Annotated in this window: 85 protein-coding genes (1 of these 85 only partly in view); 39 read left to right on the top strand and 46 right to left on the bottom strand. The window is 64.7% G+C overall.

The window, feature by feature from the left end; all coding sequences use genetic code 11:
- Positions 1 to 144 precede the first annotated feature (144 nt).
- The 3 genes from ACODSL_RS14800 to ACODSL_RS14790 form a co-directional block, all read right to left on the bottom strand.
- Positions 145 to 1830, bottom strand: a complete 1686-nt coding sequence (locus ACODSL_RS14800) for a recombinase family protein (protein WP_488901467.1) — start codon at positions 1828 to 1830, stop codon at positions 145 to 147.
- Entirely contained in the window at positions 1827 to 2264 is a 438-nt protein-coding gene (locus ACODSL_RS14795) for a DUF2924 domain-containing protein (protein ID WP_488901466.1), read from the bottom strand. Before ACODSL_RS14795 ends, ACODSL_RS14800 begins: the two co-directional genes overlap by 4 nt.
- 439 nt (positions 2265 to 2703) lie before the next feature.
- Positions 2704 to 3972 carry a tyrosine-type recombinase/integrase gene (locus ACODSL_RS14790; protein ID WP_488901465.1) on the bottom strand — a complete coding sequence of 423 codons (1269 nt, stop codon included), beginning with the start codon at positions 3970 to 3972 and terminating at the stop codon, positions 2704 to 2706.
- Positions 3973 to 4431: 459 nt separating this feature from the next.
- Between ACODSL_RS14790 and ACODSL_RS14785 the strand changes: the two genes are divergently transcribed.
- Genes ACODSL_RS14785 through ACODSL_RS14770 form a run of 4 tightly spaced genes read left to right on the top strand, consistent with a single transcriptional unit; the run spans position 4432 to position 8121 of the window.
- Entirely contained in the window at positions 4432 to 5649 is a 1218-nt protein-coding gene (locus tag ACODSL_RS14785) for an SIR2 family NAD-dependent protein deacylase (RefSeq protein WP_488901464.1), read from the top strand.
- A complete protein-coding gene (locus tag ACODSL_RS14780) occupies positions 5646 to 7451 on the top strand; it encodes an ATP-binding protein (protein ID WP_488901463.1) in 1806 nt (601 codons plus the stop codon). The genes ACODSL_RS14785 and ACODSL_RS14780 overlap by 4 nt, the downstream gene beginning before the upstream one ends.
- Positions 7448 to 7660: a KTSC domain-containing protein gene (locus ACODSL_RS14775; protein ID WP_488901462.1), complete on the top strand. Its 213-nt coding sequence runs from the start codon at positions 7448 to 7450 to the stop codon at positions 7658 to 7660. The genes ACODSL_RS14780 and ACODSL_RS14775 overlap by 4 nt, the downstream gene beginning before the upstream one ends.
- Before the next feature lie 47 nt (positions 7661 to 7707).
- On the top strand, positions 7708 to 8121 hold the full coding sequence (locus tag ACODSL_RS14770) for a helix-turn-helix domain-containing protein (RefSeq protein ID WP_488901461.1): 414 nt from the start codon (positions 7708 to 7710) through the stop codon (positions 8119 to 8121).
- Positions 8122 to 8135: 14 nt separating this feature from the next.
- Here the strand turns inward: ACODSL_RS14770 and ACODSL_RS14765 are convergent, their stop codons facing one another.
- The 4 genes from ACODSL_RS14765 to ACODSL_RS14750 all read right to left on the bottom strand — a co-directional run bounded on the left by ACODSL_RS14765 (position 8136) and on the right by ACODSL_RS14750 (position 10628).
- Positions 8136 to 8456, bottom strand: coding sequence for a hypothetical protein (locus ACODSL_RS14765; RefSeq protein ID WP_488901460.1), 321 nt, complete (start codon positions 8454 to 8456; stop codon positions 8136 to 8138).
- A 233-nt stretch (positions 8457 to 8689) separates the two neighbouring features.
- Positions 8690 to 9472, bottom strand: a complete 783-nt coding sequence (locus ACODSL_RS14760) for a type II secretion system protein (protein WP_488901459.1) — start codon at positions 9470 to 9472, stop codon at positions 8690 to 8692.
- Between the two features lie 68 nt (positions 9473 to 9540).
- Positions 9541 to 10419, bottom strand: coding sequence for an ArdC family protein (locus ACODSL_RS14755; RefSeq protein WP_488901458.1), 879 nt, complete (start codon positions 10417 to 10419; stop codon positions 9541 to 9543).
- A complete protein-coding gene (locus ACODSL_RS14750; RefSeq protein ID WP_488901457.1) occupies positions 10416 to 10628 on the bottom strand; it encodes a hypothetical protein in 213 nt (70 codons plus the stop codon). Before ACODSL_RS14750 ends, ACODSL_RS14755 begins: the two co-directional genes overlap by 4 nt.
- Before the next feature lie 470 nt (positions 10629 to 11098).
- Between ACODSL_RS14750 and ACODSL_RS14745 the strand changes: the two genes are divergently transcribed.
- Positions 11099 to 14017 carry a class I SAM-dependent DNA methyltransferase gene (locus ACODSL_RS14745; protein ID WP_488901456.1) on the top strand — a complete coding sequence of 973 codons (2919 nt, stop codon included), beginning with the start codon at positions 11099 to 11101 and terminating at the stop codon, positions 14015 to 14017.
- Between the two features lie 46 nt (positions 14018 to 14063).
- Here the strand turns inward: ACODSL_RS14745 and ACODSL_RS14740 are convergent, their stop codons facing one another.
- From ACODSL_RS14740 to ACODSL_RS14725, 4 genes are all read right to left on the bottom strand, one after another.
- A complete protein-coding gene (locus tag ACODSL_RS14740; protein WP_488901455.1) occupies positions 14064 to 14762 on the bottom strand; it encodes an RloB family protein in 699 nt (232 codons plus the stop codon).
- Positions 14704 to 15975, bottom strand: coding sequence for an AAA family ATPase (locus ACODSL_RS14735; RefSeq protein WP_488901454.1), 1272 nt, complete (start codon positions 15973 to 15975; stop codon positions 14704 to 14706). Before ACODSL_RS14735 ends, ACODSL_RS14740 begins: the two co-directional genes overlap by 59 nt.
- Positions 15976 to 16125: 150 nt before the next feature.
- Positions 16126 to 17037, bottom strand: coding sequence for an ImmA/IrrE family metallo-endopeptidase (locus ACODSL_RS14730; protein WP_488901453.1), 912 nt, complete (start codon positions 17035 to 17037; stop codon positions 16126 to 16128).
- Complete coding sequence (locus ACODSL_RS14725) at positions 17024 to 17326, bottom strand: helix-turn-helix domain-containing protein (RefSeq protein WP_488901452.1); 303 nt, start codon at positions 17324 to 17326, stop codon at positions 17024 to 17026. The genes ACODSL_RS14730 and ACODSL_RS14725 overlap by 14 nt, the downstream gene beginning before the upstream one ends.
- A gap of 151 nt (positions 17327 to 17477) precedes the next feature.
- On the opposite strand from ACODSL_RS14725, the gene ACODSL_RS14720 reads away from it, so the two are divergent.
- From ACODSL_RS14720 to ACODSL_RS14680, 9 genes are all read left to right on the top strand, one after another.
- Complete coding sequence (locus ACODSL_RS14720; RefSeq protein ID WP_488901451.1) at positions 17478 to 18170, top strand: multiubiquitin domain-containing protein; 693 nt, start codon at positions 17478 to 17480, stop codon at positions 18168 to 18170.
- Complete coding sequence (locus tag ACODSL_RS14715; RefSeq protein WP_488901450.1) at positions 18145 to 19335, top strand: ThiF family adenylyltransferase; 1191 nt, start codon at positions 18145 to 18147, stop codon at positions 19333 to 19335. The genes ACODSL_RS14720 and ACODSL_RS14715 overlap by 26 nt, the downstream gene beginning before the upstream one ends.
- Positions 19332 to 19787: a ubiquitination-like system serine protease family protein gene (locus ACODSL_RS14710; RefSeq protein WP_488901449.1), complete on the top strand. Its 456-nt coding sequence runs from the start codon at positions 19332 to 19334 to the stop codon at positions 19785 to 19787. The genes ACODSL_RS14715 and ACODSL_RS14710 overlap by 4 nt, the downstream gene beginning before the upstream one ends.
- A 116-nt stretch (positions 19788 to 19903) precedes the next feature.
- Complete coding sequence (locus tag ACODSL_RS14705; RefSeq protein WP_488901448.1) at positions 19904 to 20197, top strand: hypothetical protein; 294 nt, start codon at positions 19904 to 19906, stop codon at positions 20195 to 20197.
- 57 nt (positions 20198 to 20254) lie between these two features.
- Positions 20255 to 20548: a hypothetical protein gene (locus ACODSL_RS14700; protein ID WP_488901447.1), complete on the top strand. Its 294-nt coding sequence runs from the start codon at positions 20255 to 20257 to the stop codon at positions 20546 to 20548.
- A 425-nt stretch (positions 20549 to 20973) separates the two neighbouring features.
- On the top strand, positions 20974 to 21942 hold the full coding sequence (gene mobQ / locus ACODSL_RS14695) for a MobQ family relaxase (RefSeq protein ID WP_488901446.1): 969 nt from the start codon (positions 20974 to 20976) through the stop codon (positions 21940 to 21942).
- On the top strand, positions 21932 to 22390 hold the full coding sequence (locus ACODSL_RS14690; protein WP_488901445.1) for a hypothetical protein: 459 nt from the start codon (positions 21932 to 21934) through the stop codon (positions 22388 to 22390). The genes mobQ and ACODSL_RS14690 overlap by 11 nt, the downstream gene beginning before the upstream one ends.
- 980 nt (positions 22391 to 23370) lie before the next feature.
- Positions 23371 to 23922: a hypothetical protein gene (locus ACODSL_RS14685; protein WP_488901444.1), complete on the top strand. Its 552-nt coding sequence runs from the start codon at positions 23371 to 23373 to the stop codon at positions 23920 to 23922.
- Positions 23919 to 24626 (top strand): hypothetical protein, encoded by a 708-nt coding sequence (locus ACODSL_RS14680; protein WP_488901443.1) that lies wholly within the window; start codon positions 23919 to 23921, stop codon positions 24624 to 24626. The genes ACODSL_RS14685 and ACODSL_RS14680 overlap by 4 nt, the downstream gene beginning before the upstream one ends.
- Before the next feature lie 9 nt (positions 24627 to 24635).
- Here the strand turns inward: ACODSL_RS14680 and ACODSL_RS14675 are convergent, their stop codons facing one another.
- Complete coding sequence (locus tag ACODSL_RS14675; RefSeq protein ID WP_488901442.1) at positions 24636 to 24839, bottom strand: hypothetical protein; 204 nt, start codon at positions 24837 to 24839, stop codon at positions 24636 to 24638.
- Between the two features lie 208 nt (positions 24840 to 25047).
- Between ACODSL_RS14675 and ACODSL_RS14670 the strand changes: the two genes are divergently transcribed.
- Entirely contained in the window at positions 25048 to 26739 is a 1692-nt protein-coding gene (locus ACODSL_RS14670; RefSeq protein ID WP_488901441.1) for a type IV secretory system conjugative DNA transfer family protein, read from the top strand.
- Positions 26740 to 27123: 384 nt separating this feature from the next.
- Here ACODSL_RS14670 and ACODSL_RS14665 read toward each other — a convergent pair whose 3' ends face one another.
- The gene (locus ACODSL_RS14665; protein WP_488901440.1) at positions 27124 to 28110 is read right to left on the bottom strand and encodes a hypothetical protein; all 987 of its coding nucleotides are present in this window, start codon (positions 28108 to 28110) and stop codon (positions 27124 to 27126) included.
- A gap of 61 nt (positions 28111 to 28171) precedes the next feature.
- Between ACODSL_RS14665 and ACODSL_RS14660 the strand changes: the two genes are divergently transcribed.
- Positions 28172 to 29239 carry a caspase family protein gene (locus tag ACODSL_RS14660; RefSeq protein WP_488901439.1) on the top strand — a complete coding sequence of 356 codons (1068 nt, stop codon included), beginning with the start codon at positions 28172 to 28174 and terminating at the stop codon, positions 29237 to 29239.
- A gap of 18 nt (positions 29240 to 29257) precedes the next feature.
- Here ACODSL_RS14660 and ACODSL_RS14655 read toward each other — a convergent pair whose 3' ends face one another.
- On the bottom strand, positions 29258 to 29494 hold the full coding sequence (locus ACODSL_RS14655) for a hypothetical protein (protein WP_488901438.1): 237 nt from the start codon (positions 29492 to 29494) through the stop codon (positions 29258 to 29260).
- 166 nt (positions 29495 to 29660) lie between these two features.
- On the opposite strand from ACODSL_RS14655, the gene ACODSL_RS14650 reads away from it, so the two are divergent.
- A complete protein-coding gene (locus tag ACODSL_RS14650) occupies positions 29661 to 30389 on the top strand; it encodes a hypothetical protein (RefSeq protein WP_488901437.1) in 729 nt (242 codons plus the stop codon).
- 97 nt (positions 30390 to 30486) lie between these two features.
- A complete protein-coding gene (locus ACODSL_RS14645) occupies positions 30487 to 31320 on the top strand; it encodes a hypothetical protein (protein WP_488901436.1) in 834 nt (277 codons plus the stop codon).
- 1 nt (position 31321) lies between these two features.
- Here the strand turns inward: ACODSL_RS14645 and ACODSL_RS14640 are convergent, their stop codons facing one another.
- Positions 31322 to 31693 carry a hypothetical protein gene (locus ACODSL_RS14640; RefSeq protein WP_488901435.1) on the bottom strand — a complete coding sequence of 124 codons (372 nt, stop codon included), beginning with the start codon at positions 31691 to 31693 and terminating at the stop codon, positions 31322 to 31324.
- Positions 31694 to 31907: 214 nt separating this feature from the next.
- Here ACODSL_RS14640 and ACODSL_RS14635 point away from each other — a divergent pair, with 214 nt between their 5' ends.
- The gene (locus tag ACODSL_RS14635; RefSeq protein ID WP_488901434.1) at positions 31908 to 32507 is read left to right on the top strand and encodes a tyrosine-type recombinase/integrase; all 600 of its coding nucleotides are present in this window, start codon (positions 31908 to 31910) and stop codon (positions 32505 to 32507) included.
- A gap of 88 nt (positions 32508 to 32595) precedes the next feature.
- Positions 32596 to 32838 (top strand): hypothetical protein, encoded by a 243-nt coding sequence (locus tag ACODSL_RS14630; RefSeq protein ID WP_488901433.1) that lies wholly within the window; start codon positions 32596 to 32598, stop codon positions 32836 to 32838.
- A gap of 341 nt (positions 32839 to 33179) precedes the next feature.
- Here the strand turns inward: ACODSL_RS14630 and ACODSL_RS14625 are convergent, their stop codons facing one another.
- A complete protein-coding gene (locus tag ACODSL_RS14625; RefSeq protein ID WP_488901432.1) occupies positions 33180 to 34493 on the bottom strand; it encodes a type II toxin-antitoxin system HipA family toxin in 1314 nt (437 codons plus the stop codon).
- Complete coding sequence (locus ACODSL_RS14620) at positions 34493 to 34744, bottom strand: helix-turn-helix domain-containing protein (protein WP_488901431.1); 252 nt, start codon at positions 34742 to 34744, stop codon at positions 34493 to 34495. The genes ACODSL_RS14625 and ACODSL_RS14620 overlap by 1 nt, the downstream gene beginning before the upstream one ends.
- 202 nt (positions 34745 to 34946) lie before the next feature.
- Here ACODSL_RS14620 and ACODSL_RS14615 point away from each other — a divergent pair, with 202 nt between their 5' ends.
- A complete protein-coding gene (locus ACODSL_RS14615) occupies positions 34947 to 35150 on the top strand; it encodes a helix-turn-helix domain-containing protein (protein ID WP_488901430.1) in 204 nt (67 codons plus the stop codon).
- On the opposite strand, the gene ACODSL_RS14610 is transcribed toward ACODSL_RS14615, so the two are convergent.
- Entirely contained in the window at positions 35128 to 36333 is a 1206-nt protein-coding gene (locus tag ACODSL_RS14610; RefSeq protein WP_488901429.1) for a tyrosine-type recombinase/integrase, read from the bottom strand. The genes ACODSL_RS14615 and ACODSL_RS14610 overlap by 23 nt on opposite strands.
- 467 nt (positions 36334 to 36800) lie before the next feature.
- Between ACODSL_RS14610 and ACODSL_RS14605 the strand changes: the two genes are divergently transcribed.
- The 4 genes from ACODSL_RS14605 to ACODSL_RS14590 are packed head-to-tail and all read left to right on the top strand — an operon-like array spanning position 36801 to position 42088.
- Positions 36801 to 38387 (top strand): AMP-binding protein, encoded by a 1587-nt coding sequence (locus ACODSL_RS14605; protein WP_488901428.1) that lies wholly within the window; start codon positions 36801 to 36803, stop codon positions 38385 to 38387.
- Between the two features lie 51 nt (positions 38388 to 38438).
- Positions 38439 to 39638, top strand: coding sequence for an acyl-CoA dehydrogenase family protein (locus ACODSL_RS14600; RefSeq protein WP_488901427.1), 1200 nt, complete (start codon positions 38439 to 38441; stop codon positions 39636 to 39638).
- Positions 39639 to 39650: 12 nt separating this feature from the next.
- Positions 39651 to 40787: an acyl-CoA dehydrogenase family protein gene (locus ACODSL_RS14595; protein WP_488901426.1), complete on the top strand. Its 1137-nt coding sequence runs from the start codon at positions 39651 to 39653 to the stop codon at positions 40785 to 40787.
- A complete protein-coding gene (locus ACODSL_RS14590) occupies positions 40784 to 42088 on the top strand; it encodes an MFS transporter (RefSeq protein ID WP_488901425.1) in 1305 nt (434 codons plus the stop codon). Before ACODSL_RS14595 ends, ACODSL_RS14590 begins: the two co-directional genes overlap by 4 nt.
- Before the next feature lie 868 nt (positions 42089 to 42956).
- Here the strand turns inward: ACODSL_RS14590 and ACODSL_RS14585 are convergent.
- The 10 genes from ACODSL_RS14585 to ACODSL_RS14540 form a co-directional block, all read right to left on the bottom strand.
- A complete protein-coding gene (locus ACODSL_RS14585) occupies positions 42957 to 48599 on the bottom strand; it encodes a hypothetical protein (RefSeq protein WP_488901424.1) in 5643 nt (1880 codons plus the stop codon).
- 642 nt (positions 48600 to 49241) lie between these two features.
- Entirely contained in the window at positions 49242 to 50975 is a 1734-nt protein-coding gene (locus ACODSL_RS14580; protein WP_488901423.1) for a chloride channel protein, read from the bottom strand.
- Complete coding sequence (gene phoU, locus ACODSL_RS14575; RefSeq protein WP_488901422.1) at positions 50975 to 51676, bottom strand: phosphate signaling complex protein PhoU; 702 nt, start codon at positions 51674 to 51676, stop codon at positions 50975 to 50977. Before phoU ends, ACODSL_RS14580 begins: the two co-directional genes overlap by 1 nt.
- Before the next feature lie 34 nt (positions 51677 to 51710).
- Entirely contained in the window at positions 51711 to 52517 is an 807-nt protein-coding gene (gene pstB / locus ACODSL_RS14570; RefSeq protein WP_488901421.1) for a phosphate ABC transporter ATP-binding protein PstB, read from the bottom strand.
- Complete coding sequence (gene pstA, locus ACODSL_RS14565; protein WP_488901420.1) at positions 52514 to 53362, bottom strand: phosphate ABC transporter permease PstA; 849 nt, start codon at positions 53360 to 53362, stop codon at positions 52514 to 52516. Before pstA ends, pstB begins: the two co-directional genes overlap by 4 nt.
- Positions 53363 to 53367: 5 nt before the next feature.
- Positions 53368 to 54318 (bottom strand): phosphate ABC transporter permease subunit PstC, encoded by a 951-nt coding sequence (gene pstC / locus ACODSL_RS14560; RefSeq protein WP_488901419.1) that lies wholly within the window; start codon positions 54316 to 54318, stop codon positions 53368 to 53370.
- 68 nt (positions 54319 to 54386) lie between these two features.
- Positions 54387 to 55427 carry a phosphate ABC transporter substrate-binding protein PstS gene (gene pstS / locus ACODSL_RS14555; RefSeq protein ID WP_488901418.1) on the bottom strand — a complete coding sequence of 347 codons (1041 nt, stop codon included), beginning with the start codon at positions 55425 to 55427 and terminating at the stop codon, positions 54387 to 54389.
- Positions 55428 to 55521: 94 nt separating this feature from the next.
- Entirely contained in the window at positions 55522 to 56430 is a 909-nt protein-coding gene (locus ACODSL_RS14550; RefSeq protein WP_488901417.1) for a LysR family transcriptional regulator, read from the bottom strand.
- Between the two features lie 79 nt (positions 56431 to 56509).
- Positions 56510 to 57514, bottom strand: a complete 1005-nt coding sequence (locus tag ACODSL_RS14545; RefSeq protein ID WP_488901416.1) for a histidine kinase dimerization/phosphoacceptor domain -containing protein — start codon at positions 57512 to 57514, stop codon at positions 56510 to 56512.
- A gap of 128 nt (positions 57515 to 57642) precedes the next feature.
- A complete protein-coding gene (locus ACODSL_RS14540) occupies positions 57643 to 58236 on the bottom strand; it encodes a hypothetical protein (RefSeq protein WP_488901415.1) in 594 nt (197 codons plus the stop codon).
- A gap of 111 nt (positions 58237 to 58347) precedes the next feature.
- Between ACODSL_RS14540 and ACODSL_RS14535 the strand changes: the two genes are divergently transcribed.
- Positions 58348 to 59634, top strand: a complete 1287-nt coding sequence (locus ACODSL_RS14535) for a porin family protein (protein WP_488901414.1) — start codon at positions 58348 to 58350, stop codon at positions 59632 to 59634.
- Positions 59635 to 59690: 56 nt separating this feature from the next.
- On the opposite strand, the gene ACODSL_RS14530 is transcribed toward ACODSL_RS14535, so the two are convergent.
- Genes ACODSL_RS14530 through ACODSL_RS14515 form a run of 4 tightly spaced genes read right to left on the bottom strand, consistent with a single transcriptional unit; the run spans position 59691 to position 61913 of the window.
- Entirely contained in the window at positions 59691 to 59888 is a 198-nt protein-coding gene (locus ACODSL_RS14530; protein ID WP_488901413.1) for a YgaP family membrane protein, read from the bottom strand.
- A gap of 59 nt (positions 59889 to 59947) precedes the next feature.
- Positions 59948 to 60151: a YgaP family membrane protein gene (locus ACODSL_RS14525; protein ID WP_488901412.1), complete on the bottom strand. Its 204-nt coding sequence runs from the start codon at positions 60149 to 60151 to the stop codon at positions 59948 to 59950.
- Positions 60152 to 60172: 21 nt separating this feature from the next.
- Entirely contained in the window at positions 60173 to 60622 is a 450-nt protein-coding gene (locus ACODSL_RS14520) for a thioredoxin family protein (RefSeq protein WP_488901411.1), read from the bottom strand.
- A gap of 10 nt (positions 60623 to 60632) precedes the next feature.
- On the bottom strand, positions 60633 to 61913 hold the full coding sequence (locus tag ACODSL_RS14515) for an NAD(P)/FAD-dependent oxidoreductase (protein ID WP_488901410.1): 1281 nt from the start codon (positions 61911 to 61913) through the stop codon (positions 60633 to 60635).
- Positions 61914 to 62070: 157 nt separating this feature from the next.
- Between ACODSL_RS14515 and ACODSL_RS14510 the strand changes: the two genes are divergently transcribed.
- From ACODSL_RS14510 to ACODSL_RS14490, 5 genes are all read left to right on the top strand, one after another.
- Positions 62071 to 62376, top strand: a complete 306-nt coding sequence (locus ACODSL_RS14510) for an ArsR/SmtB family transcription factor (protein WP_488901409.1) — start codon at positions 62071 to 62073, stop codon at positions 62374 to 62376.
- Between the two features lie 26 nt (positions 62377 to 62402).
- On the top strand, positions 62403 to 62765 hold the full coding sequence (locus tag ACODSL_RS14505; protein ID WP_488901408.1) for a rhodanese-like domain-containing protein: 363 nt from the start codon (positions 62403 to 62405) through the stop codon (positions 62763 to 62765).
- Positions 62766 to 62799: 34 nt separating this feature from the next.
- Positions 62800 to 63831, top strand: a complete 1032-nt coding sequence (locus tag ACODSL_RS14500; RefSeq protein ID WP_488901407.1) for an efflux RND transporter periplasmic adaptor subunit — start codon at positions 62800 to 62802, stop codon at positions 63829 to 63831.
- A complete protein-coding gene (locus tag ACODSL_RS14495) occupies positions 63828 to 67028 on the top strand; it encodes an efflux RND transporter permease subunit (protein WP_488901406.1) in 3201 nt (1066 codons plus the stop codon). Before ACODSL_RS14500 ends, ACODSL_RS14495 begins: the two co-directional genes overlap by 4 nt.
- Positions 67029 to 67094: 66 nt before the next feature.
- Positions 67095 to 67433, top strand: a complete 339-nt coding sequence (locus ACODSL_RS14490; protein ID WP_488901405.1) for an ArsR/SmtB family transcription factor — start codon at positions 67095 to 67097, stop codon at positions 67431 to 67433.
- 4 nt (positions 67434 to 67437) lie between these two features.
- Here ACODSL_RS14490 and ACODSL_RS14485 read toward each other — a convergent pair whose 3' ends face one another.
- Genes ACODSL_RS14485 through ACODSL_RS14470 form a run of 4 tightly spaced genes read right to left on the bottom strand, consistent with a single transcriptional unit; the run spans position 67438 to position 70746 of the window.
- On the bottom strand, positions 67438 to 67893 hold the full coding sequence (locus ACODSL_RS14485) for an OsmC family protein (protein WP_488901404.1): 456 nt from the start codon (positions 67891 to 67893) through the stop codon (positions 67438 to 67440).
- The gene (gene cydX, locus ACODSL_RS14480; protein WP_488901403.1) at positions 67886 to 68005 is read right to left on the bottom strand and encodes a cytochrome bd-I oxidase subunit CydX; all 120 of its coding nucleotides are present in this window, start codon (positions 68003 to 68005) and stop codon (positions 67886 to 67888) included. Before cydX ends, ACODSL_RS14485 begins: the two co-directional genes overlap by 8 nt.
- Before the next feature lie 14 nt (positions 68006 to 68019).
- Complete coding sequence (gene cydB / locus ACODSL_RS14475) at positions 68020 to 69168, bottom strand: cytochrome d ubiquinol oxidase subunit II (RefSeq protein WP_488901402.1); 1149 nt, start codon at positions 69166 to 69168, stop codon at positions 68020 to 68022.
- Positions 69169 to 69180: 12 nt separating this feature from the next.
- Positions 69181 to 70746, bottom strand: coding sequence for a cytochrome ubiquinol oxidase subunit I (locus tag ACODSL_RS14470; protein ID WP_488901401.1), 1566 nt, complete (start codon positions 70744 to 70746; stop codon positions 69181 to 69183).
- Positions 70747 to 70932: 186 nt separating this feature from the next.
- On the opposite strand from ACODSL_RS14470, the gene ACODSL_RS14465 reads away from it, so the two are divergent.
- Positions 70933 to 72459 (top strand): ATP-binding cassette domain-containing protein, encoded by a 1527-nt coding sequence (locus ACODSL_RS14465; protein WP_488901400.1) that lies wholly within the window; start codon positions 70933 to 70935, stop codon positions 72457 to 72459.
- Positions 72456 to 74051, top strand: coding sequence for an ATP-binding cassette domain-containing protein (locus ACODSL_RS14460; RefSeq protein ID WP_488901399.1), 1596 nt, complete (start codon positions 72456 to 72458; stop codon positions 74049 to 74051). The genes ACODSL_RS14465 and ACODSL_RS14460 overlap by 4 nt, the downstream gene beginning before the upstream one ends.
- Here the strand turns inward: ACODSL_RS14460 and ACODSL_RS14455 are convergent.
- Complete coding sequence (locus ACODSL_RS14455) at positions 74046 to 74825, bottom strand: sulfite exporter TauE/SafE family protein (RefSeq protein ID WP_488901476.1); 780 nt, start codon at positions 74823 to 74825, stop codon at positions 74046 to 74048. The two genes, ACODSL_RS14460 and ACODSL_RS14455, sit on opposite strands and share 6 nt — an antisense overlap.
- Positions 74825 to 75154 (bottom strand): ArsR/SmtB family transcription factor, encoded by a 330-nt coding sequence (locus ACODSL_RS14450; protein ID WP_488901398.1) that lies wholly within the window; start codon positions 75152 to 75154, stop codon positions 74825 to 74827. The genes ACODSL_RS14455 and ACODSL_RS14450 overlap by 1 nt, the downstream gene beginning before the upstream one ends.
- A 67-nt stretch (positions 75155 to 75221) precedes the next feature.
- On the opposite strand from ACODSL_RS14450, the gene ACODSL_RS14445 reads away from it, so the two are divergent.
- Both ACODSL_RS14445 and ACODSL_RS14440 read left to right on the top strand, forming a co-directional pair.
- Positions 75222 to 76082 (top strand): MBL fold metallo-hydrolase, encoded by an 861-nt coding sequence (locus ACODSL_RS14445; protein ID WP_488901397.1) that lies wholly within the window; start codon positions 75222 to 75224, stop codon positions 76080 to 76082.
- 34 nt (positions 76083 to 76116) lie between these two features.
- Positions 76117 to 76503 carry a DUF302 domain-containing protein gene (locus tag ACODSL_RS14440; RefSeq protein WP_488901396.1) on the top strand — a complete coding sequence of 129 codons (387 nt, stop codon included), beginning with the start codon at positions 76117 to 76119 and terminating at the stop codon, positions 76501 to 76503.
- Positions 76504 to 76780: 277 nt separating this feature from the next.
- Here the strand turns inward: ACODSL_RS14440 and ACODSL_RS14435 are convergent, their stop codons facing one another.
- The 4 genes from ACODSL_RS14435 to epmA form a co-directional block, all read right to left on the bottom strand.
- Positions 76781 to 79216, bottom strand: a complete 2436-nt coding sequence (locus ACODSL_RS14435) for a DUF3857 domain-containing protein (protein ID WP_488901395.1) — start codon at positions 79214 to 79216, stop codon at positions 76781 to 76783.
- Positions 79217 to 79496: 280 nt separating this feature from the next.
- Positions 79497 to 83297 carry a M10 family metallopeptidase C-terminal domain-containing protein gene (locus tag ACODSL_RS14430; RefSeq protein WP_488901394.1) on the bottom strand — a complete coding sequence of 1267 codons (3801 nt, stop codon included), beginning with the start codon at positions 83295 to 83297 and terminating at the stop codon, positions 79497 to 79499.
- Between the two features lie 64 nt (positions 83298 to 83361).
- Positions 83362 to 84444 (bottom strand): lysine-2,3-aminomutase-like protein, encoded by a 1083-nt coding sequence (locus ACODSL_RS14425; protein WP_488901393.1) that lies wholly within the window; start codon positions 84442 to 84444, stop codon positions 83362 to 83364.
- Positions 84441 to 85424, bottom strand: coding sequence for an EF-P lysine aminoacylase EpmA (gene epmA, locus ACODSL_RS14420; RefSeq protein ID WP_488901475.1), 984 nt, complete (start codon positions 85422 to 85424; stop codon positions 84441 to 84443). The genes ACODSL_RS14425 and epmA overlap by 4 nt, the downstream gene beginning before the upstream one ends.
- Before the next feature lie 231 nt (positions 85425 to 85655).
- Between epmA and efp the strand changes: the two genes are divergently transcribed.
- Complete coding sequence (gene efp / locus ACODSL_RS14415) at positions 85656 to 86222, top strand: elongation factor P (protein WP_488901392.1); 567 nt, start codon at positions 85656 to 85658, stop codon at positions 86220 to 86222.
- Between the two features lie 24 nt (positions 86223 to 86246).
- On the opposite strand, the gene ACODSL_RS14410 is transcribed toward efp, so the two are convergent.
- A complete protein-coding gene (locus tag ACODSL_RS14410; protein WP_488901391.1) occupies positions 86247 to 87461 on the bottom strand; it encodes a TIGR03862 family flavoprotein in 1215 nt (404 codons plus the stop codon).
- A 180-nt stretch (positions 87462 to 87641) separates the two neighbouring features.
- On the opposite strand from ACODSL_RS14410, the gene ACODSL_RS14405 reads away from it, so the two are divergent.
- Both ACODSL_RS14405 and ACODSL_RS14400 read left to right on the top strand, forming a co-directional pair.
- On the top strand, positions 87642 to 88409 hold the full coding sequence (locus ACODSL_RS14405; RefSeq protein WP_488901390.1) for an SDR family NAD(P)-dependent oxidoreductase: 768 nt from the start codon (positions 87642 to 87644) through the stop codon (positions 88407 to 88409).
- A 14-nt stretch (positions 88410 to 88423) separates the two neighbouring features.
- Positions 88424 to 89002, top strand: a complete 579-nt coding sequence (locus ACODSL_RS14400; RefSeq protein WP_488901389.1) for an NAD(P)H-dependent oxidoreductase — start codon at positions 88424 to 88426, stop codon at positions 89000 to 89002.
- Between the two features lie 5 nt (positions 89003 to 89007).
- On the opposite strand, the gene ACODSL_RS14395 is transcribed toward ACODSL_RS14400, so the two are convergent.
- A complete protein-coding gene (locus tag ACODSL_RS14395; RefSeq protein WP_488901388.1) occupies positions 89008 to 89844 on the bottom strand; it encodes a universal stress protein in 837 nt (278 codons plus the stop codon).
- A gap of 74 nt (positions 89845 to 89918) precedes the next feature.
- A complete protein-coding gene (locus ACODSL_RS14390; protein WP_488901387.1) occupies positions 89919 to 90284 on the bottom strand; it encodes a hypothetical protein in 366 nt (121 codons plus the stop codon).
- 310 nt (positions 90285 to 90594) lie between these two features.
- Between ACODSL_RS14390 and ACODSL_RS14385 the strand changes: the two genes are divergently transcribed.
- Positions 90595 to 91962, top strand: a complete 1368-nt coding sequence (locus ACODSL_RS14385; protein ID WP_488901386.1) for an MATE family efflux transporter — start codon at positions 90595 to 90597, stop codon at positions 91960 to 91962.
- Here the strand turns inward: ACODSL_RS14385 and ACODSL_RS14380 are convergent.
- Positions 91952 to 93024, bottom strand: partial view of a flavin-containing monooxygenase gene (locus ACODSL_RS14380; RefSeq protein WP_488901385.1) — the 3' portion only. It continues 721 nt past the right edge of the window; only the last 1073 of its 1794 coding nucleotides appear in the window; its start codon lies beyond the right edge, outside the window — the gene reads right to left on this strand; the stop codon is at positions 91952 to 91954. The two genes, ACODSL_RS14385 and ACODSL_RS14380, sit on opposite strands and share 11 nt — an antisense overlap.

Raw genomic sequence — 93024 nt, 5'->3', positions numbered from 1 at the left:
CAATGACCTGGCGGGGTCAAAAGTGGAGACGAGTGCGCGTTAGACTGACAGCACCTCGCCCAGTCAGTCGGGTCTCCGCGCGGCGGTTTGGTGGAGAGCAGAGACTGTTGGTCTGACGACCGGGCGTGATGGGACCAGTCGTCTCTATGTTGGCATTCTCGCGGTTTCGTTCCGAAGCGCCTCTCGCTGATCTTTCCAGCACAACGGAAGCCGTTTCGACGCCGTCAGCATGCCATGGCCACCAGATGTGATTGTTCCCGTGAGGACGGCCGCCTGAATGTCCGGCGCCAGAAACGCGAGCCGAACCCGCTGCATCTCGCTGGAGGCTTTTGGACCGCGCGCTAACCGAAGCTGGTCGCCGCTGTTGTCCGGTGAGATCCCACAATCCCACAGGATCGCGTGTCCTGCTCGAAGGCGACGGATCAACGGCCTATCAATTCCGGTCGGTCTCGCCCTGCCCGGACCGGCAGGGCCGATTGACCAGGTTCGCCCGCCTCGCACTTTCAGCCGCACGGCCATGACAATCCGCATGACGCCCGAATGTATGTGGTCGGCGACAACTTGATCACCCGGGGCGAGGCGCGCTCGAGCCTGATTGATCCCGACCGGCTCGCCGGCCAAGGCCGACAGACCCCGGGCATTCAGCAGCAGATGGACCTGGGCGGCATGCACCTCGACCTTTGAAACGGTCCGCCAGATCCCAGCATCGAGATCCTGCCGCGGAATCCCGGGCGCAAGCAGCGCGCACCGTCCGATGATCAACTGCTCAAGCGCCGCGGCGGGAACCCTGCGAATCGTGTCGTCTTCATCGGCGCCATACGAACCGAATGGGACGACCCGCGCGGCGTAGAAGTTGTAGGTACGGGACTTGGCCCGATGAACCAGCCCCTCCATCGACTGCCCTATCGAGTCGAACACCTTTCCCGCCAACCGAAGGCTCATTGCCTTGGGGACATGCTCCCTACGCAGGCGCGCCTTGACGGCGACCTGAGCCTGAACCGCCTCGAACGTTGCTCGGTCGATGATTGCGGAATGCCGGCCAGGATAGCTGACGGCCTTGTGCGGAATGTCACCGAGGTAGGTGCGGTTTCTCAAGATGTGCGTCAGCGCGCCGCGGCTGAATAAGAACCCTCCCATCGGTCGGCCCGACAGCGTCACCCAACGCTTGGATCGGATGTTCTGATCGGTCAGCCAGAGCTGAAGCGCGTAAGTCGAACCCAGCTCGAGCAACTTGTGGAAGATCAGCCGGACCGTGGCGGCTTCGGGCTCGTTGATCACCAACGCGCGTCGAACCGCATCAGTCGGGCGATCATATCCAAGCGGAAGGCTACCTCCCATCCAGATGCCCTTGGCCTTGGAGGCCGCGATCTTGTCGCGGATGCGCTCGCCGGTGACCTCACGCTCGAACTGGGCGAACGACAACAGGACGTTCAGGGTTAGCCTGCCCATCGAGCTCGTGGTGTTGAACGCCTGGGTGACACTGACAAAGGACGCCTTGGCCTTGTCGAGCGCCTCGATGATCCGAGCGAAATCCGTCAGTGACCTGGTCAGGCGGTCGACCTTGTAGACGACCACCACGTCGATCCGTCGGGCGGCCACATCGGCCAACAGACGGCGAAGACCCGGCCGGATCAAGCTTGCTCCGGAAAATCCGCCGTCGTCATAGTGCTCGTGATCGAGGATCCACCCCTCCCCGGCCTGGGAGCGGACGTAGGCTTCGCAGAGCTCGCGCTGTGCATGCAGGCTGTTGAACGCCTGCTCCAGGCCCTCGTCAGAACTCTTGCGGGTGTAGATCGCACATCGGACCACCGGTAACGCCGGCGCCGTCACGCCCTTACCTCCAGGCGGAGCCCGAAGAACCTGGGTCCGTTCCAGCGCGTACCAGTTATCAGCCGCGCCACCTCGGAGAGGCTGCCATATGGCTTTCCCTCGTAGCAGACGCCCGCTTCGAGGATTTCGACGTGGTGCAGCACGCCCCTGTACTCTCGGGTCACGCGCGTCCCGGCGGGTGGATTGGGCATTCGGGGCATCGACGTGCTCCGAAGGCGCTGGCGCGTCGCGGCGTCCAAGCCGCCATAGACGGCTGACTGAATCCGCCAGGCGATGATCATTCTGAGGAGTTCGACGGAGCGCATCTTCGGCGGCGCGCCCCATTTCCGATGACGCCATTCTGCTCTCAGCTCTTGGAGTGTCGCTGTCTCGAGCGCTCGCACTTCATTGTCGATCTTCTCGGAACCGACACCTCCAGCAATCAACTTTGCCACATCAACCTCCTCGTCCGAGATCGGACGCAGAGACTATGACGCCGTTGCTTCACAGAATGATAGTGACCCGCCGGGATGCAAATACTCGACGCCTATTTACTCCGTTTTGATTCATCTATAGTGGAGATGAATTGGCATTTGACTGCCTCCACCGCCACTTTTTTCTTCAAATCCTTGTGACACAAGGGTTTGCGGAGAGAAGAATTCTCGCATCATCAAATCCATCCTAAAAGCTCGCGGCGTTGACCGAAGCAGCCCCGTTCGGCTGACGATTCAGAATGGCTCTTGATGGGTCGTCCCGATTCCGAAGAGCGACCGCTGCCATGCGTCTCGACGCGGCACCGGGTCGTGCGGATCGGCCAGATGATCGAATTCAGGCAGCGCCTCAGGTTGCCCAGGGCATCGAGCTCGACGCCACAAAAGGGCAGAGGCGCGCCTGTTACGGCGTGTCAGAAGACTGCTCTTCATCCGGTGTGCGGGCGTTCACGCCCGCAAGGGCTCCACCGACTGCATCCGCTGCTGCCACCCATCCCGGCATTCCCTGCAAAATGCGCTCGGCATTTTTCACGGGCGTGATGTGGCCGTAGTGATCCTCGATCATCTTGACGGAGGTTCCCATCTGGTGAGCCAGGAACAGGGAATCGACACCCTCCGTTAGACGGAACGTCGCGTAGGTGTGCCGGAAGCAATAGGTGCTTCGGCGACTTCCCGTCGAGCTATGCAGCAGGCCGGATTTCTCCAGGAGCAATGCGAGAAGGCCATAGTAGAGGGTCTTGGATGAAGCACCCTTGATGGTCGTGAAGACGAAGTCGTTTGGCTTCGTCGCCCGCGACAGCGCGCGGACGCGATCAAGGTATTCGGCGACATTGGTGGTTGCGACGAGGGAGCGGGATTTGGCCTTGCCCCACACACTGAGGATCACGAACTTTCTGCCCTGCTTGTCGGTGCGCGCCGAGACGTCACGCCATTTGAGATTCCGTGCCTCCGACGGCCTCATGCCGGTGTTCGTCATGATGAGCAGGAAATTGTAGGCCATCGTCCGGCACCACCGATGCAGCGGAGACTTCGCTTTCTTGATCCAATCGCGGGCGAAGGTGTGGAGCTTGCGGTACTCCTCGGGCGTGAACTCCTCGCGAGCAACCTTGCTGACGGGCAGCTTGTCTTTGAAGACCTGGCTCTCGCGGATGAGCCTCTTCGAGGCGGCGTAGCCCATCACCGAGCGAAACGTCACCATCTCGTCGCGGATCGTGCCGTCGCTCACGCGCCCGCCGGACCGCCCCTTCCCATTCTGCTGACGCCACATGGGATACTCGGTCCACCGATCAGCGCCGATCTGGGTGATCTGGATATTTCCGACATAGCGGTTGAGCTGAACGCGGATGTGGGACTCGATCACGCGCCAGCGGTGCATCGTGATCTGGCCGGCCTCGGCACGCCCCTTCTGGAGGACCTGGAACTCCTTAGCGACATCGCTGAAGAGCTTATTGAAAATCGGCACGTCGTGCTTGATGCGGAAGCGGATCTCCGCGTCGTGCTCAAGCGCCCTATCGCGAGCAACGCTGATTTCGGGAGTCTTGAGGGAGACCGTTTTGTAGCGGTTCTCGTCCGGCACCTTGATGCGGCAGTACCAATTCCGGTGCTTCACGTCAGATCGACGGAAGATAACCAGACCAGTCTTCACCTCTTGGATGTCGACCATGAAGGTCATGGACCCTCACTTCTGTGTAGATTCTGTGTAGAAAAATCTCATAAGCCCTTGATTTGAGAACCTGTGTATGAGTTGTGTAGGTCGAATTTGAAAATAAGTTGATTGAAAAACAATAGGTTAGAATTGCCAAAGCATTACATAGGTGTATTGATGCACTGCCATCGTACTGATTCCCAAGAGTAATTTTGCTTCAAAATTGCCTGTGTATCTTCTGTGTATATTGAAATTGGACTTTTTATAGTGTCCAGCTATGCCATATCCAGAATCCTCGGTCTATTGATATGGCTTGGTCATCCACAGAGCCGTTGCCACGCATGACCTGAGCTGCAGGGCGATCAACGCCACTCAAGTCAACGCAGGTCTAGCTGCCGCCGACACCCCCGCGCCAAGGCGACAACGCGCTATGGATTTGCATGGCAATCTCGCAATCTACAGATTACCGTTGGGGCGGAGGGCAGCATGAGCGTCATAATTCACAATCCAGACCAGTACATGGCGTCTCTGCGGACAATTATTGCGCAGGGTCGGAAGAAGATTGGCTTGCTGATTGGGGCTGGAGCGCCGGCCGGAATGTCGAAGTCAGACGGCACCTACCCGCTAATACCTGCGGTTGCTGGATTGACGGAGCAAGTTCTTAATGCGCTCCAACCCAAGTACGCGACTCAGATAGCGGGACTGAAGGCTGAGCTACCCAGGGACGACATCGAGACTCTACTCAGCCGGATTCGCTCGCTCTCAAAGGTCATCGGCAAGAGCAAGGTTCACGACCTAGATGGCTCTGGCTATCAGGCGTTCGGAGAGGAAATTTGCGCTGAAATCGGCAAGATCGTTGACGCACGGCTGCCCAAATCTGGATCCGCTTACGCTGACCTCGTCAATTGGATTACGGGCGCGGCGCGAGACCATCCCGTCGAGGTCTTTACGACCAACTACGACCTGCTGCTCGAAGAGGCTTTCGAGGCTGTACGGGCACCTTATTTCGACGGGTTCACCGGTGGGCGCGAGCCCTTCTTCGATCCTGTATCCGTTGCGAGCAACGATCTCCCGCCACGCTGGACGCGCCTTTGGAAACTTCACGGCTCACTCGGATGGTGCGCCGGCGAGGACGACGATGTGATCCGCACCGGCAAAAGCAGTGCGACACATTTGGTGTTCCCTGAGCATCTGAAATACGACCAGACGCAAAAGGCTCCCTACACGGCGCTGCTTGATCGCCTGAAAGCTTTCCTCAGCACCGACGATACCCTGCTCATCTCAATCGGCTTTTCGTATGCCGACGCGCACATCGCGGCTCGCATCGATGAGGGCTTGGCCGGCAATGCGTCTGCCAGTGTCTTTGCCTTCGCCTTCAAGCCTCTGGATGAGGAGCAGCCAGCTTGCGACTTGGCGAGCAAGCGCCCGAACTTCAGCGTCTATGCCCGCGACAAGGCCATGATGAATGGGATGCGTGGCGCATGGACGGTACCCGCTGATTTGCCCAGCAAGGATTGGGGGCCGATACGTTCCACCTATTGGGGCAAACCGAAGGCAGGCGAGCCTGACCAGTTCCTACTCGGAGGGATCGAGGCGTTTGGAAGGTTCTTCGCCGCATCCCGATCAGCTCAGATTTTTGCTTCGACGGCGGCACCCGCTAGCGGGACACCTGGGGCGCTGCCTGGTGCCATGGTCGCTCCGTGAGCGCCCCGACACTCTTGGGGCATGTCGGTGCCGTGTCCGGGGCGATGGTCAGCATTCGGCAATTCCAGGGCATTGCCTCCGGCATCGCCATCATCGGAGGACGTAGCTACCGCGTCGGCCAAGTCGGCAGCTTCGTGCGGATACCTCAAGGGTATCACGACCTATATGGCATCATCGCCGATGTCGGAGCGACGGCTACTCCTGAGGTCTTGAAGGACACCTCCGCGCGCGGCGAAAGGTGGATGACGGTTCAGCTAGTCGGAGAAATTGTTGAGGCTGAATTTGAGCGAGGCGTAAGCCAGTACCCCTCGATCAATGACGAGGTTCACCTCGTCACGGAATCCGATCTTGAGAAAATCTACGGAACCTCTGAGTCCGGCCAAGTGACAATCGGTCGTCTTGCCGCTGCAGAAAGCATTCCGGTTAAAATTGACTTGAACCGCCTGCTCACGCGCCATTCTGCGGTGCTTGGCTCGACCGGCTCAGGCAAGTCGACCACCGTAGCAAGCCTGCTGCGCTCTATCTCTGCAGGGCAGGGAGGCGAGAACCCTTTTCCCTCCGCACGCATCCTCCTTCTCGACGTTCACGGTGAGTACGGGACGGCGTTGGCGGGCGTTGCAAAGACGTTTCGCGTCAATGCGACGGAGGGAGCCGAGCCCCTTCACATCCCCTACTGGGCGATGGACGTCGGTGACCTGCTACATTTTCTGATGGGAAAAGTTGAGGAGAAAGCTCTAGCGCCCATCCTCGACAAAATCCTCGACATGAAGCTGTCCGCGGCTACCGCAGCGGGTTTCCCCGGGGTTGATGCGAACTCCCTGACGTCAGATAGCCCGATACCGTTCAGCCTTAAGCGCCTCTGGTTCGAGCTCATCGACCCCGAAATCAAGACGTGGAATGAAATCGCGCGCACCACCAGCGCCGTCATTGATGCCGGCGATGCTGAGACACTCAAACAGCCGCACTATCCATTGCCAGGTGCTGGCAACTCATCACCGTTCATGAACAATGCCAACGTCCTATCTATTCGTCGGCAGTTGGCACTCTTGAGATCGCGCCTTCTCGATCGTCAGTACGACTTCATGCTCCATCCCGGCGATTGGGAACCCAAGCTCGATGGCAGCGTGACCAAAGACCTTGCCGCACTCCTTGAGGATTGGATCGGGCATGACAAGCCAATCACTATTCTCGACCTCTCCGGCGTTCCCAGTGGGGTGATGACCCGCCTGGTGGGTGGGATTCTCAATATCATCTACCAAGGACTGTTTTGGGGACGTGAGCTGCCGGAGGGGGGGCGCCAGCGGCCGCAACTTATCGTCATGGAGGAAGCGCACCGCTACCTCGGTAAGGATGGCGAAAGTCCGGCTCGTGAGATGGTTCAACGCATAGTGAAGGAGGGGCGCAAATTTGGTGTCGGCGCGATGATTGTCAGCCAGCGGCCGTCGGAGATCGACGACACTATCCTCTCTCAATGCGGGACGTTTTTTGCGCTCCGCCTGTCGAATGCGAGCGACCGATCAAAGGTTCAAGCAGCGCTTCCTGACAATCTAAGCGGTGTCGTTGATAGCCTGCCAGTGCTCCGCACCGGCGAGGCCATCATCATCGGTGAAGCAGCAAAATTGCCTGTCAGATGCCGCGTTACGCTACCCCAAGAAGGCCAGCGACCAGAAAGTAGCGACCCATCCGTCGCTGCGGCTTGGTCGGCCGCCCAGACGAAGGGTGACTACGAAACGCTTGTCGCCGCTTGGCGTGCCCAGAACACAAAATGGAAAAAGCCGGATGCTGCCGGTGGAGGTGGATGATGGATCGTGTGCCAGTTAGCTCATCGAATTTGGCGGCCGTTGGCTACGACCCCGACAGTGAAACTCTGGAGGTCGAGTTCATCAAGACGGGGCTCTATCATTACTTCAATGTTCCACTGTTCATGCATGAACGCCTCATGTCTGCCGACTCTGTCGGGAAATTCTTCAATGCTGAAATCAAAAACGCCTACCCCTGCGCGAAGGCATAGAGCGATCTTCGTCGGCATTGTCGAAACGCTCTAGGAGGAGATTTTCATTGAGCCAACCGTCGCCGCATCCCGTTGATGTCCATGTGGGCGGCATGATCCGCGCCCACCGGAAGCGCCTCGGCATGAGCCAAAGCCAGCTCGCGGACGCGCTCGGCCTGACGTTCCAGCAGGTTCAAAAATACGAGCGCGGCAGCAACCGGGTGTCGGCGTCGAAGCTGTTCGACATCGCCCAGACACTCGGCCTCACGATCTCTACCTTCTTTGAGGGACTGGATCGCGTCGAGGCGACTGGCTCCTCGATCTCCCCCGACCTCATCCAGTTCGCGATCACGCCGGGTGCCGATAAGGTCATGCACGCCTTCAAGCGCCTGACGCCCAACGTGCGCAAAGCCCTCGCCGACCTCATTGCGGTGATGCCTGCTGACGCGGATGAGGTGGGCGAACTCGAACCCGTCGGATAGCAGCATACCCAGCCTCAAAAGAGGCTGAGCTGCTGGGAGGCCGCCCGGTATTCGCGCCACTCGATGGTGTCGGCCGCCTCGGCAAGCCAGGCTTCCACAAAGGGAACCGGACCGCCGGCCGCCTCGATCTCCTCGTTCGCCAGGAACGATGAGCGATAGCCGGTCTCGGTGAACGGCAGCCGCGCGCGTTCGGGCTTGATGCTCTTCACCTCCAGATGGGCGGGATGCATGTTGGGGAAGCGCTCTCCCAGGCTCAGCCAGTCGGGCTCATAGTTGATGAGAAGCGTGATGCCTTCCCAGTCGATGGTGGCGGAGATGATGGTGCGTTCGGTCATGGCTGGCTCCCGTTTTGTGCGCGCCCCAATGGCGCAGTGGACGAGAGCTCTGAGCCGTCCGGGATAGCGTTGCGGGAACAGGCCGCGCGTCAGCGCGCCGGGCACCGGGGCGGAGTTGCACAAGCCGTCAGGCGCGGGAGCGAGCCGCCTTGTACGCAGCGCGCAGACGGCATGATCTCGGCACATTCACAGCGTCATGGGGCGTGCAAATGGGCGCCGTAGTCGACGTGACCCTATAGCCCCATCATCATGGTGCAGCGGGGAGACGTGTTGCTGAGTACGTATGTAGCGGTGGTAGCCGTGCTGCTGGACGCGCATCCGGAATTGCGTGTGGGGTTGAACGTCGTGATCTTGCCGGTTCCAGGCATTCCATCATCGATCTTGGAATCGATGTTCCACGCCTCTTCAGTCGTGAGTACGGGGTTGTAGAGGTAATTGTTAGATGTCGACGGTGCCCACCCAAATTCCAGCCAATGCGTGCTGTTGCTCGGCGGAAACATATCCAAGTACCACCCCAGAAAATTAGGGTCACCTATGGCGACGATGCCCCATCCTGCATTCTGAATCTTGCTGCGCGGCACATTGGTCCCGGGCGCAATGGCCCACGTCGCTGCATTTTCGTAAGTGCCGGTGAACGTCCCTTCGATAAGTCCGGCGTTCGCCAGATGTTGCCAATAGCGGTAGACCTCCCGGCTTTTCGCCGACGTCGACACCTCCACGGTTCCATCACTGTCACCGTCGCAGGTCAGCGCTGACGTGGAAGCTGTATTCTGACAGGTGGCAGCGACTGACGATAGCTCGCCCCAGAAGCTCGTTGCATTGGCTATGTCACCAGGCAGCCCAAAGAACCGGTCTCGGAAGCTGTGCGTGGCGGTGACATATCGCTGATAGTCTGAAGTCACTGAGCGCAGCTCACTGGCGCGGATAAGCGACTTCCCCGCCAGTATCCCACCCGTCAACAAACCAAGGATGACAAGAACAATCGATAATTCAACTAAACTGAACGCTCTATTCATATAGCCAGATTAATACTCTGACGTTTTTGAATTACAATTCATTTGGCGAGTGATGTAGTTGCCGCCCCTCACGGGGCGGCCTGCGCATTCAGCCAATCAGTCGCGGCCTGCGCCTTGCTGGCGGCGGTGAAGATGGCGCGGTTGTCGCCCTTCAGCACTTTCAGCCAGGACGCGATATAGCCGGCATGGTCACTGCGCGGCTCGGGCGAAAGGCCGAGATCAGCGCAGAGGAACGCCGCACCCAACTCGGCGACGAGCTCTTCCATCGCATAGGACTCAGAACCGAAGCGACCGGACAGGTCGCGATCCAGCCGGTGCTTTGCGCCGGTGGCATGGACGCATTCATGGCCGAGGGTGGCGTAGTAGCCATTGGCCTCATGGAAGTGGCTGTAGGGCGGCATCTGCACGGTGTCGGTGCTCGGCCGATAAAAGGCCTGGCTGCCTTCGTGGTTCACCACGATGGGAAGCCCCTTGAAGAAGGATTCCGCCCGCGCATCCCTCTCGGACTCCGAGAGCGGCGTGATCGCGGGGATGGTATAGCCCTCCACCTGGTCGGCGTTGAACACATGGTAGGCTCTGGCCACGAACCGGCGGCGGGGATCACCGTCGTCGGCATCGTCCGAAGCTCCACCGGCTAGATCCTTCCAGAACACGACGGTGGCGGACTTCTCACCCTTACGAACCGGATGACCCAGCTCAAGCCACTGCTTGAAGGTCGCCCAGTAAGGCGTGGCGTAGCCCTTGGCGTTGCCCGTCAGCCAGAGCAGCAGGGTGTTGATTCCTCGGTAGCTGCGGTCGCTGGCGACGTTTTTGGGCATACCCGGCACGCGCTGCCAGGGAAGGCTGCAGGTGCCGGTGCCAGCCTCGATGGCGGCGATGATCTGATCGGTGACCTCGCTGTAGAGGTCGGTTTTCTGACCAGGGCGGAAGGAGGTAGCGGGGGTCATTGCTGACCCCCGACCCGCTCGGTGATGGCGCGCATCACGATGCGGCCTTGGAGAGGCACGGCATCGCAGCTGATCGAGAAGCCCATGCCGTCTTTGTTCGGCCAGGCCGCCCCGATGGGCGTCCAGCTAGAGGCTTCGCCGTCGCCGCTGACACGGTAGAGGCGGTGGGTTGGTTTGCGGCCGGTGGTTTCAGGTTCGGATTTGGCCATTGGAGGTCTCCTTCATGTTTTGCCGCGGACCATTCCGCGGCTTCATGGGGAGCCCTGGGCGACGGCCTATGAGGCGTCGGTCACACCCCGCGCGTCAGCGCGCCCGCAGGGAGCGGAGCTGCACGGAGCCGAAGGCGTAGGAAGCGAGCTGGGTTGATTGAGGCCGGGACGGCGCCAAAACGCTCACCGATAGAAGCCGTGATGTCCCGTTCGGAAAACCGAAGGACTGCTCCCTCCGGCCTATTCGAAAGCGACCACCGCGCTGCGCCTGCCATCCGTTCCGGGGTCAGAGGAGGCCGCGATGCGGATCGTGCCAGCGACCGGTGGCCGGAGCGAAAATCGCCCCGGATTCGGGGGGTCGCGAGGCTTCGCTGTAAGTCATCTGCTTACGCGATTTCGCGGAATGCCGCGCATCGGTTTAGGGTCGCGCGTTGGGTCTGATTTGACCTTGCTGGAACGGATTCCTCGAATTGACGCCGACCGAGTTCATCACCAAGTGGCGCAACAATCCGCTGACCGAGCGGCAAGCGTCGCACACGCATTTCATTGACCTATGCCGCCTGCTGGATGAACCGGCACCCTATGACCAAGGCACGGATGCAGATGCCTATTGCTTTGAGCGCGGCGCGACAAAAACGACTGGCAGTGAGGGCTGGGCGGATGTCTGGAAACGCGGTGCGTTCGGTTGGGAATACAAAGGTCCGCGCAAGGATCTGACGGCTGCCTACGCGCAGCTCCAACAATACGCCATCGCGCTTGAAAATCCGCCGCTGCTGGTGGTCTGCGACCGTGATCGCATTCGCATCCATACCAACTTCACCAACAGCGTCAGCAAGGTTCACGAGATCACGCTGGAGGAGCTGATCGAGCCCGAAAAGCGGGCGATTCTCAAAGCGGTTTTCAGCGAACCCGATAGCCTCAAGCCGGGCAAAACCCGTCAATCACTGACGGTCGAGGTGGCGCAGGAATTCGCGAAACTCGCGGAAGATTTGAGGCAGCGAGGCCACCCTGCCCAGGCGACGGCGCATTTCATCAACCGGCTCGTCTTCTGCATGTTCGCCGAAGACGTAAAGCTGCTGCCCAACGAGATGTTCAAGCGCATGCTGGAGCATGCCGAGCTCCAGCCGGAGGAATTTGAAGAGCTCGCCCGCGACCTGTTCCGCGTGATGAAGACAGGCGGCAGGGTCGGCTTCGAGCGGGTCGAATGGTTCAACGGCGGCCTGTTTGACGACGACGAGGCGCTGCCGCTGATGGGAGACGATATTCGGCTCGTGCTGCGCGTAGCGCGCCAGGACTGGAGCGACATCGATCCGTCGATCTTGGGAACGCTGTTTGAACGAGGACTCGATCCGGCCAAGCGCAGCCAGCTCGGTGCCCATTACACCGACCGCGACAAGATCATGCAGATCGTCAACGCGGTCATCATTCGTCCGCTGCTCACGGAGTGGAGCGAGGCGCGCAATCTCATTGTCGCGGCCATGGACGAGGTGGCGGACGCCCGGGCACGGCGGCCGAACACGCAGGCGGAAGCCAGGAAGGTGCACGCGACGGCACGGCGCGCGGAAGAGCGCGCCTGGCGGGAAGCGCAGCGGCTGCGCAGTGAGTTCATCGAACGATTGCGCAATATTCGGGTGCTCGACCCGGCCTGCGGCTCAGGCAACTTCCTCTATTTGACGCTGCTCGGCCTGAAGGACATTGAGCACCGCGTGAACCTGGATGCGGAAGTGCTGGGGTTGGGGCGCTTCAGTCCCTCAGTTGGGCCCGAATGTCTCAAGGGACTTGAGATCAATCCCTATGCGGCGGAACTGGCGCGGGTCACCGTGTGGATTGGTGAAATCCAGTGGATGCGGCGCAACGGGTTCGAGGTGAGCCGCAACCCGATTTTGCGGCCGCTGGATACCATCGAATGCCGGGATGCGGTGTTGGCCGAGGATGACACCGAGGCCGTTTGGCCAGAAGCAGAATTCATTGTCGGCAACCCACCGTTTCTCGGGGCGAAGCTCCAGAAGCGTAAGCTCGGGGTCGACTACACGACGCGCCTTCGCGCGGCCTATTCCGGTCGGTTGGCGGCCTTCTCCGATTTTGTCTGTTACTGGTTTGAGAAGGCGCGCGTCGAGGTCGAGAGCGGCCGAACAAAGCGCGTCGGCTTGGTTGCGACGAGCTCGATCCGAGGCGGCACCAATCGGCCGGTTCTCGACGCGATCAGCCAGTCACTCGTGATTCATGATGCATGGGCGGAGCAACCCTGGTCGATTGACGGCGCGCGGGTTGAAGTGTCGTTGGTGTGCTTCAGCGCGCCAGAACTTCGGCCGGCCGAACTGCATCTTGATGGCCAGGTCGTTGCGCACATCAATCCAGATCTCACATCCGGAGTCGACGTAACCCGCGCCCGCGCGCTCGCTGCCAATAGCGGGGTGTCGGCGATAGGCATCCAGACCAGCGGCCCTCACGACATTCCTGGGGAGTTGGCTCGCTCGTTCATGGGGCAGCCGACAAACCCGAACGGCCACCGCAATTCCGAAATTCTGAAACCGTATTGGAATGGGGACGACCTAACGAGTCGGTCGCGCGATCGGTGGTTGATTGATTTTCCGATCGGTCTCTCCGAAGCGGACGCGTCTGCCTACGAGGCTCCGTATGAGCATCTGAAAGTCGCCGAGTACGTTCCTGAACGAGGCAAGCCGCCCGTCCATTTTGTGACCTATCGGACAACGACAGCGGGTCAGAATCCATCTTGGTGGGAACCTCACCGGCCACGTCCAGAGATGCGGAAGAAGATCGAAGCGCTACCCCGCTACATCGTCACCTGCGAAACGGCCGAGCATCGGATTTTCGTTTGGCAGTCGTTCCCCGTACTGCCGGACAAGAACCTCATCGTCATTGCCCGTGACGATGACACCACGTTCGGCATTCTGCAGAGCCGTTTTCACGAGCTTTGGTCACTGCGGCTCGGCACGAGTTTGGAAGACCGTCCGCGCTATACGTCGACGACGACGTTCGCGACCTTTCCGTTTCCGGCAGGGATGACTCCTGACCTGCCCACGAGCGCCTATTTACCGGCGGCGATAGCCGAGAAAATTGCCGTCGCGGCGCGTCGTCTCGTTTCACTGCGGGATGCGTGGCTCAACCCGCCTGAACTGGTGAAGCTGGAGCACGAGGTGGCAGCAGGTCTTCCCGACCGGCTGGTGCCAGTCTCGCCGAGTGCCGAAACTCAGCTTCGGTCACGCACCCTGACGAACCTCTACAACGAACCGCCAGGCTGGCTTGAAGCCGCGCATCGTTCTTTGGATGAGGCAGTCGCCGAGGCCTACGGCGTGCCGGTCGATATCTCGGACGACGACCTGCTCACGTTTCTTCTGGATCAAAACTTGGGGCGCGAGCCGAAGTAGCGCGGGCGGAGCCCGCGCTGCGCAGCGCGCCAACTTCCCGAAACGGCTAGCTGCGCAACGCGCGGAGAAGCGCCACGACCGTATCTACGTCGGTGTACGGATCGTCTCCCGGCGTTGGCTCGAAGCGTTCGCGTAACCGCTGCGCACGCTGCGTCGCCAACGGAAGATGCTCTTCGGTTCGACGGTAGATATTCGGGGCTCCTTTGCTGTAGCCGGCCAGATGGTCACCCAACGTCCGAATAACGTCGGTGCGATGAGAGAATGCGTGGACGTCTACGAAATGCAGGAGAAGCCAAAGTTCGAAGCAAGGCACCGTCGGCACCGCTGAAAACCGGACGAATTTTCGCTCGTCATTTCGCAGGGTGTTGTCCAGAGCTGCCGCCTTTTGGAGGGCGGCGTCATAGGTGGTGTGATCGTCGCGGTCGAAGACGGCGAACACGCGCTCATAGGCGCGGGTCTTCAAGAACTCTTGCTCGGCGTGGTCAACGACCTGCCGCGGCTGAGTTCCGGTATCACTCCAACACACCCGCACATGCGCCGACGGCACATGGAACTGGCGTCGGATGTCTTCAAAATAGAGTGGCTCGGTCTTCTTGCCTTCGCAGACGATAAGGACACGCTCGTAAGGAGGCCTCGTCCCTTGCTTTCGTGCGAGTGCGCCCTTGCTTCGGGCGCGAGGATGCCTGTCACGTGCCACAGTCGATCTCGTCCAGAAGCCTATTCGCCAGAATCGGCACGCCGCCATATCGGCCAGCCAGATACCCTTTCTCGAAGGCCTCGCCCTTCCTCGGAGCGAACGCCATCAATGGCATGAGCTCGGACGATTGATCGGAACGCTTTTCGGTAAACCAGATTTGGTCACGGCGAAGCAGTGACCCATCCAACTGCGCGGTATCGTGCGTGCTGAAAATCAGCTGCGCGCCCCGACAATTGATGGTCGGATCCTGAAAGGTCTGGATGATCTGGCGGACGAGGAGTGGGTGAAGGCTGCGATCGAGCTCGTCGATCACCAAGACGCTTCCTCGCTCCAGAATGTCGAACAGCGGGCCTGCCAGGGAGAAGAGTTTCTGCGTTCCCTCGGACTCATCGCCCAACTCAAATTCTTTCGACACCTGGCCGACGGTATGGCGAAAGCGTGGAACAAGGACTTCTGTTTCGAGACGCTGTGAGTCCGACCTCCCCGTCGCGAAATCGACGTGGAAGCTTTGCATGAAGCCCTTGGTGGGCTCCGCAGAAATTGCGGTGATGGCAATGTCTGCCGCATTCATGAGCGAGGTGATCCGGCTCTGGCCGGCAGGGGATTGCAGCATGGTTGTCGAGAAATCATGCGTCATCGCTCCGCCGCTCAACAACACAACGAGGCTGTCGGCGAACCACTGAAACAGCGGCTTCAAGCGGTCACTGTTGAGCTGCACGGCAGTGGACAAAAAGAGCGCATTCGGGCGCGTGGCATCCTGCCAGATGCGCTTCGAACCGGTGAAGAGGGAGCTGAACGTGAAGACGTCCTTCCCGGCCTCATCCAACTTACGCTCGAACCACGCTTGAGGCTTTTGCTTCTCGTAGACCAGCAGCCACTCAGCGGTGATACGGCTCGACGTGAACTCGAAGCCGTACTGATAGCGAACCCCACTGAGCAGGACTGTGATTTCAAAAAGCGTGGGCTCCTGCGCAGAGCCCTCCGCTAGGTAAAAGGGCTGGACGTTGAATGCCTGGCCCGGCTGCAAAGATGCAGACTCCAAGACCACGCCCCGCATGAGCTGGATCGCGCGCAGGAGGTTTGATTTGCCGCTGGCGTTCGCGCCGTAAATCACCGCACTTCGCACGACGCGCGGAACCGATGCCACGTCGGTGGCGACCGTGTTCTCTTCGCTGAGAGTTTTATCGGTCGCCGCGATCAACGAGAGAACGCTCTCGTCTTTGAACGAGCGGAAGTTGCGAACTCTGAATTCCAATAGCATGTGACTGAGCCTTAATTTTCTCCATATTCGTAGTTTTTCTGCAAAAAGTCAATTTATTTTATATCGGCTCCCAATTTTCAGGGATGGCGCGCCACTTGCGCCGCACGCGCGCGCCGATGATGCGGAAGAGGCTTTCCGCGCCCTGTCGGCCTAACCAGCGCGCCCTGACCGACGGTTCCAGGTGCTGTCGTCATCATCTTCATCGACTTCATCAATGTCGGCGAGGAGGAGTGTCATTACCCAACCGTCTTCCTGGATGAAGACCTGCTCGTATAGCGCGGACACTGCTCCGCGCTTCTCAAGCCAAGCATCGGTGGGGACTTGGACGAGGCTGGAAATCGGATCGTTTCCAGATGGCTTAAACTGATGTGTGAGGCTTTTCGTTGGGATGGGCGCATCGCGGCGCAGACCCATAAAAGGGAATCCTGCTTTCGGGATAACGCGCCTCACACGGCCACTATGAGAGGTGATAACGGCGGCAGGCTCATCGGACGCAGTGACATAGATTTTGGCCATCACCTCCTGCGACACGCCAAATGTCTCCGCCAGTTGCCGAATATGTTCGACATCGCATCCCGCACCGAGCCGTTTCCGCTCGGTTTGAAACTCCGGCTGCGGAACGAGTAGTGTGGCAGCGAACTCGTTGGCTTCGACCTCAATCCGTTCAAGCTGTGGCCGCTTCTCCCAATTGCCGCCGCCCCGCTCTCGCCCCATGTCGATCTTGGCGCATTTGAAATCGGTTCTTTGGAAGCGGTGGTTCGGGATCAGGAAGTGGCCGATCTCGTGACCCAATGTGAAATTTCGCCGGCCTGGCCGCAGCCCCTTGCGCAGCGACACGGCTCCCCGGCCATCCTTGATGACCAGCATCCCTTCCACTGAATCCTGGGCGTGTTCTTCGATGAAATCGATACCGATGGCGGCCGCGATGCCGGCCAGCGGGACTTTGGTAGGAACGGTGCCGAACTGGGCGCGTAGCTGCCGATGAACTTCCAGGGCGAGCTGCATGGGCTGGCCGAGATCGGCCAGCTCCATCATGTCGATCTGGATCTCAGCGTTCTCCATCTTTTCTCGCAAGCTTGTCGAGGAGGTTTTCGAAGATCGTGATCTCGTCGTCTTTGAGGCTGGCGATCTTGTCGCCGTTGCGCCGCAGGAACTGCTCCGCCTTGTTGAGGTCGCCTTCGGGCTCTTCGATCAGATAGGCCACGGTGGTGCGGAAGTGGCCGGCGAGCTTCTGGAGCAGATCGAGCGAAGGGTTCTTCGAGCGGTTGCTCTCCAGCTCCCAGATGTGCGCCTTGGACGCGCTGATCGCGTCCGCCACCTGCTGCAGCGATTCCCCGCGCCGCATCCGCATCTCCTTGATCCTGTCCCCTACCGCCATACGGCCTCTCAAACGGTTGTATAGATAAAATGAACGCCTCATCGGAAATATCTTGATTCCAACGTCTCGTTCGATTAATCTATACACATGCCGGACGACCGGTAACTTGGCAAGGGATTTCGACATGACGATCGATACGACCTCGCCGGAGGCTTCCGGCAACGAACGGTTCACCTACCTGGTGAACGGCACCCGCTATTCCACCAACGACGCGGTTCAGAAGGGTCGCGACCTGCTCCAGAAGGCGCACTTCGCGCCGGCCAGCGAGCATGTGCTGATCGAGCTGATGCGGCCGGGCTCGAAGTCCATCGGCCTGGACGAGGAAGTCGACCTCAGCGAGCCGGGACGCGAAGAGTTCCGGGCGTTTGCCTCGGATCGCGTCTTCACCTTCACGGTGGACGAGCTTGGCTACGAGTGGGGCGCGGCCAAGATCACTGAACCAGAGCTGCGCGACATCAGCGGCACGCCCGAGGGCAAGGAACTTGTCCTCGAGCGCCAGGACGAAGATGACGTGCCCCTGCCGCATGATGGCGTGGTCGATCTCGCCGAGCGCGGGACGGAGCACATTCGCACCAAGGCGCGTCACTACGTGATCATCGTGAACGCCCGCGAAGAGACGGTGACGGGATCGCACATCTCCTACGCGCAACTGGTCGCCCTGGCCTTCAATCCGGTGCCGTCGGGGCCGGACGTCATCTTTACCATCACCTACCGCAAAGGGCCGCCGGCGAACCCGAAAGGCACCCTGCCCGAGGGCGAATCCGTGGCGATCAAGAACAGGATGATCTTCGATGTCATTCAGACCAATCGCTCGTAGCGCCGACCTCGGCCGCCTACTGGCCGATGGCTATGACATCGCTATCAGGGCGAACCATCTGGTCGTGCGGAGAATCCCCTACGTGAACAGCGAGGGGCAGGTGAAGCTGGGAACCTTGATTACACGGCTCCGGCTGGCGAACGACATCACTCGCCAGCCGGACGACCACACGATCTATTTCTCGGGCGACTACCCTTGCAACAAGGATGGCGTGGAGATTGCGGGCATCCGGAACAGCTCCGGCCTGACGACCTTTTGCGAAGGCCTGACGGCGGATCACCAGTTCTCAGCGAAGCCCCAGCCCAAGGGCAATTACGACGACTACTACGAGAAGATCGTCACCTATGCGGGTCTCCTGAGTGGTCCGGCGCAGCTTATCGATTCCGCCGTCAAGCCGAACCCTGGCGGCTTTGTCGCCGCTGACGAGGGGGAAGACTCGATCTTCTGCTACATGGATACCGCGTCGCCCCGGGCGGAAATCACCGCCATCACCGCCAAGCTTGAATGCAGCAAGGTCGTGATCATCGGCATGGGCGGGACTGGCGGCTACGTGCTGGATCAGGTGGCCAAAACGCCCGTCGAACAGATCCATATCTACGACGGCGACCGGTTCGAGCAGCACAACGCGTTCCGGGCGCCGGGTGCGGCCTCGGGCGAAGAACTTGAAGCCGAGCCCATGAAGGTCGACTACTTCGCCGGCATCTACGGGCGGATGCATCGGGGCATTCATCCCCACGCGGTCTATGTCGACGGCTCAAACATCGACGAGCTCAGGGATGCCGATTTCGTCTTCATCTGCATCGACGACGGCGAAGCCCGCGAACTCATCGTCGGCAAGCTAGAGGAGTTCGGACGTTCGTTCATCGACGTCGGGATGGGCATCTATGTCCACGAAGGCACCCTGGGCGGCATCGTCCGCACGACGACGAGCACGCCGGAAAAGCGCGACCACGTGCGCGGAAAGAAGCGTGTCTCCTTTGCGAAGACGGATGACGAGAACGACTACAACCGGAATATCCAAGTCGCCGATCTGAACGCGCTCAACGCCATCCTGGCGGTGATCCGCTGGAAGAAGCTGTTCGGCTTCTACCTCGACCAGGAGCGCGAGCACCACAGCACCTACGCCATCGGCGGGAACGACATCACGAACGAAGACGACGTATGAAGCCGAACCGCGCAATCACGCATGAATTTGTAGAGTTCATTCCCCGCGAGCTCGACGAGGGAACGCTCTACATCTCGATGGAGTTCGCCACGGCGAGCCATCGGTGCTTCTGCGGATGCGGCACGGAGGTCGTGACACCAATCAGCCCAGCTGGATGGCGGCTGACCTACGACGGCGAAAACGTCACTCTCTATCCTTCGATTGGTAGCTGGAGCTTGCCCTGCAAGTCCCACTACTGGATTCGCGACGGCGAGGTGGAGTGGTCGTATGCGATGTCGAAGACTGAAATCGCTGCGGTACGCAGGCGCGATGCGCACGCCGTTCAGCGGCATTATGGCGCGCCGCCGCCGCCGGTAGATATGCCCCCGAGAATTCCTGCCGAACGGGTTCCAGCTACGGTCGAGAAGCCCGGCATTCTGGGGCGCCTGCTGGCGTTCATTGCCGGGAAATAGCCGTTGGACGGCTCCGCCAAGCAGTGGGTGCGTGCAACGTCCTGCAACTGACCCCGGCCACCACCTGACCGACCGTCCCCCGCGACAGACATCCCTGTCGCGAAAGGAACGGCTCCATGAGCAATCATCACCTCAGCCACCTGGCCAAACACGGCGCGGAAGCCATCAAGGAGCTCGCGCCCCTGCATGAGCGGAAGAGCCCGGCCATCGCCTTTTCGGCGGGGCTGGTGTTCGGCGCGCTCGGCGTGGCGATCTACCTCAAGAGCGCCAAAGACTTCTTCATCTGCCTTGGCCTGTTTCTCGTGGCCTCGGTACTGATCCCAGGCCTCGGCAGTGTCCTGGGCTGGTTCTTCGCGCCCGCCTACGGCGCATGGCGCGCCCATACCTCCAACGAGAACCTCGGCCTCTGAGCGACGCGGGGAGCGCCAACGAGCGCTCCCCCAGTCCGCCAATCAGGATGCAATCCCATGGCTGAGCTAACTTTCTCCCAGCACGCCGAAAGGCGTGCCCAGCAGCGTGGCGTGGTGCCCACGCTGATCGCCCTTGTGGCGACCTATGCGGACTTGGAGATCCCTGTCGGGAGCGGACGGATCGCAGTCCGCCTGTCCTATCGCGCGGTGCGCCGCCTGGCGCACGAACGCGGGGCGACGGTTGCGGATAGGGCTCGCAACGTCGTGCTGATTTTGGCGGGCGACGTGCTGGTCACCGTGCTCCATGCGCACGGCCAGGCCAGCCGGCGATACCGGCGGAGGCGGCGTTGATCGCCCGGATCAAGCGCCTCCTGGCCGCCGCCTTCTTGCTTGGTGCGATCCTGTCGTCCGGCATCGTCATGGATTCCGATGACGTCCGGTCGGCGACGAGGGACGCACCTGCGAGCGGGGTCGAATAGCACCAACAGTGCCGTTCGTAGGGTGGGTGGGAGCGAGCTCTTTTGCCCTCTCGGTCATTGTTAGCCGCGGCTCCGATTGGCTCGGTGGCGTGTCGCTGCAATGGCCGACAATCGCCCCTTCGCCGCCGCCCTGATTGGGTTGAGTGACTACGCAATCAACTCAACCGGGCCTGCCGTAAGCCCCCTTAATCATTGAGTTTTTGTGCACGAACTGGTACAGTTTGTATAAGTGCACATCCCTCGCTCAAGGATGATGGACGTCGGCAACCCACCCGGTTTCACACCTGGCGGCTGCCTATGGCGATTTTCCATCTGAGGGCAAAAATAGTGCAACGGTCAGCGGGTCAGTCCGCTGTCAAATCCGCTTCGTACCGGCATGGCGAGCGGCTCCGTGATGAGCGGCTTGGCAAGACGTTTTCCTACCGCAAACCCGACGTAGTGCACTCCGCGATCCTGGCTCCGGAGGGTGCGCCGGACTGGGTGTTCTCACGTCACGAACTCTGGAACCGCGCTGAGGCGGTCGAGGTGCGGTGCAACGCGCAGGTGGCGAGGGAGATCGAACTCACGATCCCCAAAGAGCTGACTGCCCAGGAGCGGATCGACCTCGTGCACGGGTTCATCCGCGACCAGTTTGTGTCGCTGGGCATGGTCGCGGACATCGCGATCCATGTGCCGCTCGACGTCAACGGCGACCCCCAGCCGCACGCGCACGTCATGCTGACGATGCGCCGGCTGGATGCGTCGACGCGAACGGGGTTCGCCAAGACCAAAGCTCGGGATTGGAACGAAGACCCGGCGGTCGAAGCTGCCCTTCGCGAGGCCAAAGACGCGTTCCGCAAGAACGAGACGCCCGAGTTGGCCGAGCGGGTGGATACCATCAACCAACAGCGAAACATCTTCCGGTGGCGGGAGGCATGGGCAAACCACGCCAATGATGCGCTCGCCGCCGCTGGTGCGGCGGCGAGGATCGATCACCGCACGCTCGCAGCGCAGGGGATCATGCGCGAACCCCAGATCCATCTGGGGCTCGCGCGGCACATTGAGGCCGCCTACGGCGCCATGAAGGAGCGGGTCTCCACCTGGCTCTCCATTCTCAAACGCAACGAGCTTTACCGCGCCTTCGCGCCCTACCAGAGGCGCGACCCGGTGAAGTTCGCCCACGACGTTTCAGCCATCCAGTCCTTCACCGAAGGGCTGATCCATCACTGGCGCAAGCGGCCTCGGCCGCCGCGTGCGCCCAACCCGGAGGTCTTTCATGAGCGATGATTTCGACGCCATTTTCCAGCAGCCGAAGGGGGCGTGGACACAGCGGGTCGCCGACCCGCGCCCCGCCCCAGAGGAAGCGGAGTCTGCCGCGACGACGGACGGCGTGTACCGCGCATACGGGTTCACGCCGGCGGACGATCTGGACACCTGCGATATTGGCTGGTGGCTGGCCGGAGACGTGGCTCAGGGGCAGGCATTTCAGTACCGGTTTCTGGTGCGTGTCGGCTACATCGGCGACGATCAGATCCACCTGATGCTGACCGACGCGATCATCGCCATCGAAGGGAAGCACCTCCACGATCTGCGCAAGCGCCTCGCCCGTGGGCGGGTGACGTTTGTGCAGGCGTTCAATCCGAAGATTTGGTCAGCGCCCGCCGAGGGCGAGCCGGTCGTGACGAAGGTGAGCGTTCTTTATCCGGGAGAGGCGGGACTAGGCGGGCGTCCGTGAGGCCGTCACCTCAGGCTTCAACGCGCCGGCACCGATGCGGTCTGCCCGTCCTCTTTTGCGGCTATCCGATCTACCCAGCCCATCTTCTTGGCACCCAGGTAGCCAAGCCAACCAATGCCGACGAGGGTTCCGGCAGCGATCGCAAAACCTCCACCCTCTGGCTTCCATTGAAAAACTGGAGGGGGAGAGAAGAGGTGTGGCTCTCGCGCAAGGGTCTTCTCGGCCCTATCAAGCAAGCCAGCCAGTCTCCGATCTAAATCTGCGTTGTGTCCAGACATTGGATCATTATAAGCAAATACAATGAATATTCATGTGACGTTTGTGTTACAATAGTTAGGTATTAACCAATAATTAGTGATGTTGTGAAACAATAACAGCTACATCATTACTATATTGTTGTTGAGGATTTTATGAAGGACTATCTAAACGATGCCTCGCGAGAGTTCGCCGCTGGGTGGACTTCTAGGCTATTGGACCCAAATCATGACGGTCGCCTTCAATTCAGTGAGTACTCGAACTCGGTTCTGTTCGCGTTCAGGTACGGGGCGTTCGGCCCATACGTGTCGAAGGCTGACCGTGAAAGGCTCTTGTCCAATCGAGAGAGCTACTCCCCGGAGCGGCTGCGGAGCGGCTATTATTCTGCGCAGGGGAAGGACGCCCCGATCTCATTTCCCAATGGCGTCGAGCCCGCTACGGAGGCTCAATTTCGTGCTCTATCATCGTCTGTAGACGCGCTTGCGGAAGACATTCGCACGGGCAAAGTCAAAGGATTTGGACCTGGTGAGATCATGTCGGGCGCGGCCGAGATTGCCGGCGCGATGTGGGATACCGCGATTGCGCCATTTGTCCCGAAGAAGGATCGGCCTCGGGGTTCCGAGCGGTAGGCACCACCCTCCCCCAAAAGCTTCAAACACCCGCAATGCACGCTTGCAAGGGCGCGCGCGCGTTATGCATGATGTTGGCGAGCTGAGGGGCGCGCAATGGCCGATACGGTAGATCCCAACTCGGAACCGACTGGGGTGGCTGGCCTTCCGCCGCTGGGGCCGATGCCGAACAAGGCCGGCCTGACACTGTGGTTCGGCCGTGTGCATCGCGAGCTCGACGAAGTTGAAGACGACATCGAGTCAAAGGACGGGTTCTTGTTTTTCAAGACCCACACCCATTCCAAATCGGAACTTCGCAAGCACCCCAGTTTTCAGCTCATCGAGGCGCTGGTCGACCAGATCGGCAACACCGTTGGGCTCTGGGAACAGGAAGGGAAGCTGACGGGACCGGAGCGGAAGCTCTACATCGACTCCCGCTCGTCGGTTGAGGTCAAAACGAGCGAATTGCGGCGCAGAATTGCAGCCCGCAAGAACACGGTCCTCGAAGGGATCACGCACTTCTTCCGCTACATCCTGGAGAAGCTGCCCGATCTGATCGTCACCCTGGTGATCGAGACAGGCAAGCAGTTGCTCGGACTTCCAAGCTCCCCGGCGGGGTCACGAAAGCGGATTGAGCGGCAAGCCGTTGATCGGGACTGGGAAGATTGAGCAGTCGGGCCGACGAGCTCTTCACCAAGAACTTCGTCAAGTTTGTCTCGTCAAATGGTGGCTTCACGTTTCGGGTCGTTGGGCCGAGCGACGAGGAGCGGATCGGCAAGTTCACGAGGACTTTCAAACGCGAAATGTCACGGAAGTATCTCGTGCTTCATGACAAGTCGCGTATTCCCGACATGGGCGTGATTGTTGCTCACAGCATCGACGCCATCGGGCTCGGCTTGGCCGCTTCCACGACCGGCATCATGATTGTGGATCGTGGGCCGCGCGCCGATTTCATCCACTGGGTCGATTCCATCGACCTCATGGATCATTTCAGCAAAGAGGTGCGACCCACGGTCAAGGGATGGTTTGGCGTATGCGCTTCGCTCGGCGTTTTCTACTTGGGATATCGGACCCTGGTTGCCGGTCGCGACGCTTATCAATCGCTCTTTGCGCGCCAAGACATCAACGACCTTGAGAAGCTATCAATGAGTGGACAGCCAGTTCAAATGGTCATGCTTGGCGTCCTGATCTTAGCAGCATCAATTCCAGCGTTGCTGTGGGCCGTTCGATACACGCTAGGACCAAAAGCACTCTATTTCGGCGACGTCAGCCGCCTATGGTCGGGGCGCTGGTTCATCAATCGCGACCGCATCATTGCGTGCCTGCGACGCGGCACGCTGGTTTGGGAGAAGGCTCACAGCCAAGCGGACTGAGTCGATCACCTAGCGATCCGGGCCCAAGTCGATGGCCCTGGCAGGCTCGATCTCCTGAGGATGTGAAGGCTCTCCATAGAGCTCCTTCACCATGCCATCGAACCCCTCGGGACCGGTGACCGGGCGGCCAAACCAACCTTCCTCCAAGACGTTGCGCCGGACGTCCGTCAGGGCGTCGCCGAGCAGATTTGCGAGACTGTCGAACAGGGACATTGGCGCTCTCCAGCGCGGGGTGCGCTGTGTCGTAGTTATCTTCGCCACCCCGGCCATCGCATTGTCGGCCGTTGCAATGGCTGGCAATGCGCTCCCCGGCCAATGACCGCCACCCTCCCCTCAATGCCGCTTCAATGCGGCCTCTCGGAGGGAAGAGGATGATCCGCCCGTTCGACTCTGCGCCACACGCCGCGCGCGGCGGTGCGCAATGAAGCTTCTGACGCAGCTTCTCGGCGCACTGACTGCCGGGCCCGCTGGGCAATCACTGGCCGCGACCCGCTGGCCACTCGACATGCCGGTGCTCGCCCTACCCGGTGGCGATGCATGGCGGCTCGCCGACGCGTGCGAAGGGACATTCATCCTGGGCGCTACGGGCTCCGGCAAGACGAGTGGATCAGGTAATTCCATCGCCTCGGCATTCCTGCGCGCCGGGTTTGGCGGCGTCATCCTGTGCTCCAAGCCGGGCGAGGCCAGAGAGTGGTACGCCCGCCTGGAAGCCTGCGGCCGCACGCAGGACATGATCTGGTTTCATGCGGACGGAGAGCTCTGCTTCAACCCGTTCGCCTACGAAGTCGGCCGCCCGGACGGGGCGGGTCGCGAGTCCCATAACCTCGTCAATCTCATGCTGACGGTCATGGACGCGGCGCAGCGCGGCGAGGGTGGCGGGCGCGAGGAACAGTCGTTCTGGCGCCGTGCTTCTGCCCAGAACCTCGCAATGGCCATGACCCCGCTAGTCACGGCCACGGGCACGCTGCGGCTCGATGAGCTGATGCAGTTCCTGATCAGCGCGCCGCGCTCGCGGGCTGAGGCCGCCTCGGCGGAATGGAAGGAGCGGTCGTTCTGCTACTACGTCCTGCGGAAAGCGCATGACGAACCGGCAGGCGAACCGCTCCCATTGCGCGAGATGCGGGTGATCGCCGACCATTGGTTCGTCGCCTTCGCGGAGCTGGACGACCGCACGCGGTCGAACATCCTGGCGACGATCACCAGCACAATCAGCCCCTTCCTGACGGGGCGGATGCACCGGCTGCTCTGCACCGACACCCATTTCATTCCGGAGATGACGCACGCGGGGGCAATCCTCATCGTCGATTTTCCGGTCAAGGTGTGGGGCGAGATGGGCGTCGTTGTCGCGAACGTCCTCAAGTACCAGTGGCAGCGGGCGACGGAGCGACGCTCCGTCCACGCCGGCACCCGCCCCGTCTTCCTTTGGACGGACGAATGTCAGTTCACAGTGTCGGCCTACGACATGGAATTTCAGAGCACGGCGCGGAGCTCGCGCGCCTGCAGCGTCTACCTGACGCAGAACCTTCCTGGGCTCTATTCCCAGCTCAAGGGGAGCGATCCGCGGGCGACGGCCAATGCCCTTCTCGGGCATTTTCAGACGCAGATATTCCACTCCAATAGCGACCCGACGACGAACACCTACGCGGCCGATCTAATCGGCCGCGCGGTGCAGCGGCGATTTAGCCAGAACTGGTCGAGCAGCGAGACCGATCAGGTCAGCGAAAGCGTCAGCAGTAACTGGGGGCACCAGAACGGGAGGTCGAAAGGCCGAAATTGGGGGAGCAGCTCCAGTTTCGGCGGCTCGACGGACTCGAAGGGGAATACGTCGTCATCGTCGAGCTTCGGCAGTTCCGCCGGCAGGCAAGTCGGCTCCAGCCACTCGCGCTCCGTAGGCGGAGGACATTCGGTCAGCGATAGCGCCAGCTACGGAAATACGGACGGCGGCGGCTGGTCGGAACAGGTCGACTACGTGATTCAGCCGTCGGCCTTCGCGCGCCGACTGCGCAAGGGCGGGCGTGCCGAGGGCGGCCTGGTCGACGGCATCTTGGTGCAGGGCGGGCGGCGCTTTCAGGCGACCGGTGCGCACTGGCTGCACTGCGTCTTCAAGCAATAGGAGTTGTCAGTCATGCGCACGGTGCTTCGTTTCCTCGCACGAGTGGATGTCGGAATTGGCATGCTGATCGCTGCGGCGATCATCGGGACGGCCCAAGGGATGGGCCATGGCTTGGTATTCCTGGCGGGCTGCGCCGCGCTGCGCTGGTTTGTGCGCACAGCGCTTGGAAGCGAGCTCCACGCGCCGTCAGGTCGCAAGGCGTCGCCACCGCGTCGGCGGTCGCCGCCGTCGCGTCCCCAACCGCTGCCGCCGGAGCATTTGGTCGGAGTGGTGGCACGCGCACCATCGGACGGGCGGCAAGCGTCGCTTGACCAGCTCGACCCTGCCTGGCGGCAGTGGCTCGATAGAGAGGGCGGTGTCCGTCCGCCACAATGAGGTCGTTCGCTATGCGGCGACCCGGTACTTCCGGACGAAGAGTTTCGGTGGTCCGTAGGACAGGTCGCCCTGCTTGTTTCCGAGCTTCTTGGTGTTGCCCCGCTGGAACAGCCGCATGCGGCATGTGACCAAGTGGGCGAGCGCCTCGAACGAGGGCGGCCTATCCGGAGTCCACGCTTCATCTGGCTTTTTCAGAAGTTCGGCCACGGCGTTGGAGTGCATCGGCTCCAGAAGAAGAAAAACGGTGATTTCTCCCGTCAGCGCGCGAACCTTGGCGGGGAAGCCGGGGAGATCGCCGACGAAGCGACTGGGCAGCTCGAACGGACCACCTGCGTGCCAGAAGACCATGTCGTTGGACCTCTGATCCCACAGGCGATCTGTGAGGCCGATGCCGGCACGCTGATCGGGATTGCGCAGGTAAAATAGCCAGGCGCGCACCGGAGTAGGTGAGACCTCGCTGCGCAGCACGATGGTCATGCTTTGACCGACCCGCAGGCGCACCAGCGGCAGATCGAGCGGGTCTACCGGCTCGGCAGACTCGGGCATGCGCGTGCGCTCGGCTTCCTCCCCAAAATGTCGCTCTACAAGGAGGGCGTCATTGCGCTCCCGGTACTCGTCAATGAAGGAGATGCCTTCGAGGATGCCCGCATGGGCTCGGTCCAACGCGTCGGCCGGTAGCCCGGCCTCCGGGGAGGCAAGGTCAGCGAACAGGTCGCGCACCGGCCGATCCCAATCTTCCGCCCGGAGGATGCCCTGCGCTGAGGGTGCATTCGCTCCCCTCAGATACTTGTTGATCCGCAGATTGAAGTCCTGGGTGAGCAGGCCTTTGTGCTCACCAGAAAGCGGTAGATCCCCGCTTTTGATCCGCGAGAGCCGGCTGCGGCGCTCCTGGTCGGCATGGTTGCCGAACAGAACCGAGCTGATGTGCTCATCGCTCATGCCGCCACCACAGAGGGCTTTCAGCCCCTCGAACTTGAGCATGAGATCGTAGGTCATCGCCGCCCGCTCTTCATCCGAAACGCTCGCTCTGCGTGGATAGGCCGACCTTGCACTCTGGATGGTGATCGGCAAGGGTTGGCCTTGGCGGATGGGGCGGAATTCGATGGCTGGTGCGGCGCTCCTGATTGGCAATGCGAGCTACGGCTCCATCTTTCCGCCCCTCAGAACGCCCGGCAACGACATTGAAAACCTCGGGGATCGCATGCGCGATCTGGGGTTCGACACGTTCGTCGTCCACGACGCCGATCGGGCGACCATGACCGGCGTTCTTGCCCGTTTCCGAGAGACCGTGGAGCTGCTGCCACTTGGCACCAGCGTCTTCGTCTACTTCGCCGGGCATGGGTTCCAGCGCCAGGGCGAGAACTATCTGGTCCCCATCGACGCGACCGATCCCGCTGCGCTCGCTTGGTCATGCGTGACGTTGAGCGACATCCTGACCAATCTCTGCTGGCGCAGCGATCAACAGAAAATCATCGCCCTCGACGCATGCCGATCCAATCGGCTTCCGAGCGGGACTCGGGACGGCGAAGGCGGGCTGGCAGGCATTTCGACTGGACGGTACGAGACCGTGAAAGAGACCGTGGTGCTCTATGCCACCGAGCCGGGCCAAGTCGCATCCGACGGCGCGGTTCGAGGCTCCAGCCCGTTTTGTCGGGGGCTGCTTAAAGCGCTCGAAGAACCACACCTGCCAATCAGCCTATTGACCGCTCACGTCACCGACTTCGTGTGTCAGGCCACCGGGGACATGCAGACACCCTGGAGCACCGGCACTCTACGGCGCGTGCGGCCATTTGTGCCGCCCCCGGAGGATCAGGCTGCCGCCCCGCTTCCACATGCAGGGCCGCGTCCGATAGCAGCGGCCGTCAGTGTCCATCCTAGAGACCGCGAGGTCGCGGCGATGGGGCACCTCATTCACAAGCTCAGAGCCAGGGATTCCACCGGGCAATGGGCTTACTATTTCCTATTGGTGCAGCCAGAGAACGAGGCAGCATTTCTTGCGGATATCGCCCGTGATGGCGATCTTGATTTGAGGCGCTATGGCTCTGTCGTCGCCTCATCCTATGGCGAGACTCCGAGCGACGAAGTTCGCGCCTATCTCAAGGAACGCTACGGGTTTGATGTTTAGGCCGGTGGCAGTCGCGCCTTAGCGGTTCGGCGGCAGGCGTCCGTCTCGGCGAAGCGCGTCACACTTCGCCTTGAGGGGGCTTTCCATTTCTCCAAGGATGGGAATGACCCCATCCAGTCGGAAAGCCAGCATGGCGTGCGGCCATTCGATGGCGACATGTAAATCGCGCCATTCCTTGTAGGTCAGTTTGTAGGAAGGCTCGCCGGCGCAGTACAGTCGGATACCCCGAGTGCTGTTGCCATGATTGTCACTCAAGGTCGCCAGTCCCAAGGCGGAAGCTGGAGAACCCGACAGTGGTACTGCTGAAGTTAGTTTGTCGCTCACACTGACCCCAATATTGTTAGTTAAGGGATCATATTATCGAATAATTGTTACGGTTTCGCGTCGATTTGAAGATTTTCTAACACTATAGGAGAATCTCGTGAGATCGGTAAGCTTACGATTTCTATCGTTTATCGCCCAGGCTTTCATTATTTTGACAGGCCCGGTGGCGATTATTGGTTTCATTCAGCAGATTTTTGATGCACCCGGACTCCTGGTGCACCTCCCTAGCTACTGGAACGCTCAGGTTCGGTCGCTCCTTCCCCATTTCGATTGGATTGACCGGCTGCCGGACTGGTCGATATCGGCCGCGTATATCTGCCTATTGGCCGCCACCGTCGCATGGGTGTTCTGGACAGGAGTCGCCCTGGAAGCGCGCCGCCTTGTAGTGCTCGCCAGCACAGGGTCGCTCGACCCGGTAGCCCCGCAGGAAACGCACCATCCAGTTCGCACCACTGTGGCCGCAGTGGCGCCAATCGCGGGGACAACCTTTGGCGTGGCAGCAATGATTTTCGGGGTTCTGACTCTCAACCCCGTTGCCATTGGCGTCGGCTATGCCTCGGTATTGGCGACCTCGGGGGTTGCTGTCGGTGCCATGTTTTTGGAGCTCGGCGACATCGACCGGAACCAGGCACATGCCGATGCCCAAACCCGCCTCCTCGAAGAGTCTCGCCGCGCGCGCGTTATGGAAAACGTGGATGCCTTCAAGCGTTCCGAACTCAGAAAGCTGAAAATCGGCGTGGCGATTGCCGCAATTGTTGTAGTCACGAATTTCGGACTGCCGGTAATTTATTCAGTGTTGGAATATGTGGACTCGGCATTTCAGTAACAATGGGTCGGTTCGGGTATATTTACCAAATATTAGTAATTATTACTTATACTCATCTGTATATATTGGGGCGCGTATCGCTAAATATCATACAGATTTGTATTCTCAATCGTCTCGGCAGGGACCTGCCGAGACGGAGGCTAGCCTCCGCGTCGAGCTTTCCGATCAGATCACCGGCGCTCAGGGCGAGATCGAAGCCCGCCTCTCTGCCATTCTTCGCACCGGTGACGGCGCGGCGATTGCCGCCGCCGACAATCAGCTCAAGAGCCTTGGCCGGCTCCAGCAGCGTGTGGCGAACAGCCACGGGAACGGCCTGGTCTCGATCCGCGCCGAGGTCGCGGCATTTGTCGCCGCCGCCCAGGTGATCGCCAATCAAGCGGTCGCATCGGCCGCTACCGCACAGACGACGGAAACCGCCCTGCATCTGGCGAACGAAGCGGCGCGCGGTGAAGTCACGTCGTTCGTCGAGGACTTCTACGAGAAGAAGATCTTCGACCCTTACCTGCGCTTTGCGTCGGCCGAGGACGAAGAGGCCTACCGCAAGCGCGAGGCAGAACGCGAACGCGCCATCAAGGAGGCGTTGGCGCTCGGAACGCCGGAGGGTGCTCTACGCGCCCTGGAACTCTCCAAGGATCAGATGCGCGACGCGAAGGATCATGGAGCTGATCGCAGTCCGGAATACGCGTCTCGCTGGAACAGCCTCGAAACCTCTGAACGTGAGTTGACGGCGACCTCCGCCGCTACGAAGCCCGCAAGCCGAAGTGAGGCGTCAGGGGTCGACCCGTTGGATGCCGTCGAGCCAACGGCCAACGTCTCGCCCGACTTGATCGCCGCCTTCAAGCGAACAGGCGTCGTGGTCGCCGACCAGTCGCAGGAAGGTCATGGCGTGGCCGCTCGGGATGCCAGCCCGCAGAAGCGCGGACTGACCTAGCTCACATCAATCCCAGCGCTTTGCAGTTGGCCACCACCTGCCGGAAATAGGCATCGTCCCGAACCATGTCAGGCAGGTATTTGGCCTGGGCGGCGGCGGCGTCACGCCCCACCTGTTGCTTGGAAAAACCGAGGGCGGCTCCGAGCGTCTCCGCGACCCCGTAGGATTCCGCAGCTTTGCTCTCGTAGTAGGCTGCTTTGGCAGTGTCACCCGCTCGCTCGCGCATCCCATGCGCGCGTCCATTCGCGAGGAAGCACAGTAGCGCCGCATCGTAGGGCGCGCGCCGGCTGGTCGGCGACGGTGATTGCGCCACGGCGCTTCCGGTAAACATCAGCGATGCGAGCATGATCGCGAGACCGTGACGAATATTCACCGAGTGCCCCTGCGTTTACAATAAAACGAAGGGGAAATGTAACATTATGGGGGATTTTGTTGCCGCGAGGGCGGCGGATCGTCAGCACTATGCGCATGCGATACTGTTCTCACATATCAGGCCGAGTGGCTTGCACAGCGCTTACTTTATCCAGCGCTGATCTGGGTTTCAGCCCTGCTCCATCTTGCAACCCTATCCCCCATACGGGTGCAGCATGAGCTACGGCGCTGCACCCGACGGGATGGCCGCACTCTTCGACCGCGACGGTGCCCGCAAATATGTCTGCGGTGCGGAGTGGGGACGGTTCCTTGCCGTCGCCCGGCGGCGTGACGCCGCCACGGATACGTTCTGTCGGCTGCTGGCCTACACCGGCTGTCGCCTGAGTGAGGCGCTCTCGCTCTCGCCCGAGCGGCTCGATCCCGAGACCGGCCGGGTGATCTTCCGCACCCTCAAACGGCGTCGGCGCGTTTTCCGCGCCGTGCCCGTCCCTCCCGATCTCATGCGGGCACTAGGGGCGCTCGCCCTGGGCAAGGCGTCCGACGTGCCCCTGTGGGGCTGGTGCCGCCAGACAGGCTGGCGGCGGGTGAAGGCGGTGATGGACGACGCCGGCATCACCGGCTCGCAGGCTTGCCCCAAAGGGCTGCGGCACGGGTTCGGCATCGCCAATGCCGAGAACAACGTGCCTGCCGCGCTCACTCAGCGCTGGCTCGGTCATGCGCGGCTGGAGACGACCGCGATCTATCAGCACGCGGTCGGCCGCGAAGAGCGCGCGTTCGCTGAGCGTGTCTGGCGACGGATGCCTGGGGCGGGATAGGCACCCATCTGCAATGGGCGGCAATCGCAGTTCACTGTCGATTGGCGATCTTCCTCGGTGTCGGCAGGTGCCGACTGGAGGACATGCGATGGGCTTTTTCGACAACATCCCGCTGGACGATCTGGTGATCAATCTGCGTCAACGCGCCGACGGCGCGGCGGGCGTTGAAGGTGCGATCCTGGGGGCAGGACTTGGACTGCTAGCGGCCGTGAAGATCGCCAGGGCGGGCAATCGTGTCGTCACCCCGTCCAGCGTCGTGGCCAGCGCTCTGGTTGGCGCGGCGTATGGCGTCCTCAACAAGCGGCTGATCCAGGTCGATGAAGAGCGGTGAAGGGCAGCGCCCGCCGCCGCTCGGAAGCGTTTGATCTCGAGTAGGATGCCGACTTCGCGGTTCGTACAAGGCGGCTCGCTTCAACCTCGATGAGGTTTGCAGCTCCGCCCCGCGGTGCGGCGCTACGCGGCCTGTTCCCGTCCCGCTATCATGGTCGGCCTTTTGACTCCTCGTTTGTCACGCATTCCGCGCGGCAAGAAAGGAGGACGCCATGACCATCACCGACATCGCCTTGCTGCTCGCTGCCTTGGCGCAATTGTTCGCTGCCATTGCTGAACTCATCGAAGCCGCGCGGGGTGCTTCGCCCTAGCGGCGGGGCAGTTGCCCCGCCTTTGCGGCCGTTAGCCGTCCAAGTCCGCAAGCTGCGCCAACCGTCCACGAAACCCGTCGGCGATGGAGACGGAAATAGCCGTCGGAAATTCAGCGGGGAGGCCTGCCAAGGTTTGATCGAGCGCGTCCGGGCCAATGGCCTGCAGCTCGCTGAAAACCTCTCGGATGGTGGCCTCGGGGATACCGATATTGGAGGCCATCTGGATGAAGTGGCGGGGGACGATGCTGTCGATTTCGTAGTGGCGATTGGCACCAACCGCCATGGCCAGCTTCATCCGGTTCCGGCGGATTTGTCCGGCGTCCACACTGGGCTGCGCGGAGAGGACGTCATAAAGCGGCGTCATTCGGTAGCCGCCACCGGGGAAGAGGAAGATGCTGAAATTCTTGGCGTGACCGTCGGTCGCGCCGAGCAGCCAAAAGACGACGAGCGTTTTCAGGAAGAGGCGTTGATCGGCGCGCCCTTCATCGCTCCCCGCCAGGAGCCGGGAAATCTCCCGGATGCCGGGGCCGCCATCTTTCTCGTACTTGCGCGTCCCCGGAACGGAGAGAGCTTGGCAGCAATCCTCTTGGGGTCGGCGCAGCAGGCGGCCGTCCTCAGTCCAAAGGCGGTCGAAACGTTCGACGATCAGAACCTTCTTGTCGCCGAACTGCGCCATCTCGACCTCTGCGGTTGGCAGGCCGAGCGCCTTCGTCAGCGTGAGGCAGAAATACTCGTTCTCGACGCTGTTGGAGAGGTCGATGCCGTTGGGCAGTTGGCCGATCTGGGGTTTGAAAATGTGCGTGGTCGCGGTGGTGCCGAGGGGCTTCATCCAGCGCCCCTCGAATTTCAGGAGGGCTGTTTTTTCCTGCGCGCCGGCGATGGAAATCCGAAAGTCGTCATCGTCCTCGATCCCGAGCGGGGCGGTGATCAGGTGGCTCAGTATCTCGGCTATTTCCTCGTCGCTGACGGGGGCACCCCGCACAGATCCGGCGAGGCCAGGTTCTTCGTCGCCGACGAGGAACTGCATCGCCCCGACGCAATCCCGCCCCAAGGCCGCCAAGAGACTGTAGGCGTCGATGCCCTCTGCGCGGACATGGCCAGCGATGCGCTTTCGGATCGCGTCGTTGTCAGGAAGCAGGTTGTCAAAGACGGCTATGACGTCGGCGCCGATATAGCGATCCTCCCGCAATGGCAGCGAGAGGGAGACGGGCAGCGCGTTCTCCCAGGAAAGCCATGACGGGTCGTACTGGAAGTCTATCGCGCCCGACGATGCGCGGCTCAATCGGCCGATGCGTCGGCTGTTTAAGAACACCCCGAGCGGGGGATACTTGCGGGTGCGCGCCATTAGAACAGGTCGCCAAGGTCACGCACGTCGCCCTTGCGGCGCGGGCGCACGACCATTTCCAATTCCAGCGCGTTGAGGATCGAGAACAGCGTCTCCAGGTTTGTGCCCCTCTCGCCGGACTCCAGTTCGGAGATCGTGGCCTGCCGTTTGCCGATGATCGTTCCAAGCTGGGCTTGGGTGAGATCGGCCTTCTTGCGGCATCGGCGAATGACCGCGCCGAGCTGTTTTTCATTGCGAGAAGCGTGTTCCATAGATGGCACCTTTCGCGACAAATATACGGAAATCCGTATTAAATGTCAATATACGTTTCATCGTATATGGATGAAATATACTCTGAGCCGTATATCGGAATCATATACGCCCGCCCGTATAATTTTGATTCCGGCAATCGTCGGCAACCGACAAGTCGCTCAATCCTCTCCACCGTTTCCGACGTTGAACGAGGAGACGGAAATGACCGAAGCACGGCTTACCTATCGGGTTGATGAGGTGGTGAAGATCACCGGGCTGAGCCGCTCGACGCTCTATCGGCTGGCGGCTCGCAAGGAGCTGCCACTGGTCAAGGTGTGCGGCCGAACCCTCATCGCCCGCACTGACCTAGAGGACCTGATTGCGCGCATGCGCACGGGTCTGCCTATGCAGCCCGCTGCTGCATAGGGACGACGGTCGATTTCTTGCCGCAGTAGCCTGCCCAGGCCTCCATGAGCCGCCGCCGCTTTGCGAAGGCATCGGAGCGCCGATAGGCGCGCTCGACGGCATCACCCACCGTGTGCGCGAGGGCGGTCTCCACGACCTCGCGGGCGAAGTTGGTGCAGTCACCTGCCCAATCGCGGAAGGCCGAGCGGAAGCCATGAACCGTGGCATCCTCGATTTCCATCCGACGCATGAGCATGGCCATCGACATTTGCGAGAGCTGTCCGGTGCCATCCCGATTGGGGAACACGAAGCCATCCTTCGCTCCGCCCAGGAGCGGCTGAACCTTCGCCAACACAGCCAACGCCGCAGGGGTGAGCGGCACCCGGTGGATCACGCGCGCTTTCATTCGGCTGGCAGGGACAGCCCAAACCGCCGCTGCAATGTCGATCTCCGACCAGCGTGCGCCGAGCGTTTCGCCGGTGCGCGCGGCGGTCAGGATGGTGAATTCGAGCGCGCGCGCCGCGACCGCCGGTCGGTCGCGCAAACGCTCCATGAAGTCGGGCAGCAGCTCGAACGGCATGGCGGCGTGGTGGCCACGGGAGAGGTGTTTGCGCTTGGGCAACAGCACGTCGAGATGGCCGCGCCAGCGCGCAGGGTTCTCACCGCCGCGCAGCCCCTTGGCTTTGGCGGCATCCATCACGCGCTCGATGCGACCACGAAGGCGCGAAGCGGTTTCGGGCGTGCGCGTCCAGATCGGGCGCAGCACCTGGATGACATCCTCGGTGGTGACTTCATCGACCCGCTTGGGGCGAAGCGCCGACGCGGTCTCCTTCAACGACACCTCCCACTGCGCCCAGTGCTTGGTGTTGCTGAGGGAGTTTTTCAGGCCAGCGAGCACATCGTCGGCGACATCGCCGAAGGTCGCGCCACTGCGTTCCGCCTTGCGGACAGTGATTGGGTTCTTACCCGAGGCGACCATGCGGCGCGCATCGGTCGCCGCGTCGCGGGCGTCGGCAAGCGTGATGGTGCCAGCGCTGCCGAGCCCCATCTCCTTGCGCTTTCCCTGCCACTGAAAAACGAACACCCAGCGTTTCGCCAGGCTGGTGTCGATGTGCAGATAGAGCCCGCCACCATCGGCATGCCTGCCGGGTTTCTTGAGGGCGGCGACTGTCCTTGCACTCAGGCGGTTGGTAGAACGAGCCATGCGGTCGATTGCCGTTTTAGGGCGTCGAGCCTGTCGCTTTCATCCTCAAATCCATCATCAAAGATGGCTGCGATTGGGAGCGTCAGGTGGACACAAGGTGAGACGAAGAGTGTTGAAAACACCAATCAACACAACACCTTATGACCTAGCATGACATTGCCGGACATTGGAGACTGGCGGACACCCTCTCCGCCACCCACCCAGCGCACTCGGCTCGGCCTAAGCTGGCGCCCACACACCCAGCCAAATCCCCCGCCTTCTCCCGGCCCGACTGCCGTTGGCGGCCGTTTGATGCCGCCATTCCGGACAACTAGGCTCTTTGGTCCGGCGCTGTTTCCGCGCGTCCGCGATCCAGAGCTGACACGTGAAGTCAGCCCGGCCGAAACAGCCTGTCGACAAAGGCCTTGTCGAACTCCGTCCGAAACCTCCAGACTTGAGGGGTCGCGGTCGCGTCTCCGGAGACATTGATGGGCCTTGCTGAACCTGATCCCGCGCTTGTCGAGCGCCTGGACGCCGCCGCGTTGAGGGGCATGACGCTTGCCGTGTGGGCGGACGTGCAGCCTGATCAGGTCGCGGTCCATGACCCCGACGGAACGGCCCACACCTTTGCGACGGTCAACGCCAACGCCAATCGCCTGGTCCGGTTGCTCCGGGACAGAGGGCTGGGCGTGGGCGACTCCGTCGCGCTGGTCTGTTCCAACCGGGTCGAGTTCGTTGAGGTTCTGGCCGCGACCCTTCGCGGTGGGATGCGGCTGACGCCCGTGAACTGGCACCTGTCGGCGGACGAGATCGCCTACATTCTCCAGGACTGTGAGGCCCGCGCTGTGATCGCCGACGCACGCGTCGCCAACGTCGCGGGGGCGGTCGCCCTGTGTCCCGGCCTTGAACTGAAGCTCTCGGCCGGAGGAACGATCCACGGGTTCGACCCCTATGCCGCGGCGATCGCCGCATTAGACGGGAGCGATATCGACGATCCCGTGCTCGGCAACGGCATGATGTACACGTCCGGCACCACCGGCAGACCGAAAGGGGTGTTCCGGCCCAACCCGCCGGTGACACCCTACGCCACCTACCTGATGCGAGGGTACGACCCGCGCACGTCGGTGCAGATGTGCGCCGGCCCGGCCTATCACGCCGCGCCCCTCGCCTTCGATGTCCGGGCGGCCATGGCCGGCGGAGCGGCGCTGGTCTTTATCGACCGGTGGGACTCCGAGCAGGTGCTGCGGACGATTTCAGAACGGAAGGTGACCCACTTCCACCTGGTCCCGATCATGTTCCAGCGGCTGCTGGCGCTGCCGGACGCGGTCAAGGCCCGCTACCCGGTCGACCATGTACGCTTCATCATCCACGGCGCCGCGCCCTGCCCGCCAGACGTGAAGCGGGCGATGATCGACTGGTTCGGCCCGGTGCTGACGGAATACTACGCGGGCTCCGAGGGCGGGGCCGGGTTCCTCATCGACTCCCATGAGTGGTTGAGCAAGCCGGGCAGCGTCGGCAAACGCCCTGCCCTGCTGCAGGTGCGCATTCTCGACGAGGCCGGCCGCGACCTGCCCAACGGCCAGGCCGGGGCTATCTACCAGCAGCTGCCGCCGGGCGGAGCGTTCACCTATTTCAAGGACGAAGCGAAGACCCAGGCGTCCCGCGTGGACGACTTCTTCACCATGGGCGACGTCGGCTACTTCGACGAGGACGACTACCTCTTCCTGACCGGCCGCAACGCCGAGACGATTATCTCCGGCGGGGTGAACATCTATCCGCAGGAGATCGACAACGAGCTGGTCAAGCACGCCGCCGTGGCGGACTCGGCGACCATCGGCGCGCCGCACGACGAGTGGGGCGAGCAGGTGAAGGCGGTCATCCTGCTCCATCCCGGACATGAGCCGAGTGACGCACTGGCGCAGGAAATCCTCGCTTTCGCCAAAGCCAGTCTCGCCAGCTTCAAGGTCCCGAAAAGCCTCGACTTCGTGACCGAACTGCCGCGATCCGAAGCCGGAAAGATACAACGCAACAAGGTGCGCGCGCCCTATTGGGAAGGACGCGCGCGCCAGATCTGACGGGCACCGGCCCGAACGCACAAGAACAAGACGACGACCAGGAGGAACGACATGGCCGATTTCGGCGGCGCCGACGCGGAGGCTTTCCGCGCAGAGGCGAAGGACTGGCTGGCGGCCAATTTCCCGCCGTCGATAGCCGGGGTGGACGTGGCCATGGCCAACGCCACAGGCCCGGTGGAGGGTGACGCCTTGCTGTGGAAACAGCGCATGGGCTCGAAGGGCTGGGGCACGCCGACCTGGCCGAAGGAATACGGCGGCGGCGGGCTGAGCGCCGCAGAAGCGCGCATCCTGCAGCAGGAGATGAACCGCATCGGCGCCCGCAACCCGATCGGCGGCATGGGCATCATGATGTTCGGCCCGACCTTGCTGGAATACGGCAGCGAGGAGCAGAAGCAGCGCCACATCCCGCCCATTTGCCGTGGCGAGATTCGCTGGTGCCAGGGCTATTCCGAGCCCGGCGCCGGGTCCGACCTGGCGGCGCTGCAGACCCGCTGCGAGGACATGGGGGACCACTTCCTGGTCAACGGCCAGAAGATCTGGACCTCGGGCGCCCAGTACGCCGACTGGTGCTTCTGTCTCGTGCGCACGGATTTCACCACCAAGCACGAGGGCATCAGCTTCATCCTGTTCGACATGCGCACGCCGGGCGTCGAGGTGCGGCCGATCAAGCTGATCAGTGGAAACTCGCCCTTCTGTGAGACCTTCCTGACCGACGTGAAGGTGCCCAAGGAGAACCTCGTCGGCGAGCTCAACAAGGGCTGGACCATCGGCAAGCGGCTGCTCATGCATGAGCGCAACAGCCTGTCGGGCGGCGGCGGCTCGGCCGGCCGGTTCGCGGCCGGAACGCCTCTGGACAAGCTGGCGAAGGACTACATCGGGGTGGACGAGTCCGGCCGGATCGCCGACCCCGACCTGCGCGCGCGCCTGATCCGGCACCAGATGGAGGCGAAGGCCTTCATGCTGACCCTGATGCGCGCCCAGGCCGAGAGCAAGGGCGGCGGCGGACCGTCGGCGGCGACTTCGATCATGAAGAACGTGGGCTCCAAGGTCGGCCAGGAAAGGGCCGAGCTGGCCATCGAGATCATGGGCTCCCAGGGTCTCGGCTGGGAGGGCGAGGGCTTCAGCGACAAGGAGCTGGAGCAGACCCGCAACTGGCTGGGCGGCAAGGCCACGACGATCTACGGCGGTTCGGCCGAGATCCAGAACAACATCATCGCCAAGCGTATCCTTGGCCTTCTTGATCACCAGTAGGGGGCGCGGACGATGGCTGTCCTGACCGAAGAACAGACGATGCTGCGCGACGCAGCCAGGGCGTGGGCGCAGGAGAAGGCCCCGGTGACGGCGCTGCGTAAGGCGCGTGATAGCGGAAATCTGCTGGGTTATGCGCCGGAGGCCTTCGCCGAAATGGCCGAGATGGGCTGGGCCGGGGTGGTCATCCCGGAAGACCACGGCGGATCAGAGTTCGGCTATCTGAGCCTGGGGCTGGTGCTCGAGGAGCTGGGTCGCACCCTGGCGGCATCGCCGTTGGCGGTGTCGTCCATGGCGGCCGCCAGCGCCCTTGTTCGCGCCGGTACAGAAGCCCAGAAGGCCGCCTGGCTGTCGGGAATCGCCTCGGGTGAAACCGTTGCGGCCCTGGCCGTCGACGAAGGCCCTCGCCACGATCCGGTCCGCACGGCGATGGCCGCCAGGGCTGCCGGTGGCGGTTACAGCCTCTCCGGGACCAAGACCTTTGTCGCCGAGGCCATGGCGGCGTCGCTCTTCATCGTGGCGGCCCGCACCGCCGGCGCGCCGGGCGACGCGACGGGGATCACCCTGTTCCTCGTGCCTGCCGACGCCGCCGGGCTGTCGAAGGCCCCCCGGCACACCGCCGACAGCCGAGATTATGCCGCCCTGACGCTCGACGGGGTAACGGTCGGAGCGGATGCGGTGCTCGGCGAGGTCGGCGGCGGCTACGCCCTGCTCGAACGCACCCTCGATATCGCCCGCATCGCCGTCTCGGCGGAGATGCTCGGCATGTCGGCCCAGGCGTTCGACACCACGCTCGAGTATCTGAAAACACGCGTGCAGTTCGGCCAGACCATCGGCAGCTTCCAGGCCCTGCAGCACCGGGCGGCGAAGATGTTCAGCGAACTGGAACTGGCCCGCTCGTGCGTTGAGGCGGCCCTCACGGCCATCGACCAGGACGCCGACGACCTGCCGCAGCAGGCCGCCCTGGCCAAGGCCGTGGCCGGCGACACCCTGAACCTGATCTCGCGCGAGATGGTGCAGATGCATGGTGGCATCGGCATGACCGATGTCCATGACGCCGGCCTCTACCTCAAGCGCGCTCGCGCCGTGGAAGCCCTGTTCGGCTCCACCGCCTGGCATCGCGACCGTTGGGGCAGGATGCAGGGGTATTGACCGAGGAACCGGAAGAGCCCGCCGCAACCCCGGAGGACCACGCCGAGCGGGAAGCCGCCTACGAGACGTTCGTCTGGGACAACCTGCGCAGCAACTACGTCGGCAACTTCGTGCACGGCATGCTCGGCATGACGGGCTTCCGGCTGGTCAATGCGCCGACCTTCCTGCCAGCCTACCTGCACCTGATCTCGGGTTCGAACACGATCGTGGGACTGGGCCTGGCCCTCCAGCAGATGGGCGGCATCATTTCGCCGATCGTGGCCGGGGCGAAGATCGAGCACCTGCGCAAGATCATGCCCACGGCGGTGGTGATGGGCAGCCTGGGCCGCCTGGCGATTCTGGGCATGGCGCTGGCGGGCTGGTTCCTCAAGGACCGGGCGCTCGTCGTCACCCTGCTGATGTTCGTCTTCCTGTTCGGCGTGTTCATGGGCGCCCAGCGTGTCGCCTTCTCCCTGCTGATGTCGAAGGTCATCCCCATCAGCCTCCGGGGTCGGCTGCAGGCCTGGCGCAACGCCGTCGGGGGACTGATCGCGGCCGTCCTGGCTTACGTCTCAGGCAAGTATCTGATCGGCGAAAATGTGCTGGGCAACGGCTACTCGACGACCTTTGTCCTGGCCTTTATCCTGACCAGCGCGGGCCTGTGGTTCCTGCAGTTCCAGATCCGCGAGCCCGAGCCGCCGACCCTGCGCGAGCCGGTGCGGCTGCGCGACCGTATGCGCGACGTGCCCGGTCTGATCGGCGCCGATCCGGCCTATCGCTGGTTTCTGGTGGTGCAGATGCTGGCGACCGCCGCCCGGATCGCCACGCCGTTCTACATCCTGCATGTCGGGACCACGATGCATCTGGACGGCGCGACCCTCGGGCTGCTGTCGCTGGCCTTCCTGGGCGCCGACACGGTGTCAAACGTCGCCTGGGGCTACCTGGGCGACCGGTCGGGCTTCAGGCTCGTGCTGCTGTTGTCGATTGTCGGCTGGATCGCCGCGACGCTGCTGCTGATGTCCCTCAACACACCGGCGGCGATCTTCATCGCCTTCTTTGTCCTGGGGGCCGCCCAGGCCGGGTACGGCATGGCTTCACAGACCATGATCCTGGAGTTTGGCCACCGCGACGACCTGCCCATGCGCATAGGCATCTCGGCGACCGCCGAGGGGGTCACCGCCACCCTTGGCCCGCTGATCGGCGGGACGGTCGCCGACCTCTTCGGTTACAGCGTGGTCTTCGGCGCGTCCCTGGGCCTGCTGGCCGCGGCCCTACTCACGCTGGTGGTCGCCGTGCACGAGCCGCGCCGGAAGCGGATCTGACCGGGGAAGCCGTCGGCGGGATGAATTCAGTGTGAGCAAGTCAGTCGATATCAAAGAGGCCGCCTTGGTCGCGAAAAGTCGCCAAAGGCGGATGAGGATTCGCTACTGACTGGCCCCACCGCCATCGCGCTACAGATAGAGACAACGCAAGAATTTGTTGCCGTGTAAGGGGTTGTGGCCTTATGGCGCTTCAAGGAGTGCAACAAAACGAACTGCCAGTATTAGTAGCTCCGGTGTCGAGTGAAGCGCGTTCCGGACCACAAGTTGCCCTTCGAGCGCGAAGGGGTCTTGTAGTTCACTCGTGGGGTCCCGGCAGCCGCCCCGCACCTCCTAGAGGCCAAGGGACAAGTCAGGGCCTCCCTCAAGACCGACAACCTTTAGGAAGCTCGGCTCGCCTCGCCCCATATTCAGCCCACTTCGAGCTTCGGGTGGCGCTTGCAACCTGCCCAACTGTCTCCACAGTCGCGGTGTCCGCCGAGAAGGTCACAACGCCATGCTGCAAGGACATGAAAGCCGCGAGGCTGGCAAACTAAGTCGGGCCGGCCGGAATGGCCCCGTCCTTTCCCAACGACCAGGCGGCTTCCCACGCGCCGTCCGCTAAGGTGTGTTGGGTCCCGAGAGTTGGTCGGAAGATTAGGTGTACCTTAAGATTGGGCGTATTGTTGGCGTTGGACGGGCAGACAAGGAGCTTCTGAGCTGAGCCCTACGATTTGAATTTCTACTGTTTTCGTTCTCGTCGACGGATGTCCAGTTAGGGGTTCTCGACCCCGTTGCTCTCGTGCATCTCGCCTGGCAGGCGGCGGCTCGTCAGGTCCAGATCACGAGCCGCCGCGCGGTAAGACACCAGCTTGTCCGTCGTATACGACTGCTAGTAGCGCAGCCGGAATCCGATGGAGGCGCTGACTTCGGTGTAGTTGTCATTGAACTTGACGGCCGTGTCGCCGAAGGCCGACCACCCACCGACTCCCACACCCACCAGGCTGGCCCGGAACTCCCCGTATGCGCCGTCGAAGGTGTCGACGAGCGCCAGATCGGAGCCGCTATTGACGAGGACGACGCCGTTCTCGCCCGATAGTTCGTCAACACCGCGCAGCGAGACGTTGTAGCGAGTCCGCCAGCCGTTCGCGGCCGTCGTCACATCTCCGGACAGGCGAACGCCCGCGCTGAGGCGCTTGCTTTCGGCTGAGTCGAACCTGAACGTGGTCCCCGCCGCGGCGAGATCGTCGATCGAGCTGGTCGCGTAGTTGAAGCCGACGCTGGGTTCGAGGGTCGAACCGTGCACGAACGGAACGCGGAAGCCGGTCTCCACCGAAGCGCCGCGCGTATCGATGGTCGCTTCTTTCGGCACATAGCCGGCCAGCATGGGCGACGAGACCCGTGCGGTCAGGTTGTTGATCCCCACCGTGCCGGCCACGAAGAACCCGTCGTGCATAAAGGTCAGGTGGCCGCTGGCGACCAGACCTTCCAGTTCATTGGACGTGTGCCGACGGTCAAAGTCCGCGTTCGACAGGACATAGGCGGCCGAAGCGCCGGCGGCCCAGACGCCGGCGCCCGACGACCGGACCCCGTCGACCCCGACCGTCACCGACTGGATGTCCTGGGTGTAGGAGGCGTCATAGGCGTAGGTCGCGCCCACCGAAACGAACCTCTGGTCAACCTCGCGGCTGGCCGTCAGGCCCTTGATGTCCATCCAGACGCCGCCCTTGGCTTCGCTGGCTCCATCGGTGTCCGCGAGGGCGTCCCGCAGATCGGCCTGTCGCTCGCCGGAGCGGGCGGTGGCGTACCAGAGGGTTTGCGCCTGGGCGCCGAGAGTCGCGATCTGGTAGGCCTGCTCCTTGGGTGCGCTGACCAGAACGGTCGCGCCGGCGCCATTGACCGCCAGCTGGCTGAAGAACAGACCCGGCTTGTCGAGCGCGCCGCCGAAGATGGTGGCGTTGTACCAGCTCGATCCGGCGTCGAGTACGAAGTCGCCGGCATGGGTGGCGCCGCTGACGATCAGGATGCCCGCCGGGTTGAAGCTGCCGAAGCCCGAGGAAGCGTCGCGGACCCGGACCAGGGTGCGGCCCGAACTGGAGCCGACGGTCAGGGTGTCGGACCGGCTGCCGGGCGCGCCCAGATCCGTGTCGATGGACAGGCGGGCCGCACCGGAACCCACGTAGGTCGAGCCCGTCGCGACGATGGAGTCGCCGACGATCCCGTTCATCATCTCCAGCGTGCCGGAGTTGTTGAACCGGGTCAGGCTGGTCAGCGTGAAGCGCGATCCGCCGGCCAGCACCGGGTTGAATCCGACGAACGTGGTTCCGCTGTTGGTGAAGGTGTTGACCCCGCCCCGGAAATCAAAGGTCGTGAGCGCGCCCATCGTGGCGAGGTCGCCGGCGTTGACGAAGTTGTCGTCTCCGGCGCCGAACACCGACAAACCGCCGGTCAGGAAGGTTGTTCCAGGCGCGCTGCTCAGCTGGCCAGTGTTGGATCCCGTGAGGGCGGAAAAGTCGATCCGTCCGGCGATAATGCCGCTGTTGTTGACAACAACGGAGCCGCCCGTGGCGCGAAGCGCCACATCATAGACCGAGCCGCTGGTCGACTGGACAACCGCGCCGGTCGCCACATTGACCGTCGAACTCGATCCCGACGCCGTGTTGAGGTTGATCACGGCGGTGTCCGGATCGGTGATCCGTCCCGCGACGAGGCTGTTGGCCGCGATGTTGATCACGCCGCCGCCGGCCGAGGTCGCGTTGATCGCCGGGCCAAAGGCGGAGATGACGTCGCCCGCGACGTTCAGCACAAGGCCGCCCGTTCCGGAGGTGATGTCGATCGCCGCGCCCGAACCGCTCGTCACCGAGTCGGTGGTCGTGATCGACGTCGATCCGGCGCCGGTCGAGATGGCGCTGATGCCGGTGGTGGCGCCGGCGACCGAACCGTTGACCACCAGGGTGGTGGCCCCGCTTCCGCCGACGGCGGAGATTCCCGCGCCGTTGAAGCCGATAACCTGCGATCCGACGGCCGTGCCCAGGTTGACCGAGCCGTTCCCGGTCGTGGCGATATAGACGCCGATGTCGCCTTCAACCGTGCCGCCGGCGACGGTGTAGGAGACGTCGCCGCCGCCCCGGATGACGACGCCGTAGGCGCCGGGATCGATGACGCCGGTGCTCGTGACGGTGATCGCCCCGGTGCCGCCGTGCACGGCATAGATGCCGCTGCTCTGCAGGCCCGCGCCCGGATCAACGTAGATGCCGCCGGTCGAATGAATGATCAGGTCGGAGGCGCCCGAGTCGATGATGGCCTGGATGCCGGTTCCGACCGTGTTGCCAAGGCCGCTGGCCCCGATGTCGCCGGCCTGGTTGATCAGGATGGCCCCGTCGACGGTGTGTGCGTCGATGCCCAGAAGCGCGCCCGGCGAAATCGTGCCGGCGGCGGCCGTGGTGATCGTCAGGGCGCCCGATGTGGTTGATCCGTAGATGCCCGTTCCGGCGGTGGTGATGGCGCTGCCGATGCCATTGACGCCGCCGATGTTGACCGCTCCGGCGCCCAGGGTCGTGCCCATGATACCGACGTTGGTGGCCAGGATCGATCCGCCGGCGCTGTTGATGACGATGGCGCCGGCGTTGCCGGCTTCAATCCGGGCAGCGATGCCGACGCTGGTCTGGGCCGTATCCAGGCCGCCGATCGCCGACAGGTTGTTAATGGCGATGTTGTTCGCGCCGCTGACATTCCAGACGTTCGCCAGGATGCCATAGCCACCGTCCGCGCGGATCAGGCCACCGGTCGCGGTGCTGATCGCGATAGTCCCCTTGCCGTAGAGGTTGGCCAGGATCGCGGATCGGCCCGGGCCGCCCGTGACGGAACCGCCGGTGGCGATGGAAATCCCCGACCGGTCGGTCGCGGCGTCGCTGATGGCTTCAATGCCGTTGTAGGTGCCGCTGGTCGATCCTGACGTCGTGATCGAAATCAGGGAGTCGCCTTCGCTGTAGGCGTAGATGCCGTCCCACGTTCCGTTGAGGGCCGAATTGGCGGTGACCGTCCGGGACGCGATCGTGACGTCGCCGCCGTTCGCCTGGGCGCTGATGCCGGAGCCGCCGGTCGAGGTGACGTCAGCCGCCCGGATGGTGATGGTGTTGGTCGCCAGGGTCCCGAAGTTGACCCCGACGATGCCGTAGCTGGTCTGGCCAACAACCGGGCCGGTCACATCGACCAGCACCGAACCGTTGGGAGCCGTGTACTGACTGGCGGCGACGATGCCGCGCGTGGCCCCGGTGACCGCGCCGGCATAGACGTTGACGTCGCCGGCGCTGGCGCCGAACAGGCCGGTGCCGCCGGAGGTGATGGCGCCGCCGAGACGCTGGTCAGCCGTGCCGATGCTGACCGCGCCCGACCCGGTGTTCTTGGCGTAGATGGCCGCCGCGGATCCATAAATCCCGGCGGTCGCGCCGCTGGTCACCGTCGAAGCGGTATGGATGGTGATGGCGCCGACGCCGCTGTTCAGGACCTCGATGCCCTGGCTGTCGCCGCTGATCGCGCCATTGGCGTTGATCGTCACGGCGCCGCCGCTGGACAGCACGTCGATGGCCCGGCCGGTCGAGGCGGTGACTGCCCCGGTGGTCAGAGTGACGCCGCCCGTTCCGCCGGTGACTTCGGCCAGGATGCCGCCGGCGGGGCCGCCGGTGACGGTTCCCGCCGCGTTGACCGTGATCGACCCGCCCGAAGACAGGGCGGCGATGCCGTAGCCGGTCGATGACGTCACGCCCGTGGCGATGAAGTTGGTCATCGTCGTCGCCGCGCCGCCGGTCGAGCGGACCGCGCCGGTGTAAACATTGACGTCGCCCGCGCCGCTGGCGAACAAGCCCGCGCCGTTGGTCCCGGTGACCAGGCCGCCGAGGCGCTGGCCGGACGAGCCGATGTTGATGCCGCCCACGCCGGTCGACATGACCCGCACGCCGCTCTGGCCGGTGACCGGGCCGGCCGCGTTGATGGTGATCGCGCCGCGGGTGGTGGCGCCGTTGGTCAGGGCGTCGATGCCGTTGTAGCTGCCGGTCACCGCGCCGCCGGCGGTGATGGTGATGTTCGCGTCGTGATCGGACTCGGCGTAGATGCCGTCCCAGGTTCCGTTCTGCGCCGCGTTGGCGACAATGGTCCCGGTGGTGGTGATGCCGATGTCGCCACCGACCGTCTGGGCGCTGATCGCCGAACCGCCGGTCGAGGTGACGTCAGCCGCCCGGATGGTGATGGTGTTGGTCGCCAGGGTCCCGAAGTTGACCCCGACGATGCCGTAGCTGGTCTGGCCAACAACCGGGCCGGTCACATCGACCAGCACCGAACCGTTGGGAGACGTGTACTGACTGGCGGCGACGATGCCCCGCGTGCCGGCGGTGATTGCGCCGGCGAAAACGGAGACGTCGCCCGAGCCGGCGGCGAAAACGCCGGTCGTGCCGGCGGTGATCGCGCCGCCCAGGCGCTGGCCTGCCGAGCCGATGGTGACGGCGCCGTTGCCCGCGCCCTGGGAGTCGCCCGCGATGCCGATGGATGCTCCGCCCCGCACGGTCGACGCCGTGTGGATGGTGATCGCGCCCCCCGCATTGCTGTTGGCGATGATTCCTCTGTAGCCGCTGTCGACCGCGCCATTGGCGTTGATGGTCACGGCGCCCTCGCCGGCGTCGACGGCGATGCCGCGATTGTTGGCCGACGTCACCGCGCCCGCGTTAATCGTCACGGTTCCCGCGCCCGTCGTCGACGCGTAAAGGGCGTCGCCGGTGGCCCGGACCAGAGCGGTCGAAGCGATGACGACCCTGCCACCCGAGGAGGTGGCAATAACACCCGCGCCAGTGACCGGGGCCGCTTGGCCGATACTGTCGCCGACATTGACGGTCACCGCGCCGGTTCCCGAGGTATTGGCGGAGATGCCGTTGAACGCGCCGTTGATCGTGCCGCCGAGCCCGGTGCGGACGTCAATGGCGCCCGTTCCGTTGGTCACGGCCAGGATGCCGGTGCTCGGCGCCGTGATGGCGGAGGTGACGCCATTGCCCTGACCGATCACGATATTGACGTTCGATCCGCCGGAATCGCCCCGCGCCACGATCCCGCTGATCGTCGAACCGATCGTGCCACCGGCGGAATTGATGATCACTGACCGACCGGCGCCCGTGGTAGCGCCATAGAGGCCCACGGCGCCTCCGAGAATGGTGTTCGCGCCGTTCTGGATCGTGACGTTACCGCCGGTCGACAGGGCAAGGACGCCGCCCGAATAGTAGCTCCCGCCGCCCAGAGTGAGGATGACGTCTTCCGCCGCGCTGGACAGCTGAACGCCGGCGCCGCCGCCCCGGATGTCATTGACGCCGACGAGGTTCACCGTCAGCGCGCCGGCCAGAGGCGACGTGCTGTCGACATAGAGCCCGATCGCCATAGGGCCGGCGTTGTTGATAGTGGCGTTGGTCGCGGTAACCGTGTCGTTGGAACCCGAATGGACGGTCAGACCAGAGTTCTGGCCCCCGTCATAGATCAGTCCTGTCCCGCTGCTCACGGTCCCCGTCGTCAGCGCTTTTCCAGGCGCGCCGGTGTCTAGATTTGAGGGCGGATCAAGCGCCAACGCGAGCGTTGGGAGGAAGGCGCAAAGGGCGAAAATGGAAACACTCGCCATCAGCTTACGCGAGGCGCGAACATCTACTCTGGACACTAAACAACTCATTACGCAGGGAACATTACACTCTGCGCAACATGCACAACGCGATCAGAAATATTTTCTGAAAAACATCTGACCCCATTGGCATATCACGCTTCGGTAGATTGTATAGTGGGTTCCCCCAGGTGAAGAACGACAGCCTAGTTAGCTGCACACGTCCATCGATGAGGCGGTTCCGACAGGTGAATTCGACCGACCGGCCACAACGACTTGACGGGGTCGAAAGTGGAGTCGCGTGCGCGTTAGACTGACAGCACCGCCACCGACCCCGCGCATTGGGATCCGTCCGCCGCGCCCTCTGACCAAGCCCGGTGAACACGGGACTATTCCCCCGCAGACCCCACCAGATCCTCGAATTCGGAGCCGCTTTCGACTGCCCTTAGACGGCCTTTGAGACACGCGCATCTCCGCCAGGAAGACCCGGCTTTTCAACAGGCAGAGCAGGGCCCCGCGGCTGAAGGCGGCATCGTCCCGCTATCGCCGTCACGCTTCGCCAAACAGGCCCCGCTGGACCTTCTCGAGCTCCTTGGCGTAGCGGCGGGCGACATAGACCTCCGCCAGCAGGCCAAGCACCTTTCCGGTCCCGTCGGTAACGGCCAGTTCCTCGGTTTCGGTACGATCAAACGTCTGCATGACCTGCTCGATGTTCATGTCCGCGCTCAGAACGATGTCCGTGTTCGTCGCGAGCGTGCTGACCGGACTCTCATCCGCCGGCCCCTCAAGGTAGGCGCTCGCGGTCAGCGCGATTCCGGCGTAGCGCAATGTATCGTCGAGCAGGATCACGCGACTGGTCGATCCCAGCGGAAAGCGCCGCCGGAACTCGGCGAGGGTCGCCGAGGCCGCGATCGTCGCGGTTCCCGACCGCATCATTCCGCCGGCCGTCAACGTCCGCGTCCAGCCAACATCGCGCGCGCTGCGCACGGTCTCGCCCCGCAGGTGCAGGCGCCAGGTGGAGAAGGAATAGCCGAAGCGCTCCCGCACGATGGTGCTGGCGATCAGGGACGCCGCGAGGGTCGCGGCGGACACCCCGAAGTCCCGGGTCGTTTCAAGGACCAGAAACGACATTGTCAGGGGACCGCCCACCACGGCGACAGCCAGGGCGCCCATTCCCACCAATGCAGCGTTCTCGGGATGTATCGGCAACGGCAAGCCCGCGAGGCCCATAACGCGCGCGTAGATCTGCCCGACGAGGGAACCGAGAAACAGCGACGCGAAGAACAGGCCGCCGCGAAAGCCGAAGCCGAGCGAGACGACCGACGCGGTCATCTTCAGCATGAATATCGCCGCCAGCGCGCCCAGCCCGAGTGTGGTGGCGAGGTCGATGTGCAGCGCCCCGTGGCCGGACGACAGGGTCTGGGGCGAAAGAAAGGCGAGGCCAGCGAGCAAAACGCCCCCGATCCCCGGCTGCAGCCAGGTCGGAATCCTCGTCTGCCGCACAAGCCGTTCCGCCGTCCCGACCAGGCGCATGATGACAATGCCGACCGCCGCGCAGATCAACCCAAGGCCGGCGTAGACGACATAGTCCAGCGCGCCCGGGGCCTGGAAAGCCACGATCTGGATCGAGTACGGCGCCACCCGCATCACATGGGCGACCAGAACACTCGCCAGGGCCGCGGCGGCGACCGGGGCGATCATCGAGGGCGTGTAGGAGCCGATGACGATCTCGAAGGCGTAGAAGGCGCCTGTGAGCGGCGCCCCGAAAGCCGCGCCGATGGCGGCCCCCGCGCCCGCGCCCACCAGGGTCCGCAGGTCCTGCCGCCGAAGTCTCAGGCGCTGGCCAAGGCCGGACGCTATGGCGCCGCCGCCCTGGGCATAGGCGGCCTCAAGCCCGACGGAAGCGCCGAAGCCGTTGGACAGCAGCGTCTGGGCGCAAACCACGATGCTGTCGCGAAACGAGAGAATGCCGCCGTAGAGGGCGTTGGCTTCGACGACGTCGATCAACTGACGCGGTCGCCACTTCGCGGCAAGCCAGGTGAACCCGCCGAGCAACAGCCCGCCGACCGGAAGCCAGACAAGGGAGAATATCTGGACCTTCGGCAGCGCACTCAGCCGATCATCGATCGAGAACCCGTACAGCCGCGACTGAAGCCCGTGAGCTACGAGGTTTTGCAGGACCGAAACCAGGCCAGCCGCCGCGCCGACGATCACCGCCAGCGCGATGAACCAGATTTCGCTGGATCGAAGGCGCCCTCGGAGGGCAAGACCTAACCGCCTCATCAGCCCCCCTGTTCAAGCAGGTCGCCTTTTGGACGCCCCCCTCCTAGGACAGGGTCTCCGGTGATCTGATAGTGGATCGACTCGGCGATATTGGTAGCGTGATCGCCGATCCGTTCAAGGTTCTTGGCCACGAACAGCAGGTGCGCGCCGGCCGCGATCGTCCGCGGGTCACCCATCATGTAGGTCAGCAGCTCGCGGAACAGGCTCTCATAGAGCTGATCGATTTCCGCATCCCTCCGCCAGACGGCGACTGCGGCGTCGACATCCCGGGACCGTTGGGCGGCGATGACCTCGGCGAGGCGCGTGAGGACCAGCTGACCCATGCGTAGAACCGATCCGTTGGCGAAGGCCGGAAGCCCGTCTTCACCCACCGCCAGCGCCCGCTTGGCGATGTTCTTCGCAAGATCACCGCACCGTTCCAGATTGCCGGCGATCTTCATCGCCGCGAGGATGTCGCGCAGATCCCGCGCCATCGGGTGGCGCAGGGCGAGCAGGCGAACGGCCTGTTGTTCCGTGCGGGCCTCGAGAAGATCCAGGCGCGCGTCGCCATCCACCGTGCGCCTGGCCAGAGCCAGATCATGACCGGTGATGGCCTCAACGGCGGCCCGGACCTGCTCCAGCACCAGAGCGCCCATCTCGCCGATAGTCTGCTCCAGAGCCGTCAGCTCTTCTTCGTAGGCCTTGACCGTATGGTCCGCCATGAGCGGGTCTCCGTGTTGGACGTCAGGTGGCGGATCAGCCGAAGCGGCCCTGGACGTAGTCCTGGGCGCGGCGGGTCTCTGGTTTCACGAAAAGACCTTCGGTCGGGCCAAACTCGATCATCCGTCCGAGGTACATGAAGCCGGTGTAGTCGGAGATGCGGGCCGCCTGAGCGAGGTTGTGGGTGACGATCACGATCGTGAAGTCCTTCTTCAACTGATCGATCGTCTCTTCCAGCTTGGCGGTTGATATCGGATCGAGCGCGGAGGCCGGCTCGTCGAGCAGCAGGATTTCGGGCTCGACGGCGATGCCGCGGGCGACGCAGAGGCGTTGCTGCTGCCCGCCCGAGAGGCTCAGGCCGGACGCCTTAAGCTTGTCCTTGACCTCGTCCCAGAGCGCCGCGCGGCGCAGGGCGTTCTCGACAATCCCGTCCAGTTCGCGCCGGCTTTTGTTCTGGTAGAGCCGGACCCCGAACGCGACGTTTTCGTAGATCGACATCGGAAACGGCGTGGGCTTCTGGAACACCATACCGATCCGTGACCGCAGCAGGGCGATATCGCGCAGCGACAGCAGGTCTTCCCCGTTGAGCAGCACCTCGCCGGTCGCGCGCTGGCCGGGATAAAGGTCGTACATCCGGTTGAACGTCCTCAGCAGGGTCGACTTTCCGCACCCTGAAGGACCAATCAGCGCCGTCACCTTGTTGCGGGCCACGGGCACGTCCACGCTGAATAGCGCCTGGTCCTTGCCGTAGAAGAAGTCGAGCCCGCGGGCGCGCAGCGTGATGGTGTCGGCCGGCGGCTCGGCCATACGCCGTTCGTTGTCGAGGGCGATGTCGTCAGTCATGGGCGATAGGTCCCGCGGGCGGCGATAACCCGCCCGATGATGTTGACGGAAAGCACGGCGAGGGCGATCAGGAGCGCCCCGGTCCAGGCCAAGCTCCGCCAGTCGTCATAGGCGCTGAGCGCGAACTGGAAGATGACGGCCGGCAGGCTGGCCATCGGCTGGCGCATGTCGAGGTTGAGGAACTGGTTGTTCAGGGCCGTGAACAGCAGCGGCGCGGTCTCGCCGCTGATGCGCGCGAAAGCCAGCAGCGCGCCCGTCAGCAGCCCGGCGCTGGCCCCCGGCCAGATGATCTTGCGGATCGTGATCCAGCGCGCCGCGCCAAGGGCCACGCCCGCCTCGCGCAGGGCGGACGGCTGCAGGCGCAGGATGTCCTCGGTCGTCCTGGTCACCACCGGCGCGGCGATCAGCGCCAGGGCGACCGCGCCGGCGAATCCGGAGAATCCGTGCAGCGGCCTCACCACCAGTTCGTAGACGAACAGACCGACCAGGATCGACGGCGCCGACAGCAGCACGTCGTTCAGGAAGCGGACAAGGTGAGCGTAGAAGGAGTTTCCGCCGTACTCGGCCAGCCAGGTGCCGGCCAACAGACCGACGACGACTGCGATGACCATGGCCAGGATGCACATCATGACCGAGCCGAGGATGGCGTTGATGAGCCCCCCTTCGGAACCGGGCGCGGGCGTGGAGCGGGTGAAGATGTCGAGGCTCAGACCGGCGAATCCCTGCTTCACCAGCGAGACCATGATGAGGCTGAGGGCCAGCAGGGCGACCAGGGTCGCCAGCCCGCAGGCGGCGACGAAAACGATGTTGCCAAGGTTGCGGCGTGCACGACGATCAAAGGCCATGGCGATCAATCCTGCCGCACGGAAAGCAGCAGCCCGCGAGCGATCGCGAGCACGCCGAAGGTAATCACGAACAGCACCAGTCCGAGGGCGGTCAGCGCCGCTGTGTGCATGTCGCCGGTCGCCTCGGTGAACTCGTTGGCGATGGTGGAGGCGAGCGTCGAGCCGCTTGCGAACAGGGACGCCGGCAGATCGTGGGCGTTGCCGATGATGAAGGTCACAGCCATGGTTTCGCCAAGGGCGCGGCCCAGTCCGAGCATCACCACGCCGACCGCACCGGTCCGCACGTATGGAAAGCTGACCGCGCCGACCACCTCCATAGGTGTGCAGCCCAGGCCATAGGCCGCCTCGCGCACCTGGACCGGGACGGTCAGCAGCAGCTCTCGGAAGACCGCAGCCATGTAGGGCAGGATCATGACCGCCAGGATCATCGAGGCGGTGAAGATGTTCGCCCCGTTCGGAACGCCGGCCAGTAGCCTGGCCCAGAAGGAGCCCTCTGGCAGGTTCATCATCAGCGGAATCTGCACATGCAGCGCGAAGAACGGCGCCAGCACGAACAGGCCCCACATGCCGTAGACGATCGAGGGAATACCCGCGAGCAGCTCCACGGCAATGGCGATGGGTTGGGCAAGAAACCGGGGGCAGAACTCGACCAGAAAAACCGCTACCCCAAGCGCGATGGGCAAGGCCATGGTCAGCGACAGGGCCGAGGTGATGAGGGTGCCGGCGATCGGGCCGGCCGCGCCGTAAACCTCGGTCACCGGATTCCAGGTCGTCGAGGTGAAGAAAGCCAGTCCGAACCTTTGCAGCGCCGGCCAGCCGCCCACGACGAGGGAGACGACAATGCCGCCGAGCGCGGCGAGAAGCGCCGTCGCCGCGGTCAGGCAGGCGACCCGGAAAACCGGATCGAACCAGCCCCCCTTCGGGCCGGCGCGCGCGTTCAGACTCAGGTCGGTCATGGCGTCCGCTATGGGAAAGAGGGCGGGGGTTCAGAGACCCCCGCCCTCCACGTCATCAGGGAAGTTGATCAGCGCGAGACATAGACGGGCTTGCCGTCCGGACCGGTGATCTGCGTGGCCCACTGCTTGCGCATCAGCGTCTTCACGCTGGCAGGCATCGGGACGTAGTCGAGCGCGCCGGCGGCCGCGTCGCCGTTCTTGTAGGCCCAGTCGAAGAACTTCAGCACGGCCGCGCCGGAGGCAGCGTCGTCCTGCTTCTTGTAGACCAGGATGAAGGTCGCGCCGGTGATCGGCCAGGACTTGGCGCCCGGCTCGTCGAGCAGCAAGAGGTAGTTGCCCGGCGCCTTGGTCCAGTCAGCGCCGGCCGCAGCGGCGGCGAAGTTGGCCGCGACGGGCGCCGGATATTGTCCGGCCCGGTTCTGGACCAGCACGAAGGTCGCGTGGTTCTGCTTGGCGTAGGCGTATTCGACGTAGCCGATCGAACCGATCGTCTGTTTGACGAAGGCCGAGACGCCGTCATTGCCCTTGCCGCCCAGACCCGTCGGCCACTGGACTGAATCGCTGGCGCCCACGGCGGTCTTCCAGGCCGGGCTCTTCATCGACAGATAGGATGTGAAGAGAAAGCTCGTGCCCGAGCCGTCCGAACGGTGAACCACGGTGATCGGCAGGGCCGGCAGCTTTACGCCGCGGTTCAGCGCGGCGATCTGCGGCGCGTTCCACTTGGTGATGGCGCCACGATAGATGTCGGCGAGAACTGCGCCCGTGAGGTGCAGTTGACCCGGCTGAACGCCCGGCAGGTTTACGACCGGAACGACGCCGCCCATGACGGTCGGAAATTGCATCAGACCGGCTTCGTTCAGTTCAGCGGGGGTCAGCGGCTTGTCTGACGCGCCGAAGGCGACCGTCCTGGCCTTGATCTGCTTGATGCCGCCGCCCGACCCGATCGCCTGGTAGTTCAGGCCGATGCCGGTGGCGGCCTTGTAGGCCTCGGCCCACTTTGCATAGACCGGCGCGGGGAAGGTGGCGCCGGCGCCGGAAATGTCTGCGGCCAGGGCAACCGTGCCGGCCAGAACGGTCGCACCCAGCGCGACCACGAGCGTCTTGAACATCCGTCTTCTCCTAGGAGCGCATATCGTCATGCGACTTCGCGAGGACGGGGTAGCCGCCGTTTGTAACGTAGATATGACTATCTGTAAGTCGGACTTACTTTGTGCGCCCAACGGGTAGCCGGCGCGCGGCATGGAGGGCCAGGGTTCGTCCGACTTCAAGGCGCAGCCAGAGCGAAAAACGGCCGATCAGGTCGCCCTTGCCGGCCGCGTCCCGCGATTCCAGCAACATGCGCCGCCCCGTCCGCGCCTCCAGCGGCAGGGCGACCAGCTTTCCCGAGTCCAGCAGCGCCTCGGCCGTGAAGACGTCTGTCAGCAGAACTCCGGCGCCTTGCGCGGCGGCTTCAAGCGCCATGCCTGGATCGTCGAACGAATAGGCGGGCGGTGGGACGGGAACGGAGAAGCGCGCGGCCCATCCGTCCCAGTTGGAGCCGCCGTTCTCGATGCATGGCGCCCTTGCGACCAGCGCGGCGGTCGACAGGTCCCGGTCCTTCAGGATCCCCGGGCTGCAGACCGGGAAAACCGATACCTCGGGACTGACCGCCTCGCCTTCCCGCCCCTCTGAAGGGGCGAACAGGATCGCGACGTCGCTGCCCCCGAGCGCCTTGTCGGCGCTGCCCGTCCGAATATCGATCTTCAGATCCGGCATCGCCTCCGCGAGGCGAGTCAGCTTCCCCCCGAACCAGAGACGGCCCAGGTCGGGCGGCATGCTCACCGAAAGAGCGCCGACCTGCGTCGTGCCGGTCACTTCCCGCAGGGTCCGTTCAAGAGATTGCGCGGCTTCCGAATAGGTCCCCGCCAGACGAAGCGCGGCCTCGGATGGCTCCATCGCCCCGCCCTTTCGCTGGAACAGCGGCGTGCCCAGGTCCGCCTCCAGTCGACGGATCGACTGGCTGACAGCACTATGGGTGATGTTCAGCTCCTTGGCGGCCCAGGTAAAGCTGCGGTGACGCGACGCCGCTTCGACGGCGCGAAGAGCGGAAAACGGAGGCGGGCGAGCGGTCATCGTCTCGATCTGGCTGGCGCGGCGAAGGCGTATAGAAGTCTAGCCTGATTTGTCCCGGGAAAGGCGACCCGTCGCCCCCTCAATGGAGCGTTGCGCCGGCAGCGCCTCCGGTGACGGCGGCGACGATGGATCCGGGGCGTGGGAAGGCCAGCGCGGACACCGTCTCGACGGCGTTGCGGGTCACCGAGAATTGCCCGCCCAACTGCTCCACCATGGCAGCGATCGCGCTGTGGCTAACGTCCAGCTCGTCGGCGTCGACTGCGGCGGGCCATGCCTCCGAGACCTCAAGGATCGTCTCCAGCTCCGCGTTTCGGAGCCGCACGCGCAGCGAAGCCGGCGTATTCTGGCGCAACCTCGCGTTCAGGCATTCGAGCAGCACGACCGCGACCGAGGTCGCCTGATCCAGGGGCAGGCGAAGCCCCTGACACTCGACTTCGACCTCGACAGGCGGATGCCCCCGGGCGGCGAGGGTCGCGTCGAGCAGGTGCCGGGCAAAGGCGTCAAAGTCGAGTGTCTTGTCCGCATCGCCCGCCACTGTCCGGTGAACGCGCGAAATCAGCAGGGTCCTCGCGGAGGCCTCCGACAGGGCGCGGGCAACCGACTGGTCCGATTCATCCCGCGCCTGCAGCTGCAGCACAGCGGCCACCAGCTGCAGATGATTGGCCACCCTGTCGTTGAGCTCGCCGAACAGCTGCGCATGATCCCGCGCCAGATCCTCGGCCCGCCCTCGCGCCTCCGCCAGCGCCTCAAGGGCCCGGGCCATCCCGGTAATGAAGTAGATCGAGACAGAGGCGGTGAAGGCGAAGAACAGGGCCGGGGCGACGGCCGCGAAATTCCACTTCCAGGCCATCGCGGGCGCGGCGAAGACCCAGTAGGCCAGCACGATAGACAGCACGGCCGACAGGATCGCCGGCCCCGCCCCCAGGAAATAGGCCGCCAGAATGACCACGGGATAGAAGGCGGTGTAGGCGTGATTGGCCCCGAACAGGGGCTCCAGCGCCAGGCGGGCGGCGAAACCGACAGCGAGAAGGCCGAGGGACTGGCCATAGGCGATCGTGGTGCGAGCGTTGGCAGGCAGCCGCATGACAGGGATTCCGAACGGACTCGCCGGACGCGAGGCGACGTCGCATTCTGCAACAGACCGATGACAGTTTTTCGTCAGGCCGGCCAACCTGTCAGCCGGCGCGCCTTACATTGTTAGTTCAACTTGACTTACCAAGGCGAGCTGATCACCCTTTGGTCATGCGCATCGCCGTCATCCAATTGGGACCGGAGCTCCCCGACCTTCAGGAACAACTCGACAGCCTGCGGCCGCTGTCGCCAGAGGCTTTCCACGTCGAGGAAACCGCGACGGCCCAGTCCGCGCGGCGCATACTTGAGCGACTGGAGCACCTGGCGGAAGGCGACGAAGTTTGCCTTCACGCCCTGTCGATTCTGCGGCTCGACGTGGGCGACATTGTCCACCTTCTCGCGGATCTGGCCCTTCGAGGCGTTGCCTGCATTGTGGCGGCCCGGGACGATGAACCCGTCCGGATCGATGCCGCGGCTGAGGCCCTCACGATGATGCGCCTCCTCGCTGACCTGCAGTTTGAACGACAGTCCGGGAGAGGTCCGGGGGGCGGCCTGCCGCCGGAGGATGCCCGCCGCCTGCTGCGACCCGACGAAATCGAAGACATCCGGCGCCTCGCACGCACAGGGGTTTCCGCGCGCCGCATCGGTCTCATCTATCGCCGGACACCGGACTGCATCCGAGCGCTGCTGCGTCAGTCGAGCCGCACGATGCGACCTGTGGCGGCCAGGCCGCATAGTAACTTGAACTTACCACAAACGGCCGCACGTTAAGAATCTGTTGCAAACCCTCGCTAGAGCCCTGTGGCCGGTCAAGAGGCCGGAAGGGGTTACACAGGGACACAACAGATGACGAAGCGCTTCCCAACACTGGCGACAAGGACGCGGGGGCTCCTTATGGGGGGCGTCGCCACGGTCTCGCTGCTCGCCGCAGCCATGCCCGCTCATGCCGCCGAAGCTGGCGCGAGCGCCGCCGAAATCGCCCAACTGCGGGCCGAGATCCAGGCGCTGTCCGAACGACTCGCCGCGCAGGAGGCCGCCCAGCAGGCCGCCGCCGCCGCCCAGGCGCGCGTCGACGCGCAGATCCAGACCATTCCGACCCAGGTCCAGACCGCCGTCGCGGCGGCGCCCAAGCCAGTCGCCAAGCCCTCCTGGGCGGACAACACCGTCGTGTCCGGCCGCATGTACTTCGACCTGACCAACATCACCCAGGAACAGGACGGGTCGCGCGTCCAGCCCACGGGCACAGGCTTCGACATCAAGCGCTTCTATATTGGCGTCGATCACAAGTTCAACGACATGTTCTCCGGCAACGTGACGACGGACTTCCAGTACTCGTCGGCCATCTCGTCGACCGAGCTCTATCTGAAAAAGGCCTACCTTCAGGCCAGGTTCTCGGACGCGCTCGTCGTGCGCCTCGGATCCACGGACCTGCCCTGGGTACCGTTCGCTGAAGACATGTACGGCTACCGTTACGTCGAGAACACGCTGATCGACCGTACCAAGTTCGGCACCTCGGCCGACTGGGGCGTGCACGCCTCGGGCAAGCTCGCCGGCGGCATGGTCAGCTACGCGGTCGCGGTTGTCGACGGCGCCGGCTACAAGGCGCCGCTGCGCTCCAAGGGCATGGATATCGAAGGCCGGATCAGTGTCACCCCGGTCGAGCACCTGACGCTGGCCATCGGCGGCTACACCGGCAAGCTCGGCAAGTCGAAACAGGGCGTGACGACCTTCCACACCGCCAATCGCTTCGATGCGCTGGCCGCCTATACCACCAGCACCTTCCGCGTCGGCGTGGAGTACTTCCGGACCGAAGACTGGAACAACGTGTCGACCGTGGCCTCGGACACCGCAGAAGGCTACTCCCTGTTCGGCTCCTACCAGTTCACTCCGATGATCGGCGCCTTCGCGCGCTACGATCGGGTTGAACCGAACCAGGACACCGCGCCCAACCGGCAGGACGACTATTTCAACGTCGGCGTGACCTACAGCCCGACCAAGATCGTCGACCTGTCGCTGGTCTACAAGCGTGATGCCGTCGACAAGGGCTTCGTCAGCACCTCGAACGGAACCATCGGCGGCGTGTCCGACGGGACCTACGACGAGATCGGCCTGTTCGGTCAGTTCCGCTTCTAGACGTCAGCCGGCCCGACCTCTTCGCGGGGGTCGGGCCGATCTGACGACCTGGATGCCTACTTTGCTTTCGGCACGCCGCAGGTGTTGATGCCCAGAATGGCGTAGAGCGGACAGAAGCCGATGGCGCCGGTCAGCAGCGGCACGATGCCGAGGTAGGCCCAGGGGGTCTTGGGGCCGACGAAGGCCAGCGACAGGATGATGATGCCGACGAGGACGCGCAGGATGCGGTCGACCGTACCTTCGTTGAGTTTCATGGGGTGTCTCCCTGGGAGGCTCCGGCACAGCGCCGGAGCATGAAGTGGATGGGTTTGGATCAGCGGAAGGCCGGGCCCGGCCGGACGCCGAGCTTCTTGAACACCATCGCGGCGGGGCAGAAGCCGGTGAAAGCCGCCTGGATCATGTTCACGCCGGCGAAGGCGCTGAGCAGAAGCCACCACGGACTGACGAAATGCCCGAGCGTGACGCCGGCCAGCACGACCAGGCCGGCGAAGATGAAGACAGCGCGATCAACGGTCATGGGATGTTCCTTCAAGCGGGATCAGGCCGGAGCCCGGGCGAGCGCCTGGGTCGTCCAGGCAACGATCTGGTTTGCGGTCATCGCGCCGGCCTGACGAGCGACGATCTGGCCGTCGCGGAACAGGATCAGCGCCGGGATGCCCGACACGCCGAGTTCCGCGGTCAAGGGACCGTTTTCGTCAGCGTTGAGCTTGAGCAGGCGGACATCGGGTTCGAGCGCTGCGGCGGCGGCGGCGAATTGCGGTCCCATCGTTCGGCAGGGCCCACACCAGGGCGCCCAGACGTCCACGAGAACAGCCGCACCCTGGGTGGAGAGGCGATGCGCCTTGAAGGTCTGGCCGCTGACGTCGACCGGGTGGCCGGTGAAGAGCGGCCCGGCGCACCGGCCGCATTTGCCCTTCAGCGGGTCACGGTCGGCGGGAAGCCGGTTGGTCGCGCCGCAGGCGGGGCATACGAACTGACGCGTGGTCATGGCCAGGACCTCACGGCTTGATCTTGCGGATGCCCATCACGTCCAGCGCCAGCTTTTCGTAGAAGGGCTCGCTCTCGCCGCGTTTGACCTTGGCGAGGAAGTATTTCTCGAAGCCGACCTTGGCGAGGTGGACCCACTTGCCGCTGGCCGACCAGTTGACGTTGCGCGGCGGGATCTGCGGCTGGGCGACAAAGGCCACCCCGCCATCGCCGAAGTCGGCCAGACAGATGGCGTTCCACGTCGCCTCATGGGTCGAGGGTTTGCCGGCGACCATGTCGCCCAGATTGTGGGCGATGGCCGTGACCATGCTCTCGATCATGAAGCCGGTCTTCGGAACGCCGACGGGCACGGGCGTCTTGCCCGTCGGGGCGATGGCCACGCAGACGCCGAGGGCGAACACGTTCGGAAACGTCGGGTTGCGCTGGTGCTTGTCCACGATGATGAAGCCGCGCGGATTGGTCAGCCCCTCGATGCCGCGCACGGCTTCCACGCCCCGGAAGGCCGGCAGCATCATCGAGTAGCTGAAGGGAAGATCGTGGGTCGTCTTGACCGCTCCGTCCTCGGCGAGCTCCTCGACATGCATCAGTCCGTCCTCGACCGAGGTGACCTTTGCGTTGGTGACCCACTTGATGTGCCGGTCGCGCATCTCGCTTTCGAGCAGACCCTTGGTGTCGCCGACCCCGTCCAGACCGAGATGGCCGACGTAGGGCTCGGAGGTGACAAAGGTCATCGGAACCTTGTCGCGGATCTTGCGACGCTTGAGTTCGGTGTCGAGGATCATCGCGAACTCGTAGGCCGGCCCGAAGCAGGACGCGCCCTGGACGGCGCCCACGACGATCGGGCCGGGGTTCTCGACAAAGCGATCGAATGCCGCCGCCGCCGTCTCGGCGTGGTCGACATGGCAGATCGACTGGGTAAAGCCGCCGTGTGGGCCGAGGCCCGGGATCTCGTCGAAGGCCAGCTCGGGACCTGTGGCGATGACGAGGTAGTCGTAGCTCAGCGAACTCCCGTCATTCAGCTCGATGCGGTTGTCCGCCGGCGAAATCCGCTTGGCGCCGACGCCCGAGAAGCTGATCCCCTTCTTCTTGAATACCGGGGGCAGCTTGACCTCGATGGCTTCGCGTTTCCGCCAGTGAACGGCCACCCACGGGTTGGACGGAACGAAGTGGAAGGTGTCGCCCAGCGTCACCACGCTGACATCGGCCTTGTCTCCGACCGCACCCTTGATTTCGAAGGCGGCGATCGCGCCGCCCAGTCCTGCGCCCAGGATGACAATACGCGGGTTGGCCATGGTCTGTTTCCTTCCAAAGGCCCCCGGTTGCTGGCGGAGCGTCCGCCATTTCCGGAAGACCGGCTTTGATCAGGATCACGCCCGGACGCCGACATTCGGCCTAGGCAGATCCTCAGTGCGCTTGACTGAATATGTGAATAGACGCATATACGCAACTATGAATTTTGAAGACCACGCCCTGAAGGCTTCCGCCGACCAGGCTTGCGCCCTTCTCAAGGCGCTGGCCAATCCGCATCGGCTGATGATCGTCTGCGCCCTGCTCGACCGCGAACAGTCGGTGGGTGCGCTGGCGCAGCTGCTGGGCGTGCGCGAGACCCTGGCGTCCCAGCATCTGGGACTGCTGCGTCGGGACGGAGTCGTCTCCACCCGTCGCGACGGCCAGACCATCTACTATGCGCTCCAGAGCGGTCAGGCCCGCGCCCTGGTCGAGACCCTGTCCAACCTTTTCTGCGCGGTCGCCTGACCGCCCTGCTCCAGAAGGACCCTCCGATGTTCGGCTCCCCCAAGACCAAGGACCTGACGCCTCATCAGGTGAAGGCCTCGCTCGACGCCCACGAGATCCTGCTGATCGACGTGCGCGAGCCTGGCGAGTTCGCCGCCGAGCGCATTCACGGCGCGCTCAACTTCCCGCTCTCGACGTTCGATCCGGGCGCCCTGCCCGCCGCCGGCGACAAGCTGATCGTCCTCCAGTGCGGCTCGGGAAAGCGGTCGGCGACCGCCATAGGGCACTGCCAGAAGGCCGGTCACGCCATCGACTCCCATCTGGCCGGCGGGATCATGGCCTGGAAGGCCGCCGGTCTGCCGACCGTAACGATCGACAGTCAGACGGGCGCCGTGCTCGACCGCCACTAGGCGCGTGTAACCAGAACCCACGAACGGGCGAACCATGGCCAGACTCCTTTCCCTCGCCGGCGCATTGGGCGCTGTTCTGCTGCTGACAGCCTGCGGTGGGTCCGAACCGGCCGCGTCGGCGCCCGCGCGAGCCCCCGCCGCCGGTCGGTTGACCCTGGCCTACGCCACGGTCGCCGACATCAAGCCGGTCTCGGCCACCCTGACGACGCGGGACATGGGCGAAGCCCGGGCCCGCATCTCCGGTGTGCTGGTCGCCCTGCTGGTCAAGGAAGGCGACACGGTCCGGCAGGGCCAGCTGATCGCCACGGTGAAGGACGATCGTCTGGCGCTGGTGACGGCCTCGTACGACGCCCAGGTCGCCGCCGCCGCCGCGGACGCCGCCCGCGCCCAGGGGGACCTCACCCGCACGCGCACGCTGTTCAACCAGGGCATCTACGCCCAGGCCCGCATGGACCAGGTCGAGGCCATGGCCAAGGCCGCCAATGCCACCCTTGCCGCCGCCAGGGCCCAGCGCGCCGCCAGCGCGGAGCTGGGTGCGCAGGGCGCCATCCTGGCCCCGGCGTCGGGACGGGTGCTGACGGCCGACGTGCCGCTCGGCTCCGTCGTCATGGCCGGCCAGTCGGTCGCCAGGATCACCGCCGGTCCCACCGTGGTGCGCATCGAACTGCCCGAAGCCCAGGCGCAGGCCCTGCACGTGGGCGACGAGGTTCAGCTGGCCGCGGAAGACCTGCGCGGCGTTCCGGCCACGGGCCTGGTCACCCAGGTCTATCCCTCGGTGACCGCCGGCCAGGTCGTCGCCGACGTCAGCGCCGCCGGCCTGCCGGAAGACCTGATCGGACAGCGCGTCCGCGTCGGCATCCGCATCGGCCAGCGCCAGGCGCTGGTCATCCCGCGCCGCTATGTCTCGACCCGCTACGGCATCGACTACGTCCGGCTGGTCGGCAAGGACGGCGCGGTCTCCGAAACACCGGTGCAGACGACCGCCGCGCCGACGGCCGCCGATGTCGAACTTCTGTCCGGCGTTCGCCCCGGCGATGTCCTCGTGCCCGCCGGAGCCGGTCAATGAACCTCGGCATTTCCGGGCGGCTGACCCGGGCGACGATCCGGTCGCCGCTGACCCCGCTGTTCCTGCTGGCTGCCATCGCGGTCGGCCTGCTCGCGCTGGCGACCATCCCGCGCGAGGAGGAGCCGCAGATCAGCGTGCCGATGGTCGACATCATGGTCGCCGCGCCCGGTCTGCGCGCGCCCGACGCCATCGAACTGGTCGGCAAGCCGCTTGAGACGATCGTCAAGAGCGTGGCCGACGTCGAGCACGTCTACACCTTCGCCGACGACGACCAGGTGATGGTCACCGCCCGCTTCAAGGTCGGGGTCGATCCCGACGCCGCGGCCGTGCGCGTGCATGAGAAGATCCGCGCCAACATGGACCGGATCCCGGCGGGCATCCCCGAACCCCTGATCCAGACCCGCGGCATCAACGATGTGCCGAGCCTTGTCCTGACGCTGTCGCCGAAGCCCGGCGCGGCGGGACAGTGGACCGATCAGGCGCTTTATGAACTGGCTGGCAAGCTGCGCACCGAGGTGGCCAAGGTCGACGACGTCGGCCTGACCTTCATCGTCGGCGGGCGGCCGCAGGAGATCCGCGTCGAGCCCGACCCCGCCAGACTGGCCCTGCACGGCGTATCGCTGGGCGGGCTGATGGACGCGATCCGTCAGGCCAACCGCGCCTTCCCGGCCGGTCAGGTCCGCAACAACGGCCAGTCCGTCCAGGTGACGGCCGGCCGCACCCTGACCAGGCCGGTCGACATCGGCCTGATCGCCCTGCCCTCCGCGCGTGGCGAAATGGTCTATGTCCGCGACGTCGCCACGGTCGTCGAGGCTCCGCGCGAAGATCAGGCGCGCGCCTGGCGTTTCGCCCGCGTCGGACAGGACTGGAGCCAGGCGCCCGCCGTCAGCCTGGCCATCGCCAAGCGCAAGGGCGCCAACGCCGTCGTCGTTTCTCACGCCGTTCTGGCCCGGGTCGAAGCGCTGAAGGGCACACTGCTGCCCGACAGCCTGACCGTCGCGGTGACCCGCGACTACGGCGAGACCGCCAACGAAAAGGCAAACGAACTCCTCTTCCACCTTGGCCTGGCGACCCTGTCGATCGTCGTGCTGATCGGTCTGGCCATCGGCTGGCGCGAGGCGGCGGTGACGGCGGTGGTCATCCCGACGACCATCCTGCTGACCCTCTTCGCCTCAAACCTGATGGGCTACACGATCAACCGGGTCAGCCTGTTCGCGCTGATCTTCTCGATCGGCATCCTCGTCGACGACGCCATCGTCATGATCGAGAACATCGCCCGCCACTGGGCGATGAAGGACGACCGAAGCCGCATCGACGCGGCGGTCGAGGCCGTGGCCGAGGTCGGCAATCCCACCGTGGTCGCCACCCTGACCGTGGTCTCGGCCCTGCTGCCGATGCTGTTCGTGTCCGGCCTGATGGGCCCCTACATGGCGCCGATCCCGGTCAACGCCTCGGCCGCCATGGTGTTCTCGTTCTTCGTCGCCGTGGTCATCGCGCCATGGCTGATGGTGCGGTTCGCGCGCAAGACGCTGGCAGCGGACGGCGGACATCATGGCGAGGGCAAGCTGGGCGCCGTCTACCGCAAGGTCGCCGGCCGCGTCATCGCCACCCGCCGCAGCGCCTGGACCTTCCTGATCGCCGTGGGCCTCGCCACCCTCGTCGCCTGCGCCATGTTCGCGACCAAGACCGTGACGGTGAAGCTGCTGCCGTTCGACAACAAGTCGGAGTTGCAGGTGGTCGTCGATCTGCCCGAAGGCACGTCGCTCGAGGCAACCCAGCGGGTTCTGAACGACGCCGCGCTGATCACCCGGGCGCTGCCCGAGGTCACCGCCATCGACGCCTATGCCGGGACCGCGTCGCCGTTCAACTTCAACGGCCTGGTCCGCCACTACTACCAGCGCAACAAGCCGGAGATGGGCGACCTGTCGGTGGCTCTGGCAGCCAAGGGCGAGCGGAAACGCTCCAGCCACATCATCGCCCTGGACCTGCGCAAGCGCCTGGCCGCTCTGAGCCTGCCCGCCGGCGCGTCGATCAAGGTGGTCGAGGCGCCGCCGGGACCCCCGGTCATGGCCACCCTGCTGGCAGAAATCTATGGCCCCGACGCCAGGACGCGCCGCGCCGTGGCCGAACGGATCAAGGCGACCTTCCGGTCCGTGCCCTACATCGTCGACGTCGACGACAGCTACGGCCAGCCCCGGCCAGGTCTGCGGCTGGTTCCCGACCGCGACCGGCTGGAGGCGCTGCGCGTCACCGACCGCGAGGTCTACGACTCGATCGGCGCGGCCCTGGGCGGCCAGGTGGTCGGCTACGCCCATCGCGGCGAAGGCCGGGACCCGCTGGAAATCTCCGTCCGCTTGCCGCAGTCCGCGCGCAGCTGGGGCGAAGGCCTGGCGGCCATGCCCGTGGCCCAGTCCCAGACTGGCCGACTGGTGGCCCTGGGCGAGGTCGTCACCGCCAGCCAGGAAGCCGGCTCGACGCACATCTTCCGTCGCGACGGCCGGGACGTCGACATGATCCTTGGCGAACTGGCCGGGGCCTATGAGGCGCCGATCTACGGCATGCTGGCCGTCGACAAGGCCGTCCGGCAGGGCGACTGGGGCGATACGCCAAAGCCCGAGATCCGTCTCAACGGCCAGCCGACCGACGAGAGCCGGCCGACCATCCTGTGGGACGGCGAATGGGAGATCACCTGGGTGACCTTCCGCGACATGGGCGCCGCCTTCGGGGTCGCGATTCTGGGCATCTATGTTCTCGTGGTCGCCCAGTTCAAAAGCTTCCGCCTGCCGCTGGTCATCCTGACCCCGATCCCGCTGACTCTGGTCGGCATCGTCATCGGCCACATCCTGTTCGGGGCGCCGTTCACGGCCACCTCGATGATCGGCTTCATCGCGCTGGCCGGGATCATCGTGCGAAACTCGATCCTGCTGGTGGACTTCATCCGCCACAGCCAGGGCGACGGTCGGCCGCTGCGCGAGGTCCTGCTCGAGGCCGGCGCGATCCGGTTCAAGCCGATCGTGCTGACGGCCCTGGCGGCCATGATCGGGGCGGCGGTGATCCTGTTCGACCCGATCTTCCAGGGCCTGGCGATCTCGCTGCTGTTCGGCCTGGCGTCATCGACGCTGCTGACCGTGCTGGTGATCCCGGCGATCTATGTGGTGCTCAGGGACGATCAGCCCAGGGCCCCGACTGCGGCATAAGGACTTCTCCCGCCGAGCCCAAGAAACCTGACTTGCTCTTGCATGCATGTTTTCTACATTAGGAAGATGACCAGCACTCTCGCCAACCGACCGTCGGCAACCGAGCTTTCCGAGCTCGAAGACAGTGCGCACGCTGCTGCCCGCATGCTGAAGCTGCTGGCCAGCGAACAGCGGCTGCTTATTCTGTGCAAGCTGATCGAGGGCGAAAGTTCCGTGAGTGATCTCGCCGCGCACGTGGGGCTGGCTCAATCCGCGACGTCTCAGCATCTGGCGAAGATGCGAGCCGAAGGTCTCGTTGCGACGCGCCGGGAAGCCCAGACAATCTACTACCGTCTCGACGATCCTGCCGCGATCCGCATGCTCGATACGCTGTGCGAGATCTACAGGCGGCCAGACAAGGGCTGACGGTCTAGGACGTCCCCTCGCCCACCGCACCGGCGTCGCTCAATCTTGACCTGATCACGGAGCCGGCCGCGAGGGTGCGGCTGACGGGACATCGGTCGGCAATCTCAAGCAACCGGAAACGCTCTTCGTTGGACAATTCGCCCGACAGGTTGATCTCGCGTTCGAAAACATCCTTCGCCGCCCCGTCCCCGAGGCGGGCGACATGGCGGACCGTGACCTCGGCCTTGAGCAGCGGCCACCGCTTCCGATTGGCATAGAGCCGCACGGTCATCGCCGTGCAGGCGCCCAGCCCCGCGAGGAGAAACTCGTAGGGATCCGGCCCTTGTCCAAGGCCGCCGACTGAAGCCGGCTCATCAGCGATGAGACGATGCGGGCCGATGGTGACGGCGTTGCCGAAGAGGCCGACGCCTGTTTCGGACACGACAACGACCCGCTCGTGACGCGCGCCTGTCTCAGACATCATCCTCGCCGTTGTCACCGGCATCGAGCGCATGAAACTCATGCCACATGCCGTTGAGAATGCCGAAGGCGACGGCGAGGCCCAGACCGAGGACCCACGTAAAATACCACATGGTCTGTCTCCTGCTCAGTAGAGGTCGGGATTGGTCGAGAGGGCGGCGGTGGTGGAACGACCCCACATCACCTTGAACGCCCAGGCGGTGTAGGCCAGCACGATGGGCAGGAAGACGACGGTCACGATCAGCATGATGAACAGGGTCATGTGGCTGGAGGACGCGTTCCAGACCGTCAGGCTCGACCTGGGGTCAATGCTGCTCGGCAGGATGAACGGGAACATCGACAGGCCGACCGTCGAGATGATCCCCACGGCGGACAGTGAAGACCCGAGGAAGGCCGGAGCCTCGCGACCCGACCGGATGCCCACGAGCGCCAACGCGGCGCCCGCGAAGCCCAGGACAGGGGCGGCCCACATCCAGGGGTAGGCGGCGAAGTTCGCCAGCCAGCCGCCGGCGGCATGGACGGTGTCCGCGCGCAACGGATTGGAAGGTCCGGCCGAGTCGACAACGCCCTCGAGCCGGTACCCCATCCCGCTGAAGGCGACGAAGGCGAAGCCGGCGGCGAACAGGACGATCGAGGCGACGGCGGCGACCGTGCCGAAGCGACGCGCCCGATCACGCACGACGCCCAGCTCGGCCTTCATGGTCAGCCAGGCGGCGCCATGGGTCACCAGCATCGCTACCGAGAGCAGGCCGCACACCAGAGTGAAGGGCGTGAAGAGGCCGAAAAACGTGCCCTCGTAGAACGCCCTCAGATCGCTATCGAGCCGGAAGGGAATGCCCTGAAGCACGTTGCCGACAGCGACACCGAACACCAGCGTCGGCGCGAACCCGCCGACGAAAAGGGCCCAGTCCCAGACCGACCGCCAGATCGGCGACGGCCGCTTGGACCTGTACTTGAACCCGACCGGGCGAAGGATCAGAGCCGCCAGGACGGCGAACATGGCCAGATAGAAGCCGGAGAAGCTCACGGCGTAGACGAACGGCCAGGCGGCGAAAATGGCCCCGCCCCCGAGAATGAACCAGACCTGGTTGCCTTCCCAGGTGGCGCCGATGGTGTTGATCACCATGCGGCGTTCGCCATCGTTTCTGGCGACGAACGGCAGCAGGGCGGCGACACCGAGATCAAAGCCGTCGGCCACAGCGAAACCGATCAGCAGGACCCCCATCAGGGCCCACCAGATGACCCGCAGCGTCGGGTAGTCGAGAGGAATTTCCATCTGCAGGGGTCCTTATTCGGCCGGGCTCAGGCGAAGCGGGTCCGCCGCAGCCGCCGGATGATCGTGGTGCGCGTAGGGGCCACGGCGAATGGTGCGGACCATCAGACCCACCTCGACTACCGCCAGGGCGCCATAGATGACCGTGAAGCCAATGATCGTGGTCCAGATCTGCGCCGCGGTGAGGCTTGAGGCGCCAAGGAAAGTCGGCAGCACCCCTTCAACCGCCCAGGGCTGACGCCCCAGTTCGGCGAGCACCCAGCCGGCTTCCGCCGCGATCCATGGAAGCGGCATGATCAGCACCGCCGCCCACAGAAGCCATTTGGTGTCGCACCTGCGGAGCGTGACCATGACGAAAGCCGCGCCAAACACTGCGATCATGAGGAAGCCGATCCCGGCCATCGCGCGGAAGGCCCAGAACATGACCGGGACATTCGGCACCGTGTCCCAGGCCGCCTTCTGGATCGTCGCCCGATCCGCGGTGCGGGGGTCGGCGACATAGCGTTTGAGCAGGAGGCCGTAGCCGAGATCCTTGCGGTGGGCTTCAAAGTCGCCGCGCGCGGCCACGTCGGTCGGCAAGACCTTCAGACGCTCAAGGGCGTCATAGGCCTTCACACCGCTCTCGACGCGTGTCTCCGCGACAGCGACCAGCGACAGGATGCCCTGGACCGGCTTGTCGATACTGCGCGTGGCAATCAGGCCGAGCACGTAGGGGATCTTGATTTCGGCGTGGGTCGTGCGGGCCTGCAGATCGGGAATGCCGAAGGCCGTCAGGCCCGCTGGAGCCGGTTCGGTCTCCCACATGGCTTCAAGCGCCGCGAGCTTCATTTTCTGGTTGTCGGTCAGGGCGTAGCCGCTCTCGTCGCCCAGAACGACCACGGAGAGCGAGGACGCCAGGCCGAACGCCGCGGCGACCGCGAAGGATCGCTTGGCGACCCTTGGCCATTTGCCCCACAGCAGCATCAGCGCCGACACGCCGAGCACGAAGGCGGAAGCCGTCACGTAGCCGGCGCTGACCGTGTGCACGAACTTGGCCTGCGCCACCGGATTGAACAGGACTTCCTGGAAGTTGGTGACCTCCATCCGCATGGTGTCCGGATTGAATGCGGCGCCGACCGGGTTCTGCATCCAGCCGTTGGCGATGAGGATCCATAGCGCGGAGAGATTTGAGCCCAGCGCCACCATGAAGGTCACGAAGAGATGCCCCTGTCGGGACAGCTTCTCCCAGCCGAAGAACATCAGTCCAACGAACGTAGCCTCCAGGAAGAAGGCCATGAGCCCTTCGATCGCCAGAGGCGCGCCGAAGATGTCGCCGACATAGTGGGAATAGTAGGACCAGTTGGTCCCGAACTCGAATTCCATAGTCAGGCCGGTCGCGACCCCGAGGACGAAATTGATCCCGAACAGGGTCGCCCAGAAGCGGGTGATCGTTCGCCAGATCGGGCGCCCGGTCATCACATAGATGCTCTCCATGATGACCAGCAGGAACGACAGTCCCAGCGTGAGCGGGACGAACAAAAAGTGGTACATCGCCGTCAGGGCGAACTGCAGCCGAGAGAGCTCGACAACACCCAGTTCCATGACTCATTTCCCTCGTTTGGCCGCACTCAACACCCGGGTGGATGCGATTACAATATTTTTATATGCTAAAATGCGCATTTATGCATTCTTTGCCTGATGACCCCACCTGACGCGGCGTCCGGCCGATCCCTTCTTCGATCATCCGGGCGTGCGGAGCATGTACCCACCGGGCCTCTGTCGGCCTTGGTGTTTCTAAACGCCGCAGGCGCGGCCGGCTTTGCCTGGTCCCTGACCAGCCTGATCACGGCCGGCCCCTCGCTGACGTTCCTCTCGGCTATGGGCATCGCACTGGCTGTGCGGGCGGGCGCGTCATGGGGCGCTGCGAGAGTCGCCGCCCGACACGCCCGCAGGGTCAAGTCCGGCATCCGTCGCCGGATCCTGCGCCTGGTGCTCGATCGGCAGAGGGGCGACATGCGGTCGATCGGCGAAGCCGGCGCGTCCGCCGTCGACGAGGTCGAAGCCCTCGACGGATACTTCGGTCAGTTTCAGCCCGCACAGCTGGACGCCCGCGTAGGCCCGGCCGTCATCCTCGTGGCCGTCGCCCTGGCCAGCCCGGTTTCGGCGCTGATCCTGGTGATGACCCTGATCCCACTGGTGGCGATCATGGCCCTGGCCGGCGGCGCGGCCGGCTTGGAAGCCGCCCGTCAGTTTGATGCCCTGGCCCGGCTCTCAGGACATTTCGTTGACCGGATCCGGGCGCTGCCCGTCATCCTCGCCTTCGAGGCGGAGGACCGGGAGACGGAGATCGTCGGCGCGGCCGCCTCCGATGTCAGCGACCGGACCATGGCCGTCCTGAGGATCGCGTTCATCTCCACGGCCTCCCTTGAGTTCTTCGCCGCGCTCGCCGTCGCCCTGGTCGCGGTCTACGCCGGCTTCTCCCTGCTCGGGCTGCTGCCCTTTCCGGCGCCGGAAAAGCTGGACTTCGCCCGGGCGTTCTTCGCGCTCTCCCTGGCGCCGGAGTTCTATGCGCCGCTTCGCCGACTGGCGGCGGCCTATCACGAGAAGCAGGTGGGAGAGGCCGCGGCCCTCCGACTGGCGCCCCTGCTGTCGCGCGGACCGACACGAGCAGTCGCCACCATCCATCTGGACGCGGCTCCCGAGGTTATCCTCGAAGGAGTCGTCCTGAGCCTTGGCGACCGGACTATCGGGCCTTTCAACGGCAGCGTCGCGCCCGGCAGTTTCACGGTCCTCGCCGGACCGACCGGGTCCGGCAAGACATCGATGCTGGCGGCCATCATGGGCGTGCTCCCGCTCTCGGAAGGCTCCATTGAGATCGCCGGTCGACGGCAGGGGGAGATTGCGATCGACGATGTCGCCTGGGCGGGCCAGGCTCCGGCCTTCCTGCCGGGTACCCTGCTGGAAAACCTCATGGCGGCGGACGCCGGCGTGACCCCGGACCAGGCCATGACGATGGCGCGAATCGTCGGCCTCTCCGCCGCCCTGGCGCGCCGGGAGAACGGCGCCGCCGTCCTGCTGGATGAGCGGGGATCAGGTCTGTCGGGCGGCGAACGACGGCGGCTGGCGCTGGCGCGAGCCCTGCTCAAACCAACGCGTCTCCTTCTGCTGGATGAGCCAACCGCCGATCTCGACGCGGCAGCCGAGGCCGACATCATGGCCCTGGTTCGATCGGCCGCGCAGACCCGGACCGTCATTGTCGCCACCCATTCGGAAGCCCTGATCGCCGCCGCCGATCAGGTGGTGAGGCTTTCATGACCCGCGCCTCCCCCATCCTGATGTTCCTGCGGGTACAGGTGCGTCGGCGGCGCGCCGACCTCGTCCTTGCGGCCTTCGGCGGCGGCGCGACGGCCGCGGCGACGACCCTGCTGCTGGGCCTCTCCGGCTGGTTCCTTGCGGGCGCGGCGCTTGCCGGCGCCGGCGGGCCGGTTCTCGTTCAAGCCTTCAACTACCTTCTCCCCAGCGCCGGACTGCGAGGCCTCGCCATCGCCCGGACGGCTGGGCGTTACACCGAGCGGCTCTTTGGCCATCAGGCCGCCTTCAGGGCGCTGGCGGCGCTTCGACCGGCGCTGTTTGCGGGCATCGCGGCCAGTCCGCCGGACCAGGCCCTGAGCCTGTCGTCCGGAGAAGCCTCGGCGCGCCTGGTGCAGGACGTGAACGCCATTGAGACGATGTTCATCCGCCGCTCCGCGCCCTGGGCGGCGGCGGCGGCGGCGGGCGCGGCGGCCGGAGTCATCGCACTGGCGTCGCCCTGGTCGTCCCTGATGTTCCTCCTCGGCCTGACCGCCCAGATCGGCGCTTCGCATCGTCTGGCCCGTCGCCTCACCTCGGAGCCAGGCCGCGACGGGCTCAGAGCGGTCGGGAGGCTGAAGGATGGCTTGAACGCCTATCTTGGCGCCGCCGCCGAGCTGCGCTGCTTTTCGCTGACCGACCGAGCCGTTGACGCCCTGATGGCGCATGACGCCGATCTTGGCGATGCCCATGTGAGACGCAACGACGCCGAGGCGATGATGGCCCTGGTTCAGGCGGTGCTGGGCGGGCTTACCCTCGCCCTCGTTGCAGGACTTTCGGCCCAGGCGCCGATGCCGCTGATCGCCCTGGCGGTCCTTGCGGCGCTCGCCGGCCAGGAAGGCGTGTCGGGCCTGATCCGCGGAGCGCAGCAGGCCGGCGTTCTGGAGGAAGCCGTCAAGCGACTGGACGGAGTCACCTCTGCGGCGCGGGTCGCCGCGGATCCTCCCGACCTCGAGGCCACACTGCATCTCGACGGTCATGTCCTGTCGACGGGCGCGCGGGTCGCACTCACCGGGTCGTCGGGTTGCGGCAAGACCCGCACGCTTGAAGCCCTTCTGGGTCTTCGCGCACCCCCGCATGGCAGGTTCTCGGTGAGCGAAACCGCGCTCGAGGATCGCCCGGTCGGATGGGCGAGGCGCCTGTTTGCCTACGCGCCTCAGGATGCCCGTCTGTTGACCGGAACCATCGCCGAGAATCTGCGCCTCGGCGCGCCGGAAGCTGACGAACCCGCCATGTGGGCCGCCCTGCGAGATGCCTGCCTGGAAAGTCGTATCAGGTCCCTGCCCCATGGCCTGCAAACCTGGATCGGCGATGCTGGCGACCACCTTTCCGGCGGAGAGCGAAAACGTCTGTCGCTGGCGCGCGCCTACCTTCGCCCTGCCCCGTGGCTGCTGCTCGATGAGCCGACTGAAGGCCTTGATCAGGCCACCGAAGCGGCGCTGGTGTCGGCCTTGGGCAAACGCCTGGACCGTTCCGGACAGGGGCTGATCCTTGTCAGCCACCGGGCGGCGCCGTTGACACTCTGCGGGGCCCGGATCGATGTATTCGGCCGCCTATAGGCCCAGCGCGCGCCAGGCCACATAGGCGGCGACCAGCAGCACCAGTCCCGCGAACAGCCGGCGCGCCAGCAGCGCCCGACCGGCAAGAACGCCGGCGCCTTTCAACCCGACCCAGCCGCCCGCCGCGCCACCGACAATGAACAGGCCCGCCACCGGCCAGTCGACCAGCCCGGACAGGGCGTAGTTGCTCGAGGTCGCCGCGCCGAACAGAGCCACCGACAGGAGGGAGGAGGCTGCCGCGTTGGCGAGCGTCATGCCCGTCGCCGCCATAAGGCCTGGAACGATCAGGAACCCCCCGCCGATGCCGAAGAAGCCGGCTGCCAGTCCGGTCAGAAGGCCGAGCGGCGCAAGCTTCAGGGTCAGCTGCCAGGTAATGTGCACGGCGGGGTCGCCTTCACTCCTGGGCCGGCGCAGCATCGACAGGGCGATCGCCGCCATGGCCAGGGCGAAGAACAGTAGCAGCCGCTGTCCGTCTACCTGCTTTGCGAGGCTCGAGCCGATGAAGGAGCCCGCCAGACCGGCGGCGGCAAAGACCGTCGCGCAGGGCCATTTCACCCGCCCGCCGCGTCCATGTCCGACCAGGTTGATCAGGGCGTTGGCGGCGACGGCCGCGGCGGATGTCCCGATGGCGATGTGCGGATCGCGTACGCCGACCATGTAGAGCAGCAAAGGCGTCGCCAGCACCGAACCGCCGCCGCCGAACAGCGCCAGGAGCAGTCCGACAACAGCCCCGCTGGCCACGGCGAGCAGTCCGCTCGTCAGGGTGATGTCGATCATTGGACTACTCCCCGGCGCCGCCGCGCCATGACGCTGGAAACCGCCTCGAGGACGGTCATCACGTCCGGATCGCCTATGCGGTAGAAAATGGTCTGCCCCTGCCTGCGGGTCACGACGACCCCGTCCTGCCGCAGGCGCGCCAGATGCTGTGACAGGGCGGACTGGGACAGTCCGACATGATCGGCGATCTGTCCGACCGAAAGCTCTCCCGGACGCAGGGCGCACAGCACCTGAAGGCGGTGCTCGTTGGCCAGCACCCGAAGCAGGACAGCCGCCGACTGGGCGTTGGCGGCAAGGTCGATGTCCGTCTCGGCGGTCCTGATCATGGCGGCAATATATATGCACTTGCTAATTTAGCAAGTTTGCATATTTATGACTGCGAAGGAGATCCATATGACCGTCCATCAGCAGGCGTTCTTCCACCAGCCTACCTTCACGGTGACCTATCTGGTCTGGGACGAGGCGACCTGTGCCGCCGCTATCATCGATCCAGTGCTCGACTACGCCCCCGCGTCGGCCAGGGTCTCGACCGGCTTCGCCGATACGGTGCTGACGGCTGCGGCGGCGCTGGGACTCACCGTCCGATACGTGCTGGAGACGCACGCCCACGCCGACCACCTGTCCGCCGCCGACCACATTCGCCGCGCCACTGGCGCCCTGGTGGTGATCGGCGAGCATATCGGGGAGGTTCAGGCCCACTTCGCCGCCCTGTTCGAGGCGGATGACGTGGTCCCCGACGGATCGGCTTTCGGCCGACTCGTGGCCGACGGCGAGGTGCTGATGCTCGGCGAGACACCGATAGAGGTCATGCACACGCCCGGCCACACCGCAGCCTGCGTGACCTACCTCATCGGCGATGCCGCCTATGTCGGCGACACGCTGTTCATGCCCGACTACGGCACGGCGCGGACCGACTTCCCGGGCGGCGACGCCGTCGCGCTCTATCGGTCCATCCGCCGCATTCTGGCGCTGCCCCCCGAGACGCGCGTGTTCGTCGGCCACGACTACCTGCCCGAGGGCCGGACCACCTTCGCCTGGGAGACCACCGTGGCCGACGAGCGGGAGCGGAACGTCCACATCCGCGACGGCGTTACCGAAGCCGAGTTCGTGGCGCACCGGCAGAACCGGGACGCGACCCTCGCCCCGCCCGCGCTGATTCTGCCGTCCCTGCAGGTCAACATCCGCGCCGGCGCCCTGCCGCCCCCATCCGCCAACGGACGGGTCTACCTGAAGCTGCCCGTCACACTCGGCTGAGGCGCCGCCTCAACGCCAATCGATCGGACCTGTCATGAGATACTATTTCTCGAAGACGCTCGACGCGCCCTTTGAGGACGCTGTCGTCAGGGTGAAGGCGGCGCTCGCCCACGAAGGATTTGGCGTCATCAGCGAGATCGACATCCGTCAGACGCTCAAGACCAAGCTCGGCGTCGAGTTCCGCCCTTACCTGATCCTCGGCGCCTGCAACCCGGCCCTTGCCCATGAGGCCCTGTTGCTGGAGGACAAGGTCGGCCTGATGCTCCCCTGCAACGTCATCCTCCAGGAAGCCGACGACGGTCTTGTCGAGGTCGCCGCCATCGATCCCGCCGCCTCGATGCAGTCAATCGACAATCCAGCGCTGAAAACGCAGGCCGCCGTTGTCGGTGGAAAGCTGCAGGCGGCGCTGAATCGGTTGTAGGCGCCGCGCAGGCCCGGAGCTGATTTCTTCGTTGACCACTCCAAAGGCGTCGGGATGACCCAGGTCAGGACCGCGCTCTGGCATTCCGTGTGAACGCAAGGAGGAGATCGCGCCCACCGCCACCGCCACCGCCCTGATTTTCCCAATAGAAGCAAAGCTGGCCTTAAGGGGCGGTGGCTGCCCCGGCCGTTGCTGGCGTACGGAAGCGGACCTCCAGACCGTGCCCTGCCGACAGCCCCAACCACCTCAACCCAAGTTGCCCCGACTGTCGCGCGAACTAGGGGGTGACGCCGAATTTCGCGAAGGTTTCGGCAACCTCGGGCTCAATAGCGATGGCCGTGGCGATATCGTCGTCGCCCTCCTCGGTTCGGCCCAGTCGCCGCTTGGTCACGCCCCGCATGAACAGTGACGCCGACAGCTCCGGCGACCGCTCGAGGGCGGCGTCATAGTCGCTGATCGCACGGTCGAACTGGCCCATCCGGAAATAGATCAGGGCGCGGCTGTCGAGATAGCTGGGCGTGTCGGGCCTGAGCGACAGGGCTTTTTCACAATCCGCCAACCCCTTGGGAAGATCGCGATTGGCGCGCCCCAGAAGCCAGCATCTCACGTTGTAGGCACCCGCCAGGTCCTTGTCCCGGGCGACGCCGGCATCGAGCGTAGCGATGGCCTTGTCGACCCGGCCGAGCTCGAACAGCGCGTCGGCGCGGTTGGCGTACTCGAAGAAGGTCGTGCCCGTGCGGGCCGCCTCGATCTCCAGCTCCGCGGGCGTGCGTTTGTAGCCGCGCGGGGCCTCCATGTAGACGCTCCCGCTCAGAGCGGTGAGCCCGGTCTCCGCCGCCGCCTTGTCCGCGAAGGGAATCTCCGAAACCAGGGCCCGTTGGCTCGACATGCCGGTGAAGACGCCGTCCTTCAGGGTCATGGTCCGTTTCAGCTCGAAGCCGGCCACGGTCTGGTTGACGTCGCCACCGGTGAACCGAAAGCCGACCCCGCCCCGCGGCAGCGTCACGACCATGCGATCCAGGTCGAACTTCGGCGACTCGGTGGCATAGGGAGCCTCAGCGTCTGGTCCGGGCTCGCGTTTCATGTCAGGCCGCCAACCGACGGTCAGTTCCGACATCTGCCAGCGTCTCGGCCTCGCGCCGCGCTCCGGGGACCAGTCGAGATCGGCGGCGCCCTCCATCGTGAGGCGGACATCGCCCGTCGCCTCGTCGACGCTCCAGCCCACCGTCACCGGCGTTACATTCCAGGGTAGATCCGACCAGAGCCCCTTCAGCGCCTCGTCCAGTTTGTCAGCCGAGAGCGACTTCAGGCCGAAGGCCATCACCAGGCTGAGATCGCCACGCATGATGATCTCGCCCTTGATCGGCGCCGGCGCGTCCAATCCGGCGGTCGCATCGATCTGGACCAGCGACTCCACGAGCGGACGCTCCAGCGGCGGGACCAGGATCGGCTCCAGCATCGCGCCGGCCCGGATCGGCAGGGCCCAGCGGTAGGCCGGCGGCACGAGACTGTCGATGTTGCGATCGCCCTGGCGCGTCCCGTCCAGCCAGTAGGTCTTGCCATCGATCCGGGCCCGCACGATGGCGTGGTCGAATGCCTCGATCAACGGCAGCTGGGCGTCCAGCCCGTCACCGATGACCGTGCTGACGAACACCACATCGGCCTCGATACCCAGCTCGCGCAGCAAGGCCGCCAGCAGGACGCTCTTGCCCTTGCAGTCGCCGAAGCGGCGCGTCCAGGTGGCGTCCGCGGCGGCGGGGGTATAGCCGCCGAGATTCATCCCGAGATACAGGTAGCGGACCTGTTCTTCGACCAGCCGCAGTGCGGCGGTCGCCCGCTTGCGTGGATCGCTCGACGCGGCGGCGATCTTCGCGACCTCGGCCCGAAGCGGCGAATCCGGCGCCAGCTGACCTGCCCGGTCATACATCGGCGCCATGACGGTGGCGATGTCGCCCCAGTCCTTGAACTCGGTCGCGCTCAGCCGGCCTGCACTGTTGAAACGCGGCGGCGCAGAGGCCGGCGGCGCGTCGGGGGTTTTGACATCCTTCAGGTCGACAAGCAGCTCGGTCTCCTGGCCTGCGCGCGTCACCTTCGGTGTCGCCAGTTGACCTGTCCCGACCCACCGCACCGGACGATCGTCCGACCAGGTCTGGCGCAGATAGAGATGGCCGACTCGGCCGCGATTCAGGCTGACCATCGCCTCGGACCGACCCTGCAGGACAGGATCCTTGTGACGCGTTGTGTAGGCGACCTCCAGATAGTCGCCGACCTGCACGCCCTCGACCTGCAGGGTGGCGGTCAGACGGCCATCGAGCATCGCCGCTTCGAGACGCGACTCCCGCCGTAGAATGGTGAAGACATCGCCGCGCCCGAGCACGTCGATCACCGTTTCGCCCCGGTGCAGCAGCACCTGATGGATGGTCAACTCATCGGTCGCCGGGTCCCAGCCCAGCGCCAGATTGGCGAGCGCCAGCGCCTGCGTCGTGCGCAGTTCGACAACCGTATGCAGGAAGGTCTCCGTGCCCGCCGCGCCGATGCGGACTTGATAGTCCTGCAGGGCAAGGCGGGCGGCGTCGCTCGCCTCGCCCCCCGAACTCGGCGCATAGGGCTGCGGTTTGATCCACGCCGCCGGTCGGCCATAGACCAGCGTATCGCCCGCCGCCGCCGGCGCCGCCCACATCAGGGCCAGCCCGACCAACACCCATTTCAACATTACGCGCACCCCCGCCAGAGAACGATATCGTTGCCGGGCAAGCTTGCAACCGCTGATCTCCTGAAGGGCGAAAATACAATGTGAGGCGGCGGCCGAATTGCTCCCTTGCAGCTCAGGGATTGAGTCTGTCGCGGAGTCGCCCCCCGGTCAGGCGACGACTCGCGAACCGGCGTCACCGCCTGAAAGCCGCTCTCACGGCCGTTTCCAGAAGAGCGGCAAGGCCCTTCGTGGAGGCGGGAGCGCTATGGGCTGACAGCTCCGCCTTCGCCGTCCGACGACGTTAGACGATCCAGTCAAACGGTCCGTGCAGGGTGTCCGTAAGCGGCTCCCGAACAGCAAAGCTGAAGAGGTGTGACCGATCATCCTGCCAGCCAGAGGGCGGTTGGCTTTCCGCTGCAGGCTGTCCCGGGGCCGGGGCGTTGGCCGGACCCGTGGATGGCCCGGCGACAGCCCCAAGACCATCGGTCTTGCCCGCGACCTCTATCGAACCCGGAAAGCCGGCGGGAATAGATGACGGCGGGAGCGGCCCGACCAATCCAAGAAAGTTCGCGGTCGAGAGTGAACTGGCCGAAACCCCGCTCAGCAGCATCGTCTCGCCGCCCGCAAAGGTCAGCAACGCGCCTGCGAACTGGTCGGAAATGGACGCCACCGCGCCATAGACAGAGGCGTCGATGAGGTCCACGCCGACCGTGAAGTCGACGATCGTGTCGGCGCCGCCGGAAACCGCGACGACAAAGACATCCGCGCCGGTTCCGCCCGTCAGAGTGTCGACGCCCACGCCGCCGATGAGGATGTCATCTCCATCGCCGCCGTTGAGCGTGTCGTTGCCCGTACCGCCATCCAGCAGGTCCGAGCCACCATTGCCGTTCAGAGTGTCGTTGCCGCCGAAACCGTTGATCATCTCGTTGCGGGCATCGCCGTTGAGCGTGTTGTTTCCGTTGCCGCCGTTGAGCGTGCGCGCGTAGGTCACCGGCGGAGGCGGGCTCGGCGGGGGCGGACTGGGCGGCGGAGACGGCGGGCTCGGTGGCGGAGACGGCGGAGGACTCGGCGGAGGGGATGGAGGCGGGCTCGGCGGCGGGGATGGCGGAGGACTGGGCGGAGGCGAAGGCGGCGGACTCGGCGGGGGCGGACTGGGCGGGGGGCTCAATGTCGCTCCAATAAAGCTCGCCGAGGTGAGCGACCCGGCTGAGATTCCACTCAGCATCATCGTCTCGCCGCCGGCGAAAGTCACCAACGCACCCCCGAACTGGTCGGATATGGACGCCACCGCGCCATAGGCCGAAGCGTCGATCAGATCTGCGCCGAGGGTGAAGTCCACAATGGTGTCAGCGCCGCCAGAAGGCGAAACGACAAAGACATCCGCGCCGGAACCGCCGGTCAGAGTATCGGCGCCCACGCCGCCGATGAGGATGTCATCTCCATCGCCGCCGTTGAGCCTGTCGTTGCCCGTTCCGCCATCCAGCCGATCCGAACCGCCATTGCCGTTCAGTATGTCGTTACCGCCGAGACCATTGATCATCTCGTTACGGGCGTCGCCGTTGAGCGTGTTGTTGCCGTTGCCGCCATTGAGCGTCCGAGCGTAGGTCACCGGCGGCGGCGGGCTCGGAGGCGGAGGACTGGGCGGCGGCGACGGCGGAGGGCTCGGTGGTGGAGACGGCGGCGGACTCGGCGGCGGAGACGGCGGCGGCGACGGCGGAGGGGATGGAGGCGGGCTCGGCGGCGGCGGCGAGGGCGGAGGACTCGGCGGCGGCGCAGGCGGCGGACTGGGCGGAGGACTTAGCGTCGCCCCGAGAAAGCTCGCGGACGTGAGCGAACTGGCGGAGACGCCGCTCAGCAGCATCGTCTCGCCTCCGGCGAAGGTCACCAAGGCGCCGCCGGACTGGTCGGTGACAGACTCCACCGCGCCATAGGCCGAGGCGTCGATCAGATCCACGCCGACGGTGAAGTCGTTGATCGTGTCAGAGCCGCCCGAGAACGAGACGACGAACACGTCCGTACCGGCGCCGCCGGTCAGCCTGTCAGTTCCGACGCCGCCGATGAGGATGTCATCCCCATCGCCGCCGTTGAGCGAATCGTTGCCCGTTCCGCCATCCAGCCGATCCGAACCGCCATTGCCGTTCAGTATGTCGTTACCGCCGAGACCATTGATCATCTCGTTACGGGCGTCGCCGTTGAGCGTGTTGTTGCCGTTGCCGCCATTGAGCGTCCGAGCGTAGGTCACCGGCGGCGGCGGGCTCGGAGGCGGAGGACTGGGCGGCGGGGACGGCGGAGGGCTCGGTGGTGGAGACGGCGGCGGACTCGGCGGAGGACTCGGCGGCGGAGACGGCGGAGGGGATGGAGGCGGGCTCGGCGGCGGTGAGGGCGGAGGACTCGGCGGCGAGGCGCCCAGCCCAATGAAATTGTTTGTCCCAAGGGAGCCGACGGACACGCCCGTCAGGGCCACGGTCACGCCGGTGGCGAGCACGATGAGCGTGTTCGCACCGACCTGGGAAATGCTCTGGACCGCGCCAAAGGCGCTCACGTCGATGGCGTCGGAAGCGACGTTGAAGTCGGCTATGGTGTCGTTGCCACCGCTCACCGAGGTCACGAATACATCGGCTCCGGCGCCGCCCGTGAGGGTGTCATCGCCCGCGCCGCCGTTAAGGGTGTCAGCGCCCCCGTTCCCGGAGATCGTGTCGTTGCCGCCGTTGCCGACCAGCAGGTTCGCCGCGCTGTTCCCGGTGATAACATCGGCCCCGGCGCCGCCGACCGCGTTTTCGATCACCGCGCCCTTCGCGATCGCCACGTTCCCGCGCAGGCTGACGCCGTTGTAGGTGCCGACGCTCGAAAACGAGCCCTGGTTCAGATTGATGATCTGATCGTTGCTGAAGCCGGAGAAGTCGAAGGTGTCATTGCCACCGGCGTCCCAGACCGCGAACACCAGCAGGGAGGTGGCCGACGTCGCCACGAACCAGGGCCGGTCGGCATTGGAGTTGAAGCCGTAGACCGTATCGCCCGTTCGCGTTGACGTGTTGACGCCATAGGATCTCTGGGCCGCCGCGATGTCATCGAGCATGACGGTGGCTGGGTAGGCGGGCCCGAAATAGGCGCCCGTCTTGTCTTCGGTGAAGTAGCTCATCACCGTAAACTGATGGCTGTCTTCATAGTATTCCGCGTTCGCGGCGTAGGTAATCGAGCCACCGTCCCCCGCATCGTAGGATCCGGGATGCGAGAAGCCGATGGCGTGGCCCGTCTCGTGGATCAGCGTCAATGTCCCGTAGTTGCCCAGCACGGGATTGGCGTTGTAGCTCAGGGTGCTGTTGACCCACACATCGCCGCCGACCGAGGAGGGGGCTGTACTGCTCGGCCCATAGGCGAACGCCGCGGCGCCGGCCGAGCCGGTCGCGTAGTTGCTGTAGAGCATGGTGGCGCTGTTGGAATAGGCGTCCTCCCCATCCGTCCCGAACCCGACCCTGACGAAGACGATGTTGGCGACGTCAGACCAGGACGCCAACGCCAGCAGGGTCGCGTTGATCTGAGCGGTGTTGAACCGGCTGAAGCCGCCCGTGTCATCGGGCATCGAGGCCGGAGCCGTCGACCGGAAGGCGAACGTCACGACGGTGGTGGCGCCCCCCCAGAACGGGTCGTCCCACCGGTTGTCTTCATGCGCCACACCGGCCCGCGCGTCGAAGGCGTTCCACGTCGCATAGGTACGATCAAGCCAGTAGGCCGCCTGCTCGATGGTCTTGGAAACCTTGCCCGTCCCCACATCGGTTCCGCCGCGGTCCTCGGCGTTGTTGAAGTAGGAGGGACCTCCAGGATCACCGCTGCCGGACAGTGAGAGCGGCTTGTCGACGGAACCGAACGCTTCGTCGTGAAAAGACGTGTCCTGCCAGGACAGCAACCCGTCGCCCGATGAAGCCGGCTGGTCAAATACAGGGGTGTGCGCGGGCGCGCCGGGCCCGTCCATCTCCGGCGCCAGGTCGGCGCGTCGGGCGTTCAGGCCAGCCCAGTCGTCGCTTCCCGTGTCATCAACGCCGTCTGGCATTCCGGCAGGAAGTGAGGGACCGTTTCCGCGAAGGCCGTCCCGAAACTTCGCCATGGCCAGGTCCCTGTAGAATACGCGCGATAGACAGCGTGCAGGCTAGGCTTGCCTCGGGGAAAATTCAAGAATCTCCGGGAGCTAGGCGGATCGGGTGATCGGCGGTTGGGTAAAGGTGACGGTCGCCCTCGGGGTCCTCGACCCGGAGGGACTGTCCAGGCTCCCCGGACAGATAGGCCGGGCCAATCGGCACCTTTCCGTATCCGTCCGGAATGTCGAGGATGTAGGTCGGCTGGCACAGTCCGGAGACCCGGCCGCGCAGGGCCCGCATCAGCGCCTGACCTTCCTCGATCGGCACGCGGAAGTGGCCGGTGCCGGGCGCCAGGTCGCCCTGGTGAAGGTAGTAGGGCTTGATCCGCGTTTCGACGAAGGCCCGCATCAACGTGGCGAGGGTCGCGGCGTCATCGTTCACCCCACGCAGCAGCACCGTCTGGCTGAGCATCGGCAGGCCGGCGTCGATGATCCGGGCGCAGGCCGCGCGGGCCTCAGCCGTCAACTCGCGCGAATGGTTGGCGTGCAGAGCCACATAGACCGCCTTGGTTGGGCTCTTCAGCGCCGCGACCAGGTCATCGGTAATGGTCTCCGGCGCCACCACGGGCACGCGACTGTGGAAACGGACGACCTTGACGTGATCGATGGCTTCCAGCCGCGCCATCACATCACGCAGTCGGCGGGGCGAGAGCACCAGCGGATCGCCGCCGGTGAGGATCACCTCCCAGATGGCCGGGGTGGCGGCGATGTAGGCCAGGGCGTTGTCGAGCTGCGACGGGGTCAGGGTCCCCGCCCCGTCCGGCCCGACGACCTCGCGGCGGAAACAGAAACGGCAGTAGACGGCGCAGGTATGGGTCAGCTTGAGCAGCGCCCGGTCGGGGTAGCGGTGGACGATCCCCTCGACCGGACTGTGGGTCTCGTCACCAACGGGGTCCGCCGACTCGAACGGCAGGGCGTCAAGCTCGGCGGCGTCGGGCAGGAACTGACGGGCGATCGGGTCAGCCGGATCAGCGACGTCGATCAGCGCGGCCATCGCCGGGGTGATGGCCACGGCGTAGCGGGCGGCGACCGCTTCCAGCGCCGGCAGGCTGTCAGGGGGCAACAGGCCGGCGACTGACAGATCGTCGAGGCTGTGCAGCGTGCGACCGTCGCTCATGGCGCCACCGGGACCCAGAGCACCTGCTCGATGCGGCTCGCGCCCGACGCCAGCATCGCCAGCCGGTCGAAGCCGAGGGCCGAGCCCGAGGCGTCCGGCATGGAATGCAGCGCCGACAGGAAGTCCTCATCGAGCGGATAGCGCTCGCCATAGACCCGGGCTTTCTCGTCCATCTCTTCCTCGAAGCGCCGGCGCTGTTCGACCGGGTCAGTCAACTCGCCGAAGGCATTGGCCAGTTCGACACCGCAGGCATAGAGCTCGAACCGCTCCGCCACGCGCGGATCGTGCGCGGTCGGCCGGGCCAGCGCCGCCTCGGCGGTCGGGTATTCGCACAGGATGACGGCGCGGCCGGCGCCGAGGTTGGGCTCGACCTTCTCGACCATCACCCGGCTGAACACATCGGCCCAGGTGTCGTCGTCGGCGACGCGGATGCCTGCGCCGCGCGCAGCGTCCGCCAGCGTGTCCCGGACCGTGGCGCCGTCGGCCGCCAGGCTGGCCAGCAGATCCACGCCCGCGAAGCGCTCAAAGGCCTGGGCCACCGTTATCCGCTCCGGCGTGGCGAACGGATCGACCTCCATGCCCCGAAAGCGGAATTGCGTGGTCCCGGCCGTAGCCGCCGCCAGGGCCAGGATCGCCGCACAGTCGTCCATCATCGATTCGTACGGTGCGCCGGTCCGATACCATTCGAGCATGGTGAACTCCGGATGGTGCAACGGCCCGCGCTCCCGGTTGCGCCAGACCCGGGCAAACTCGAAGATTCTGCTCTCGCCCGCCGCCAGCAGCTTCTTGCAGGCGAACTCGGGCGAGGTGTGCAGGTAGAACGGCGTCCGCCCACCCGCCAGATCAAGAGCCTCCGTGGCGAAGGCGTGCAGGTGGGCCTCGTTGCCGGGCGAAGCCTGCAAACAGGCGGCCTCGGTCTCGACGAAATCCTGATCCTCGAACCAGCGCCGCAGGGCCGCCTTGATCCGGTTGCGGGTCATCAGGAACGGCCGCCGGTCGGCGTGGACGTCCGGCCTCCACCAGGGGGTTGCGAGTGGGCTGTTCAAGGTCGGAATTCCGGGTCAGGCGACGCCGACGACGCGGCCGAGGGCGGGAACAAGCGAGAATTGCTGGCGATTTTGGCTCGGGACGCTATGGAGCGCAGGAACATATTCTTCCAGCACAATTGTGAGCGCCCCAACAGGCCGCCACAAACACCAGGGACGTATCACGTGAAGGTTGCCGCCAGTTCGCTCCGCAAAGGCGCCGTCGTTGAGCTCGACGACAAGCTCTATGTCGTCCTCACCGTAGACAACATCCACCCCGGCAAGGGCACGCCGGTGACCCAGCTCAACATGCGCCGCATCTCCGACGGCGTGAAAGTCGCCGAACGCTATCGCACTACAGAGGTGGTCGAGCGCGCCATCGTCGACCAGCGCGAGCACACCTTCCTCTACAAGGACGCTGAAGGGTTCCACTTCATGAACCCGGAGACCTACGAGCAGTATGTCGGCACCGAAGAGGTGATCGGCGACGCCGCCGCCTATCTCCAGGACGGCATGGCCGTCTCGCTGTCGATCTACAACCAGACCCCGATCGCCATCGAACTGCCGCGCACGGCCACGCTGGAGATCGTCGACACCGAGCCTTCGATGAAGGGCCAGACGGCGTCGTCGTCCTACAAGCCCGCGTTGCTGTCCAACGGCGTCAAGACGATGGTCCCGCCCTACATCGCCGCCGGCACGCGCATCGTCGTGCTGACCGAGGACGGATCCTACCTCGAGCGCGCCAAGGACTGAATTCGACGCAGGCGCGGACCGGCCTCAGGCGGCCGGACGCGCCAGCCAGTCGACTACGCCCGCCGCCGCCGCCGCGCCGGAGGCCAGGGCGGCTTGCAGGAGATAGCCCCCCGTGGGGGCTTCCCAGTCGAGCATTTCCCCGGCCACGAAGATCCCGGGCAGGGCCTTCAGCATCAGGCCGTCGTCGACCTGATGCAGCGCGACGCCGCCGGCCGATGAAATGGCGCGCGCCAGTCCCTGGACGCCGGTGAGCGTCAGCCGGACCGCCTTGATGCGCCGGGCCAGCTTGTCGGCGCCCATCGGCATCTCCCCGGGGATCTCCCGCAACAGACCGATCGCCGCGGGCGACAGGCCGGCGGCTTTGCGCAGCCAGTTTGTCACGCTGTCCTTGCCGCGCGGCTTCGCCAGACGCGCCGCCAGGGCTTCAATCGTCAGGTCGGGCCGCAGGTCCACCACAAGGGTCGCCGCGCCATCGCGGGCTATGGCGTCCCGCAGGCCGGCCGACAGGGCATAGACCGCCCCGCCCTCCAGGCCATAGGCCGTGATCATGGCCTCGCCACGAACCATCTCGTCGCCATGCGTCAGGGCGACCGGCTTAAGCGGCTCTCCGGCGAACCGTTCTGCGAAGACCGGCGACCAGGTCACGTCGAAACCGACATTCGACGGCCGGAATGGCGCCACGACCACGCCTTTCGATTCCAACCAGGGCCGCCAGCTTCCATCCGCCCCGAGCCGGGGCCAACTCGCGCCGCCCAGCGCCAGCAAGACGGCGTCCGGCCGCTCGGCTTGAAGCCCTTCGGCGGTCTCGAACATCAGCGCCCCGTCCTCGAAGCCGATCCAGCGCGAGCGGGTCCGCAATTCAACGCCCGCCGCCGACATTCGGGCCAGCCAGGCCCGAAGCAACGGAGAGGCTTTCATCGCCCTGGGGAAAACGCGTCCCGAAGACCCCACGAAGGTCGCCTGTCCGAGGCCCTCGGCCCACCCGATCAGGTCGGTCGGAGAAAATCGATCCAGCCAGGACGCGACCACCGGAGCGGCCTGGCCATAGCGGGCGAGGAACCCGGCCATCGGCTCGGTGTGGGTCAGGTTCAGCCCGCCCCGGCCGGCCATCAACAGCTTGCGCGACGGAGATGGCATGGCCTCGTGCACCACCACCGCCAACCCGGCGGCAGCCAGGCGCTCGGCGGCCATCAGGCCGGCGGGTCCGGCTCCCACGATATGGACGGTTTGACGGGTCATCGGCCCTTCCTAGACCCACGCCGCCCCCACGGATACGGCTGCGGCCCACTGCAGTCCCTGGGCTTGAGCGATATCAAGGCCGGGAACAGCAATCCCTGCACTATCGTCGAGCTGCGCCGACGATTCCCCGGTCAGGCGTGAGCAGGAGGACGGCGGGCTCCGGTCCGTCGCGCAGACAGCATGAACAGGCTCAAGGACAAGGTCGCCGTCATCACCGGCGCCGCGCTGGGCATCGGCCGCGCGACAGCGATCCGCATGGCAGAGGAAGACGCCGCCCTAGCGGTGCTCGATGTCATCGATGACAAGGGCGAGGCGCTCGCCGGCGAGATCAACGGCAAGGGCGGCAAGGCCAGGTTCTGGCGTTGCGACGTGTCCAGCGAGGCGGAAGTCGCCCGCGTCATGACCGAGGTCGCCACCCACTTCGGCCGCATCGACGTGCTGATGAACAACGCCGGCATCTCCGGCGCGAGCAAGCCGACCCACGAGATCACCGAGGCCGAGTGGGACCTGGTCCAGGCGATCAACGTCAAGGGTGTGTTCTTTTGCACCAAGCACGCCATCCCGCACCTGAAGCTGGCCGGCGGCGGCAGCATCATCAACCTGTCGTCGATCTACGGCCTGGTCGGGGCGGCCGACGCGCCGCCCTACCATGCGTCCAAGGGCGCGGTGCGTCTGATGTCCAAGACCGATGCGATGATCTACGCGCCCGACAGGATTCGTGTGAACTCGATCCACCCCGGTTTCATCTGGACGCCGATGGTGTCGCATTTCCTTGAGGACCAGCCCGACGTCGACGAGGCCCGGCAGGCGGTGGCCTCGCTGCATCCGCTCGGCCACATGGGCGAACCGGACGACATCGCCTGGGGCGCGGTCTACCTCGCCTCCGATGAGGCCAGGTTCATCACCGGATCCGAGCTGGTGATTGACGGCGGCTACACCGCCCACTGACCGGAGCGAACACCATGACCCGCATCCTCGTCATCAACGGTCATCCGGATCCGGCGCCCACGCATCTTTGCGCCGCCCTGGCAGACGCCTATGTCCGGGGCGCGAGCGAAGCCGGCCACGAGGTAGCCCGGCTGGACGTCGGCGCGCTGGACTTTCCGCTGGTCCGCTCGCTCGAGGACTACAAGAGCTCGGTCATCGTCCCGGACATGCAGCGGGCCCAGGACCTGATCAAGCACGCCCAGCATCTGGTGTTCGTGTTTCCGATCTGGTTCGGCTCGCCGCCGGCGCTGCTCAAGGGGTTCCTCGAACAGCTGCTGCGGACCGGCTATTCCCTGAGTTCGCCACAGGCGGCCATGTCCAGCATCCTGACCGGCAAGTCAGCGCGGCTGATCGTGCCGATGGGCATGCCGACGTCGTTGTTCCGGTTCGTCCTCGGCGGTCACGGGCTGGCCGGGCTGGAGAAGGGCCTGTTCCTGGTCACCGGCGTCAGCCCGGTTCGGCGCACACTGCTGGGCGGGTCGGTCGAGGCCGACCCGGCCAAACGCGCAAAATGGCTGCAACAGGCCGAAGCGCTCGGCCGACAGGGCGCCTGAAACGCCTAGTGTGACAGGAAGAGTCCCGCCGGTGGCGCGGCCAGCAGGTCATGGCTGACCCCACCGAGGATGACTTCCGACACCCGCGGCCGACCATAGAGGCCCATCACCACCAGATCAGCGCCCAGAACCTTGACCTGTCGGCGCATTATGTCGGCCGCCGAGGCGTCGTGGCTGCGGTCGACGATGATGTTGGCCTTGATGCCATGCCGCTCCAGGTGACGTTGAAGCATCCCTTCGGGTCCGCCTTCGCCTTCGTGGGCGATGATCAGGACGTGGACCTCGTCAGCCTCGGTCAGCAACGGCCAGGCGTCATGCAGGGCGCGGGCGGACTCGCGGGAACCCTTCCAGGCAACCAGAATCCGCTTGCCCGGCGTCGCGGACAATCCGGCCTCGGGCACAACCAGGATCGGCCCGCCCGCCGCCAGCCCAACCTCCGCCGCCGCGATCTGGGTGATGCCAAAACTGGTGCGCGCCATGGGCGGCAACACAGTCAGGTCGAAGCGGCGAGCGCTGGCGATCAGGCCCAGATCGTCGTCGCCGCCGACTTCAAGCCACGACGACGAGACGCCAGCGTCGCCGGCGGCGGCCTCGAAGAGCGATCGCGTCGTTTCGGACGCTTCGGCAACGCCCCGGGTATGGTCCCTGAGCAAACGGTCGACCGTCTCCGGACCCATGTAGCCGAAGGCTTCGGCGCCCTGGTAGGTGCGGAAGAATTCGGATTTCAGAAACACACCCGTCAGATTGGCCCCCGCTGCGGAGGCCATGGCGGCTGCGGCGGCGGCGCGCGCTCTGCCTGCTTCGGTCTCATCGACCTGCACAAGGATGTCGCGGTAGACCATGGGAGAGCCCTCGGGTTTCGATCACCGTAGGCGCGGCGCCGGGCCGGGCCTTGATCACAGTCAAACCGACGCGGTCATCGCGCCACGCTCGTCGTATTGACGTTCAGGTCGCATCCGTCGGCGGAGGCCAGGCCTTTGAGGTAGCCTCGCCGAACCATGCCAGACAGCACCGCCAGAGCCGTTTCACGGTCGAGGCGCTCGGCCCCCGACACTTTGCGGATCACGCCGCGGAACGGCAGCTTGAACAGGCTGCCCAGCGCCGCGATCGCCGTGTCTTCGGCAAAGCCCGGGCGCTTTTCGGGCGCGACATCCAGATCAGGTCCCAGTGCTTCATTCAGGGCGGCGATCTCGGCGACAAGGGCCGCGCAGCTCGTCGGCGTTGTCGCGGCATAGGGCGCGACGGCGGCGTTCGCCAGGACAGGAGGCGTAGCCTTCCGCATGAGCGCCAGGTCACGGAAGGGCTGTGAAACCGCATCCGCGCCGCGATCCGATGTTCGCTGGTTCGTGGTCGTGCTGCAGGCCGCCAAGCCTAGAACCAGGAAGGCGCCAATGAGGGAACGATGAGCGATCATCCCTGCACACTGGCCTTCCGGCGATCGCCCGCATTGATTTCCATCAACCCTCGGCGGCGGGGTTTTTGCCCACAACCCGGCGATGGCCTCGCGCGACAACGACCTGTCATTGCCGTTTGAGACTGGACGCACCCAACGTCGCCTATAGGGTAGCCAATCGAAACGAAGGCGGGCAGTGATGACGAATACTTCCGACGTGGCCGCGCCGCATCCGCTGTTGAGGGCGGCGGTCGCTCCCACCCTGGCAAGGCTGGCGGCGCCGAACATGTTGGGCATGGTGGCCTCGACATCGGTGTCTATCGCGGAGACCGCCTACATCGGCAGGCTGGGCGCCGAGCCGCTCGCGGCGGCGGCCCTGGTGCTGCCGCTTGTCATGCTCATGGGCATGATGAGCGCCGGGTCCATGGGCGGCGGCGTTTCATCGGCCATCAGCCGGGCGCTGGGCGCCGGCTCCCAGGACCGGGCGGAAGCCCTGGCCCGGCACGCCGTCGTGATCGGCCTTGGCCTCGGCCTGTTCTTCTCGCTGGTGCTGTCGCTGTTCGGCAAGGGCATGTTCAGCCTGCTGGGCGGTCATGGTGAAGTGCTGCGACAGGCGGTGATCTACTCCAACATCGTGTTCGCCTTCGCCGCGGCGCTGTGGCTGTCGAACATGCTGGCCTCCGTGCTGCGCGGTTCAGGCAACATGATCGGCCCGTCGGCGACGATGCTGGGCGGCGCGGTGCTGCAGATCGTCCTTGGCGGGAGCTTGTGCTTCGGTTGGGGACCCGCCCCGCGGCTCGGCATCGTCGGCGTGGGGCTGGGCATGGCGACAGCGACATCGCTGATGGCGCTCGTTCAGTTTTTTCTGCTGAGCCGGCCGACCGCCCGCGTGCCGCTGCACCTGACCGGCCCGCTCAGCCGGGAGCACTTCGCCGACATTCTGAAAGTCGGCCTGCCCGCTCTCCTCTCGCCGATCCAGACCGTGGGGACCGTGCTGGTCGTCACCGCGATCGCCGCACGGTTCGGCGTGCATACCCTGGCCGGCTACGGCATCGGCTCGCGGCTGGAGTTTTTGCTGGTGCCGATCGCCTTTTCGGTGGGCGTGGCGTCCCTGCCTATGGTCGGGCTGGCGATCGGAGCCGGCGATGTCGCCCGGGCCCGACGCGTGGCCTGGACCGCCGGGATCATGGCCGGTGGCATTCTGGGCGTACTCGGACTGCTGCTCGCGCTCGCCCCGGGCCTGTGGGTGGCGATCTTCACCCACGATGCCGAGGTCAGGGCGGCCGCCTCGACCTATCTGAGGTTCGTCGGCCCATGCTTCGCCTTCTTCGGCCTGAGCCTGGCGCTGTATTTCTCCTCGCAGGGCGCGGGCCGGATTCTTGGGCCGCTGCTGGCGGGGACCGGTCGCCTGGCCGTGGTCGGCATCGGCGGGATCATCCTGGTCAGGACCCATGCGCCGGCATGGGCCCTGTTCGCGGTGGTGGCGCTGGGCATGGTCACGATGGGAACCCTGACCGCCGCCTTCGTCGCCCTGACCCCGTGGGGGCCGCGTCCGGTCAGGACGTGAGCGCCAGCCCTTCGAGATCACCCGCCGCGCGCCACTCCTCCATCAGCTTGATGAAGGCGATCGAGCCCTTGCCATAGGGGCCGTTGCGAGCCGCCAGCGCCGATGGCTTGCCCTCGTTGTTGTAGTAGCCCGGCGTGCATTCCTCCTGGAACTTCTGTCGCATCAGGGCCGAGTCGATGATCGTCTGTACCCAGGCGTCCTCGGCCGGCTTCGTCGCCTCGATGGTCGTCGCCTGCCGCTGCATGGCCTCGGACACGATCCAGGCCGCGTGCTGCGCCTGGGCGTTCAGCATGTGCGGGTAGTTCACCGAGAAGCCCGACTGGCTGTTGCTGAAGATGAAGAGGTTGGGGAAGCCGTGCACATGCATGCCGTGCAGCGTCGAAACGCCGTCCTTCCACTTGCCCGTAAGGGTCAGGCCGTCCCGGCCCGTCACTTCGTAGCCTGCCCGGCGGGCGTAGCTGGTGCCAACCTCGAAGCCCGTCGCGTAGACTAGGCAGTCGACCTCGTATTCCTGGCCGTTGGCCCAGACCGAGGTTTCGGTGATCCGGTCAACGCCGCGGCCCTCGGTGTCGATCAGGTGGACGTTCGGCCGGTTGAAGGTCGGCAGATAGTCGTCGTGGAAGCAGGGCCGCTTGCAGAACTGGTTGTACCAGGGCTTGAGCTTCTCGGCCGTCTCGGCGTCGAGAACGACCTGCCCGGCGCGAGCGCGGATCTCCTCCATCTTCTTGAAATCGGCCAGCTGCATCAGCTCCTGCAGCTCCATCGGCGCCTCGCCCGCTTCGCGGTTGCGGCGACCGATGAGCAGGATGTTGCGGATGATGTCGGTCCAGCCGTCGCCGACCAGGTCCTCGGGCTCGAAGCCGCCGGAAACCAGGTTGTTGAAGTTGTCCATGCGACGCTGTTGCCAGCCCGGTTCCAGCGCGGCCGCCCAGGCCGGATCGGTCGGCCGGTTGTTGCGCACGTCAATCGAAGACGGCGTGCGCTGGAAGACGAAAAGCTCTTTCGCGGATTCGCCGAGATAGGGCACGCACTGCACGGCGGTCGCGCCCGTGCCGATGATGC

The sequence above is a fragment of the Caulobacter sp. FG121 genome, from assembly GCF_057809815.1.
This window is presented reverse-complemented; position numbering and strand designations above follow the sequence as displayed.

What these genes read in the sequence shown, in the direction of transcription:
- ACODSL_RS14790 (WP_488901465.1), bottom strand. Translation starts at nt 3,972, where the DNA reads ATGACCTTCATGGTCGACATCCAAGAGGTGAAGACTGGTCTGGTTATC.
- ACODSL_RS14785 (WP_488901464.1), top strand. Translation starts at nt 4,432, where the DNA reads ATGAGCGTCATAATTCACAATCCAGACCAGTACATGGCGTCTCTGCGG.
- ACODSL_RS14775 (WP_488901462.1), top strand. Translation starts at nt 7,448, where the DNA reads ATGATGGATCGTGTGCCAGTTAGCTCATCGAATTTGGCGGCCGTTGGC.
- ACODSL_RS14765 (WP_488901460.1), bottom strand. Translation starts at nt 8,456, where the DNA reads ATGACCGAACGCACCATCATCTCCGCCACCATCGACTGGGAAGGCATC.
- ACODSL_RS14760 (WP_488901459.1), bottom strand. Translation starts at nt 9,472, where the DNA reads ATGAATAGAGCGTTCAGTTTAGTTGAATTATCGATTGTTCTTGTCATC.
- ACODSL_RS14755 (WP_488901458.1), bottom strand. Translation starts at nt 10,419, where the DNA reads ATGACCCCCGCTACCTCCTTCCGCCCTGGTCAGAAAACCGACCTCTAC.
- ACODSL_RS14750 (WP_488901457.1), bottom strand. Translation starts at nt 10,628, where the DNA reads ATGGCCAAATCCGAACCTGAAACCACCGGCCGCAAACCAACCCACCGC.
- ACODSL_RS14740 (WP_488901455.1), bottom strand. Translation starts at nt 14,762, where the DNA reads ATGGCGGCGTGCCGATTCTGGCGAATAGGCTTCTGGACGAGATCGACT.
- ACODSL_RS14735 (WP_488901454.1), bottom strand. Translation starts at nt 15,975, where the DNA reads ATGCTATTGGAATTCAGAGTTCGCAACTTCCGCTCGTTCAAAGACGAG.
- ACODSL_RS14730 (WP_488901453.1), bottom strand. Translation starts at nt 17,037, where the DNA reads ATGGAGAACGCTGAGATCCAGATCGACATGATGGAGCTGGCCGATCTC.
- ACODSL_RS14725 (WP_488901452.1), bottom strand. Translation starts at nt 17,326, where the DNA reads ATGCGGATGCGGCGCGGGGAATCGCTGCAGCAGGTGGCGGACGCGATC.
- ACODSL_RS14720 (WP_488901451.1), top strand. Translation starts at nt 17,478, where the DNA reads ATGACGATCGATACGACCTCGCCGGAGGCTTCCGGCAACGAACGGTTC.
- ACODSL_RS14715 (WP_488901450.1), top strand. Translation starts at nt 18,145, where the DNA reads ATGTCATTCAGACCAATCGCTCGTAGCGCCGACCTCGGCCGCCTACTG.
- ACODSL_RS14710 (WP_488901449.1), top strand. Translation starts at nt 19,332, where the DNA reads ATGAAGCCGAACCGCGCAATCACGCATGAATTTGTAGAGTTCATTCCC.
- ACODSL_RS14705 (WP_488901448.1), top strand. Translation starts at nt 19,904, where the DNA reads ATGAGCAATCATCACCTCAGCCACCTGGCCAAACACGGCGCGGAAGCC.
- ACODSL_RS14700 (WP_488901447.1), top strand. Translation starts at nt 20,255, where the DNA reads ATGGCTGAGCTAACTTTCTCCCAGCACGCCGAAAGGCGTGCCCAGCAG.
- mobQ (WP_488901446.1), top strand. Translation starts at nt 20,974, where the DNA reads ATGGCGATTTTCCATCTGAGGGCAAAAATAGTGCAACGGTCAGCGGGT.
- ACODSL_RS14690 (WP_488901445.1), top strand. Translation starts at nt 21,932, where the DNA reads ATGAGCGATGATTTCGACGCCATTTTCCAGCAGCCGAAGGGGGCGTGG.
- ACODSL_RS14685 (WP_488901444.1), top strand. Translation starts at nt 23,371, where the DNA reads ATGGCCGATACGGTAGATCCCAACTCGGAACCGACTGGGGTGGCTGGC.
- ACODSL_RS14675 (WP_488901442.1), bottom strand. Translation starts at nt 24,839, where the DNA reads ATGTCCCTGTTCGACAGTCTCGCAAATCTGCTCGGCGACGCCCTGACG.
- ACODSL_RS14670 (WP_488901441.1), top strand. Translation starts at nt 25,048, where the DNA reads ATGAAGCTTCTGACGCAGCTTCTCGGCGCACTGACTGCCGGGCCCGCT.
- ACODSL_RS14665 (WP_488901440.1), bottom strand. Translation starts at nt 28,110, where the DNA reads ATGACCTACGATCTCATGCTCAAGTTCGAGGGGCTGAAAGCCCTCTGT.
- ACODSL_RS14660 (WP_488901439.1), top strand. Translation starts at nt 28,172, where the DNA reads ATGGTGATCGGCAAGGGTTGGCCTTGGCGGATGGGGCGGAATTCGATG.
- ACODSL_RS14635 (WP_488901434.1), top strand. Translation starts at nt 31,908, where the DNA reads ATGAGCTACGGCGCTGCACCCGACGGGATGGCCGCACTCTTCGACCGC.
- ACODSL_RS14630 (WP_488901433.1), top strand. Translation starts at nt 32,596, where the DNA reads ATGGGCTTTTTCGACAACATCCCGCTGGACGATCTGGTGATCAATCTG.
- ACODSL_RS14625 (WP_488901432.1), bottom strand. Translation starts at nt 34,493, where the DNA reads ATGGCGCGCACCCGCAAGTATCCCCCGCTCGGGGTGTTCTTAAACAGC.
- ACODSL_RS14620 (WP_488901431.1), bottom strand. Translation starts at nt 34,744, where the DNA reads ATGGAACACGCTTCTCGCAATGAAAAACAGCTCGGCGCGGTCATTCGC.
- ACODSL_RS14615 (WP_488901430.1), top strand. Translation starts at nt 34,947, where the DNA reads ATGACCGAAGCACGGCTTACCTATCGGGTTGATGAGGTGGTGAAGATC.
- ACODSL_RS14610 (WP_488901429.1), bottom strand. Translation starts at nt 36,333, where the DNA reads ATGGCTCGTTCTACCAACCGCCTGAGTGCAAGGACAGTCGCCGCCCTC.
- ACODSL_RS14605 (WP_488901428.1), top strand. Translation starts at nt 36,801, where the DNA reads ATGGGCCTTGCTGAACCTGATCCCGCGCTTGTCGAGCGCCTGGACGCC.
- ACODSL_RS14600 (WP_488901427.1), top strand. Translation starts at nt 38,439, where the DNA reads ATGGCCGATTTCGGCGGCGCCGACGCGGAGGCTTTCCGCGCAGAGGCG.
- ACODSL_RS14595 (WP_488901426.1), top strand. Translation starts at nt 39,651, where the DNA reads ATGGCTGTCCTGACCGAAGAACAGACGATGCTGCGCGACGCAGCCAGG.
- ACODSL_RS14580 (WP_488901423.1), bottom strand. Translation starts at nt 50,975, where the DNA reads ATGAGGCGGTTAGGTCTTGCCCTCCGAGGGCGCCTTCGATCCAGCGAA.
- phoU (WP_488901422.1), bottom strand. Translation starts at nt 51,676, where the DNA reads ATGGCGGACCATACGGTCAAGGCCTACGAAGAAGAGCTGACGGCTCTG.
- pstB (WP_488901421.1), bottom strand. Translation starts at nt 52,517, where the DNA reads ATGACTGACGACATCGCCCTCGACAACGAACGGCGTATGGCCGAGCCG.
- pstA (WP_488901420.1), bottom strand. Translation starts at nt 53,362, where the DNA reads ATGGCCTTTGATCGTCGTGCACGCCGCAACCTTGGCAACATCGTTTTC.
- pstC (WP_488901419.1), bottom strand. Translation starts at nt 54,318, where the DNA reads ATGACCGACCTGAGTCTGAACGCGCGCGCCGGCCCGAAGGGGGGCTGG.
- pstS (WP_488901418.1), bottom strand. Translation starts at nt 55,427, where the DNA reads ATGTTCAAGACGCTCGTGGTCGCGCTGGGTGCGACCGTTCTGGCCGGC.
- ACODSL_RS14550 (WP_488901417.1), bottom strand. Translation starts at nt 56,430, where the DNA reads ATGACCGCTCGCCCGCCTCCGTTTTCCGCTCTTCGCGCCGTCGAAGCG.
- ACODSL_RS14545 (WP_488901416.1), bottom strand. Translation starts at nt 57,514, where the DNA reads ATGCGGCTGCCTGCCAACGCTCGCACCACGATCGCCTATGGCCAGTCC.
- ACODSL_RS14540 (WP_488901415.1), bottom strand. Translation starts at nt 58,236, where the DNA reads ATGCGGCCTGGCCGCCACAGGTCGCATCGTGCGGCTCGACTGACGCAG.
- ACODSL_RS14535 (WP_488901414.1), top strand. Translation starts at nt 58,348, where the DNA reads ATGACGAAGCGCTTCCCAACACTGGCGACAAGGACGCGGGGGCTCCTT.
- ACODSL_RS14530 (WP_488901413.1), bottom strand. Translation starts at nt 59,888, where the DNA reads ATGAAACTCAACGAAGGTACGGTCGACCGCATCCTGCGCGTCCTCGTC.
- ACODSL_RS14525 (WP_488901412.1), bottom strand. Translation starts at nt 60,151, where the DNA reads ATGACCGTTGATCGCGCTGTCTTCATCTTCGCCGGCCTGGTCGTGCTG.
- ACODSL_RS14520 (WP_488901411.1), bottom strand. Translation starts at nt 60,622, where the DNA reads ATGACCACGCGTCAGTTCGTATGCCCCGCCTGCGGCGCGACCAACCGG.
- ACODSL_RS14515 (WP_488901410.1), bottom strand. Translation starts at nt 61,913, where the DNA reads ATGGCCAACCCGCGTATTGTCATCCTGGGCGCAGGACTGGGCGGCGCG.
- ACODSL_RS14510 (WP_488901409.1), top strand. Translation starts at nt 62,071, where the DNA reads ATGAATTTTGAAGACCACGCCCTGAAGGCTTCCGCCGACCAGGCTTGC.
- ACODSL_RS14505 (WP_488901408.1), top strand. Translation starts at nt 62,403, where the DNA reads ATGTTCGGCTCCCCCAAGACCAAGGACCTGACGCCTCATCAGGTGAAG.
- ACODSL_RS14500 (WP_488901407.1), top strand. Translation starts at nt 62,800, where the DNA reads ATGGCCAGACTCCTTTCCCTCGCCGGCGCATTGGGCGCTGTTCTGCTG.
- ACODSL_RS14495 (WP_488901406.1), top strand. Translation starts at nt 63,828, where the DNA reads ATGAACCTCGGCATTTCCGGGCGGCTGACCCGGGCGACGATCCGGTCG.
- ACODSL_RS14490 (WP_488901405.1), top strand. Translation starts at nt 67,095, where the DNA reads ATGACCAGCACTCTCGCCAACCGACCGTCGGCAACCGAGCTTTCCGAG.
- ACODSL_RS14485 (WP_488901404.1), bottom strand. Translation starts at nt 67,893, where the DNA reads ATGTCTGAGACAGGCGCGCGTCACGAGCGGGTCGTTGTCGTGTCCGAA.
- cydX (WP_488901403.1), bottom strand. Translation starts at nt 68,005, where the DNA reads ATGTGGTATTTTACGTGGGTCCTCGGTCTGGGCCTCGCCGTCGCCTTC.
- cydB (WP_488901402.1), bottom strand. Translation starts at nt 69,168, where the DNA reads ATGGAAATTCCTCTCGACTACCCGACGCTGCGGGTCATCTGGTGGGCC.
- ACODSL_RS14470 (WP_488901401.1), bottom strand. Translation starts at nt 70,746, where the DNA reads ATGGAACTGGGTGTTGTCGAGCTCTCTCGGCTGCAGTTCGCCCTGACG.
- ACODSL_RS14460 (WP_488901399.1), top strand. Translation starts at nt 72,456, where the DNA reads ATGACCCGCGCCTCCCCCATCCTGATGTTCCTGCGGGTACAGGTGCGT.
- ACODSL_RS14450 (WP_488901398.1), bottom strand. Translation starts at nt 75,154, where the DNA reads ATGATCAGGACCGCCGAGACGGACATCGACCTTGCCGCCAACGCCCAG.
- ACODSL_RS14445 (WP_488901397.1), top strand. Translation starts at nt 75,222, where the DNA reads ATGACCGTCCATCAGCAGGCGTTCTTCCACCAGCCTACCTTCACGGTG.
- ACODSL_RS14440 (WP_488901396.1), top strand. Translation starts at nt 76,117, where the DNA reads ATGAGATACTATTTCTCGAAGACGCTCGACGCGCCCTTTGAGGACGCT.
- ACODSL_RS14435 (WP_488901395.1), bottom strand. Translation starts at nt 79,216, where the DNA reads ATGTTGAAATGGGTGTTGGTCGGGCTGGCCCTGATGTGGGCGGCGCCG.
- ACODSL_RS14430 (WP_488901394.1), bottom strand. Translation starts at nt 83,297, where the DNA reads ATGGCGAAGTTTCGGGACGGCCTTCGCGGAAACGGTCCCTCACTTCCT.
- ACODSL_RS14425 (WP_488901393.1), bottom strand. Translation starts at nt 84,444, where the DNA reads ATGAGCGACGGTCGCACGCTGCACAGCCTCGACGATCTGTCAGTCGCC.
- epmA (WP_488901475.1), bottom strand. Translation starts at nt 85,424, where the DNA reads ATGACCCGCAACCGGATCAAGGCGGCCCTGCGGCGCTGGTTCGAGGAT.
- ACODSL_RS14410 (WP_488901391.1), bottom strand. Translation starts at nt 87,461, where the DNA reads ATGACCCGTCAAACCGTCCATATCGTGGGAGCCGGACCCGCCGGCCTG.
- ACODSL_RS14405 (WP_488901390.1), top strand. Translation starts at nt 87,642, where the DNA reads ATGAACAGGCTCAAGGACAAGGTCGCCGTCATCACCGGCGCCGCGCTG.
- ACODSL_RS14400 (WP_488901389.1), top strand. Translation starts at nt 88,424, where the DNA reads ATGACCCGCATCCTCGTCATCAACGGTCATCCGGATCCGGCGCCCACG.
- ACODSL_RS14395 (WP_488901388.1), bottom strand. Translation starts at nt 89,844, where the DNA reads ATGGTCTACCGCGACATCCTTGTGCAGGTCGATGAGACCGAAGCAGGC.
- ACODSL_RS14390 (WP_488901387.1), bottom strand. Translation starts at nt 90,284, where the DNA reads ATGCGGAAGGCTACGCCTCCTGTCCTGGCGAACGCCGCCGTCGCGCCC.
- ACODSL_RS14385 (WP_488901386.1), top strand. Translation starts at nt 90,595, where the DNA reads ATGACGAATACTTCCGACGTGGCCGCGCCGCATCCGCTGTTGAGGGCG.